The sequence below is a fragment of the Wolbachia endosymbiont (group A) of Andrena helvola genome (assembly GCF_964028415.1).
In the GTDB taxonomy this organism is placed as follows: Bacteria; Pseudomonadota; Alphaproteobacteria; order Rickettsiales; family Anaplasmataceae; genus Wolbachia; species Wolbachia pipientis.
On record NZ_OZ034779.1, the window covers coordinates 1153432 to 1268774 of the forward strand.

A 115343-nucleotide genomic window follows, 5' to 3' on the forward strand; every position below is an offset into this window, starting at 1 on the left:
AAACTTGATATTAGAACCGCATTTGCAGAGCTTGCAGTGCAAAATAATTACGTAAAACCCATTATTGATGACAGCAAAGAGTTCAATATCTGTAGCGGAAGACATCCAGTGGTTGAAGTTAACGATAAATTCATTGCAAATAGCATCAATTTAGCTGGTATACATCTAATTACTGGTCCTAATATGGCTGGAAAAAGCACTTTCTTGAGGCAAAACGCTCTCATTGCAATTTTAGCTCACATGGGGTCATTTGTGCCAGCAGAGAGTGCACATATTGGAGTGATTGACAAGATATTCAGCAGGGTTGGCGCAACGGATAATATAACAGCTGGTTATTCTACCTTCATGGTAGAGATGATCGAAACAGCAACGATAGTAAATCAGGCAACGGACCGTTCCTTGGTGATACTTGATGAAATTGGTAGGGGCACAGGGGTGTATGATGGATTATCTATTGCACAGGCGGTGATTGAACATATTCACAATGTAAATAAGTGCCGCGCCATTTTTGCAACTCATTATCATGAATTAACTAAAGTAAGCAAATACTTGAAGAACGTGAAATGTTTTTGTGTAAAAATAAGAGAGTGGAACGGAGAGGTTATTTTTCTACATGAAGTAATTGAAGGCATTGCAGATGAGTCATATGGAATACATGTAGCAAAACTTGCTGGTTTTCCTGATTCTGTTTTAAATAGAGCAAGTGAAGTGTTTGAGGAGCTGAAGGCTTGAATCATTATTATAAGTGAAGAATTACCTATACAATCGTGGTAGTAGCTATAGAAACGAAAAACTTACTTGACACCCTTCGCCAGCTCCCTTATCATGATAGTGAAGCTATTGTATTTGCTTTCGCCAATCTGCAGATTAAAAGGTAAGGATTACTTAATGTATCGGCGTCTTATGTTCAATTTTTTGCAGTATATAGATACTGTATGTCTTTACAAAACTTCATCTACATCTAGATTTTTATCTAAATAAGCTGAACGCGCTTATAAAGCGTTACAAGACATCAAAAAATGCCAATACTCGACAGAGATAGTAAAAGACTAGCTAACTCGGGGATTCTTTGTCTTTTTTTCTGCTTAGTAAATTTCTTAAACATTTGCAGCGTAAGTTAGTTGCAATTAAAAGCAGCTGAATTTCGCTTGTCAAGCGTTTAAAACATAAAAAACGCCAATATTTTAAAGCGGATAATAACCCCAGGGCTTCTTTTGCCTTTTTTTTCATTTGGTAAATTTCTTAATGTTTGTGGCTAACATGAACAAACATTTGAGAGTAACTTCCGCTAGTAGGGTGTCATCCCAGTGCCCAGACACTGGGATCCAGGAAAGTTTGCTTGCTCACAAGCAAACTAGCATAGAAAAACGTTTTCGATGAGATTGCAGAAAGGCTGGATCCCAGTGTCTGGGCACTGGGATGACAAAAAAAGGAGGCTACTCGGATGACAGCTAGCCTGACAACCGTCATCCCGCTGCTTGTTAGCGGGATCTCTTGTTAGCGCCGCGGCGGTATGACGTAGAATTTTACACTCACCAATTCAGTGTCCAATCTGGATTCCAGACTGGAATGACACCCTTTTGGATGGAAATCAGTGTCAGGACACTGGGATGACAAGAAAGAGGCTACTTGGATGATACCTATAGCCCTGTCATTCCAGCGCGTGACGCTGGAATCTAGTTCTTATTATATATCCAGAGATTTACTATATTAGTAATATCAAACTAGATCAATTCTTGCTACTTCAATTTTTCTTTCAGTTAATTCCTGCCTGGCACGTTAAGTCTAGCCTTTTATAAATGAACCAGAATTATAATTTATCTTTTAAAAATCTCAAATGTAATAAATTTATGTTTTAAAGGATTTGATATATCAAATTTTATTGTATTTACTTTCTCATCAAAAACTATAGTATTCTCATCTATGTGATATCTGTCTATTTGATATGCTAGTGAAAATGCGTCAAGCTTATCAGAAGTTGGAGGAGATTTATATACCACTACATTTAAAGTTTCTAAGTCTAAGTTCACTCTAACAGTCACAACACCTTGTTCAAACGAACTTTCAAACAAACCTTGAATAGATTCACCATGCATACATGGCGGGTCCATTCTTACAGCAGATATACATCGATTATATATTGCATCCCCTGAACCGTTGTGCATGCACATCGTAAAATCTTTACTTCCTTGAAAAAGGTCTATAAAATCTACCATAACACTTCACCACTACATAACAAACACTTTATAATATTATAAGTAACTAGCAAGCTCCATTACTAATTTCGTAGTGACTCTAATTGCAAAATTTAATATAAGTAGTAAAATAGAACCACTGAATAAAAAACATATGTTAATTAATACAACGTCGGAGCTGGAGGACATATGTGAGGGGTTGATAGCAAAAAAGCCGAAATTTATAGCAGTTGACACGGAGTTCATTAGAAATAATTTAATCTACTACCCAAAATTATCGTTAATTCAAATTTCTTACGGAGAGAAGAGTTTTATTGTAGACGCATTAGTGCCAGAAATTGATTTATCATTCATTAAGAAAATAATGCTAAATCAGGGGATAACCAAAGTGTTTCATAGCTGCCGGCAGGATATAGAATCCTTACTCACTGTGTTTAAATGTATTCCCACTCCCATTTTTGATACCCAAGTTGCTGCTATGTTTTGTCATTATTATCATGACTTTATTGGTTACTCAAAAGTAGTGGAGCAATATCAAGGAATAGCACTGGATAAAATTAAAGCTAAAAATTCAGATTGGTTAAGGCGTCCGTTGTCCGAGGATCAGTTAGACTATGCAATAAACGACGTGATACACCTATATGACCTACACCAAATATTGTGCAATAAACTTGAAGAAAATAATAGGATGGGTTGGTTTCAAGAAGAGATGGAATCAATAGTTAATATAAATAAGTATTTACATAATCCAAAAGATGCATGGAAGAGGATGAAATTTAATTATGAAGTAAATCCAAGGTTGATACTAACTGTTAAAGCAGTTAGTGAGTGGCAAGAAACCTTAGCACAGCGCTATAATATGAACCGTAATAAAATAATCAATAACGCTGTAATAGCTGGTTTTATTGAAAAAAATATAGAGCATGTTGATGAGATTTTAGATGATCTCAAGAGGAATGCAAAAAATATAAAAGATGCAGATTTACTAGAGTTTGTGAATATTTTTAATGAAAATGAGGGAAATTGGATGCAGCAAAACAATACCTTATCGAGTAATTATGACAAATCTGTACTTGATATACTCTCAATTATTTTAGATAGTAAATGTAAAGAAAGTAACATATCAAGGAAATTAGTTTCTTCAAAAGATGAGTTAACCTGGTCAATATCTAGACAGACAGATAAATTATTCAAGGGGTGGAGATATGATTTTTTTGGCAGGTCAGTTGAATCATTTTTGAACACAAGCTCAAAATTTGAGATTTCAGCAGTGAAATCCGCAAATAATATAACCAAAATTCAGAGTAATTTGGTAGAGAATAACTGTTGCTAAAGTAACTTAGATTTATCGACAATCGTCATCCCGCTACGTGTTAGTGGCTAAGAGATACCGCGGCGGTATGACGGTTAAGTAGGGTGTCATTCCAGTGCTTGACACTGGAATCCAGGAAAATTGATTGTAAACGAGCAAACATTTTCGATAAAATTACCAAAAAGCTAGATCCCAGACTGGAATGACACCACCTACAAATTGCAATGTTCGTATAGTTATGTGCTTGACACTGGGATCTAGAAAATCTAGTTAATATATATAGAGAAACCTTAGCTATAGTTTCGAAAGAAGTCTAATGTGTTTTTGTTATATGATTATAGGTCTAACAGGCGGAATTGGGGTAGGAAAGAGCTTTGTAACTAATTGCTTTCAAGAGTTTGGTGCTGCTGTATTTGATGCTGATTCTGTTGTACACCAACTTTATAAAGTGGATAAAAGCATAATAAGTTATGCAGAGAAAAATTTTCCTGGAGTGGTAGTAAATGGTGAAATAGATAGAACAGTACTGTCTAAATATTTCTTAGCCTACGATGAAAATTGGAAACAATTTCAATCTTTGGTTCACTCTGCTGTGCTGCGTGAATTAGAATTTTTTATTGCCAAGGAAAAAAAGATCGATAGAAAACTTTTAGTTTTAGATGTGCCACTTCTATTAGAAACAAAATTTTATTTATATTGCGACCTTATTGTTTTTGTTCATGCAGATAGCGTTGTGCAAGCTCAAAGACTTAACGAACGCAACATAGATAAAGAAAAGCTTAATCTAATCTCCGATGTTCAGTTATCTATTGAGGAGAAAAGGAAGATGAGTGACTTTATTATCGATACCAGTGTAAGCAAAGAGTATGTTTTTTCTCAAGTAAAAGATATAGTGGATTCATTAAACCTAAACACGTAGCTCTACGTCATACCGCCGCGGTATCTCTAGATCCCGCTAACAAGCAGCGGGATGACGGTTGTCAGGATCCCAGCAGCCTCCCTCCCCTGTCATCCAAGTAGCCCCCTATGGTGTCATCCCAGTGCCCAGACACTGGGATCCAGGAAAATTGATTGTGCACTATAGCAACATTTTTGATCAAAAACTGGATTCCAGTGTCAAGCACTGGAATGACACCCTTCCGATGGGAACTGCTCTCAAACTACAACAGCATGAGTAGCTACAGAAGCTTTAATGATACAAGAAAAAATAAACAGCTATCATTTTTTTAGTAATTAAGTAAAATAGAGTGAAAGATTGCGAGGAAGTTTTGAAAAATAAGATAAAAAAGATAGTAATTTCAGGAAAGGAAGTGTGGCCAATCATCGAAGGTGGTAAAGGCATTGCAGTTAGTGATGGGAGATCAAGCGGAGCATTTGCTGCAGCAGATGCTGTGGGTACGTTTTCTGGTGCAAATGCTAAGCTTATTGATGATAACGGCGAGTTGGTGCCGCTGATTTACAAAGGCAGAACAAGAAATGAAAAACACAGCGAATTGATTGAATATAGTATTAAAGCTGGAATTAGTCAGGCAAGAATAGCAAATGAAATATCAAAAGGTCATGGAAGAGTACATATGAATGTACTTTGGGAGATGGGAGCAGCAGAACGCGTGCTTCATGGCATATTAGAAGGAGCGAAAGGTTTGATTCATGGTATTACCTGCGGTGCTGGTATGCCTTATAGGCTTGGAGAAATTGCAGCTAAATATCAGGTTTATTATTACCCTATTATCTCATCGGTGCGTGCTTTTAAAGCATTATGGAAGCGTGCTTACCAAAGAATATCTTCCTATTTGCTTGGTGGAGTAGTGTATGAAGATCCATGGCTTGCTGGAGGGCACAATGGACTGAGTAACAGTGAAGACCCAGAGCTACCACAGGCTCCATTTGAAAGAGTTGCAGAGCTTAGATCTTTCATGAACGAGGTCGGTCTCTCAGAAACACCAATTGTTATGGCAGGAGGAGTGTGGCATTTGAAAGATTGGGAACATTGGTTTGACAATCTGCAAATTGGACCAATAGCTTTTCAGTTTGGCACTCGTCCACTTTTGACGAAAGAAAGCCCAATTTCTGCAGAGTGGAAAAAGAAGCTACTCACTTTAGAAGAAGGTGATGTATTTTTAAATAAATTCAGTCCAACAGGGTTTTATTCATCTGCGGTGAGGAATAATTTTATACGTGAGTTACAGGAACGAAAATTACATCAAGTAAATTTTTCAGAAAATGCCAGCGAAGAATCCAATAGTGAATTTGCAATGGGTAGCAGAGGTAGGAAGATCTACCTTACTGCAAAAGACAAAGAACTGGCAAATACATGGACTAAAGCAGGGTACACAGAAGCAATGAAAACCCCAGATTCAACTGTTATTTTTGTGACGCCAGATAAATTTAAACAAATAAGAGAAGATCAAATCAATTGTATGGGATGTTTGAGCCATTGTTTGTTTAGCAATTGGAAAGATCATGGTGACCATTCAACAGGGCGAAAACCAGATCCACGGAGTTTTTGCATACAAAAAACACTGCAAAACGTTATACACGATGGTGATATTGAGAACGAACTCATGTTTTCCGGGCACAATGTGTACAAATTTAAGCAAGATCCATTTTATGAGAATGGCTACGTACCGGCAGTAAAAGAACTGGTGGAAAGGATATTGACTGGGTATTGAGTCAGTGACCTTACCCAGAAAAAGTGGAGAGAAAGTGTGGAATGTTTTTTACAAAAAGAATGATGCATCAAATTGTTCTGGAATGCAATAGTTAATAGTGACGTTGTTTGTTATAAAAAATTTCTATGTATTCAAATATTGCAGTTCTAGTTTGTTGAGCAGAGTGTTGTGAAGTATCAATAAGTATTTCTCTTTTCAATGAGCTAAAGAAGCTTTCTGCAACAGAATTGTCGTAACAACAGCCTTTATTACTCATCTATATTCTTTACAGCTAAGAGATATTGATACCCTTGCGCAGTATATTGTGAACCTTGGTCACTGTGCAGCAGTAGATTTTTAACAGGTTTACGCCTATTAATGGCCATTAATAAAGAGTTCATAACCAATTGTTTATTTATTGCACTACTCATTAACTACCATACGTGAGAATTATTGCTGCCAAATATAGCCATCCCTCCTTGGTTTTGATGTAAGTAATCCCATACTTTATTTGGTTGATCAACAATAAAGTTTTGATCTAGTATATTGGGAGCTACAGCTCTATTATCTGTTTGTTGTTTTTTAATTTTAAACTTTCTTCTCAGTATAGCCCTGATGTCATTTTTCTGCATAATACTTTGCACCGTTTTCAAATTGCAACTTTTACCCAAAGCCTTCAATTCAGCATGAATTTTAGGAGCTCCATATCTACATTTAGAAACTTGATATATTTTTTGAATAGCTTCGAGTAGCTCTTTATTTGCTGATTCTCTACTGCTTATTTTTCTTGTGGTCCACTTATAGTAGCCACTAGCAGAAAATCCTACATAATTCCTGTACTTTATAGCAGTTACTATATAAAAAAATATTTTACTCTTTTTGACTGGCCAGGGCTTTTTTTTAAATGTCTCTTTCCCTTGTTACTCTTGCTTTGTAAATCAAACCTCTCTTTGTCGTAAGGAGCCATGTTACCTCTACCTGGAAATGCATTTGCCGCTGACTTTTTTTCGTTATATTTCTTCATCCATTTTCCTAATAAACCACCCTTTATTCCTAAATCTCTTGCTATTTTTGTAATTGTTTGACCTGCCTTTCTTTGTTCATTTGCCAGTTTAACAGCTTCCAATTTGAATTCTGCCGTATATTCTCTTACCATTTCTAATCCTCCAAAATTTTATTTTACCCAAAAAAACTCTTTTCTTTCTCTCCACTTTTTCTGGGTAAGGTCAGTCTTTAGGCACCCAAACAAAGGGAAATGCTGGATAAAAAGAAAATACTTTAAAAAGTATAATAACGATAACTGGCGTTTTATGACAAGTAACAAGATACATTTTATTATACACAGCGATCATGTTATTAAACGACATATCAAAGTGCAAAAAACCAGATCTCCATATGATGGTGATTGGGTTTATTGGGGTAAACGTCTGAGAAAAATACCAGATAAGCCATTAAGAGTAATAAAACTATTGAAGTTACAACAAAGTAAATGTGATAATTGTAGACTATGGTTTAAAAGTGATGATACAATAGAAATACATCACAAAGACCGGAATAGACGAAACAACATGATCAAAAACTTATCTTTGTTACATGGACATTGTCACGATGAATTACACAGGAGGTGTGCATGAAAAGCTCCAAATTGGAGAGAAGCCGTATGAGGCGCAAAGTCTCACGTACGGTTTTGAAGTCGAGTGAGGAGGGGCGACCTTCTTCACTTAGACAACAATATGCAGATGAAACTACGGAAGAAGACTTAAGGAAAATAGCAGAAAAAGCACCAATAATAAAGTTAGCCTACGATGAATTAGACAGGTTTAGCTGGAATGAAAAAGATTTAGTAGCATATGAAGAAAGAATAATGGATCTGCGGAAAGAAGAAGGCATCCTCGCTAAAAAACTTGATGAGGGAAAGATTGAAGGAAAGATTGAAGGAAAGATTGAAGGAAAGATTGAAGTAGCAAAAAACCTACTTAAGGCTGACATCTCTATTGATATTATCTCTCAGACAACCGGCCTTCCTCAAGCTGAGATTAAACGACTTCAGGAAGAAATCACCTAAAAGGCTAATGATCAACGAAAAAATTGTAAGAGAGAACTTAAAAAAAGTCATAGAGCAAAAAAGCGGTAAAGATGTGATCGCTCTTGGCATAATATCCTCAATTATTATTAAAGGTCAAGATGTTGGTTTTGTGCTTGAAGTTGCCGGTAACACGCAAGCAAATGAAGAATTAAGAAGAAATTGTGAGCAAGCTGTTAAAGCTATACCGGGGGTGACAAAAGTGACCGTGGTTGCTACTTGTCAAAAACAAACTGGGCAACAAAAAGCTAAATTACATATCGAAGGAGTGAAAAATATAATCGTTGTGGCCTCTGGTAAAGGCGGTGTGGGCAAGTCCACAGTTGCGCTAAATCTTGCTCTCTCATTAGCAAAGTTAAAACACAAAGTTGCGCTGGTTGATGCAGATATATATGGTCCTTCAATTCCTAAAATGCTTGGCGCTGAAAAATTAAAGCCAGAAATACAGGATAGTAAAGCAATGCCTATAGAAAAGTATGGACTGCATACTATTTCAATTGGCTATTTTATCGATAAAGATCGTGCAGCAATATGGCGCGGACCTATGATTACAAAAGCACTTTATAGTCTGCTAATGGGAACAAAATGGTCCGATATAGAGTATTTGATAATTGATACACCACCTGGAACTGGCGATGTGCATTTAAGTCTTATGGAAAATTTTAACTTAACTGGGGCGATAATAGTTTCAACTCCACAGGAGCTCTCTTTAATCGATGCTCGCAAAATTTATGATATGTTTACAAAGCTCAGCGTACCGGTTATTGGCATTGTAGAAAATATGAGTTATTTCATTCAAAGCGGCTCAAAAATATACATATTTGGAAAAGACGGTGCAAAAAAAATGTCTGAGGAGCTGGGCATCAAACTTCTAGGCAGAGTTCCTCTAGATCCACAAATATGCCATGCTTCTGATTGCGGAAATCCTTTAATGTTAAGTGAGGATTTGGCAGAGATTTATGAAGACATTGCTCAAAGTATAGTTAAACAATAGAATAAGCGTGAGAAACATGCGAATCAAAGTCCTCTTTTGTTAGTTACAAAATAGACTGCTTGCATAACCATTATTTACATGAAAAATTAGCAGCTTTTGTCATTCCAGCGCGTGACGCTGGAATTCAGAAAAAAAGAAGAATGGATCCCAGTGGGCTTTGTTGCATCGCTCTTCGGATAGTAGGTAACGCACAATAAATTTATGAAGCTATCTCAAATTTAGCCATACCAATATCAGTGAACTTATTGAGCAAATAGTATTTAACAAGTAGTTCCTTCTCTCTATTTGTCTCAGATTTATTCCTAAAACTAAACCCGAATGTTTGTTTCAGTCGCGAGAAAAAACTTTCTATATAAGATCTTTTTCCATAACTCATCTCTTTTTTCCACTTCTTTATACTATCTTCATCATATGACTTTATGAGCTTGACTGCAGAATTTCTCTCAGCCATATAGTCTAACTTTGGATGCTCTGCTGCGTTGTTTTTCGGAGGAATTTTCGTTTTTATACCATATTGATTACACAGCTTATAGAGCTTTTCTCTGTCATATGCCCTATCTGCATATAGTACTTTTATGACATACTGAAAATCGACTTCTTTTAGCAAATCACAAGCTCCATAGTGATCAGAGTAGACACCGTTACTGTATTTTACAGCTATGGCTTTTTTGCTGTTTGTATTCAACATTACATGCAATTTTCTTGTCTGTTCATAGCTGCGATACTTTCTATCTTCGCTATTTTCTTTGCTATGACCAGGAGTGTTGTTGTATATACTAATTCCTGTACTGTCTATAGCAATTTCGATATCTTCCATATTATTTTCTGCAATCATTGATCTTAATATTGAGTTTCTTAAACCTTCTTGATGATTGTGAATAGCTGATAACTTGCAAATTTTTCCCAATTTGCTCAAGGTATCCTGCTATAAACCCAACTGTTTGCCTCAGGCCTATTCTAAATAAACAAGTTATTATGTGCACCAAAATTACAATTTTATCGCTATAAATATTGTTGCCACCTGGTATTTTTGGACCATTCTCGTACCACTTTTCTATGGCTTCGTTGATATAATGAAAAATATTTCCTCTTTTTTCTAGAAATTTGTTATATTCGCTATGGTTACTGACCCTCATTTTTTGTGGCATATTTTTTCTTTCAAGGTTAAATGGCTATTTTATAATGAATTTTGTCAGTAGCCACCAGATTTTTTCAGTTGCTATGCAACAAAGCCATCCCAGTGTCAAGCACTGGGATGACACCTTTATGTTTGAGGCAAAACCGGCCATAGCATTTAACACACTGCCTTCGCAAAATGTTCGTACAGTTGTTCGTTACGTGCTGGAATGACAAGGTGGAGTGTCTTTAGATGTCATCCAAGTAGCTGACACTGGGATCTAAAAAATTTAATTTATATATAAAGTTTGTTTAAACTATTTTCAAAACAGATAAAATATAATTTTACAATTAGCGTAAATAAAATGAATTATGATGTAATCATTTCAGGTGGTGGGTTACTTGGTCTTATTACTGCCATTGGCCTCAGTTGTGACTCTGTGTCTGTAGCTGTGATTGAAAAAAATAGTCTACCACGTGTAGTAGATGACAACCGAGCATTTGCTATTTCTCAAGGTTCGAAAAAAATATTGGAAAAATTAGGGATTTGGCAGTTTATAGAAAGCGAAGCTGAGCCAATACTTGATATATGCATATTAGATGCGGTTACTGTGCATTACAATCATAAAATGGTTGGTGAAGAACCAATGGGTTATGTTATTAACAATGCCACTATATGGAATGCAATCAACAATAATTTTTTGAATAAACTAAATATATACTCTCCACATTCCTATAAAACAATTGCTTGTGATTCAGGATATGTGGAAGTTATTCTTGATAATAACCAGGAATTAATATCATCGCTACTTATCTGCGCTGAAGGCAAGAACTCTAAACTACCAGAGTTATTTTCTATACCGACAGCGAAATTTGATTATAAACAAAGTAGCATAGTATTTAATGTAAAGCATGAACTGCATCACCAAAACTTAGCTGTAGAGCGTTTTTTTCCTGGCGGTCCATTTGCAATTCTACCGATAAAGGATGGCTATACTTCTTCGATAGTTTGGACAGAAAAATCTGGAATTTCAAAAATGCTAATGGATCTGTCTGAAGAAGAATTTATTATAGAGCTTAAAAAAAGATTTGGTTCTTATTTAGGAAAGATAAAACTAGAGGGTGAAAGAAAACTTTATCCTTTAAGTTTTGTTTTCGCAAAAAAGTTATATAAGGGTAGAGTTTTGCTTATCGGCGATGCAGCACATTCAATTCATCCAGTTGCAGGTCAAGGGCTTAATCTTGGAATTAGAGATGTAGAAAGTATTATAAAGCACGTAGTTGCCGCAAAAGCATCTGGTATTGATGTTGGCAGTAGTTATTTATTAAAGAAAATTTCACGTAACAGATACTTTGATAATTTTACAATGGCACTTGCAACTGATGGATTAAATAGGATGTTTTCCAACAGAATATTCTGCGCTAAAGCACTAAGAAATCTTGGCTTGATTGCAGTTGAAAATTCAAATTTCCTCAAAAAACGCTTCATTCGGCATGCTATGGGATTTATATAAATCACTATTTTATAGCTAATGCAAGTCAGGTTTCCCACGGCATACCGCCGCGGTATCTTGGCCGCTAACACGTAGCGGGATGACGAATGTATCTGTTCAGCAGTTGTGTTAAAAGTCAATAGAAAAATTGATGTAGCTGTGGATAAGTACTTTTATCTGTATAAACGTGCTTATCCACAGCTATACTGGCTCTTAGATAGAAACAGACAGAGAGTTATATTCCTCAGTAAAAACCCTGTCATCTCTGACTAAAGAGTTAGCAAGAATAAGCAATTTCCTCATGGCAGCAGTGGAAGCAATTTTATATGGCTTTTTATATTGACTATATAATCTAGTAAAGAAAGGTTTGATATAGGAATTAGGGGGGGGGAGGGGGGGGGATGTATGGTCCCAGAGTGTGATGGTATGATAAAATATGAGAAAACAATACCATCAAAGGAGGAATTATGGGACAAATATTACATGGGTGCGCCAAAACAACAGAGACAATTCGTAGAGCAATACAAAATAGTAAAGAGAGCATAGCAAAACTCTCCAGGTACTATAACCTTAATCCAAAAACTATCATTAAATGGAGAAAACGGTCTTTTGCCAAAGACGCTGATATGGGTCCGAAGCATGCAAGATCAACTGTTTTAACTTTAGAAGAGGAGGCTGTAATTGTTGCATTTCGTAAGCATACTCTATTGCCATTAGATGATTGTCTCTACGCTTTGCAAACCTCAATCCCACACTTGACTCGCTCTAGTCTACATCGTTGCTTACAGAGGCACAGCATTAGCAGACTACCAGATGTTGATGGCGAAGTTAAACCAAAAAAGAAATTCAAACAATATCCTATAGGCTATTTCCATATTGATATTGCAGAAGTTAGAACAGAAGAAGGAAAGTTATATTTGTTTGTTGCAATAGATAGAACATCCAAATTTACGTATGTTGAGTTGCATAAAAGTGCTACAAAACCTATAGCTGCTGAGTTTCTACGTAATTTGATTAAAATTTTACCATATAAAATCCACACTATTTTGACAGATAACAGTGTACAATTTACCAACCAAAAACGCCATAAATACGCTTTTCAACATATATTTGATAGAGCTTGTGAAGAAAATGACATTGAACACCGTCTAACAAAAGTTAGCCATCCTTGGACAAATGGGCAAGTTGAGCGTATGAACAAAACTTTAAAGAATGCCACTGTTAAGAAGTATTACTATCAGTCTCACCAGCAACTCAAAGAGCATCTTTATGACTTTGTTATGGCCTACAATTATGCTAAAAGACTCAAAACTCTTAAGGGTCTTACACCTTTTGAGTTTATATCTTTACAGTGGACAAAATCTCCTGAATTGTTCATACTAAATCCACACCATCACACTCTGGGACCATACACTTCCTGTGTTTCGTAATATTATACAATCAAATTGATAAAAGCTGTATTATCTCCTTGCAGCATTAAGTGTATATTTTTTGCTATTTTTTCCACTAAGGGAGTAACATTATCAAAATTTGAAAATTTTGATAACACATAATCTGCTAAGCTTCTTTGATCTTCAGGTCTACCCACTCCAAATCTCAAGCGCCAATAATCATTGCCAATAAAACTATCTATGGATTTAAGTCCATTATGTCCAGCAGAACTACCACCTTTCTTTACTTTTATTCTTCCAAGTTCCAAATCAGCGTCATCGTGTATGACAACGATATTATCTAGCGATAATTTGTAAAAGTTTCGTATTTTTGCAACAGGGATGCCTGAATTATTCATAAATGAATAAGGCTTTATTAACATAATTTTATTATCATTAATTATGCCAGAGGTTATCAGATAATCGGCTTTTTTAGAGAACGAATGGAAATTCCAATATTTGCAAATTGTATCAACTACGATGAAGCCGATATTATGATGAGTTAACTCATATTGACTACCAGGGTTACCAAGCCCAACTATCAGGTGCACTATTCCTCTGTTTCTGCTTGAGGTTCTTCAACGTCACTATCGGCAGCAGAAATTGTAACAATGGTAAAATTTTCTTCTTCATGAGCTACAAACTTAACACCTTCTGGTAATTTTACATCATTGATATGTATAGATTGGCCAATCATTTTACCGGATAAATCAACTTCAATAACCTGAGGTATTTTATCAGGAGAGCATTTAACAGCAATAGAACGACACAAAACATTAAGCACTCCACCTAACTTGATTCCTGGAGCTTTACTTTCATTCACAAATGATAGAGGTATGTCTATTTTAATTTCGCTGCCTTTATCAACAAATTGAAAATCAACATGTTGCACAGTATCCTTTACTACATGCAATTGGATATCGCGAACAAGAGCATATTCCTTTTTGCCCGAAATATTCAGCTCTATCAAATGTGCAGAAAGAGAGCCTGACTTATATTGCTTTGTGAATTCCTTTGCAGACAATGTCAAATTTACATTATCATGGCCCTTTCCATACATGATTCCAGGGATGTTTCCTTTCTTCCTTAGAGAATGCATCGCTTTTGTTTTTGTTATATCACGTAACTCTGCATTAATTGTTACTATTTCCTGTTGCGTCATCGGTTACTCCTATTCAGCTAATCCTTTTAATATAATTTAATAATAATATAACATAAAAATATTTATTTCAAACTTCATTCTTTCATACTAATTGTTTGTGAAAGGATTTATTTGGATATATATTTAAGCTTATTTAACAAGAACTATGGGCATTGACGATAAAGTAGTTTTTAGGATTTATAGACCAACAAGAACTGCAACACAATCTGGTTTAGGTAATACAAATTTCTGGCACCTAAAAATTGAATCTGGTTCTTACTACATTGAACCTTTAATGGGGTGGGTTGGCTCAAAAGATCCAAAAAAACAGATTGTATTAAAGTTTGATTCTCTTGAAAAAGCAGTATTCTACGCAAAAAAATGCAACGTTAAATACATAATTGAAATGCCAAAAAATGTTAAGAGGCTGCCAAAATCTTACGCAAGCAATTTCATACTAAAGTAAGGTTTATTGTGGTGTGCTTGTCTGTAAAAGGTAAGGCTTAATATAACCAATTTAATTCTGGGTTTTAAGTTGTGCTAGCACACTGCGGCCATTTAGAGAGTCAAGATTTTTAACCTGGCTAGCCAGTATTAAAGAGTTATTTTTCAGGTATTTCTTTACAAGGCTTGCAAGTCTTTTTGGATTATTCAAATAGCTCCATTCTGCTTGTAAAACTTTTATATCACTTTGTACTAAATTAATTTCACTTTTTATTTTTATTAGCTCTCTATTTAACGACTGAACATGTAATTTTACCTTAAATAGTCCTACAATGCTAAGAAAAAACATAACTATTGAGATGATGCAGAAAGTTCTCACGACAACCTCTGTATAGCTCTTAGTTTTGCTGAGCGTGAACGCGGATTTGCACTTACTTCTTCTATACTTGCTTCGATCACTTTTTTATTTAGCAGAGAGAATGTCTTGCAATCAGTAGCACATAAATCTTTAAAAAAAGTTTTGACTATACGATCTTCTAAGGAATGAAAGGTGACGACAATTAATTTGCCATTCTCACTTAAAATCTCAGATGCAGCTTTAATACCCTTTTCAAGTTCTCCCAGCTCATCGTTTACCCATATTCTGATTGCCTGAAATGTTCTGGTTGCAGGATCAATTTTGCTTTTTCCACGAAATACCACGGAACGTACAATATCCGCAAGCTCAAATGTAGTTTTGATAGTTTTCTTCTTCCGTGCATTTATTATTGCTCTTGCAATTTTGCGAGAATGACGTTCGCCTCCGTAGTTATATATAGTATTTGCGATTTCTTCTTCGCGTAAAGCGTTAACAAACGTTGAAGCGTTTATATAAGAAGAGTTATCCATGCTCATATCGAGTGGACCATCATGTAAAAATGAGAACCCTCTATCTCCGTTATCAAGCTGCATAGATGAAACTCCGATGTCAAAGACCACTCCATCCACCCCGTTTGATGTCATTCCAGCGCGTGACCAGTTATTTTTTCCAGTATCAAGTACTGGGATGACAGGAGATGGCTCAACGCTGCTTAGTATACTTTTAATATTACTAAACTTCTCAATGAATAGTTTTATTCTATCTGGATATCTAACGCTTAAATCATCATAAAACTTAGTTACCGTTTCATCTCTATCAATTGCATATACTTTGCAATCAGCTGACTCCAATATTGCTTTGCTATACCCTCCAGCTCCAAATGTGGCGTCCACGTATATGCCACCATCCTGCGGTGATAGTAGTGATAGCATCTCTTTTAACAAAACTGGAGTGTGTGTCATATCAAAAAATTTAAGTACAGTTGGTGTAGATATCCTACTCTACTCTACTCTACTCTTCACATCAATTTTATTTATGTACATAGATTTTCTTGCCAAAATATGGTATCTTATCGGAATATATGAGCAATAATATTAAAATCAAGGTTTAATATTGTTAATATAATATTCACATAACGTTCACATTTTTTTTTATATATAAGATCAAACAGGCTATAGGGAAATTATGCAGCAAATAACAAAAGTAATATTTTCAAGTTTGATTTGTAACACTTTATTGTGGTATGACCACATGCTTTTTGGCCACTTAATAAACATAATAGGTGGTGTGTTTTTTCCATCGGATGATCAACTAACCAGCGTATTGAAGGCTTTTGGAGTGTTTGCAGTGGGTTTCTTAATGAGACCAGTCGGTGCTGCTATATTTGGTCACATTGGTGATAAACATGGCAGAAGAGTTGCCTTATTGCTCTCGATTATATTAATGACTTTATCAACCGTATTAATTGCTTTTGTTCCAGGTTATCAAAGCATTGGAATACTAGCGTCAATGCTGGTAGTGTGTTTAAGATTATTGCAGGGTATATCTCTTGGAGGAGAAGCAGGAAATGCACCATTTTTAATAGAACATGCTCCTAAAAACAAAAAAGGATTTTTTGGCAGCATTGAGGTATTAAGTGCAATTCTTGGTTCAATATTAAGCCTGATAGCGGTACTCATATGCAAAAAAGTATCTGATTTTGAATCTTGGGGGTGGAGATTACCTTTCATTTTCAGTTTAGCAATGGGATTAATTAGCATATATATGAGATATATACTTGATGAAAGCCCAGAGTATAAAAGACAAAAAAATCCGTCTAAATTGCCACTAAAAGAGTTATTAAACAATTACAAAAAGCCTGTTCTAATATCAATAGGTATTGACTTGGTTGAAAATGCGTCTCTCTATATATATTTGGTATTTTTCAATGTGCTTACGAATAAAATATTAACAGTAAATACTCATTTTAATCATATAGTGGAAATACTGAGTCAAATTGCGCTCGGAGGATTGACAATATTATTTGCTATACTTTCTGATAAGGTAGGAAGAGAAAAAGTTATGAAATTTGCATTTATAGCTTTTGTAATAGTAAGTTATCCAGTTTTTTCAATGTTATGTAGTGGCAATTACTTGCTGGCACACATTCTTTTTATAATTCCAATAGCTGCATCGCTTGGTCCTGTCAGTGCACTTATGTGCGAATTATTTCCAACAAAGGTTCGGTACAGTGGATTTGGTTTATCAAGAAATATAGCTGCTGGATTTTTTGGCGGCCTTGCACCATTTATATGCACAACAATTATCAAGGTTACAGGACAAGAGACTTCAGCTAGTTTTTACATGATTTTCTGTGCATTAATTGGGCTAGTTGCTATATCGCAAATTAAGGGTGAGCTTTCTTCAAAATCACCCAAAGTAAACCAAGTATAGTTGCAGTATAGCAGAATTTAAAAAAATCTAATTATAAGGTGGGAAATGCCAATTCTTAGGTGATAATGTGAATATTTCAGCACCATCTTTTGTCACTCCAAGTGTATGCTCAAATTGAGCAGAAAGTGAAAGATCGCGTGTTGTTACTGTCCAGTCATCGAGTTTACTGAGCAGAGTCTCATGTTTTCCAGCATTAATCATTGGCTCTATTGTAAAAAACATACCTTCCTTTAAGACAAGATCTTCATCTTGATCATAGAAATGCACTACATTTGGTGGAGCATGAAAGACTTTTCCTATACCATGTCCGCAGTAGCTGCGTACGATAGAATATCCAAAATCTCTAATATATTTCTCTATAGCAAGCCCTATTTCATTTAACTTATTGCCGGGCTTAACTTGTTTGATTGCTTCCATCAACGCATTATAAGTAGCATCACATAAACGTTTTGCTTTGATTGATGGTTTGCCAACCCAAAACATGCGACTTGTATCACCATGCCAACCATTTAAAATCACCGTGACATCAATATTTAAAATATCTCCATCTTTAAGCGGTTTATCATCGGGAACACCATGGCACACAACTGCATTTTTTGAAGTGCAAATTGATTTTGGATACCCCCTATAGTTTAGTGGTGCTGGAATTGCACCTGCATTAATTATAAAGTCATGGCATAGATCATTTAATTCATTAGTTGTCACCCCTACCTTTACGTACGGTGCAATGAAATCAAGAGTTTCAGCAGCAAGCCTGCCGGCCTTGCGCATAAATTCAAAATCTTCTTGTGAATGTATAGTTATGTTCATATTTTCCATGTCTTATTGTAATTGGTACGCTTACTCGCAAGTACATAAACATAATAATTTTACATATTATAAAAATAAGTCCTATGGATCCTAGTGTCAAGTCATTTGTATGAAAGGTGGTAAAACAGAAATCTAGACTGTAACTTTTGATTTAACCCAATTATACAATTTACTCATTTTACCATCCTGACCTAAAATACCAGAATTATTTTTATAAAAAGTGTCAACTATTAGCTTTATAGAGCCTATAGCAGCAGAAAATACAGGATTTTTATCATATTCGCCATCAAGACCGCTACAAGACTCAGGGCACCCAATTCGAACTTGCTTATTGAATATATAGCCTGCAATTTCCTTCATGCTTGTGAGTTGACTAGTTCCACCTGTGATCACTACTTTATTAATTGGATCTTTCTGCTCTTGAAATTGCTCTCTTACCATTTCAAGTATTTCTTCAACTCTTGGTCTTATGATGTTAATAAGCTCAGATTTGAATACTTGAGTAGGTTCATCATTTTCGTTGTTTTGCATTGTAATGTACTCATTCTCATCTATTGAAGTTACGATAGTGCTGCCATACAGTATTTTTATATACTCTGCACGTTCTATGCTTGTGCATAGCCCGTAAGCAATATCTCGAGTGATATGAACACCACCAATTGGAACGCTGCTTGCATACACAAGTTTCCCTCTTTTGAAAATTCCAATTGCAGTGCACCCACCGCCTATATCAACAATAGCAGTCCCGAGCTCTTTTTCATCTCCACTCAGACAGGCAAGACCTGCAGAATATGCAGAAGCAATACAACCTGCCATATTTAATCCACCATTATTGGTAATACAGTTTTCAATATTGGTAAGCGCTGGACGCGAAGCAGTGACAACATTAACATCAGCAGATAGTCTTTTTCCGTACAATCCACCAACTTCTTTTATGTCAGTCATGTCATCTAAGTGATATTTTAGTGGTATATTGTGAATGATAACATTGTCTTCAATATATTTCTCAAATGTTTGAAAAACTACACGTCTTATATCACGCTCAGAAATCTCATGGTTAGCTGCAATAATTTCATTATGTACATTGAAAGATGAGATGCCACATCCAGCAATGTTCACATATATCTGATCTATGGTTTCTTCTGATACTTGTTCAGCTAAACCTATAGTTGATGAGATGGAGTAATTTGCGTGTTTTACATTAGTTATTGATCCACCGTTTACACCTTCTGCAATCTTATAACCCGTTCCTGTTACTTTATAGCTGAAGTTGCTATTTATTTTAACGATTAGACAAATAATCTTTGTTGTACCTATGTCTAAAACAGCAAAAACGTTTCTCTTTGGTTTTGCTATTACTGCAGAGTACATTAGTTAACCTTATTACGCAATTTCATTTAAATTGTAGCTTTCTTTAATAATTTATATTTCTATTATAGATATAGCAACATTTTAATATACACTAAATTCTGGACAAAAGGAAAAGCAAAACATAGAATTATAATTTTTATGTCCATATTACCAATTGTAATTGCCCCTGATGAAAGACTAATCACACGTGCCAGTGAAGTAACAGATATAAACGATAAAATTAAAGAATTAGTAAACGACATGTTCGAAACTATGTATGATGCAGAAGGTCTTGGCCTTGCTGCAGTGCAAGTTGGAGTGTTAAAGAGAATTTTTGTTATGAATATTCAGCTAGAAACGATTGAAAATGAGCCAGCAGGATATGGCTCAACTGGCAAATTTTACATGATTAATCCTGAGATTACAGAATTATCCGATGAACAAGTAATTCTCAAGGAAGGATGCCTTTCAATTCCAGAGCAAAGTCATGAAATTAAGCGTCCAAAGTATTTAACTGTGAAATACAGAGACTTAAATAACGAAGAACAGACGCTAAAAGCTAGTGGTTGGCTTGCAAGGTGTATTCAGCATGAATTAGATCACTTAAACGGCATATTATATATTAGACATTTATCTAAATTAAAGTATGATATGGCCATGAAAAAAGCACAAAAGGTTAAAAAGCATTATGAGCAATAAAGACCTAGAATTATTAAAATTTTACCATGAAGTGGGCGTTGATTGCACACTAACAGAGGGTGAAGAGGAAAAAAAGCTGGAGAGCAAAGAGGGTGTACAACCCTCTGTTATCCAAACTGGGACCCAGAAGAAAGATGCAGATACGCGCTGGGGTGACACTAAAGATGGAAAAGACATGTTTCCAAGTGATTGGATAATTGAAGCAAGGAAACTTGCAGGTAAATGTGGTAGTGTGGATGAATTAAGAAGTGCAGTGAAGTCATTTGAAGGTTGTGAGATAAAAAAAACTGCAACTAATACTGTCTTTTCCGATGGTAATCCAAACGCAAAAGTTATGCTCGTTGGTGAAGCTCCAGGAGCAAATGAAGACCTTCAAGGCATACCATTTTGTGGTGCAAGTGGAATGTTGCTCGATAAAATGTTAAATGCAATCAATCTTGATCGCACTAAGGTATACATAAGCAATACTGTATTTTGGCGTCCACCTGGCAATAGAAAGCCAACCGACCTAGAGCTTGATATGTGCAGACCATTTGTCGAAAAACACGTTGCACTAGTTTCACCACAAATTTTAATTTTGGTCGGGGGAATCGCATGTTATAGCCTTCTTGACAGCACAAAAACTATATCGAATTTGCGTGGCAGATTTCATACGTACACTAACCAATATTTGTCCAATTCAATCACCACAGCCGCTATATTTCATCCAGCTTACCTACTTCGCCAACCAGCACAAAAACGTTTAGCCTGGGAGGATTTGAAAAAGATTAGGGAGTATCTTGATAACACCAATAACTGCACAAATACCTAATAAAGTGGTAGACCTCTTGCATAGTTTTTTGCAGCATGTTAACAATCGTTAGAAACGAAAAAACTTCCTTGACAAACTCCGCCAGCCCCCTTATCATAAAATTGAAGCTATTGTATTTGCTTTCGCCAATCTGCAGATTAAAAGGTAAGGATTACTTAATGTATCGGCGTCTTATGTTCAATTTTTTGCAGTATATAGATACTGTATGTCTTTACAAAACTTCATCTACATCTAGATTTTTATCTAAATAAGCTGAACGCGCTTATAAAGCGTTACAAGACATCAAAAAATGCCAATACTCGACAGAGATAGTAAAAGACTAGCTAACTCGGGGGTTCTTTGTCTTTTTTTCTGCTTAGTAAATTTCTTAAACATTTGCAGCGTAGGTTAGTTGCAATTAAAAGCAGCTGAATTTCGCTTGTCAAGCGTTTAAAACATAAAAAACGCCAATATTTTAAAGCAGATAATAACCCCAGGGCTTCTTTTGCCTTTTTTTTTATTTGGTAAATTTCTTAAATATTTATAGCTAAACGACAATCGTCATCCCGCTGCTTGTTAGCGGGATCTATGCTTTGAGATACCGCGAATAAATCGCGGTATGACGTAGAGCTCGCGTTAGCTATACTTTTATGCTTACCAACTCAGTATCCAATCAAAATCCTGGATTTCAGTGTCAAGCACTGAAATGACACCAAAAGGGCTACTGCTGTTTTGGATGGAAACCAGTGTCAGCTACTTGAATCTGCCACGCAAATTGCCTGCAAATTGCAATGTTCGTACAGCTGTGCGTCATGCGCTGGAATGGCATCAAGGGGTAACTTTTTATTTAAACAATGATTGTAAAATGATTATAATAAGAGATCTATTGAAATTTTAAAGTTATTAAATATTGACGCTATATACTTAAGTGTTAAAATAGAATGAAAAGTTTTTAGGAGTTTATATGGCAGCAGGTGGGAAAGCAAAGACAGCTAGTAAAAATAACCCTACTCAGCGTAAGAAAGCTGAGCAAAAAATGTATAAAGATAAACCGGTAAAACCTGTTAGATATATAGATCGTGATTCGCGCATGAATTATATGTCTGCTCAATATGACAACGGCAATCTGGTTGAAGATGAGGTAAGCGGCAATCCTATAAAGTGGGAAGCTGTATAATAGTTGTGGTTAAAGTTACTATTAATTCTAAGGAATGTGAAGTAGAGCATGGGCTCACTATAATTCAAGCTTGTGAAGTTGTGGGCGTTGAAATTCCACGTTTTTGTTATCGTGAGCGTTTAGCAATTGCTGGTAATTGCAGAATGTGTTTGGTTGAAGTGGAGGGTGGACCTCCAAAACCAGTAGCCTCTTGTGCAATACCAGTTGCAGAAGGGATGGTTATTCACACTGATACCCCTAAGGTTAAAAAAGCACGTGAAGGTGTGCTTGAGTTTTTGCTAATTAACCACCCGCTTGATTGCCCAATTTGCGATCAGGGTGGTGAATGCGATTTGCAAGATATCACGATGGCTTATGGGAAAGGAACCAGCAGACTTGATGAGCATAAGAGGGCTGTGCCAAAAAAACACTTCGGACCACTGATTGAGACCGCGATGAATCGATGCATTCATTGCACTCGGTGTGTTAGATTTTTGTCCGATGTTGCAGGTACAAATGAACTTGGAGGAATCGGAAGGGGAGAAAATGTAGAGATTAGCACTTACATAAAAAGGCATATTAGTTCTGAATTATCTGGAAATATCATAGATCTCTGCCCGGTAGGGGCTTTAACTTCAAAGCCTTACTCCTTTACAGCGCGTCCATGGGAGCTATCACATTGTGAGACTATAGATGTGCTAGATGCTGTGGGAAGTAGCATTAGAGTTGATTATCGTGGCCTGGAAGTTATGCGAATATTACCAAGGCTGAGCGAAGAGGTAAATGAAGAATGGATATCAGATAAAACCCGCTTTGCCTATGATGGACTAAAAGTTCAGCGTCTTGATCGACCTTATGTAAAAAAAGATGGTAAATTAGCCCCAGTTGATTGGAATGAAGCATTAACTGTTGCTGCAAAGAAATTAAAGAATACAAAATCAAATAAAATAGCTGCAATTGCAGGTGATTTAGCAGATTGTGAGTCTATGCTTCTACTCAAAGAAGTGATGCAGAAGCTTGGCTCGGGGAATATAGACTGCAGGCAAGATGGTGCAAAGCTTATACCAAGTAATCGTGGATCGTATGTGTTCAATACCACTATTGAAGGTATAGAAAATGCAGATTTATGCCTGCTTATAAATACAAATCCAAGGATAGAAGCACCGATCATTAACGTAAGATTGAGAAAGAGATATTTACAGGGCAACTTTCCTATTGCAAGTGTTGGTCCTAACATTGAATATTTATATTATGTCGAGAAATTGGGCGATAATCCTGATATTTTGAGTGAAATAGCAAATGGAAGTCATAAATTCTGTGAGCTGCTGGTGGCTGCTCAAAACCCTATGCTGATCATTGGTCAAGATGCATTAATAAGAGATGATTCTGAATCAATTCTAATTCTAGTTGGCAAAATTGCAGAAAAATTTAACATGGTCAGAGATGACTGGAATGGCTTTAATGTGCTGCATAAAGCTGCAGCAAGAGTTGGTGGGCTAGATACTGGGTTTGTTCCTAAAAAAGGCGAAAGGGATATTAATCAAATATTGGAACATGCAGAAAGTGGTGAAATAGAAGTGGTTTATCTTCTTGGTGCAGATGAAATTGACACATCAAAGTTAGAAAACACATTTGTAATTTATCAAGGTCATCACGGTGATAAGGGTGCACATGTGGCAGATGTTATCTTGCCTGGTGCTGCATATACAGAAAAATATGCAACTTATGTAAACACTGAAGGTCGAGTGCAAAGAACAAATTTAGCTGTATTTCCTCCAGGTGAAGCAAAGGAGGATTGGTTAATTATTAAAAATCTCTCGCAATATTTGGATCTCTCCTTACCATATGATAGTTTATTTGACGTGAGAAAAAAATTAGATACTATCGGTCCACAGTTTAGAAATGCTGATCAAGTGATAAAAAATACATGGGTACCAATCAGCAGTGGTGAAATAAGCTTAAGTAATACACCTTTTACTTTAAAGGAGTGTAATTTTTATATGACGGATTCAATAAGTCGCGCTTCAAAAATAATGGCGGATTGTACTAAGGCTTTTTATGATAACGCTAGTTAATGTTTTATTTATTTTAACGCCTTTTTTACTGCCAGTCTTGGTTTACTTTGAGCATAAAGCCAATTTAGTAATAATGAACAAGGATCCAATTTTAGAATGTAAGCCTTATACGTTGCTACAATTGCGCGCTGATATTGTAACATTATTTGTTCATGTACTGATATTGGCAGGTGGTATATTTCCTGGAGTTATTAAAGATGGATGGAGTTATTTTCCATTAATAATAATCATGATTTTTTTACTTTCATTCATATTAGGTGATGATGTTAAAATTAAAGATACTAGTTCATGGAATATGTTTAACCTTTTTAGGCAAATTATTGTGGCAGCTGTATGTGGTGCTACAGCTGGTATAGTTTCACGCGGGGTGTATGATAGTTCTAGATTATCAATAATTATAATTGTTATTATTATGTCATTTATATTGTTCAGTTGGTACGTATCGCGCTACTACGCTAAATCGGAAAATGGTAGGTTGCGGAATATGGTTGCTGCTCTTACTCTAATAACATCATCTGCTTTATCTACTGCGCTTGCTATATTCTTCATTTTGGCGATTATGAATTACTTTTTTGGTTTAGAGTTGTATGCCTTTAATATTTAAAATTATTTTTCTTCTCATTCCACTTTTGCTTTCAGTAGCATATTTGGTGTACTTTGAACGTAAAGTTATTGGTGCAATTCAACTAAGGCACGGCCCGAGTGTAGTTGGACCTTTTGGGCTATTGCAGCCATTTGCAGATGCTATTAAGCTACTGATTAAAGAGCCGATAATACCATTTAGAGCGAGCACCATACTGTTCATTATGGCTCCAATGCTTACCTTTATCTTGGCATTAATTGCCTGGGCAGTTATACCGTTTGGTGCTGAAGTAATTGTAGAAAATGGCCAGCAAGTAGTTATTCCTAAGGTTATAGCAAATATTAATGTTGGAGTGCTTTACGTGCTAGCTATATCGTCGCTGGGAGTATACGGCGTGATTATTGCAGGCTGGTCAAGCAACTCCAATTATGCATTCCTTGGCGCTATACGGTCGGCTGCTCAGATGATTTCATATGAAGTTTCAATAGGCTTAATAGTTGCTGCAGTCGTTATTACCACTGGAACATTAAATCTTGGAGAGATGGTGGTAGCGAAACACAATATGCCATTTTGGGTTGATTTGCTACTAATGCCTATAGGAATAATATTTTTTATTTCTTTGCTTGCAGAAACTAATCGTCACCCATTTGATTTACCAGAAGCTGAAGCAGAGCTTGTCTCTGGATATAACGTTGAATATTCATCCATGCCTTTTGCCCTCTTTTTTCTTGGAGAATATGCAAATATGATTCTAGCAAGTGCTATGATGACGATATTCTTTCTAGGAGGATGGTATCCGCCGCTGGAGTTCAGTTTACTTTACAAAATTCCAGGTTTAATTTGGTTCATTTTGAAAATAGTTATACTTTTGTTTATATTTATTTGGATTAGAGCAACAATACCTCGTTATCGATATGATCAGCTAATGCGCCTTGGTTGGAAAGTATTTCTACCAATATCGGTGCTTTGGGTGATACTCATTTCAGGGGTGTTGCTCTTTACTGGGAATTTGCCTGGATCCAATGTTTAATTTCCCAAATACAAGATTAAGACGCAGGCGCTCGAGCAAATGGGTTCGCAATTTAACAAGTGAAAATAGTTTATCAGTAAATGATCTGGTTCTTCCTCTGTTTGTTCATGACAGAGAAGAAACAACTGAACCAATTTCTGGCTTACCAGGCGTAAAGTGTTATTCAATAGATGGATTAGTGTCTATAGTTAAGGAAGCTAAAGATTTAGGAATTAATGCTGTTGCAATTTTTCCTGTAGTTGATAGTAAACTAAAATCTGAAAACGCTGAGGGAGCATATAATTCTGACAACTTAATCTGCAAAGCAATCCGTGCTGTAAAATTAAAGGTACCTGAAATTGGTATTATTGCAGACGTTGCACTGGATCCATACACTATTCATGGCCATGACGGCATTTTAAAAGATAATCAGATGGATGTAGAAAACGATGAAACTATATCAGTACTGTGTAAGCAAGCACTTGCTTTAGCGAAGGCAGGATGTGATATAGTTGCTCCTTCTGATATGATGGATGGTAGAATAGGAAGAATCAGAAAATCATTAGATGATAACAACTTTCAAGACGTATTAATATTATCTTATGCAGTGAAATACTGCTCTAGCTTCTATGCTCCATTCAGGCAAGTCGTTGGTTCATGTGGGCTATCACATTCTATAGACAAAAGTGGTTATCAAATGGATTATAAAAATGCGCACGAAGCAATGTGCGAAATTGAAATGGATATAAATGAAGGTGCAGATTTTATTATGATTAAACCAGGTATGCCATATTTAGATATTATTAAAACAGCAAGTGATAAGTTTAATTTTCCGATTTTTGCTTACCAAGTAAGCGGTGAGTACGCAATGATAAAAGCTGCTGCAAATAATAGCTGGCTGGATTATGACAAGGTGATTTATGAATCTTTGATTGGTTTCAAACGTGCGGGTGCAAGTGCAATATTCACTTACGCTGCACTTGATATTGCAAAAAATTTAAGTGCATAAGCCCTATAAAATTATTAAATTTTTGGCGCACGTTCTTCTACTGTTGCTGCATATTACCTAAAATCTTCCAATACATGTTTTAAGTTATTGATAAGTCCGTTACAATACAGTATTATAAATAATATAAACCAAGTGTTACTTAGAACATGGGGATTTTTTTTAAATTTTTGGGGAAGATGCTAGGCAAGGTTTTTCCTGCCAAAACAGTAAGCTCTCTTTTAGGAATAGGATATTTACCAAGTTGGCAGAACTATTGGTCTTCTTTTTTAATATTATTTATTGTCGATGTTATATTAATTCTTACATATGGAGGCGAATACTTACTATATAAAATGCCAGACTCAGGAATAGTTGTAGCTGCTGTTTTTACAGAATTGGCAATAGTTATGTTAGTAATGCAATTAATTGGAATATTTATTTTTCATGCTCAAGACCCTTCAGCAAACAGTGGTGAAGAAATAGTAATACAAATAGCGTCAGGGCAAGTACTGACTGTAGCACTTTCAATGCCAGCAATAATGTCAATTTATTATGCTGTAAGTAAACTCTATGGGAATATATGTAAGCAGATGTTTCAATGCCCATTTTGGTTTAATGATTTTATGCACTTTTTCTTTTTTCTTATGATACCTTACGTATTTTTTAATGTCGTAGAAGTGATAAAACCATGGCCAATAAGTTCAATACAGCTCAGCTATAATAATGCAATGTCAATTACATTTGAGGGGATTTTTCACACATTTTATGCGGTGATTTTACTGTATTTAACAGCATTTATATTCTGCGATTTAACTATGCATGATGCAATTGTCCTAAATAAAAGCATAATTCAGTATGTGAGGGAAAGTTCAGCAGTTTTAGGTGATTATTTACATGATACTGTTAAAAAAATAGGTATTGAATAGTACTTATTTATTTATATATTTAGTATAAAAAGTGTGCAATTTGTGTGAACTTACAAAGTATAATAAAAGAGTTACAAGATTTTTGGGCTAGTGAAGGATGTGTTATACTTCACCCATACACATCTGAAGTTGGTGCTGGCACATTACATCCTGCAACAATTATGTCTGCAATTGATACAAAACCGGCAAAAATTGCATATCTACAACCAGTAATTAGGCCAGCAGATGGGCGCTATAGTGATAATCCTAATCGTTTGTATCAACATCACCAATATCAAGTTATAATAAAGCCATCTGGTAATAATTTACAAGACGTCTATTTAGATAGCTTAAAAGTTCTTGGCATATCTACAGAAAAATATGATATTAAGTTTGTTGAAGATGATTGGGAAAATCCAAGTGTTGGTGCATCAGGACTTGGTTGGGAAGTTACATGCAATGGAATGGAAGTAACACAGCTTACTTATATACAGCAAGTTGGAGGGATTGACTGCAAGATGATTCCTGGTGAGGTGGCATATGGGTTGGAACGTTTAGCAATGTGCATACAAGGTGTAGATAATGTTTACGATATAATTTGGAACGATAACGGTGTAACTTACGGAGATATTTTTAAACAAAGAGAATATGAATTTTCTTATCTAGCGTTAGATTATTATGATACTAAAGTGGTACAGCAGCAATTCGAAGATACGGAAAAATTGTGTAAGTTCCTTATTGAAAAGGAGCTACCAATGGCAGCTTATGACCAATGTATTAAAACTAGTCACCTACTTAATCTGCTTGATGCAAGAGGTGTGCTTGGTGTGAATGAACGTACAGCTTATATTGGTAGAGTTAGAGAGCTGACAAAAAAATGTTGCGAATTGTACATGAGTAAATAGCATATGTCGTTGCAGTTATTATTTGAGTGCCTTTCAGAAGAAATACCACCGAGAATGCAGAATGTAGCTGCAACTCAAGTTAAGAGCTGTATTGCCAATGTTTTTAACAAAAATAATGTAAAATTTACATCAATGGAGGTTTTTATAACGGCACGTCGCATTACTCTATTTGTTGACAACATAAATGCTTTGGAGCTAAAGGATTCCAATAACGAAGTTAAGGGACCAAACATTAACGCACCAAAAAGTGCTATCGAGGGTTTTTTAAGAAAATATCAGAAAAATGAAGAAGATTTGCTCGTTCGAAAAGTAAATAATGAGGATTTTTACTTCATTAAAAGAGAAAGCTGCTCATTTAACATCAGAGAATTCCTCAAAAATCAACTGGAGGAAATGCTCAAAAACTTTTCTTGGTTGAAGAGCATGAGATGGGGCGAAGGAAAAGAAAGGTGGGTTAGGCCAATCAAAAACATTTTATGCATTTTAAATGATGAAATAATACCTGTATCTTTTGCATGGATCACAGCATCTAACACAACATATGGCCATCGATTTCTCTCAAGTGGTACGGCGCTTACTGTTAAAACACCTAAAGACTATTTTGAATTGCTAGAAAAAAACAGTGTAATTCTCCAAATGGACAAAAGAAAGCAATTTATACTAGATCAGATTAATAAATTCACAAAAGAGCAGAATTTACAACTTGAGAAAAATGATTATTTACTAAATGAATTGACAGGGCTTATAGAGTGGCCAATCGTACTGTTTGGTGAAGTGAATCAAGAAAAGTCATTTGGATTACCGAAGGAAGTAATACTTAGTATAGTTAATACACAACAAAAATACCTTGCTTTAAGTAATGGAAAGAGAATTTCACACTTTGTCACTGTTGTCAACGTCAACAATGGTGAAGTTGTTAAAGGACACGAAAGAATATTAGAAGCACGTCTTGCTGATGCCCAATTTTTAATATCTCAAGATAAAAAGGAAAATCTAGATTATTATGTCAAAAGATTAGGTTCAATATTATTTCATGCTTCACTTGGCAGCGTGGGGGAAAAGGTGAAGCGTATTACGGCTTTGTCAAAGTATATAGCTATATTTATTCCACATGCTTCGCTGATAAAAGTTGAACGTGCTGCATATTTGGCAAAAGCTGATTTGGCAACATCGATAGTAAGAGAGTTTCCAGAATTACAAGGAGTAATGGGTGGATATTATGCTTCTTATTTTCAAGAAGATAGAGAAATAGTGGAAGCTATAACTGAGCATTATAAGCCAATCGGGCCAGAGCAGGAGTGTCCTAAATCTCCTTCTGCAATTGCTGTGTCAATTGCAGACAAAGTGGATAGCTTAGTTGGTTTAATTGCAGCAGGTGAGAAAATCTCTGGTTCGTATGATCAGTTTGGTTTGCGGAGAATGACAATTGGTATAATTAGGACAATACTTGAAAATAATTTGCATGTTCCAATTAGGCTAATGATAGACAAGTCAGTATCTTTATATTCAAGGCTTCTATTTAATAAAAATACAGCGTCAGTTGATAAGCCGAATAGAAAACAAATTTCAGAACTAGTATTTAGATTTTGCTTAGAAAGATTCAAGGTTATTTTAAAAAATAGAGATATAAGGCAAGATGTTGTAGATTCAATACTATATAAAATCGATATTAATGATCTGCTGACAGCAGAAAAGCAAACTGTTATATTGGATCGTTATCTTAGTACTCCAGAAGGTGAACAAATTCTAAGCACTTACAAAAGAGTCAGTAACATGATGAGCAAAGCAAGGAAAAGTGATGGCATTACTTATAGTGCATCTTACGGTAAGAGGTTTTTGATTGAAAGTGAAGAAATTGCGCTATCAAATTGTGCTATAACTGCTTGTAAAAACATAAAACAAGCGATAAAAAATAACCACTTTAATGTAGCACTTGATGAACTTGCTGGTTTTGCTCCGTTTATCAATCAGTTTATGGACAGTGTAAAGATTAACTGTGATTCTGATAAACTGAAGAGAAACAGATTATCTTTGCTTGAAAATGTAGTTTCCATCTTTCATTTAGTAGCAGATTTTAACCTCATACAGGTTAAGCAATGGATAAATGCTCAGGCAATATAAAGAACAAATCAAATCATCTCCACAGTCCTGTGGCGTGTATAAGATGGTCGGAGATAAGAATAAAGTTTTATATGTTGGAAAAGCAAAAAACTTAAAGTCGAGATTATCCGACTACCTTCAATTCGAAAACCTTTCTGAACGAATTAGAGTTATGCTCTTACAGGTTATTAAGGTTGAAATATTCATCACTGAGAATGAAATCGAAGCACTGCTTCTTGAAGCACAGCTAATAAAATCATTGAAACCACTTTATAATATTGTGCTCAAGGATGGAAAATTTTATCCTTATATAACAATTTCCAAGCACGATTATCCAAGAATAGCAAAATATAGAGGCAAATTTAAGAAGAATGAGTTTCATTATTATGGTCCCTTTACATCTGCCGCTGCTGTTAAGCAAACTATATTGTCATTGCAAAAAGCTTTTCTCCTAAGAGTATGTTCAGATCAATACTTTTCCTCAACAAAAAGACCATGTATTGAATATCAAATTAAGCGCTGCTCAGCACCATGCGTAGATAAAATCACAAAAGACGACTACTGCCAATCAGTAAAACAGGCACGAAATACATTGCTTGGAAGAAATAAGGAAGTGAAAGAACAGTTACTTTTCACAATGAGAAAGTGCAGCAGTGAAGAAAACTATGAGCTTGCTGCTATATATAGAGATCGGGTAAAGTTTCTTGAGCAAATTCAAATACAGCACACGGATTTTTCTTTTGAAAAAGATGCAGATTTCTTCAGTATTGTACGTGAAGAGGATCTAGCATGTATTAGTGTGTTATCGTTCAGAAATAAAGACAACTACGGCAGCACTCCTTACTTTGCCGAGAACTGTGGTGATCACTCAAATGATGAAATTTTATCCACCTTTTTGGTCAATTTTTATAATTCAGCTAACATACCTCCAATACAAATTTACGTTCCAGATTCTATTGTGGATAAGGAAATTATAGAACAAGCACTATATAAGGTTGCTCAAAAGCCAGTAAAAGTTCTGCATGCAAAGAATAAAAAAGAGCGTGATTTATTGAAATTTGTTTATGATAACTCTCAGCATAGCTTAGAGCAGAAGCTTATCGATTATAGAAATAACCTAGAAAAGCTTGAGGAGCTTAGCAAAATCTTCTTGTTACCAAATATTCCAAAGCGTATTGAGGTTTATGACAATAGCCATATATTTGGAAACCAACAAATTGGTGTAATGGTTGTTGCAGGGCAGGAGGGTTTTTTAAAAAGTGAGTACAGAAAATTTACTATAAAGGAAAAATTTTCAGGAGATGACTATAAAATGATGAGGGAAGTGCTAACCAGACGTTTCTCCGGCAATATAAAAGGCATAATACCTGATTTTTTACTGATTGATGGTGGACCAGGACATGTTTCCATAGTACAGAATGTACTGGAAGTATTGAATATAAACGTTCCTTTTGCTTGTATGGCAAAAGGTCCTGATCGTAACGCAGGAAATGAAAGATTTTATATGCTGGGCAGGGAAGAATTCAGTCTGGCAAATGACAGCAAAGTCATGCTTTACTTACAATCGCTGCGTAATGAAGCCCACCGTTTTGCGATAACTTCACATAGAAAAAAACGCGATAAACAGTTTATAGTTTCACAATTAAGCAAAATACCCGGCATTGGCAACAAAAGAAAAAAAGCGTTGATGTCTTATTTTGGTTCAGTGAAAAATATAAGCAAAGCTTCTCTGGCTGAAATTCAAAACATACCTGGAATTAGTAAAGGTTTAGCAGAAGTTATTCTTAAACACGTAAATTATAAGAGAGGAGTACTGGAATGACACAAAACCCGTTTTATTATTAGGGAATTTATATCTTAAAACCGCAAAAAAAGGTGTGCGTATTTGTGAAAAAAAATCTCCATAAAATTTGTGAAGCAATGTGGTGGGACTAGTGCGATTCGAACGCACGACCTTCAGATTAGGAGTCCAACGCTCTATCCTGCTGAGCTATAGTCCCGTATTTCCTACCATTCATGTAAAGTTATAGCAAAAAATCCTTTCTTTTCTAGATTTCTTGCATAACCAATTTATGACGACAAAAAACATTTCTGTACTTCTTGAGTATAATGCTATTATATTTAATAACATGGTTTAAGTAAGATTAATGCTAGTTAACAATATTGGTTATTTCTATAACAATCAAAACGACTTTGCTTTAAGCAATATAAACATTAAAGTAAAGAAAGGAAATGTTGCATGTTTATTGGGGCATTCTGGCTGTGGCAAGTCAACAATTTTGAAATTAATTGCGGGGATAGAAAATCCAAAATCTGGAACTATTTTTATAAATGATAGGTTAGTTGCAAGTAATAAGGCATCAGTCGCTATAGAGCATAGAAATATCGGATTGATTTTTCAGCATTCTGCATTATTTCCTCATAAAACAGTAGTAGAAAATATAACCTTTGCTATCCGCAGCTCTTCCAAGAGAGAAAAGCACCTAATTGCATTGGAAATCTTGAAGTTACTCAATATAGAAAAATATGAAAATATGTACCCTAACGCCTTATCTGGAGGACAGCAACAATTAGTTGCAATAGCAAGAGTGATGGCACAAAACCCTGATGTTGTGTTGTTAGATGAACCATTTTCTAATTTAGATATACTGCTCAAGTGCCGAATAAGACAACATATATTGTCCCTTTTTAGAAGTAAAAATATCCCTGTGCTAATGGTAACTCATGACCCGCAAGAAGCATTGAAAGTTGCAGATTTTATCTACGTAATGAAAAATGGTAAAATTATTCAATCAGGAGTTTCTAGCGATATATACCATAAGCCTAAAGATGATACGCTAGCAAAGTTTTTTAGTGAGCTCTCTTCTACTCTACAGTTAAGCGAAAAGTTTCCACTTATTCGCTGCAAGAAAATAATCTAGTTTGGGATTGTTATAAAATAATTAAAAAACCTTGATTTATAATTAAATAAAGGTGATATAATCTATGTGTTACTTGACTTCAGTCAAGTTTTAATATTTAAAGGTCAATATTTTAAATGGAGGTGAAAATGAGTTTAGGACCATGGCAATTGTTTCTAGTCTTAATAATAATTTTAGTTCTGTTTGGTGCAGGCAGATTACCGCAAGTTATGGGTGATTTAGGAAAAGGCATCAAAAACCTTAAACAGGAGCTTAAGGACTCAGAAAAATTATCGTCTAATGAACCAGATCGTTAGCGTCCTCATACTTCGTGACATGCACCTTAGTGCATGTCATCTGTTTAAAAACTTAGTCAGGTTAAAGAATGAAAGAGATGAAGTGTTGGTATGAAATAAATAACAAATATTGAAATACAGCAACAACTATGTTAGCTTAAGAGGAATATTTTATTAAAGGATAATTGTGCAAAAAAGTGAGAAACTAACTAAAGATAAAAAACTAGCTTCTGATATTCTAAAAGAGGTTGCAGATACCAATAACAATGATAGCAATAAAGTAACTTTGTTTGACATTAAAACAGCTTTGCATGAGCGCGGTTTTGGTATTTTAATAATCATCTTCTCCTTGCCGCTATCGGTGCCTATACCGGTTCCACCTGGTTATACAACTATTCTTTCTATACCTTTAATCTTATTCTCACTGCAGCTTCTATTTGGATTTGATTCTCCTTGGATGCCCAGTTGGCTAGAAAGAAGATCTTTTCAGCGTTCAACACTAGCTCTTGTGGTAGAGAAAACTTCCCCTGTATTAGAAAAAATAGAAAAATTCATGAAGCCAAGACTGTCTTTCATTTTCTATGGGCCTGGTGAGAAGATTCTGGCTTTTATGATGTTGCTTTGTGCAATAATAATAGCTCTTCCATTACCTTTTACTCACTTCCTTCCTGCAATTGGCACAACTCTTATTTCACTTAGCATTATGAGTAAAGACGGGTTTCTATCCATATTGGGAGTTTTAGTATCATTGTGCGCGTTGTTGCTTACTCTTGTTGTAATAGTCAAAGGACCACAACTTATAACCGGAGCACTTTCTCTTCTTAAAAGCTTTACAACACTTTAACAAAAGAACGAATTACTAGCGCAAAATGAATAATGCATATTGAAATAAAACAATAATTGTGTTAAGAATTATTTTTATCAAAGGTTTTTCGTGTCAAAAAATGATAAGTTGACTAAAAGTGATAAATTAGCTTCTGATATTCTAAAAGAAGTTGCAGATACCAATAACAATGATAGCGATAAAGTAACTTTGTTTGACATTAAAACAGCTTTGCATGAGCGTGGTTTTGGTATTTTAATAATCATCTTCTCCTTGCCGCTATCGGTGCCTATACCGGTTCCACCTGGTTATACAACTATTCTTTCTATACCTTTAATCTTATTCTCACTGCAGCTTCTATTTGGATTTGATTCTCCTTGGATGCCGCATTGGTTGGAAAGAAGGTCTTTTCAGCGTTCAACACTAGCTTTTGTGGTAGAGAAAACTTCTCCAGCATTAAAAAAAATAGAAAAGTTCATGAAACCAAGAATGTCTTTTATTTTCTATGGGCCCGGTGAAAAGATTTTAGCTTTTGTAATGTTGCTTTCTGCATTATCGATAGCTCTTCCATTGCCTCTTACTAACTTCATTCCTGCAATTGGTACGACTCTTATTTCGCTTGGCATTATGAGTAAAGATGGGTTTCTATCCATATTGGGAGTTTTAATATCATTGTGTGGGCTATTGCTTACTCTTGTTGTAGTAGTCAAAGGGCCACAACTTATCATTGGGGCATTTTCTTTTCTCAAAAGCTTCGTATATGGTTAGGCTTTACAACACCTTAACAAAAAAAAAGGAGCTTTTTACACCTATCGATAAAGATCATGTGAAAATGTATGTTTGCGGACCAACAGTATATGACACAGCACATATAGGCAATGCACGGTCTGTTGTTGTGTATGATGTGTTATTTCAGCTACTTAAGTTTTGTTATGGCAAAGTTACCTATGTGCGTAACATAACCGACATTGATGATAAGATAATTAATGCAGCAAGTGAAAAAAATAGCAACATAGAAAGTATCAGCACATATTACACCAAGGCTTTTCATGAAGATATGAGAAGCATAAATTGTGCAGAGCCAACACACGAGCCAAAAGCAACGAAAAACGTAGATTATATTATAAAATTAATTGAACATTTGCTGCAATCAGGCCACGCTTATGAATCTGACAAACATGTGTATTTTAATATAGAATCTTACCATGAATATGGTGCTTTATCAGGAAAAAAAACTGATGAATTGGTTCCAGGTAGCAGAGTTGAAGTTAATGAAAATAAAAAGCACCCGGGAGATTTTGTGCTGTGGAAGCCTGCAAATGATATTGACTACAAACTTTCAAGTTATTGGAATAGCCCATGGGGAGAGGGCAGACCTGGATGGCATATAGAATGCTCAGCAATGTCATATGCTTACCTTGGCAAAGATTTTGATATTCATGGTGGCGGCATAGATTTACAATTTCCTCACCATGAAAATGAAATTGCACAGAGTAAGTCTGCATTTGCTGGATCAATGTTTGCAAAATACTGGATACATAACGGTTTTCTTACAGTAAATGAAGAGAAAATGAGCAAGTCCTTATTTAATATAGTCAAAGTAAGGGATTTGCTAGATAGTGGAATAAAGGGTGAAGTAATACGCTATGCACTGCTCAAAACTCACTACAGAAAACCACTTGATTGGACAGAAAACGTTATTTCTGATGCACAGGAAACCTTAAATAAATTTAATCGATTATCACGTGGTTTAGATACAACAAATATTGATGAAAGTAACGCAGAGATTTCTAAAGATTTTATAGACGCTTTAAAAAACGACTTAAACATCCCTGAAGCTCTAGCTATATTACATGAAATGGCTGCAAAAATTAACAAAATGAGTAATGAAAGTGAAAAGCTTAAATTAACTGAGAGTTTTGTTAAGAGTGCCAGATTTATTGGTCTTCTTGAGTCAAGTTATCAAGAGTGGTTTACTGCTGGTGTGAGTCATCAAGAAATAGAAAGATTGATAGATTTAAGAAGAGCAGCAAAACAAAATAAAGATTATAATACTGCAGACAAAATAAGGGACCAGTTGAAACAAATAGGGGTTACAATTTCTGACAATGAAGATGGTACAACAACCTGGTAAATTCATATGGAAAACTACTTCCTGTTATTCACAGATAGTCTAGTATCATCATTAGTCTTACCCATACATCAAGGTTTTGTGTTCAATACCATGCTTTATTTCAGGTCGTATCACACTCCACTACTGATGTTATTTTTTGGAGTACTAGGATCAAGTCTTGGTGGAATAGTTAATTGGTACTTAGGTAAAATAACAATCTCTATACGAAAATCATACCACAAATTAGAAAACGGATATACAATGCCAAAAGTTACAAAAAATTTGCTAATTTTTGCAACTTTATTACTTTCGTGGGTGCCAGCACTTGGAAGTGTGATTCAAATTTTATCAGGTTATTTCAAGTTAAACCTTTATATTCTTGCCCCTTTAATCATTCTATCTAATTTCTTCTATTTGTTATATCTAATACTTACTTTTGGAGTATAACAGCTATAGTACTACAGTTATTAAAGCCCACTTCTGTCATCTTATGCTCTGACAGAAGCGGAGCTATAAATTAAATGCAAAATTTCTAGTAGTCATAGGATGCACCATGAGCTAAAAGTAATTCCACAAGCTCTTGGTGATTATATTTAGCAGCATAATGTAATGCTGTTCTTCCTTCATTATTTTTGGTGTTAATGTCTGCGTTGTGTTTTAGTAGCACCTTAGCTATGTCAACATTTCCCGTCATAGCAGCTAAGCACAATGTAGTGCCTCCATACCTGCTTTTAGCATTAGAGGTTGTCCGGAAACTAGTAAATTCAAGCATATTCCCTCTTTAACATAACCCTACTCATAGCTAGGTATATGAAATTCTCAGTGGATGTTGTGAGTAAATCATACTCCTTCGATAGCCTTCTATTCCTATTAACCCAAGCAAAAGTCCTTTCTACAACCCATCTTCTTGGCTGTACTTTAAACCCTTGTTCTCTTGTTGGTAGTAGCTCAGGTGGCGTATCTTTGTGCACCCAAAATCTACATGGAGGCCTTTTAACAATTTCAATATCTATGTCATATTCTTCCTTTATGTGATTCTTTAAATTTCTTCCTTGGTATCCCATGTCAGCCCACATTTTTTTAACTTTAGTATATTTTGTTCTCATATTGTTTAATGCTATTTTAATACCATCTCTATCATTTTCGTTAGCAGCGCCTACGTAACAACCTAGTATAAAACCCTGAGTGTCTGTAATTATATGCCTTTTTCTACCCTTTACTTTTTTACTTCCATCATAGCCTTTGATCCCCCCTTTTCTGTAGTCTTTACAGATTGACTATCTACTATACAGGCACTCGGCTGCTCATTCCTTCCTATTTTTCTTCTACTATATTTTGTAATTTCATAATTCATTTTCTCAAAAATTCCCTGCTTCTTCCATTGCCTGAACTGCTCATACACAGTCTTCCATAGCGGAAAATCATTTGGTAAATACCGCCATTGACACCCTGTACGCAATACATAGAAAATTGCTTCTAATATTTCTCTTTTGCTATACTTTGGCGGCCTTCCTCCTTTCTTGTATGATACTCTGAAGTGTTTTTCTATTCTTGCCCATTCCCTTTCGCTTAGATCTGTTGGATACTTTTTTCTCATCTTTACCCCGTACTAAAATTTCAGATATTATAGCCTTTTACTTGTTTCCGGACAACCTCTTAACCTCAGCACCTTTACCAACAAGACACTTTACCGCATCCAACACTCCGCTACATACGGCTAGGTGCAACGGAGTGTCATTAGACCAACTTTTAGCATTAATCTCAGCACCTTTATTGATTAAATATCTCACTATATCCAACTGGCCGTTATAAGCAGCCCAATGTAACAAAGTCCAGTCATATCTGTTTTTAGCATTAACATCAGCACCCTTGCCAACGAAGTATTCTATCACATTTAATTTCCCATTCTGGACGGCTTTATGTAACGGAATATTGCCATCTCCATCCTCAGTATTAAGGTCAGCACCTTTACTAATAAGGTACTCTACTACATCCAATTTTCCACTGTAAGCAGCTCTATGGACAGAAGTGCAGTTATTCCCATCCCTCGCATTAACATCAGCACCCTCACTAACTAGGCACTTTGTGATATTCAATTTTCCGTGGTATGCAGCTAAGTGTAATGGAGTTCCATAATAAAGTGGCTTTGTAGCATTAGCATTAACATGTAATAGTTCAGACTTGATCTGACAGGCGTGAATTAACTGACAGAAGAATTGACAAAGTCAAAACCAAAATCAGCATCCTGTTTAATGCTATCAATATTTTTCTGATAAGCAATATGCATACTATCAAAAAAGGTTTGCATAGGTGTCTTACCATAGCAATATTTACCTGAATGCGGTCGAGATCTATTGTAAGAATGCACCCAATGGTCTACATCTAGCTGAAGCTCTGCCAAAGAGGTGTAAATTTTCTTTCTGAAGATAATATTGTAGCATTCATCTTGCATAGTTCTGTGGAACCTTTCACAGATGCCATTAGTTTGTGGAGAACGAGCTTTGGTTCGAGAATGATCAATATTTTCTACCCCCAAATACAGCTGGTAAGCGTGATTTTCAGGTCTGCCACAGTACTCTGTACCACGATCCGTCAAAATGCGTAGCAATGATACTTTCTGTTCATCAAAAAACGGTATCACCCTATCATTGAGAAGGTCTGCAGCTGTAATAGCAGTCCTTTCTGTATAAAGCTTAGCAAAAGCAACTCTAGAGTAGGTATCAACAAAGGTTTGTTGGTAAATTCGTCCAATACCTTTGATATTACCCACATAATAGCTATCTTGGCTACCCAAGTATCCTGGATGTTCTGTTTCAATTTCTCCATGGGCCTCTTTTTCTTCCTTAGCCTTCTCTAGAGCTGTTATCTGCTCTTCTGTTAAGATAATGCCATCTTGAGCTACTTTTGCTTCTAATGCCTTTAACCTCTTTTTGAAATTCTCAAGATCGTTTCTTTGCCACACTGATCTTATTCCACTTGCAGAGATGAGAATTCCTCTCTTTTTCAGTTCGTTTGCTGCTCTTTCTTGTCCATACGCTGGAAATTCTATTGCTATTTCAATTACTGCTTTTTCTATATCCTCCGATACCCTATTTGCATATAATGGCTTGCTTTTGCTTATCTCGTGTAAAGCCTCTTCTCCTCCTTTTTCATACAGTTCTTTGAAGCGGTAAAATGTATCCCTTGAATATCCCATTACCTTACACGCCTGTGATACATTTCCTAATTGCTTTGCAAGTTCTAGCAATCCCAACTTTGGTTTTAGTATTTTTTCTTGTGTTGTACTCATATCTGACACTCCTTTAAAATTTATTCATATTTTTATCTTACTTTGTTCGCCTGTCAGATCAAGTCTGAACTATTACAACTTAATACATCAAATCCAGGAATTTTAGTGAAATCCATACCAGTTATTCGGTGCAGTTCCTCATACAAAGCAAAGCTTGGCTTACTTTTGCTATTTTTATTCTTTTGCTTACTTAGCTGTTTGCTTTCACAAGACTTTGTTTCAAACGTTTTATAATAGGCTTCAATATTTCTATCACATTCTGCTATTTTTTCTTGATAAATATTATATAGTTCAAATTCTTGCTTTAGCGTGAATAAGTGTTCCTCTCTATAGTCACCAGCTAACGCTTTTGCAATAGTAGACTGATCATTTTTCATTCGCACGTCCCTGAATTCTGCCAATTTTTCAGAATCTCTTTCGCCTTCAATTATAGCTTCAATGATTTTCATACCAGTTATCCCAGTAATATGACTAATAACCTTGTGTAATTGTATATTCATTTGAATTAATGCCTTCTGCATACGCAGAATATGTGTAGATGCACTTTCAGTGAGATTTTTGCGTTGCCGCACGTAACTGCGCAATACACACATCTGATTATCTGGCCTAAACGATCCATGAAGCAGTCCGTAGCTATGCAGTTGTTGGAGCCATTGGCAATCTTGAACGTCAGACTTCCTACCAGGTACATTCTTTACATGCCGTGCATTTACCAATCTTACCTCGAATTTGTATGACTCAAGTATTTGAAATAAAGGAATCCAATATACTCCTGTTGATTCCATAGCTACTGTTGTAACTTTACACTTTTTCAACCACTGTGCTAAGTTATGAAGGTCTTCAGTAAAGCAGCCAAATTTCTGAACGCGTTGTTCATCTCTTCCTTCAGGTACACACACATAGTGTACAGCTGAACCAATGTCTATTCCTGCTGCATTAGGATTCACTATTTCTAATTTACTTTTTGCTTTTTTCATGGTAACTCCTGCATATAATTTGTAATAGGGAAACGCTTCAGCTTGGAACGGTTGATAGTACAATCTCCTAACCGAGGTAGTCTAAATGACTCCATCAATGATTTGACCGTTCCTTCCAAAACCATGCTTGCATACGGGCACTTAGGCACCATTGAAAATGTCGGTCATAACTGCAAAGGCGCTCCCTGTACAACTATACTTGAAAACTACTAAAAACTTAAATTTGTGTGTTTCTTTCTGATTTGACAGATTTCGTCTGTTCGATGCTTGCATATTTCTTTTTGATATACTAACCTTTACATGCTAAGAAAGCGCATACCGGTAGAGTCTTTCTGTGCCTCACCAACTTGTAATTACTCTACCAGTATGTTAAGCTATAGCGACTTTTACTAATACGCCAGGTCTATGGCACATTGGCAATGGATTTGACTGCGTATGTAAATCTGTTCCTCTATCAAACCTCCTTGGTTCTTGTTTTGCATATAGTGGCTGTCCAAGAGTATTTACTGTCTCATTAAAATCTGCTGGTGCAAAATATGTTGTAAATGTACTTGCTGTTCCTAGTGGAAAACAGTGCCCTGTATCTTTCTCAATAAATCTTCTCACCGTTCCTTCAGGATCAGTTGCTTGTCCTCTGTATTCCTCAAATGTTATTCCACAAAACGTAAATCCTGATCTCATATCGTTCCTTAGCGCTGCTCCTTCTTGCCATCTTTCATATGCTTCTTTTACTTTAGCATGAGAAGTTAGTGCATCAAAAAACTCAGGGCTTACCAAGGCATGAACTCCTGTCATATATTCACCACTTAGATTATCTTCTATATGCCGGAGTACTTCCAGACACTTACGTTTTACATCTGTTGTTGCTGTTCCTAGTGCAAAATTTACTACTTTTGGTGTGATTTCAAATTCGTTGTACAGATTTAATAATTCACTGCCATCAGCATCTAAAATTATTCCTTTCAGCGCTCCCATCCGCAAATGTTCTAATGTTATCGCATGTTTGTTTCTCATTAGCTGCAAATGATCAGTTATTACATCTGCCAGCGCTTTAAGTTCACTCTCTGATCCAAATGCCCTTATTCCCTGTACTTCCTCTGGTAACACTACATCATCATGTGGAATATGTGGAATCGTAAATGTTCTTACCTTTCTTTTGCCACGTTTTCCTACTGTTGCTGGTGCTCCTGGAATTTGCGTTGGCAATAGGCTTAAAACTCCATTATGTTCTTCTATGGTAATATGTCTAAATCTTACTGACCTACTTGGAAATAAATTTAAATTTTCAACTCGTCCATAATTTATCGGCAATATATTCATCGCATTTGTTAGTGCCGTCATACTAAATGCTGGATTTGTAAATGGATTTTGCATTTTTTCTTTTCCCCCTTTGTGTTTTTTATTGTTTAATATAGCTTTAGGCCGCTTTACGGATAATGATTCCTCGTCCTTCAAGTTGCTTTATTGCTTCAGCTTTCTGTTCTTCAGTGATATTTGCTGGCCATACAACTGCATGATCCGCAAGAAGGGCAATACGAGTAATTATTATTGCTTTAGTATCTCCATCTTTGTTATTTACATCGCTTGTTATCACACCTATCGCTATTTGTGTGCCATCTGTTCCAGCTGGATTAAGTACCCTAATAAAACCATCGTCCGTCTTTTTGGCAACTACTGCACCAAGTTTGATATTTTGACCTTTAGCTACCGTTATTTGGTCTCTTGAATATAGACTTGATGCCTCATACTTTAATAAGTCACCTAGATTATTTTGTTCGATTATACAACTCATAAATTTCTCTCCTTAACTACTTACCGCCGCTTTTATCAATGCTATATACGGCGGTTATAAAAATACTTTAACTCCTACGACTTCTTGCTACCTGTATCATTAAATCTTCTCCTGAATTCTGTGGTATTGCACTCAGTATTTCTGTCTTCTTCGTTCGCTCTGCTAGCAGTTCCATTAAAACTTCCCTGGCTTGCTCAACACTTACGCTTTGCTCAATAAATTCTCCTATCTTTTCTGGCATCTTCGATAAATTACATAAACGTATTAATTCAAGAACTTCAGTACGATACTTGGTTAAATTATCAGTTTCTAGGTCATTTGTAGTTTGTTCATTCATAGTAATACTCCTGTTTTTATTAATAGATGAAAGAATTGTCATTCCGTCTGCAAGGCCTATTTCTACTGCTTTCTCCCCAAAATATAGCCCTGCCTCTGTTGATCGAATCTTTTCAATTGAAAGACCTCTGTTCCTTGCTATCAGCTGCACAAACATTTCATATAGTCGGTCTACTTCTTTTTGTAAGCTTCCCAGACTTTCAGACGTCATTGGCTCATGTGGGTTTAAATCATTCTTTCGACTACCAGCAAAGATTGTGGTGTACTTAATACCTTGCTTTTCATCAAATCTACTTTGATCTATATGACTTGCTATTACTCCAATACTGCCAACACCAGAAGTTCTGCTCACAAATACCTTCTCAGCGCTTGAAGCTATAGCATATGCAGCAGAGTATGCATCATCATTTGCTATCGCTATTATCCTCTTTTTTCCTCTTGATTCATAAATAAAGTCAGCTAGGTCAAATATACCGTTTACCTCTCCTCCGGGGCTATCTATTTCCAGCATAATTGTCTCTATGCTACTATCTGCTAATGCTTGTTTAATTTGTTCTTCTATTTGCTCATATGATGTCATCCCGAGCATTTCATCAAACGCACCTGGTTTTTTAGTCAAGATTCCATGTATTGCTATAATTGCAGTTCTTTCTACGCTACTTTTGATGGAGTGCTTTATGTTTTTAAACGTGGGATGTTTTTGATTGTTTAATGACAATAGCTCAAAACTCCTTGGTTCAAGCATTAATGGTTTTCCTAAGAGCATCATAATCCTTTACAATCAGAGTCAAACATTAAGTTGAGACTATTTGCACGCTTTTGATCTTCTGCTATTTCTTGATCAATTTCTTCTACATCATAACCCATTTCTGATACTACCTCTGATCGACTTTTGAAGCCATTTCTTACTGCCATTTGCTGTGCTTGCTGATCTTTCAGTGGATCCACCCAATCAAATCCCTGTGGTATCCATTTTACTTCTTCTTTCGCTGCTTTTACTACTTTTTCATCTATACGGAGTTCTCCACACAGTACTGCTAATTTGTAATAGTTCAGACTTGATCTGACAGGCGAACAAAGTAAGATAAAAATATGAATAAATTTTAAAGGAGTGTCAGATATGAGTACAACACAAGAAAAAATACTAAAACCAAAGTTGGGATTGCTAGAACTTGCAAAGCAATTAGGAAATGTATCACAGGCGTGTAAGGTAATGGGATATTCAAGGGATACATTTTACCGCTTCAAAGAACTGTATGAAAAAGGAGGAGAAGAGGCTTTACACGAGATAAGCAAAAGCAAGCCATTATATGCAAATAGGGTATCGGAGGATATAGAAAAAGCAGTAATTGAAATAGCAATAGAATTTCCAGCGTATGGACAAGAAAGAGCAGCAAACGAACTGAAAAAGAGAGGAATTCTCATCTCTGCAAGTGGAATAAGATCAGTGTGGCAAAGAAACGATCTTGAGAATTTCAAAAAGAGGTTAAAGGCATTAGAAGCAAAAGTAGCTCAAGATGGCATTATCTTAACAGAAGAGCAGATAACAGCTCTAGAGAAGGCTAAGGAAGAAAAAGAGGCCCATGGAGAAATTGAAACAGAACATCCAGGATACTTGGGTAGCCAAGATAGCTATTATGTGGGTAATATCAAAGGTATTGGACGAATTTACCAACAAACCTTTGTTGATACCTACTCTAGAGTTGCTTTTGCTAAGCTTTATACAGAAAGGACTGCTATTACAGCTGCAGACCTTCTCAATGATAGGGTGATACCGTTTTTTGATGAACAGAAAGTATCATTGCTACGCATTTTGACGGATCGTGGTACAGAGTACTGTGGCAGACCTGAAAATCACGCTTACCAGCTGTATTTGGGGGTAGAAAATATTGATCATTCTCGAACCAAAGCTCGTTCTCCACAAACTAATGGCATCTGTGAAAGGTTCCACAGAACTATGCAAGATGAATGCTACAATATTATCTTCAGAAAGAAAATTTACACCTCTTTGGCAGAGCTTCAGCTAGATGTAGACCATTGGGTGCATTCTTACAATAGATCTCGACCGCATTCAGGTAAATATTGCTATGGTAAGACACCTATGCAAACCTTTTTTGATAGTATGCATATTGCTTATCAGAAAAATATTGATAGCATTAAACAGGATGCTGATTTTGGTTTTGACTTTGTCAATTCTTCTGTCAGTTAATTCACGCCTGTCAGATCAAGTCTGAACTATTACAGCTAATTCCAGCCATCTATTCCAAATAGGTCTACAAAACTGGAACACTATCACGTTATGCTGTAACATTGCACACCTTCTGCGAAACTCTATCAGCCCTGCTCGAATGGATGAATAATTAACACCTGTTAAATCTCCTGTTAGCTGCTCATATGTTATTCCTGTACCTATTGCTATTGCCCTCAGTTGCTGTCTCATGAATGCTTCATAACTTCCTCCAACATCTGATGGCTCTGAAAATTTTATGTCCTCTCCTGGGTCTAAAAGCTGCATTGTTCCAGGCTCTAAACCTGATAGTGCTACTCCTTGCTCATTACTTTCACCTTCTCCTAAAATATTTGCTTCAGGATCGAGCCTTGTAATAAACCCTGCAAACATCGCTGCTGTCTTTTTTCTCACCAGCTCCGCATCATCGTATTGATCAAGCTCATAGAGCTTTAGTAGTATATTAGAAAGCCATGGCTCTCCTCTAATTTGCCCAGGTCTTAGTGGTTTATAGATATGTAAAACATCGTTTGCTGGTACTCTCACTGATTCTCCAAATGAGCCTTCGCCTGGATGTTCTCTAAATAAGTAATATGCCTCTCTTTGCCCAAGCTTGTTAAACTCAATCCCGTTTCTTATTACATTACCATTTGCTAAAGTTTGATTTGTTTTATTGTCTAAATGTTCAGACTCAAGTACTTGCAATTGCAGAGGTACAGAAAATCTATCCTCTAGCTTTCTTGTTCTTAAACGTACAAAACATTCTCCTCCCTCTATCATACTTCTGCATACTAGAGCTTGTAATCCATAAAAATCACTTATTCCGTTACTGTCTGCTTCATCTGTCCATCTTAGCCATAATTCTTGCACCTTCTTTCGAAATTCTCCATCTCTTGCTTTTGATTGTGGTTTTATTCCTGTTCCAATAGAGTTACTTACTATCGTATCAATGATATTTGCTGCATATGGATTTTTTCTCACCATATCACGTGATCTACTACGCAAGTGCTCAAGGCTTTGAGAAAGTAGGCTATTTATACTTCCTAACTCTGGTTGAAAGTGAAAAAATCTTCTTCCTGAACCTGCTCCATCCCAGGCTGAACTTTTGATTTTTGGCTTACTAAATAGTTGTTTGAACGATTTTAATAGCATTACTTTTCCTTATCTGAAATTTTCAATAATTCAGCCTCTAGCTCTTCTATTGTTGGTAGCGCTGTTTTTATCTCTTCTGGTAGGTTTTCAGTTATTCGATATTCAGCAAGGCCTATCGGTTTATTTATATCACGTAATGCGTACTCGGCTATAACACCAACTTTAGAGCGGTAGAGAATAAGACCAATTGATGGATTATCACCTGATTGTCTTAATAAATCGTCAACTGCTGAGAGATAAAAATTCATCTTTCCAGTATACTCTGGCCTAAATTTACCTGCCTTTAACTCAATTACAATATAGCAGCGAAGCTTAATATGATAAAAGAGCAAGTCCAAATAGAAATCTCTGTCTCCAACCCTTAAATGGTACTGCCTTCCTAAAAATGCAAACCCTTCACCAAGCTCTAAAAGAAAACGTTCTATGTGAGCTACAAGAGCTTTTTCTACCTCCCGTTCATGAGCTTTCTTACCAAGACTCAAAAAATCAAATACATAAGGATTCTTCAGTGTTTGCTGCGCTAAATCTGATTGAGGTGACGGAAGCTTATCACCAAAATTTGTGATTGCTTTTCCTTCGCGTTTATACAAGTTTGTTTCAATTTGCATGGATAAGATATTCCGAGACCATCCGCATTCACATGATTTTTTAATATACCAAAATCTTTCCTCTTTATTTTTTATTTCGTACATTATTACGATATTGTGTCCCCAAGGTAATTGGTCAACAGCTTGTTGACGAATTTCGTTTTCTCTATATTCTTCTGCAAATCTCCTCATATATTTTAGATTTTGAATGCTAAATCCCTTCATGTCAGGAAAAGCATCTCTTAAATCACGACTGAGTTGATCAATGATCTTTGCACCCCAGCCATGTTCTTTTTGCCGCTTTAAGATCTCTGTACCAATATGGTGGTAAAGCACAATAAGCTTGCTATTTACTGCTAGTGCTGCTTTATAACGACTAGTAGCAATCTGTTCTTTGAGCTGCTCTAAAAATTCTGTATATTCTTTTGCTATAATTTTTGTCATACGGTTCCTTTCAACGATTTTTATCATTATATGATCCCTTTACTCGTTGAAAAAACAATCTTTCTCTTCGGTTTCATGCCTGCAATTTTCAATTCAGCCTTAATACGTTGTCTTAAACTTAGTTGTAATAGTTCAGACTTGATCTGACAGGCGTGAATTAACTGACAGAAGAATTGACAAAGTCAAAACCAAAATCAGCATCCTGTTTAATGCTATCAATATTTTTCTGATAAGCAATATGCATACTATCAAAAAAGGTTTGCATAGGTGTCTTACCATAGCAATATTTACCTGAATGCGGTCGAGATCTATTGTAAGAATGCACCCAATGGTCTACATCTAGCTGAAGCTCTGCCAAAGAGGTGTAAATTTTCTTTCTGAAGATAATATTGTAGCATTCATCTTGCATAGTTCTGTGGAACCTTTCACAGATGCCATTAGTTTGTGGAGAACGAGCTTTGGTTCGAGAATGATCAATATTTTCTACCCCCAAATACAGCTGGTAAGCGTGATTTTCAGGTCTGCCACAGTACTCTGTACCACGATCCGTCAAAATGCGTAGCAATGATACTTTCTGTTCATCAAAAAACGGTATCACCCTATCATTGAGAAGGTCTGCAGCTGTAATAGCAGTCCTTTCTGTATAAAGCTTAGCAAAAGCAACTCTAGAGTAGGTATCAACAAAGGTTTGTTGGTAAATTCGTCCAATACCTTTGATATTACCCACATAATAGCTATCTTGGCTACCCAAGTATCCTGGATGTTCTGTTTCAATTTCTCCATGGGCCTCTTTTTCTTCCTTAGCCTTCTCTAGAGCTGTTATCTGCTCTTCTGTTAAGATAATGCCATCTTGAGCTACTTTTGCTTCTAATGCCTTTAACCTCTTTTTGAAATTCTCAAGATCGTTTCTTTGCCACACTGATCTTATTCCACTTGCAGAGATGAGAATTCCTCTCTTTTTCAGTTCGTTTGCTGCTCTTTCTTGTCCATACGCTGGAAATTCTATTGCTATTTCAATTACTGCTTTTTCTATATCCTCCGATACCCTATTTGCATATAATGGCTTGCTTTTGCTTATCTCGTGTAAAGCCTCTTCTCCTCCTTTTTCATACAGTTCTTTGAAGCGGTAAAATGTATCCCTTGAATATCCCATTACCTTACACGCCTGTGATACATTTCCTAATTGCTTTGCAAGTTCTAGCAATCCCAACTTTGGTTTTAGTATTTTTTCTTGTGTTGTACTCATATCTGACACTCCTTTAAAATTTATTCATATTTTTATCTTACTTTGTTCGCCTGTCAGATCAAGTCTGAACTATTACACTTAGCCTTCTCTAGAGCTGTTATCTGCTCTTCTGTTAAGATAATGCCATCTTGAGCTACTTTTGCTTCTAATGCCTTTAACCTCTTTTTGAAATTCTCAAGATCGTTTCTTTGCCACACTGATCTTATTCCACTTGCAGAGATGAGAATTCCTCTCTTTTTCAGTTCGTTTGCTGCTCTTTCTTGTCCATACGCTGGAAATTCTATTGCTATTTCAATTACTGCTTTTTCTATATCCTCCGATACCCTATTTGCATATAATGGCTTGCTTTTGCTTATCTCGTGTAAAGCCTCTTCTCCTCCTTTTTCATACAGTTCTTTGAAGCGGTAAAATGTATCCCTTGAATATCCCATTACCTTACACGCCTGTGATACATTTCCTAATTGCTTTGCAAGTTCTAGCAATCCCAACTTTGGTTTTAGTATTTTTTCTTGTGTTGTACTCATATCTGACACTCCTTTAAAATTTATTCATATTTTTATCTTACTTTGTTCGCCTGTCAGATCAAGTCTGAACTATTACAATTAACATCAGCACCTTTGTTAATTAGGCACTTCACCACATCTAGCTCTCCAATACAAGCAGCCAGGTGTAACGGAACCCAGTCATCTTTGCTTCTAGCATTAACATCGGCACCTTTACTAATAAGATGCTCCACTACAGCTAGTACTCCACTCCTAGAAGCATAGTGCAATGGAACCCAGTCATTTTCGCTTCTAACATTAATATCAGCACCTTTACTAATAAGATACTCTACTACTCTCAAATTTCCATTATAAGAAGCGTGGTGTAACGGAGTTTGACCGAGATTGTCCTTAACATTAACAGTTTTTACCAATTCACCTGGGTAATGTCTTTCTATATGTGTTATTATTGCACTAATTGCTTCATAATCACCACTTACAGCAAGGAAGTGTAAAGGTGCACTTTTCTTTATAAAAAGCGGTTCTCCATGTACATAAGATGAGCTGAAATAAAAGTCATCAATCAATTTACCATATTTACTTGCATATCCCCAAATAGATGCAACATGAATTGTACTATCTTTTACTATATTACCACTATTTATTAATTCTAGGGCTTTTCTGAGAACTTCTTCTTCTCGGCCTTCCTTTTGTAAATTTAATTCAGTTACTTCCTGTACTAACCTATGGACATTTAATACACTTTGGTTTTGTTCACCGCCCACCATGGAATATCTCACAAGTAAACGGATGGCTAGCTTTAACTGCTTTTTCTTATAATCACTTACCGAATTTAAGAATATTTCTCTAGCGATTTTATCAGGTGCAAAATAAGCCAAAACATCTAAAATCTCTGAAGCTAACGGTCCATATTGTTCATCACTTCTTACTTTATCCATCGTAACTTCCCAAGCTGTAAAAGTTGTTTTAGTATAGTCGTTATCAATTCCTTGAAATATTTTAGACTTAAGCAACTTCTTAGCTTTCTTTTCATACTCTTTTAGGTAATCACTAATTTTAAACTCCTCTATTATTCTCTGATCTTCAATATATGACATTGCTTGTTGTATAGCTAAAGGAAAGCATTGCAACCTTCTTACCAAATTTTCTATCTCCCGATCTTGCGATTTATCTTTTTTTAGTATATTAAATCCTTTTTTAACAAACTCTATAGCGTCTCTTTGTTCCAATTCTCCTAGCTTTATAACGTCTATTCCCTTTTCCAGTTCCTGATCATGCGAGGTAATCAAAATATGAGGCTTGTTAAGATCAGGAGATAAAGAAAATGGCAAAAATTTACTTATCTTTTTGTACTCTTGAACGTTATCGAAAATGAACAGGCTCCTCCTTCTTGCGAAGAAAGCATATACTTCTCTAACAATAGTTTCTATCGTTTTGTCGTTTCCATACTTATCTTTAGAAGAAATACCTAATCTATCTCTAGCTAACCTTAAGAAAGAATCTTTCATAGCTTCAAAGTTTTCAGCGTCTATCCATATAACATTGCCGTCATAATATCTTCTATATTTACAAGCATATTTTCTAGCTAACTGGCTTTTTCCCATCCCCCCAGGACCACTAATAGACGTTATGTATGAAATTACAGCACCTTTGGGATCGCGTTGTAGCGAATCATGTAGCATTCCCAATTCCTCATCTCTTCCTGTAAATAGTCTGACTGGACCTCTTACATCAAACCAAATCGCTCCTAAAATTTCCTCTCTTATTTTTTCAAAAAACTCCTTTATTTCTTCATGTGATAGAAACTTTCCCTCTCTTGCTTTCATCCAATCCAGAACTTCTACCAGAAAGCGACTATAAACGTTCTTTTTATCGAGATTATTAAATTCTTTTCCCAACTCATTCTCAATGATTTCCGCTAGTTTTATCTCGTTAGGTTGATCTACTGCAAATACTAATTTATCAAAAAATTCCCTTATATTCTCTTCTAACTTGCCTTCATTTGTCATTCGCTCAAACTCACGTTGCCATACCTGATTTCTTTCCAATTTTCTTTTTGAGTTTTGATCTGATTTACCTTGAAGTTCTTTTATCTCCTTTTCCAATTCTTCTATTGCTTCTTTTACAGCACTCTTAAATGCCGGTTGCACTATTGAAATCATGTTATCGTGAGTACAAGAGAACTTGTATCTCGTACCGCCGTATTTAAAAAAAATATCACTAGTGCTTATTACTTCAACTGCAATTTCTATTCCCTTGTTTGGTCCCGAAGTTTTTGCTTTCAACTTTTTTATTGTATTTTGTGTTGCACTTTGAGCTAGATCGAAACCGATATTAGTACAGATAGTAAAGTCCTTTAGGTCACCATCTGCAAAATCTGGATTAATTTTAATCTTTAGATATGAAACAAAATATTTTGGAACGCTAAATTCACCACTTTTATTTTTTGAAAGCAATTTACCTACACCGATTTTTTCGCATTCATTTTGCTTGTGTTTGTTTTGTATAAACCTATGTACTATTTTTTCATTTTTCCTATCCTGAAAAACAATATCATCAAAACCCGTAGCTGATTCCATTTCTGTAGCTAAACGGAAAGAATATCCAACATCTACTGCACGTTTGAGAAGCAGCATTACCCACTTTAGTTGGTAGATATCACCATGAAGAGACCGCTTTCTTCCCCAAGCAGGATAAGTTTCAGGCATCCTCAACCTCACATAATTTTAAAAATAGTACCAACAAATGGTAAAAAAGTTATATGTCATGATATACAGATATCGTAACAAAGACCTTGGAATATCTACGAGATGTGCTGTTATGTAAATAAAAAAATGTGACTAATTACTTAATCTCTCACTCAAAATTGAATTCACCACATCAGGGCTGGCTTTTCCTTTGGTAAGTTTCATAACTTCGCCGACAAAGAATCCGTATAACTTTGTTTTACCGCTTTTGTATTCTTGAACTTTATCTTGGTTGTTATTGACGATTGTGTCGATAACTCCTGATATTTGACCTCTATCGGTTATTTGTTTTAGGTCTTGCTCTTCTATAATTAAAGATGCAGGTTTGCCAGTTTCAAACATACTATCGAATACCTGCTTGCCAAGTTTAGCAGAGATTGTTCCATCAACGATAAAATCTAAGAGTTCGGACAAAGCATTTGCTTTGATTGGGGAGCTCACAATATCAATACCTGCTTTATTCAAACGACCAAAAAGCTCTACGGTTAACCAGGTAACGGCGAGCTTTGAATCATGTTTTTTTATCAATTCCTCAAAATAATCAGCAATTGCTTTATCGGAGGTAATGACGTTTGCATCGTATTCATTGATACCCAATTCCTCAATGTATCGCAGCTTTTTTTGATCTGGCAACTCGGGCAAAGATGATTGAATTAAATCAATTTTATCCTGGCTTACCTCAACAGGTAATAAATCAGGCTCAGGGAAGTATCTATAATCGCTTGCATCCTCTTTGCTTCTCATCACTTTTGTTTTTCCCGAAGCAACGTCAAACAATAAGGTATCTTGACTTATTTCTTCTCCACTTTCTAAAATTTCAATTTGTCTTTGTATTTCATAGTCTATAGCTTGCACAATATAACGTATCGAGTTCAGATTTTTTATTTCACAACGAGTGCCAAATGTACTACTGCCTTTTAGGCGGACAGAAACATTTGCATCACAACGAAGTGATCCCTTTTCCATATCACCATCACACGAACCAATGTAACGCAAAATCTGCCTCAATTTTTTCATGCATTCTGCAGCTTCCGCAGATGAACGGAGATCTGGTTCTGAAACAATTTCCATTAAAGCAACCCCTGCACGATTTAAATCTACATAAGTTTTGCTTTCCTCATGAACGCTCTTTCCTGCATCTTGCTCTAAATGAATTCTCGCAATTCTTATTTCCTTTTCATTGTCGTTGATAAATACTCTACCATTTTTAACTATTGGCTCAAAAAACTGGGTTATCTGGTAACCTTGCGGTAAATCAGGATAAAAATAATTTTTCCGATCAAAGTAAGAATACTTATTAATTTCTGCAGAAAGTGCAAGACCAGTGCGTATTGCTTGCTCTATGCAGTAATAATTTAGTATTGGCAGCGTACCTGGCATTGCCGCATCAACTAGAGAAACTTGAGTGTTATGCTCAGCACCAAATTCCGTTGATGAGCTAGAAAATAGCTTCGTATTAGAAGAAACTTGAGCATGCACCTCAAGCCCAATTACCGCTTCCCAATCCTCTTTCGTCATGTATTTTATTTAAATGATAATCTTAATATTCTGCAAAATTAGCACAAAAAGTCAAAACAAAACTCATGTTAGCTAAGTGGTATGCAGATTGTTTTACCCATAGAAACGGGTTAAATGCAAAAGATTACTTGACAAGCTTCGCCAGCCCTCTTATCATAAAATTGAAGCTATTTATTTATCTTCTCTGTACAGATTAAATGACAAAAAAACTCACGTATCTGGCGTCTCATGTTTAATTTTTTGCACTATGTGCACCTTATGTCTTTATCAAACTTCTACCTACATAAGCTGAAACGCGCTTATAAAGCGTTTAAAACATAAAAAAACACCAACTTAAAAAATGGATAGTGAATAACTAGCTACCCTAGGGTTTCTTTTGCCTTTTTTTCTGTTTAGTAAATTTCTTAACGTTTATAATTTAGATTAGTTGCGGTTTAAAAGCAACTGAATCGCGGTTATTAAGTGTTTAGAATAAAAAAACGCCATACTTGAAAGTATAATGTAAGTAATTAGCCAACCACGGGGCTTCTTTTGCCTTTTTTTTCGTTTGGTAAATTTCTTAATGTTTGTAGCTAAACGATAACCGTCATCCCGCTACTTGTTAGCGGCCGAGATACCGCGAATGAATTGCGGTATGACGTAGGATTGCTGTCATTCCAGTGCCAAGCACTGGGATCCAGCCTTTATTATTTGGTTGAAATTAAGTCTTCTGGATCCCAGTGTCAGCTACTTGGATGACACCATTCTTTTTCCTGGATTCCAGTGTCTGGGCACTGGAATGACATCCTCCCTTGTGGAGATTGCTCTCAAATTACAATGTTCGTACAGCTATGCAAACACAAAGGTGTCATTCCAGCGCGTGACGCTGGAATCCAGTTGAGCTATTTCAACAAAAATACTGCATTTTGAGATGAACGTCTATTCTCACCAGACTTATTTACAAGTATAACAATTAAAGTCTGGATTCCAGTGTCAAGCACTGGAATGACATCATAGGGGCACTGCCCTTTTGGATGGAAACCAGTGTCAGCTACTTAGATGATACCTTTTTTCTACTTAGTTTGGGTTATGCAAGAAGTCTATTGCATTCCTGAGAAATTTGATTCATTATTCTTTTTGTAAAAAATTTTCTTAACTTTCTCTCCACTTTTTTGGTAAGGTCACTTTAAAGGAAGTCTAATAGATGCTACATAGAAATCCAGATGAGTTTCTAAAGTCTATTCCAAAAGATAAGCGCATAATGTGCCTTGACATGGGAGAAAAGCAAATAGGCATAGCATTTAGCGATAAAACACAGCTCATAGCCACAGCTCATAGCATATATCACAGAAAAAATATGAGCAAAGATTTAGGTTATCTGCATAGAATATTCAAAGAAAATGAATCTGGATCAATGGTAATAGGACTACCATTAAAAATGGACGAGCAAGAAACTAAATGGTGTAAAACTATAATCCAATTCGCAAATAAAATAATAAAAAAATATAAAGTAAATATATACTTACAAGACGAAAGCTTCTCAACATCTATCGCAACTCATACACTAAAAATTACTGGAATATCAATCACAAAATCGAAAAAAATAGATGATAAAATCTCCGCATGTATTATTTTGCAACGAACGTTAGACAAGATAAATACAATCAAATAGTTTTTCCAGATCTGGAAATCTTCAAACTGAATCCCATATAAAAGTTACTCAACAAAACAAGAACCTTTCGTATAAGCATGACAAATTGCTACAGCAAGAGCGTCAGCAGCATGGTGGCATTTTATACTCAAATTTTTAACTATTTGCTTCACCATAAATATAATCTGATCCTTATCAGCATGGCCATTTCCGGTAATGCTTTTTTTTACATAGTTTGCATCATATTCATTCATAGTTAGCTTTGTTATTTTTAACGCTAAAATTACAACCCCTCTTGCATATCCTAAAGTTAGTGAAGATTTAGGATTTTTATTAACAAAAATTTTCTCCACCGCAGCTTCATTCGGAGAGTATAGGGAAATTACTTTCTTTAATTGTTCAAAAATTATATGTAGGCGTTCACCTGTACCCAATTTACCATCAGTTGATATGGTACCGCCGCCCAAAAATTCAATATTATTTTTTTCGTTCAGGCTGATAATGGCCCACCCAGTCTTGCTTATTCCTGGATCTAGACCTATTATTTTAACCACTTAATAAACGCTTAACCAATAGACAAACAAAAATAAAAATATCCAGACTACATCTACAAAGTGCCAATACCAGGAGGCAAACTCAAAGCACAAATGGTCCTGAAGTGTAAATTGGCCTTTCCGTGCTCTAAATAAACACACTGATAAAAATATTATTCCTATTATAACGTGTGCGCAGTGAAAACCGGTAATCATATAAAAATTGGATGTATAAATAAGCTTTTCTCCTGTTTCTTGTAGAGAAAAACTCGCTTCATGATACTCTATTGCTTGCACTATTATAAAAAAAACTCCAAGCAATATAGTTATGGACAGCATTTTAATCATGCTCTTTTTATCATTTTTAAGTAAAGAGTGATTTGCCCAAGTAATTGTTGTACCAGAAAGCAATAATATTAATGTATTCATGAATGGTAGTGACCACGGATCAGGTGGCAAAATTCCCTCAGGGGGCCATTCAACTTTTTTTGCAGGAGAAAACGCCTCAAATAAAAAAACTGGATCAAGCCAGGCTTTAAAGAATGAACAAAAGAACACTATAAAAAATACGACCTCCGAGAGAATAAACAAGTACATTGCAAATTTGAGTCCATGTTTTACAATGGCAGTGTGACATTTGTCATAAATGGCCTCCCTTATTACATCTCTCCACCAATAAAACAGCACCCCTGATACTGCGGAGATTCCCAAAACTAAACAAAACATTCCGACAATTTGTTTATGAAGCGCGCCAACTAATCCAAGTGCAAGAATAAGAATTGCTGCTGATACAGCAATTGGCCAAGGGCTTGGATCCACTAAATGAAAATCATGTTCTTTACTTTTCATAGCATTTTAAAAAATACTTATTAAGGATACAAATTAGCTTAAAATTGTCAATGTTCCTTAGGAAATTGATTGAATCTTGAAAAATTATATGCACCGTTCAAAAAATCTAACACAAATTGTGCAGTTATTCTAAACAACTCAAGCATTCTGCTCTTTTCGTTTTCTCTTGCTCTGCTGCAATATCCATCAACAATATTTTCCAAAATAATGCATCCAGACTTTACTGAATCACTGTAACAAAAATTAAACCAATCCCTATATCTATTATTTTTCTTGAATCTATTTTTCATGCTATCAACGACAGTCTCGTATATAAACATGCAAGAATACAAAACCGTCATAGCCTCATAGGTATTACTATGCGAGATGGATAAAAGAAAATTAGTGAAATTAAAACACTCAAGAGATTTCTTTTCGCGACTTATACCGTACATAGTAAAGTAGTAGTCATATAGCATTCTATTAACAGTCACTACTCTTTGGGCTACTTCAGCAAGCGAGATAATACTACTATAATCTTCCATTTTGGATGCAGTAATTAAGGTGGTACGAATATAATCACCTAAGAACAACGTCTTTTGTTGAGCATAGAATTTGAAGTTCTCTATATTTAGGGTGTTATTCGCTAACTCAACATTAAAAGGATGCTCAATTATATCCTTTAAAAGATTTGACCCGTAACAGCTCCTAATTATGCCACTGAACACTGTAGTTACCGATAAAAGATCAAGTTAACGTAAATAATCCGCTGCTAATATTCTTTGCTAGATATATTAGAGTAATATGCCTCATCCCAAAACATTATTTCTAATTCCAGCCCTTTCTTAAAAAACTCATACATCCTCTTTTTTTCACAGTCACTAGCTTTTTTATATAGCTTATTTGTAATATCAGTAACCTCATCAATTACAGCATTTACTGTTTCGCTACTATAAATGTTGATCCACTCTTTGTATTTGTTATTTTTAACCCCTTTAGTTGTTATCTCATTTACCATATGGCGTATAACGATTTGGTATATGTTAAAGCAAGAATAAGATGCTACTAAAGCTTCATTAACAGAATTGTGATATGCGGCACTCATGAAAAAGTCAGTAAAGGCAGAACAAGCTCTTGACTTTTTGTGATCATCAGATAGATCACAATCTTCAAAATATTTTTTATACTGTTCTCGAACATAAAATGCTCCTTGTGCCAAATTGATTAAACTACTCATCATTTCAATATCATCAACTCTAGCTGCAACAATTAAAAAAGCACGAGCGCAATCTATACAATACAGAAAATCCTGCTGAAGGTAGAATTTGAATTTTTCATAATCTAATGTATTATTTATCAATTCAACATTAAAAGGGTGTTCTTTTATTTTATCAATAAGATCAGAAAACTCTTTTAGAGGTTGTCCGGAAACTAGTAAATTCAAGCATATTCCCTCTTTAACATAACCCTACTCATAGCTAGGTATATGAAATTCTCAGTGGATGTTGTGAGTAAATCATACTCCTTCGATAGCCTTCTATTCCTATTAACCCAAGCAAAAGTCCTTTCTACAACCCATCTTCTTGGCTGTACTTTAAACCCTTGTTCTCTTGTTGGTAGTAGCTCAGGTGGCGTATCTTTGTGCACCCAAAATCTACATGGAGGCCTTTTAACAATTTCAATATCTATGTCATATTCTTCCTTTATGTGATTCTTTAAATTTCTTCCTTGGTATCCCATGTCAGCCCACATTTTTTTAACTTTAGTATATTTTGTTCTCATATTGTTTAATGCTATTTTAATACCATCTCTATCATTTTCGTTAGCAGCGCCTACGTAACAACCTAGTATAAAACCCTGAGTGTCTGTAATTATATGCCTTTTTCTACCCTTTACTTTTTTACTTCCATCATAGCCTTTGATCCCCCCTTTTCTGTAGTCTTTACAGATTGACTATCTACTATACAGGCACTCGGCTGCTCATTCCTTCCTATTTTTCTTCTACTATATTTTGTAATTTCATAATTCATTTTCTCAAAAATTCCCTGCTTCTTCCATTGCCTGAACTGCTCATACACAGTCTTCCATAGCGGAAAATCATTTGGTAAATACCGCCATTGACACCCTGTACGCAATACATAGAAAATTGCTTCTAATATTTCTCTTTTGCTATACTTTGGCGGCCTTCCTCCTTTCTTGTATGATACTCTGAAGTGTTTTTCTATTCTTGCCCATTCCCTTTCGCTTAGATCTGTTGGATACTTTTTTCTCATCTTTACCCCGTACTAAAATTTCAGATATTATAGCCTTTTACTTGTTTCCGGACAACCTCTTACAATTACGTTGTACAGTTCTCCTTCTATTTCGTTATACACTTTATAAGCCTCACAATAAAAATTGAATATAAAAATTATTACTAATGTGGTATAATTATTATGAAAAAGCGTGCTATGCTTTAACAATAAGCTAGTATATAAATATGGGGCTGTAAATCAAAAATTTTAGCAATCTAAAGAAATTTTACTATTACCTTCTATATTGAATTCTCTACGAAGATCAGCAGACAAGTTTATGCTTTCCCAAGAAAATCCACCGTCACTTTCTGACTCTTTACCAAAATGTCCATAACAGGCTGTACGTTTATATATAGGATGATTAAGCGATAAATGCTTGATTATGCCTTTTGTTAATAAATCTATATTATTCTCGATAAACTTTTTAATTACTCTTTCCTCTACCTTATTCGCACCAAATGTATCAATATAGAATGAAGTAGGTTTTGATACACCAATTGCATAAGAAAGCTGCACAAGACAACGTTCAGCCAAACCTGCAAAGACAATATTTTTAGCAAGATATCTTGCCATATAAGCCGCAGATCTATCAACTTTGGTTGCATCTTTTCCGGAAAACGCTCCTCCACCGTGTGGAATATAACCTCCATAAGTATCAACCATAATTTTTCGTCCGGTTAATCCACAATCACTAACCGGTCCACCAATAACAAATCTACCAGTTGGATTGACTAAGAGATTTTCCTCAGGACACATCCATCCTTCAGGTAAAGATGAAACTATGTAAGGGTAAATTATTTCTTTTACTTTTGATTGATCCAAATCCTCAGGGTGCTGTATTGAGACAATAATACTTTCAGCACGTACCGGGAGGTTATTCTCATATGCCAAAGTGATTTGTGACTTTGCATCTGGACCAAGTTTTGCTTCTTTAACTGCGCTCATGATATTTTTCAGAATCGAGTGTGCATAAAAAATGGGTGCCGGCATAAGGTTTTCTGTCTCTGTTGTTGCATAGCCATACATTATGCCCTGATCTCCAGCACCTTGATCCAACCCTATTGCAATGTCATTTGATTGCTCATGCAGCAATATATTTACTTTCACTTTTCTCCAGTGGAACCCATCGTGCTTGTAACCAATATCTTTTATTGTATTCCGTACAATACTTTCAATCCTGCTATTTTTGATGTTAGGCCCAAACACTTCCCCAGCTATAATAACGTTATCTTTGGTGACTAAAGTCTCTATTGCAGCTCGCGCAAAAGGATCAGTAAAAAGGTACTCATCAAGTATTGCATCTGAAATTTGATCTGCTACTTTATCTGGATGACCAGCCGCCACTGATTCACTGGTTACTAAATTTTTATATAAACTCATGTTTTTGCTTATACAATATCAAAACCGCTATAGAAAACACAGTTAGTAACTACTAAATGGTGGGTCTGGGAAGAGTTGAACCTCCGACCTCACGCTTATCAGGCGTGCGCTCTAACCACCTGAGCTACAGACCCATGATTTATTCAAGCTGAAGCTTTCATATTATCTGTAGGCACGATATCAATAAAAGTCTTTTTATTTGCTGACCTTCTAAAGCTGACCCAGCCTTCTATTTTAGCAAAAATCGTATGATCTTTACCTATACCAACATTCTTCCCAGGATGGAATTTTGTGCCTCTTTGGCGCACAATTATGTTACCAGGAATAACCTCCCCATTCTTCTTTATTCCTAACCTACGACCCGCTGAATCTCTACCATTACAGGAACTACCACCTGATTTTTTAGTTGCCATATCTTACCTCTTACTTTTGAAGACTAATTTCATTTATACGAAGAACAGTTATATACTGCCTATGACCAGTTTTCCTACGGTAATTTTTTCTTCTTTTCTTCTTAAAGATTATAATTTTTTCCCCCCTGCACTGCTCCAACACTTCAGCTTTAACAGTAGCATTAGATGAATAAGATAAGCCATTATTTGAAATACAAATCACCTTATTGATTTCCACCTCTTTTTTTTCTTCAGCTTCTAACTTCTCTACCTTTATTATACTACCTTCTTTTACTAAATATTGCTTTCCACCAGTCTCAATTACTGCAAACATGATAAATATAAATTATTGTTATTAACTTTAATCGTAAACGATGTCATATACGCTGTCAATATAAATAAAAAGCATGACTTAACGTTCTTTTTGAGCTACTAAAATACTTCTATCTGTTTTCATCTTTTATCTACCTTTTCTCAGACAGTAGACTTCTTGCATAACCTAAGCAGAAAAAAGGCAAATAGTTATTATAGCTCTAAGTTTACCGACACCGTCATGCAAGTAGCCCCTTCTCCTGTCATCCGAGTAGCTTGACACTGGTTCCTTTATGACGATGTCATCCAAGTGTCAGCTACTCGGATGACAAAAAAAGGAGCACTAGGATGACATCATCCTTTTTTGGGATTCCAGTGTCACGCACTGGGATGACAGCAGTCCTACGTCATACCGCCGCGAACCGTCATACCGCGATTCATTCGCGGTATCTCAGCAATAGATCCCGCTAACAAGCAGCGGGATGACGATTGTCGTTTAGCCATAAACATTAAGGAATTTACCAAATGAAAAAAAAGGCAAAAGAAGCCCCGTGGTTATTGTCCGCTTTAAAATATTGGCGTTTTTTATGTTTTAAACGCTTGACAAGCAAGATTAAGCTGCTTTTAATTGCAACTAACTTACGCTGCAAATGTTTAAGAAGTTTACTAAGCAGAAAAAAAGACAAAGAATCCCCGAGTTAGCTAGTCTTTTACTATCTCTGTCGAGTATTGGCATTTTTTGATGTCTTGTAACGCTTTATAAGCGCGTTCAGCTTATTTAGATAAAAATCTAGATGTAGATGAAGTTTTGTAAAGACATACAGTATCTATGTACTGCAAAAAATTAAACATAAGACGCCGATACATTAAGTAATCCTTACCTTTTAATCTGCAGATTGGCGAAAGCAAATACAATAGCTTCACTGTTATGATAAGGGGGCTGGCGGAGTTTGTCAAGGAAGTTTTTTTGTTTCTATTCCCAATAAAAGTTTGTTATATGGTTATGCAAGAAGTCTAATATTAAAAATGACACAACAACATAATTAAATTAGACTACTTTATTCTCTTAGTTACTTGCTTTTCTCTTGCTATTGCAAGGCTTTTTTCTGGTACATCCTCAACTATAACACTACCTGCTGCAATTACAGATTCATCATGAATATTAAGCGGCGCAATTAGTGAGCTATTGGCGCCAACAAAGCAATTGCTCCCTATATTCGTTTCATGTTTATTTTTCCCATCATAATTACAAACAATAGTGCCTGCTCCTATATTACTCTCCTGCCCTACTTTAGCATTTCCTATATAACTTAAGTGTTTTATTCTAGTGTTTTGACCAACTTCACTTGTTTTCACTTCCACAAAATTTCCTATTTTTGCCTTATTACCAATTGTTGTGTTTCCGCGTATTCTGGTAAATGGACCGACCTCAGCATTACTTTTAATTAAGCAGTTTTCTAAATGCGAAAATGGCAGTATTTTCGCACCAGACTCTATTTTCACTCCAGTACCGAAAAAAACATATGGGTAAATAACTGAATCTCTGGCAATTTGCGTATCAAGAGAAAAGAAAACAGTCTCTGGTGCAACAAGCGTTACTCCGGAGTCGGTAAAAATTTTTCTTTTATTTTCTTGAAAGTAAAACTCAGCTTTTATAAGGTCATTTCTGTTATTTATTCCCGTTGCTTCTTCTCCACCGGTAATAACGTAACCGACATTTAAATTACTCTTCACTGCAATGGAAACTATATCGGTCAAGTAATATTCATGAGTTGAGCTATTGCACTCTATTTTCTCCACCAATTCACGTAAATTCTTTGCACATGCAACCATTATTCCAGCATTTGCAAGAAATTCTTCATGATTATTTTTATCACTCTTTGCTTCTACGATTTCTCTTAAGGAACCATTCTCAATAATTAACCTACCGTATTCTTTATTGCTTGTCCTAAAACCTAGGCAAACTAGAGCCTTGCCTTCTAAATAACTAATCATTTTAGTTATTGTGCTGCTTTTTATGAGCGGAGTATCCCCATACTGCACAACAACTATGCTTGAATCTGGCAATTCTCTTAGGTTTCTCATCGCAGTTTTGACCGCATCTCCCGTGCCAAGTGTTAATTCTTGTGTAATTAACTGTATATCCTTAAAACACTTTAGTCTTTCAATTAAAGGCTGATCAACTACAACAGCAATATTTTCAGGATTTAACTGTTTTGCATTGTAAATGACATGCTGGAGCATGGAAAAACTGCCTATTTTGTGTAGGACCTTAGGCAAATCTGAATTCATCCGCCTGCCATGCCCTGCAGCAAGTATAACGAACGTATGAGTTTTACTTATCACTTATCTTAAAGATGAAAAATGAAAACCGTAATGATCAAGCCAGCTGATTTTGTTGTCATAAAAGCTCCTCAAGTCGCTAATTTGATATTTTAGCATTGCAAGCCTTTCTATACCAATGCCAAACGCAAAACCGTTGTATTTAGTATGGTCTATTCCAACATTTTGAAATACATTTGGATGCGTCATACCGCATCCCAGTACTTCTATCCATTTACTACCTTTATAACTTATGTCCACTTCCGCAGAAGGCTCGGTAAAAGGGAAAAAACTATTACGAAAACGTATCTTCAGCCCTTTATCGCCAAAGAACTTATTAAGGAAGTGATGAATAGTAAATTTTAACTGGCCCATATTGACATTCTCATCGACATATAACCCCTCTATTTGATGGAACATAGGGGTGTGAGTTGCATCAAAGTCGTTTCTGTATACTCTACCTGCGGCTACTATTTTAATTGGGAATTTTTTTGTTTTTTCCATGGTTCTAATCTGTACAGATGAGGTGTGAGTGCGCAGTACCATTCTTTTATCATCTATTTTATTCTTTAAGTAGAAGGTATCTTGCTCCTCTCGTGCAGGATGATGACTTGGAGTATTCAGTGCATCAAATACATGAAATTCATCTTCAATGTCAGGGCCATCAACTGCCTTAAAACCCATATGTGCAAAAATAAGCTTTACTTCATTTAGAACCTTACTGAGTGGATGGACCTTGCCAATTTTTTCTGGCCTCGCAGGCAACGTGATATCAACTGCCTCGTTCTGCAATTTAAAGTTAACTTCTTCGGCTTTTAGTATATTCTCCTTATTCATTATAAGCTGATCTAGCTTATTACGTAAAACGTTGATAACTTCGCCTAAATTGCGCTTTTTTCCTGCGTCTTCTATCTCTTTTAAGTTGTCAAAATAAGCTTTAATTACACCCTTTTTTCCCAAATATGATAGCCTAACTTTTTCTAAATCTTGTAAAGAAGAAGCATTCTCAATTTCGGAAACTGCTTTATCTTCAAGTGAAAGTATGTCATCTAATAACTCTTTATTCATCTTAAAAACGCTGGCTTAAACTTTCATTATAGTGAAATTTTAAATATCATCAACAATCCGAAAAATTGCCCTATTCTGATTATTAATTTATTGACTGATTAATCTTTTTTATTTACCTTTGCGTTGATGAATTTGCTGTATCAACTATGCACAACAGTAATACTGAAACTAAGAACCTGTCTTGAAAGGAGTTAAGCAGCTAATTTAGTAAGCATAGAAGTAATCATATTAAATAAGATATTGTTTTTTGAAGTAAGAGGAGAATGCTCGTAATCCTTGCTCATGCGTCTAAAATTGGAAAGCCAAGCAAAGGTTCGTTCTACAATCCAACGTTTAGGAATAACCTGAAATCCTGTATCAACCAATTTCTTGGTAATCGTTAGCAAACATCCAGTTTCCAACAAACATCGATTTTGTAATTTACCTTTGTATCCTTGATCAGCAAAAAACTTACGTAATGTTGGAGCTTTGCATTTAGCTTGAATAAAAAGATTGGTAGCACCATCACGATCCTGAATGCTTGCGCTGTGTACCTCTGCAGTAATTACAAGACCTAGTGTATCTACAATAATATGGCGTTTTCTACCCTTTATTTTTTTACCGGCATCATATCCTCTTGATCCCCTTTTTGAGTCGTTTTCACTGATTGACTGTCAATTATACCTACTGAAGGTGTTTCATTTTTACCAACCATTTTTCTTACCTCTTTTACTAGCATGTCATGTATTTTTTTCAATTTTCCATTATTACGCCACCTGATAAAATAGTCATACACCGTTTTCCATGGGGGAAAATCCTTTGGTAGCATTCTCCACTGGCAACCACCCCTCATTATATACCTTATTGCATTAATAATTGTTCTGATGTTATGTTTTCTTGGTCGTCCTATCGCTCCTTGTGCAACATAGGGCTCTAAAATTTCCCATTCCTTGTCACTTATATCACTTGGATACAATTTACCCTCCTATTTTTTGCTTACCTCATCATACTCTTTTCTTTATTCCCTTTCAAGACAGGTTCTAAGAATAAGTATAAAATAGAGGATTTACCTAAGCTCTTTAAGGAAAAATCCAGAAACATAAGTAAAGCATTTTCTAGCGAAACAATTAAGATCAGTACTATTCGCTCGAGAAGTATTGAAAGTAATATACAAGAATTTTCATTTGAGCTAACAGCAACAGATAAAGACACCTTTAATATAAGATTATTTCGAATAAACTCTTTAATTAATTTTTTCAAAATCTGCCTTTCCCGGGAAAAAAATTTTACAGCCAACATAAAAGTGCCCAAAGAAAGCAGTGAACTATATAATAACTACTGTAAAACTAACAGTTATAAAACTGTAGAAGAATTCGTAAATAGTGCTCCGCCTCAAATCCTTCTGCAGGGCACAACGATAACGCTACAAACAGACGTTGAAAACATTAACCTGGACAACTTGTACCAAATCGAGTTATTTCTAAATGAAAAGCTACAACATGCAGAAAAAACTGAAAATGAAGACAAAAAAGAACAGAGTGAAACTAACCAAAAAAATGCACAAAATAAACAAATCGTACCAGTTACAGGCTCATTTGGCTTCGATGTAACAAATAATGGAAAACAAGTTACACGTGTTTCGATAGTAGTTGCTGCAATGCATGAAAACGTTTTCTGGTTTAGATCTTTTTTCTGTCTACCCAATTTTTTTAATACGTCACAATTCTTTTCCCAACAATTGCCAAAATTTTCTATACAGAGCAACAATATACCATTTGGTGTTATTCCAGCGTTTGACCAGGAAAAAAGAAACATGGATCCAAGTAGTCAAGCTACTCGGATGACAGGGGGTAGTATAGAAAATCCAATACCTCAAGAAGCAGAACAGAATGTAGGTCAAACTACTTCGCACACAGAGTATTTTAAGGCTAACAGAAAAAAGAAGTCAAAAAAGCAGACCAAAGAACTATCAGAGAAAGAAAAACCATTAGCCATAAAACAAGCACAAAATGATGCTAGAGTAGCTATGATAGATAACCAAATTGAGCACAGGGGGAAAAACTCGATAAAATATTTATTGAAGTGATGAGTGGATACAAAAATCAAGATCCAGAAACATTTTGCAATATTTTCAGCTCAGTATTCAATATTGTTTACTTTCAAGATAAACAATTACATGCAATATTAGAGCCAGGCGAGATATCAGAAGTATTACAGATACTCGAAAGGCCACAACCTCTTAGTAACTCACTTTTAGGTAAAGAATATTTACAAAAACAAGTATATAGAAAAAAAGAGCAATTGCTTAAATTAGTTTCAGGTGTTTATATACAACAACCTTCTCCACAACATGAAAATACTCCTCATAAATCTACAAACCCTTTACCAATTAAAGATCTTTCACCAGCAACAAATGAAGCTAAAACTCTACCACCTACTAACATTACACTCAAATCATCATTAAAAACTGTATTTTCCTCAAAAAAGGCTTATTTTTGTCTATTTATAATAGTAGCATCTGCATCAACACTTTGCTTATGGCATTTTCCGTTAGGAAAAGTGTCAATGTTAAAAGGATTAGTGCCACCAGAAAAAAGAGAAAGTATTGGGCTAGCATTGAACATAGGGTTACCAATATTAACTGCATTATGTGTTCTGAGTTTGGCTTATTTCATATATTCTGAATATTCTATAGAATCTATTGAACAAGTAAGTGAAAACGATCCCCTTTCTCGCGCCTATAGCTAGTGCAGGCTCAGTTTTCCTACGTCATACCGTCACGGTATCTCTAGATCCCGCTAACACGTAGCGGGATGACGAATTTGTCGTTTTTTAAATTGTCGGTAAACCAGAATTACTTTAACTATAACAAAATAGAAATAAGTTGTTGTAAAAAATTTTTCATGGTAAAATTATTTATTTTCACCATATGTTTAAAGGAATTATCACGGATATCGGGACTATAACTGATACTACCACTCACTCCAACTCTGATCAAATTTTCCATATCAAGACACAAAATTTATCCTCTATAAATAAAGGAGATTCAATAGCTTGCTCTGGTGTGTGTTTAACTGTTGTTGATATAATGAGCGATACATTTACAGTCCAAGCATCTCAAGAAACTATGAAGGTTGCTAACTTAAATACGTGGAGAATAGGAAAAAAAATAAATCTCGAACAAGCAATGAGATTAAGCGATAAGATCGATGGCCACCTGGTTCAGGGTCATGTTGATGGGATAGTAAAATTTTTAACAATTAATCAAAATTTAGATTCTCATGAAATCAAACTATCGTGCCCACAAGAATTAATTAAATTTGTTGCAAAAAAAAGCTCCGTTACACTAGATGGGGTTTCCCTCACAGTGAATTCAGTTATTAATCAGGAATTTACAGTAAATATCACTCCCTATACATGGGAAAATACAACTTTTCAGTACAACAAAGTAAATGATTATTTGAATTTAGAAATTGACATGATCGCTAGGTATTTAGATCAATTGATGCAGCATAAATACAATTAATTTTACAACCTTGTTATTTACAACTATTATATCTTGAAAACCATATAGATATAAAACATGCTTTTCGATAGCCTAATTATCTTCATTGTTGTTCTATGCGTAATAATCTCGGTAACTAGAGGCTTTATAAAAGAGCTATGCGCACTAATGTTTCTATTTTTATCGGTCTTTCTGACAGCTAATCACTATGATTTTTTCGCTCCAAATTATAGTAAATATTTTGATTCTAAAGTTACACTAAACATACTTTCTACAATCTCTGTATTTATTATACTTAATCTTATATTCATGATAATAAATAACTGGCTAATGTACATATTATCACCCATAAGGTTGGGGTTTATCGATAGAGTTACTGGAATCTTTCTCGGAGTGCTTAAAGGAATATTGCTCTCTTATGTATTATTTTTTGCTGTGCACTTATATTGCTACACAGTATATGACAAAAAAGAGGGAGAGTATAAAATAGAAGCAGAAGACATATTGCCTAATTGGATAATAAATTCACACTCTTATCAGGCTTTATTTGTGACAGCAGAAGAAGTAATTGACATGTATGTACCAGAGTCGTTGATACTAAAAATAAAAGAGATCGGTGGAGAAATGGTTGATCAAGAAAAACCTAAAAACAATAAAAAAGAAGAGTAAATATTTATTTATAAATATTTTCATTGGGAGTATTCAAAAAGCCATATGTGTCAGGTTAAGAGCACAGAATTTTTTACTGGAAATATTAATTTTGTTTTAGCAATAAATCAACTTAAGGTCATAATGTCTTGACATTTATTTAATGTTGCTATATAATAGCTATGTACATTTTGTGTACTATAGCAATAAAATTACCTTGTAATAGGTGTATTGGACCCGAGGGCAGTACTCGGCGCCTCCACCATGTTTTTTAATTATACGGGGGCGATTAAGGATCGACATGCATAGTAAAGATGGTAGCTTTGCTCGGTTAGACACCACCGCTAAGAGTTCATAATTTAAATGCAAACGATAATTTTGCTGCTGAAAAATATCGTGTTGCTGCTTAATTTAGCACAACCGGTTTATTACTAAAGCACGGTTTAGGGAACGCCGGGTAACAGAAGTTCCCCCAAAATTTACGTATGTGAAAGTTATATGGAGCAAACAGATTACAAAAAACTGCTTAATTCTGCTAAGTTTCAAGTTATCAAAAAGACTTTAGATGTTATATCAGGTAATGGTTTTATCCCTCACTTAGAAATATTATTTTTCACATATTTTAATGGTGTGACCATGCCAGATCGTTTGAAAAAGTCATACCCTACTCAAATGCTTATTATATTACAGCATCAATTCTATGATTTAAAAGTTTCTGAGGATAAATTTAGCGTCAGTTTGAGTTTTCAAGGAAAACAAGAGCGAATTACTATACCGTTTTTTGCTATTAGTGAGTTTCGTGATAAAATTTCAGGAGATGTTTTAATATTTGACAAAATCAGTATCGACTCTGATAAAGAATACAAAAGTGAAAAATGTACTGAAAAACTATCAAACGGTAGTATTATATCCATAGATCAACTGCGTGATGAGTAACTGCTCATCTTTATAAACAAAAAATATTAATAGAAAAAAGTGGTCTAACTTAAGTAATAGAATAGAGGGTAGATAAATATGCTAAATCTTTAATTATTTATTAACGCAGGTGGCAAAATTTTTCTTACATATCATCAACTTCCTTTATTGAAAAATTCAGAAAAATGTTGTATAATTATTAGTAGACTTTGGTAAAACATATGACAGATTCAGGAATTAGTATAACTTTTGACCCAAAAACTTCACATAACCTTACTAAGTTAGCTGAAATCACCAAGGAATCCGTTCAAGAACTAGCAAAAAGGTTAGTCATCGAAGGAATCGAGTGCGAAGTAGAAGATATTGCGTTATATAAAACTATTAAGGAATGTGAGGATGTAGACTGGAATACAGTACTATCTGAAAGGGAGAGGACATAAACTGAAATACGATATTGTCTACTCAAAAAACTTTACTGAAAGAGATTTTCTAAATCTTCCAAAAACAATAAGATCAAGGATTACAAAAGCGATAAACGAGCGGCTTACAACTGATCCAATTAAATTTGGTAAACCATTACGTGGCAGGCTAAAAGGGTATAGAAGAATAAGGGTTAGTGATTATCGAATTATTTATACTGTAAATATTGCAAAACATAAGGTATTTGTTGCTACAGCAGGACATAGAGACACCATTTATGAGAAGGCTACTTGATAAACATTAAATATATTTTTATACAGCCCTCCTTCCTTCCTTTATTGAAAAATTAAAAAAAATGTTGTAAAATAGCTATAGTAGTAGACTTTGGTAAAACTTATGGTAAATTCAAAAGTTAGTGTAACTTTCAACCCAGAAACTTCGCAGCATCTTGTTGAACTAGCTAGAGCCACCAAGCAGTCTGTTCAAAAATTAACAGAAAAGCTAGTCAAGGAAGCAATCGAACTTGAAGCGGAAGATATTGCATTTTCCAAAATTATTAGGGAGTTAAATTCTGATGATGCAGAAGAAGTAGAGGATAGTGAAGACATCTGGAAATAAGCAATACACCATTAAATATCTAAAGCATGTTCTTAAAAGAAATTTGCCTTCCTTGCCGGAAGATGTAAAGCCAAGTATTAAAGATGCAATAAAAGAGTATCTTGAGACTGATCCTATTGGTAACGGTGTGTTGCTACGCAAGAGATTAAAGGAACATAGAAGAATAAAAGTTGCTGATGATTATCGTATTGTCTACCGTGTAAATACTGTAAAACGTATAGTAATTATTGTTTCAATAGGACACAGGGACAATATTTACAAGCAGGCAATATTGGACCTACTGAAACATTAAATATATTTTTATACACCACTCCTTTCTTTATTGAAAAATTAAAAAAAATGTTGTATAATTATTAGTGGACTTTGGTAAAACATATGGCAAATTCAGGCATTAACATAGCTCTTAGCGAAGAAACTTTAAAGCATCTTGCTGAATTATCTGAATTTACTAAACAGCCCGTTCAAGAATTAGCAGGAAAACTATTTAGAGAAGCAGTTGAGCTTGAAATGGAGGATTTTTTAGTATCTAAAATTTCTGATGAGCGTGATGTTGAAGGTGCAGAAACAGTTGATTTTGAAGATATTAAGTGGGATTAGAGCGTTACAAGGTTAAGTCTCTAAAGAGTGTTGTTGAAAAAGATTTACCAAACCTTCCAAAGATAATAAGGCTAAGAGTTCAAAAGGCTATAAAAGAACGTCTTACAGTTGACCCAATAAATTTTGGTGAACCACTACATCATAACTTAAAAGGATGTAGAAGGCTAAGAGTTGGTGACTATCGTGTAATTTACAGAGTAAATCAATTAGATCATATAGTAACTATCACAGAGATAGGACATAGAGATGATATTTATAAGAAATAAATATCAACATTAATATATATTATACACCCCTCCTTCCTTGTCCATTCTCTACTTTAGGTGGCTTTGCGCAGCTCAAAAAATGAAGTTTTTTTTGGTTCAGCAAAAACAACATTTTGAGTTTGAAAAGGCTAAATACTTGTCTTTTATATAACTTTCGTGTAATAGATATGTATGCATCCAATCATATATCTACTCAATACGTTACTTGATCTTTATAGCTTCATTCTAATATGTTGGGTTGTCCTAAACTGGCTGGTTAAACTTAATATGGTGAACATATATAATGAAACTGTCAGTAGCATAATGCACATCTTGAACCAATTGACATATCCACCACTAAAGATTATTAGAAGATATATACCACCGTTCAACGGATTAGATTTATCTATAATGATATTGCTAATAACAATTCACTTTGTAAAATATACAGTAGCTTACTACTTTAGGTAGATGTTAAAAAAATATCTAAAATCAGCAATATATCTATCCCTTTTAATATATATATATATATCAGTTTTTAGCTATAACTATAAAGATCCTTCCTTAAACACAGCTACAAATGAGGAAGTGACAAATTTAGGTGGAATAGTAGGTTCATATTTAGCTGATATATTGGTTCAATTTCTTGGATTAACTAGTGTTACAATAGCTACAACCATAGTTTACTTGTTGATCTTCAGGTCAGCAAAAATACTGCTGAAAATTCTCTATTTAATATTAATCAATTTAGGGGTATGTGCTATATTACCACAACTTTCGCTAGGCATCACAGCAAGGTACAGACACAGTGGAATAATAGGGAATGCACTCGTTAATAACTGCCCGTTTTATGTATTTGTGATAGTAACATTAATAGGTCTTGTAGGATCTGTTGGTTGGAAGAGAGCAATTTACTCTCTATTCTTCTTATGTAAAAAAATAGCTTGCTTATTTGTAAATGTTCCATTCTTCAGATCACATAAAACTACTGAGTATTCAATTGCACCATTAGTAGTAGAAGAAAAACATAAAACTAAAATCACTACTAAACAACAACCAAAAGAAAGACAGAAAAAAGCCACCAAAGAAATTTTCAGTGAGTTCGAATTTCCAAGCATTCATTTACTTTCCAAAGCAGAGGAGTCTTTGCAGAGAAAACAGCTGAATGAAATGGAGAGCAATAAAAATTTATCTCTGCTGGAACAAGTCCTGAGTGATTTTGGCGTGCAAGGAAAAATTATCAGTGTATGCTATGGGCCGGTTGTGACTTTATACAAACTTGAACCACAAGCTGGTACGAAATCTGCAAGAGTAATTGGCCTTGCAGATGACATTGCACGTTCGATGAGTGCACTCTCTGCACGTATTTCAATAATTCGTGGGCAAAATGCTATGGGAATAGAGTTGCCGAACAAGGAACGGGAAATTGTAATGCTGCGTGATTTGCTTGAATCACCAGAATACCAAAATGCAAACTTAAATCTTCCAATTGCGCTTGGCAAAGAAATAAGTGGAAAACCAGTTATTGCAGATCTAACTAAAATGCCTCACTTGCTCGTTGCTGGAACCACAGGGTCTGGTAAATCAGTTGCGATTAACACTATGATTCTTTCACTCGTTTATCGATTAAGTCCTGACGAATGCAAGATGATAATGATCGACCCCAAAATGCTTGAGCTTTCAATATATGATGCAATACCACATCTAATAACGCCAGTAGTAACAGAGCCAAAAAAGGCTGTAGTCGCTCTTAAGTGGATCGTGAAAGAAATGGAAAACCGCTATCGCATGATGTCGTATTTGAATGTACGCAATGTTATAAACTATAATCAAAAAATCACAGAAGCGATGAATAGTGGAATAGAATTGGAGCGCGTTGTGCAGATTGGCTTTAACTCAACAACAGGCAAACCTCTGTTTGAAAAAATACCAATCAAGATGGAAACATTTCCATATATTGTAGTGATCGTGGATGAAATGGCAGATTTGATGCTTGTTGCCGGCAAAGAAATAGAGTGCTCTATTCAACGCTTAGCTCAGATGGCTCGTGCTGCAGGAATACACATCATAATGGCAACACAACGCCCATCTGTGGATGTGATCACAGGTGTGATAAAGGCGAACTTTCCAACGAGAATCAGTTTTGCTGTTACTTCTAAGATAGATAGCCGTACAATACTTGGCGAACAAGGGGCTGAACAATTGCTCGGCATGGGTGACATGCTCTATATGGCCTCTGGTGGTAAGATCATTCGAGTTCACGGCCCATTTGTAAGTGATAATGAGGTGCAAGATATAGTTGATCATCTGAAAATGCAAGGTGAGCCAAACTACATGGAGGAAATCACTAAAGAAGATGAAAATTCTTCTACAGAGTCACACGATGAAACGGAGGATGAAGAAAATGACCTCTATAACCAAGCAGTGGCCATCATTCAAAGAGATCAAAAAGTTTCAACCAGTTACATTCAAAGGCAGCTTAGAATAGGCTATAACAGAGCAGCAAACATCGTTGAAAGAATGGAAAAGGAAGGTATTGTCAGCGCTCCAAATTACTCAGGGAAAAGAGAGATATTGGTTGAATAACAATCTTGTAATACCTTAATTTAAGTTTCCGCACTTTCAAAAAGCAAGTCAAACAAAATTATTAAAAGGTCAATACATAATGACAGTTAATTTAATAATAATTTAAACATTTGGAATGTAAAATTATAATATATTAATTAGCTAGGAGGTTAAAAATGTCTTTGTGGGAACGTATTATGTATAATTTTAAGGGTCTTGATAAGTTAGCAATAGAAGAATTGCAAAAAAGAGTGGGAGAACTAGAGAAGGTATCAGGGAACTTCGCAGGTTTGGAACAAGAAGTAATCAAACTGTCGGGTGAATTCACGGGAAATTTTAAAGAGCTATTAGGTAAATTCGACGGTTTGAACGATAAATTCGATGGTTTGCAAGAAAAGCTTACAGGCTTGCAAGAAAACTTCACAGGTTTAGAAGAAAAAGTGAAAACACTTACAGAAGCAGTAGCAGATCAAGAAAAAATAATGGCAACTTGTATCATAGTCAGTGCTGTTGCCGCAATAGCGGTCGCTTCTTTTGTTGCATTCTGCATCTATCAGGGAGTTAAGTGTGAAAGGGAGAAAGAAAAGAACTTGTCTAAAGATACACCAGACACAAAACTTAATGATAAAGTTGATACTCAAGCGCAACAAAATAGCTTAGGCATTCCAGACTAAGCTGCATAACACTCTTCTTGAGGAGGTGTTACACAACTTGTAACACCTTCCTCTTTTCTTAGCCTATGTAGGTTTTTGATAGTAAATATATCACTTTTTAGAAAAATATTTGTATTGTAAAGTTAGTAAAGATTCTGGTTTACTTAAAGTTTGTTAATTGCTATCTTTTAAAACACGATATTTACTATAGCACCATATGCTTAGGATTTTTTCTAAAATTTTGTTTATATTAATGTTTTTGGTTTCTAGCTTTTTTACTGTGCATAGTGCTGAAGCTAAATCTAAGCTCAGTAAGAGATACATACCTCCTGGTAACCCTGGTGGTGCAAACTTTCATACAGATGAGGATTTTGCTGAGTCATATAAACTGTATGAGAAGCGTAGGGAATTGCTCAAGAAAAAAAAATTACAAGATCGAGCTATAAATAAAGAAGATCTAATCAAAAAATTAAAAGAGAAAAAAATTGCTAGTCTTGATAATGAGCCAAATGACATGGAAGCTTGCATAGTCGACGATGAAGAGAGCACTATGATAAATCAGCATGGTATTAATATCGCACGTTTAAGGGGTGCTGTATTTATAGATCAAGAGTCAGTTTTCCAGTATGAAAATAAGCAGCATGAAAGTGAACAACAAGAAGAGAAGAAAGTTACTTCAACACGAGAAAAGAAAGTTTCTCCTATAAATGTCACTATAAAAGAAACTCCATCAAGAAGAACGTGCTCACATGATTCTATTGCTAATTTGGATAACGTAGATGCTTATAGTTTGAATGGTTCAAGTTCATTTGGCAGTGTAGCTGACACAGTAAAATAGTATCACAATATTGGCCATTAATAATATGCTAGATAAAGACCTGATATTGAATGATAATACATATGAATTATCGCAGATTTCCAGGCACAAAACTCATGTTGTAGAAGTTGGAAAAGTAAAGATAGGCGGAAATAATCCTGTAGTTGTACAATCTATGGCGCTTGGCGTGCATATAGATGCTGATAATATAAAAAGTAGCGCAAAACATTATGCAAAAGAGATAACAGAACTAGCGCGTACAGGTTCAGAATTGGTGCGAATTGCCTTGAACTCAGAGGAGGTAGCAAGAGCAATACCTTATATAGTAGAAGAGATAAATAAAGAAGGTTTTGACGGTAAAATATTGGTAGGCTGCGGTCAATATGAGCTAGATAAATTAGTTCAAGATTATCCAGACAACATCAAAATGCTGGGTAAAATTAGAATCAATCCAGGCAATATAGGCTTTGGCGACAAACGTGATGAGAAGTTTGAAAGGGTGATAGAGTATGCAATAATGCACGATCTTCCGGTTAGAATTGGGGTAAATTGGGGTAGTCTTGATAAATACCTTTTGCAAAAATTGATGGATGAAAACTCTTCGCTTAGTAATTCAAGGCCTTCTGATGTTATACTGCGCAAAGCACTTGTAATGTCTGCTCTTGATAGTGCAAAAAAAGCTGAAGAAATTGGTCTAAATTCAAACAAAATAATCATTTCATGTAAAGTTAGCAAAGTACAAGATTTAATTTTAGTTTATATGGCACTTGCAAAATCTTCCAATTATGCGCTGCATTTGGGTTTAACTGAGGCTGGTATGGGCAATAAAGGTGTGGTAAATACCGCAGCAGGGCTTACTTATTTATTGCAAAATGGCATTGGAGATACAATACGGGCTTCTTTGACTCAACGTCCTGGTGAATCGCGTACTAATGAAGTGGTGGTGTGTCAGGAAATATTGCAGTCTATAGGCTTGCGACACTTTAACCCTCAGGTTAATTCATGTCCTGGTTGTGGGCGCACGAGTAGCGATCGTTTTCGTATATTAACTGAAGAGGTGAATGGCTATATAAAAACTCATATGCCGATGTGGAAGAAAAAAAATCCAGGTGTAGAGCATATGAACATTGCTGTTATGGGATGCATAGTAAATGGTCCTGGAGAAAGCAAACACGCAAATTTGGGAATCAGCTTACCTGGATATGGAGAAAAACCTGTTTCAGCAGTCTACAAAAACGGCAAATATTTCAAAACTTTACAAGGTGATAATGTCTCTGAAGAATTTAAGGCAATTATTGATAATTATGTGAAGAAGCATTACACATAACCTTTCACGGTTAATTAATAGATAAATCGCAAATAAAAAAGAAAATTAAACCTTGTTTTTCTTTTTTCGTTGGGAATGTTCAAAAAAGCATACGCGTCAAGTTAAGGAAATAAAGGTATGAAAGAGATAGAATAATAAGGTATAAGTTCTCCCAGATATACTTTTAGTGAGAGAACCAATGAATAAAATAACTTGCTTATCAAAAAAGCTCAAAGAATTTTTTAATGAAAAAGCAGAGAAAATCTCAATTACAACAAGGTTTATAAAAAGAAAGAGAAAGCTAAAAGGTTCATCATTCGTAAAAGCCATGGTCTTGGGTAATATAGGAGTTGATAATTGTAGCGTAGAAACAATGTGTCAATTACTAAACGAGGACTCGATAGATATAACAAAACAAGGTTTGGATTTTAGATTTACTGAAGAAGCAGTGGAATTTATGAAAAGGATGTATAATGAATCTGTGATTCTCTTTAAAAATATCTTGCAAGTTGATTGCAAAATCTTACAGCAATTTAATAGTGTTAAATTATTGGACAGTAGCTATATTACTCTACCTAACAGTATGGAAGAGATGTATAAAGGTTATGGTACTAGCTACAGTGGCTATGAAAGCAATACTAAGTCTGGAATAAAGTTACAATTAGTTTTCGACTACATGAATCAGATAATAGACCAACTTAATTTAACGGAGGGGGTAAGATCAGACCAGGGATATAGGAAACATTTAAGTAATATATTAAGCAATGATTTGCTAATATCTGATCTCGGTTATTTTGTGCCAAGTTCTTTTAAACAAATCAATGAAATAGGAGCTTATTTCATAAGTCGTTATAAATCCGATACCAACATATATGATGTAGAAACAAATCAAAAAATGGAGTTATTAGAATGTTTAGAGGATAAGTTATTTTTAGAAAACGAGGTATTGTTAGGAAAAGAAGCAAAAATTAGAGTAAGAATTATATGTCAGAAACTAACTGAAGAACAGTCTATGGCCAGAAGAAGGAAAGCTAATAGATTAGCAAGATCGCAGGGATATACATCCTCTAAAAGAAATCAAAAATTGTTGAACTGGTCAATATTTATAACTAATGTTCCAGAAAATAAAATTAGTGCTGAGCAAGTATTAACGATTTACAGAGTAAGGTGGCAAATTGAGTTATTATTTAAATTGTATAAAAGCCATATCAGGCTTGATAAGCTAAAAGGAAAGCCATGCAGAGTATTATGTGAACTATATGCTAAATTGTGCGCAATTCTTATATTTCACGGCATAGTTGGTTGCACAGAAGTGAAAAAGAATACAGAACTTAGCTTAACAAAGGCATTTATTGAGCTAAAAAGGCGGGTTAGAGAGTTATTTTTAGTATTAACCAAAATTAATAGTTTAAAAGCATTTCTTAAAAAACTCACTATAACTTGGTCGCGATTTTCATTAAAAGACAAACGTAGAAGGGCTAGAGTATCCACTTTAACCTCTCTAAATTTGCTCACAATCTCTTAACTTGACGCGTATGGTTCAAAAAAGTGTGTCAAACCGAAAAAAAAGTAATAAATTGATATAAAAAAAATGGAGGTTTGACTGACCTTACCCAGAAAAAGTGGAGAGAAAGTTTGGAATGTTTTTCACAAAGAGAATGATGAATCAAAATGCTCAGGAATGCAATAGTTAATAGTGACGTTGTTTGTTATAAAAAATTTCTATATATTCAAATATAGCAGTTTTGATATGCTGTTTAGAGTGCCGAGAGGTGTCTATTGGTAACTCCCTTTTTAGAGAACTGAAGAAGCTTTCCACAACAGAATTGTCGTAACAACAACCTTTATAACTCATCTATGTTTTTTATGGATAAGAGATATTGATAACCTTGCGAAGTATATTGTGAACCTTGATCACTATGTAATAGTAGATTTTTGGCAGGTTTACGCTTGTCAACGGCCATTAATAAAGAGTCCATAACCAATTGTTTATTTATTGAACTGCTCATTGACCAGCCAACTACCATGCGTGAATATAGATCGATTATTGTTGCCAAATATAGCCATCCTTCTTTGGTTTTTATATAAGTAATCCCATACTTTATTTGGTTGATCGACAATAAAGTTTTGGTCTAATATATTGGGAGCTACGACTCTACTGTCCGTTTGTTGTTTCTTAATTTTAAATTTTCTTCTCAATATAGCCTGAATACCATTTTTCTGCATAATACTTTGCACTGTTTTTAAGTTGCAACTTTTACCCAAAGCCTTCAATTCAGCATGAATTTTAGGAGCTCCATATCTACATTTAGAAACTTGATATATTTTTTGAATAGCTGCGAGTAGCTCTTTATTTGCTGATTCTCTACTGCTTATTTTTCTTGTGGTCCACTTATAGTAGCCACTAGCAGAAAATCCTACATAATTCCTGTACTTTATAGCAGTTACTATGCTCTTTTATAAAAAAATATTTTACTCTTTTTGACTGGCCAGGGCTTTTTTTTAAATGTCTCTTTCCCTTGTTACTCTTGCTAACTCTCTTTGTAAATCAAACCTCTCTTTGTCGTAAGGAGCCATGTTACCTCTACCTGGAAATGCATCTGCTGCCGACTTTTTTTCGTTGTGTTTCTTTATCCATTTTCCTAATAAACCACCCTTTATTCCTAAATCCTTTGCTATTTTTGTAATTGTTTGACCTGCCTTTCTTTGTTCATTTGCCAGTTTAACAGCTTCCAATTTGAATTCTGCCGTATATTCTCTTGCCATTTCTAATCCTCCAAAATTTTATTTTACCCGAAAAAACTCCTTTCTTTCTCTCCACTTTTTCTGGGTAAGGTCACTTGGCAACAGTTGCTCTACTTTCTCCTTCATCCAATGCTTCCATTGCTTCCATTGCTTTTTTCCTTAAGTCGTAACTATACGCTGCTGGCATACAAACCCCTCTACCATAAATCCATTCTTACCTTATTGGGATTATTATGAGAAGAGCTATAACTCTATGGGAGGGAAGCAAAATCTGGGATTCGGCCTTAATGGCATTAGCGTTGCATCAGCTTCACCCTCCCTGTGAGGTATTTTAGCTCTAATGCCTCACATCATAAAGATACAAGTGTCAAGCTACTTGGATGACAGGGGAGGGAGGCACTGGGATGACAGGAGAAGGTAGTGGGATGACACCCTGACAACCGTCATCCCGCTGCTTGTTAGCGGGATCTAGAGATACCGCGAATGAATCGCGGCATGACGTAGGACTGCTTTCATTCCAGTGCTTGACACTGGAATCCAGCCTTTCTGCAATCTCATCGAAAACGTTGTAACCACTTTCTATGCTAGTTTGCTTGTGAGCAACCTGGATTCCAGTGTCAAGCACTGGAATGACACCGTTATAAAGGAACCAGTGTCAGCTACTTGAATGACACAGTCTTTGCTTAAACCCGTAACGTTCGTACATTTTGCTAAAAGTTCAAATATCAACATCATGCACATTAAGTGCATTGCTATTAATAAAATCACGGCGTGGTTCAACTATATCACCCATTAATATTGAAAATATGGAATCAGCTTCTTCACAATCTTTTATTTCAACCTTTAATAAAGTTCTAGCCTCAGGATTTAACGTAGTATCCCATAGCTGATCAGCATTCATTTCACCAAGACCTTTAAATCTCTGCAGAGTTAAACCTTTTTTACCATAGTCCATTATTATTTTTGCAAGCGTACTTGGAGAAGTGATTCTTATTTCAGTTTCTTGTGACTTTAAAAATGAATCACCATTAAATAAATTACTTATACCATCAAGCAAACTTAATATGTTTTGCATATCTTTGCCTTCAAGCATACTAAGTGCAAATATATATTTGTCTGCCAATCCTTGAAACAATTTAGAGATATGAATTTCTTTTTCTTCATCTTTTATTTCCACTTCCCAAGTGTATTCGCTGTACATTAACTTCAAATACTTTAATATCTCATCAGCCGATGATAGAGCATTCTTTTTACTTAAAATTAGCAATGACTCTAAGAGATTTTGTGGTATTTCTCTATCATAATTTTTGCTAATATTAGAAGTGCTAACGCATTTATTCAAAATAAGGCGCAAGTTGTTAAATTCTGTAGCTGTACCACTTAGTGTTAATCTTTTAACTGCTGAGTTTATTATATACTCTTCAAAAGTTTCGTCATCTTTAATATAAGTGTCTTTGGCATTCTTTGTAACTTTATAGAGGGGTGGCTGTGCTATGTATAAGTAACCTTTTTCAATAACTTCACGCATATGTCTAAAAAAGAAAGTTAGAATCAAAGTTCTTATATGTGAACCATCAACATCTGCATCTGTCATGATGATAATTTTATGATATCTAGCTTTTTCAATATCGAAGTGTTCACTCCCTATTCCAGCACCAATTGCAGTAATTAAAGAGCCTATTTCTGCAGATGAAAAAATACGATCTAAACTTACACGTTCTACGTTTAGAATTTTTCCTCTTAAGGCAAGCACTGCTTGTGTTTTACGATTACGCCCCTGCTTTGCAGTACCACCTGCTGAATTACCCTCTACTATAAATAATTCCGATAACTCAGGAGCTTTTTCCTGACAATCAGCAAGCTTTCCTGGCAGAGTTGCAATATCAATATTGTTTTTGCTTTTAACTAGCTCGCGCGCTTTTCTTGCAGCTTCTCTTCCTTTTGCTGACCTGATTACTCTTTCTACTATGCTTGCTGCCAATTTGGGATCAGTTTCAAGGATTGTGCTCAATTTATCAGAAACTATACTTTCTACAACTGCACGTGCTTCAGAACTAACTAGTTTATCTTTTGTTTGTGAAGAAAACTTAGGATCAGGCATCTTAAGAGATAAAACACAAGTTAAACCTTCTCTAACGTCCTCTCCAGTTAAATTTACTTTTGCTTTCTTTAAAAACCCTTCATTAGTTGCATAGGTATTGATACATCTAGTTAGTGCAGATCTAAATCCTGCCAAATGCGTACCACCATCTCGTTGCCGTATATTATTAGTGAAACACAACATATTCTCATAGTAGGAATCATTCCATTCCATCGATATTTCCAAGCTGATGCCAAGATCTTCTGCATCTCCTTTCATACTGGCAATTTTAGTTACATGTGTCTTATTCTTATCTAAATACTGCACAAAATTTGCTGTACCAAAATTGTCTTTAGATTGATTGCTCTGATTGAAATGAGATTCTGTATATGGTTCATTGCGCAGATCACGTAAAGTAATGTCGATATTTGAATTTAAAAATGCTAATTCTCTTATACGACTTTCAAGCGTTGAGTAACTGAAATTAATGCCATTAAAAGTCTCTGTTGATGGCATGAACGTGACTTTAGTTCCTCTTTTGTTTGTATTTTCGTTGACTACCTTTAAAGGTTCAATAGACTCACCATCTTCAAAACGCATAAAGTGTTCTTTCTTATTGCGCCAAATAATTAATTCCAACCAGCTTGATAATGCATTCACAACTGAGATTCCAACACCATGTAATCCCCCAGAAACTTTATAGGTATTGCTGTCAAATTTACCACCAGCATGGAGTTGAGTCATTATTACCTCTGCTGCTGATATTCCTTCTTCTTCATGAATGTCAGTTGGAATGCCACGACCATTATCAGTTACAGATACTGAACCATCTTTATTTATGCTAACTTCAATTTGATCACAATATCCAGCTAAAGATTCATCTATTGCGTTATCAACAACCTCATATACCATGTGGTGCAAGCCAGATCCATCGTCAGTGTCACCAATGTACATACCTGGACGTTTCCTTACAGCATCAAGACCCCTTAAGATTTTTATTGCATCGGCATTATAACTATTTTCCATGGTATTGCTTCGTTTATGAATGTTAATTAATATTACATTCATATATGCTGATTAGCAACATTTTTAAACTGATAACCCATATTAAAAGCACAACTTTACGAATGTTTATTTTTGAAGACAGCAAATAGTGTCATTCCAATGTGTCTTCCATAACTGTACGAACATTCATTTTTGAAGGTAAATTGCACAACAGATGATGTCATTCCAGTGCTTGACACTGGAATGGCTTTGTTGCATCGCTAGCTATGATGGATTAAAGATAAAAAAGATGGAGAATATCAGTAGCTTATTATTCTGGTATTTATAACAAGAACGGTCAGTGAATACCTAAATTTGAGTAAAAGAAATTTCACTACCACTCACTAATCCGGCTAAAATTCAAGAATTTCAATGCTTTAGCTATTTTCAATAGAATTAAATTTATTAATGTAAATAATAAATTACTATTCTTAAATTTGATCAGATTGATTGCAAAAAAACAAGATTTTCAATAGGTTACTTATAATCCTAACTATAGTTAGCCTTTCATAAGTAGCGATGCAACAAAGCCCACTGGAATCCAGAAATTTTGCTTATAACTGAGCTGATGAGCTAAAGGTAGTTGTCTTACGCTAAAACAAACGTTTTTAATTAAGTTGCATAGAAGCTGGATCCCAGTGTCTGGGCACTGGGATGACACCCCACTGGTGGGAATTGCTCCCAAACTACAACGTTCGTACAGTTGTGTGTGTCTTCCCATGGAGATTGCTCTCAAATCATAATGCTCATGCAGTTGCATGCTCGACTAATTAACAGAAAAATCTATAATTCAGTTTACGTATTTTCTTATCTCAGCCAAAATCTTATCAGATTGACTTTCGTCTGAATTTAAATCAGCTGCAAAGTGTGTAACATATTTTCCTCCAGGGCCAATAAGGTACATTATTGAAGAATGGTTGATTTCTTCTTCTCCACCAACTTTGCTAGCATATACTTTATACTTTGCAATTACTTCGTCTATTTTTTCTCTTTCACCAGTTAACATTTGTATTCTGTGGTCAAATTGCTGCTGAAATTCTTTAAGTCTTTCCGTGCTATCGCGCTCAGGATCGACTGTGATGAAGAATGTTTGTAGCTTGTTGTTAGTTTTCTCATCTAACTTTGCAAGTGTTTCTGAAATTATTCCAAGGTTCATAGGGCAAATTCTTTTGCATGAGGAAAACCCAAAGAAAATCATCATGTATTTATCTTTAAAATCACTACTGCGCAAGATCTGTCCGTCCTGATTAATTAAAGAAAAATCTCCGCCTATCTTAACTTCTGCGTTGTGAATCGCTGCTGGGGCAAATATGCCTTTTTTAGTGAAATAACAATAACCTAAAAAAACAACTGCTAATGCTGCTAGCACATTAGATAATAATCTTATAAACCTTACCATTAGAATGCTCTCAGTAAAATTGAATTGTATCTTTATTGGTTAACCTATTCAATATATTTATTCCAAAGTGTATTGTTAATTTTGTCTAACAGTTTCTTATGTTCATCAATTTCTTCACTATTTGGTAAATGTTCTCTGGGAGTTAGATTACGTACTTTATGCTGAACGAATGTGGAGTTACTGTCCTGATTGCATTCATTATCAAACAGAAAGGTTTGTAACCCTCCTGTAAGTTCAACATATACCTTTGCAAGCAATTGAGCATCAACTAGTGCTCCGTGCAATTCTCTATTCTCTAGCGATATATCAAAACGCTTACATAATGCATTCAAAGAAGCAGGTGATCCTGCGAATTTTTTCCTCGCAAGAGGTAATGTATCTAGCACTCTGTCTGAGGAAATTAACCTAGCATTCAGCTTGCTTAACTCCATGTTAAGGAACTTAACATCGAATTCAGCGTTGTGAATTACCAAAATATCATTAGATATAAAGTCAAGAAATTCAAGTGCAACATCTGAAAATAATGGTTTATCTTCTAAAAATTCTTCACTAATACCGTGAATCTTAAACGAGTGATAAGGTATATCTCTTTCTGGGTTAAGGTACCGATGGAATACTTTACCTGTTGGAATGCGGTTAATTAATTCCACACACCCTATTTCAATAATTCGATGACCAGATTCAGTGTCAAGACCTGTCGTTTCAGTGTCAAGTACTATTTCGCGTAGCTTGCTTTCCATTTCAAATAAAACTCATCTTACTTATCATTTGTCTTATCGTTACTTGTCTTTTTATAGTGAATAGAAACAAGCAACCAGCTTGGGTCTGATGAATTAACATTTTTTTTGAATTGCCATACATCCTCAACTTTATTAATAGTGGATGTACTACCTGATATTATATCTCCTTCATTGTTCTTAACGAAGTTAATTTGCTCTGAAAGGAAATATACTGCAATAAACACTGCGTTTTTTACTAGCTTTATTTCTAAAATCTTTTGTGAAACGATAGAAACAATTATAGACTCGTGCACCTCTTTACGATGTTTAATCTTCTCTGCAAAATTATCATATAAGTCTTTATCGAGAAGTGGTTTTAACTGAGACAAATTTCCTTGATTGAAACATTTTATTATTAATTCAAAAGCTATGCTTGAACCTTCTATAAAGTGGGAAATAGAAAAATCTTTGTTTTTTTTTAATATTTGTTTATAAGTAACTTTTATTGAATTTTCATCATTGCTATCAATGTAACCCTCAATGTTTTCTACTACATCTTCTCTACTTCGGCTTACATCCAATACATTAGTTAGCTTTTTTAGGTTGAGGTTGGCTGACCTTCCTAAAGAATTATACAAACGTGAAAAAATGAACGCCGCTAATAAAGCATATATTACAAGCTCTATCATAGTAACTCAACTCCTTGGCATATAAAGTATCCGAACATTATTAATTATTAATGAAAATATGTTTTTCATATCAACTTATAATCAGGTTTGCTATTCGTTTGTAAATGAATATATTATATAAGAAAGTATTAAATATCTCAACTTAATTAAAGGAGACGTAAGAAATGCCACAACAAAAAATGAGAATTCACGGTCAATATGTTAAAGATCTATCATTTGAGAATCCGAATTCGCCATTCCTTTCTTCTAGTAAAGCTCCAGATATTAATGTAATGGTTAATATCAATTCAGCAAAATTAGAAGGGACGAAAAACAAAGAAGAAGTGAATGAAGAAAAATCTTTTCATGAAATTACTTTGCATATAGAAGTCAAAGCAACGGTAAAAGATGAAGGCATAAAAGATGGTGTAGCTTTCATTTGTGAGACGAAATATTGTGGCATTTTTTCAATAGAAAATTTAAAAGAGTTGAGTGAGGAAGAGGTAAGACAAGCTTTGTTTATTGGCGGACCTACTTTTCTTTTCCCTTTTGCAAGAGAAATAATTGCAAGAGTTACAAGTAGTGGTGGATTTCCCCCACTGATGCTAGATCCTATAGATTTTGAAACTATGTATGAGCAGCAAGGTCAACAACAAAAAAGTAACGGTAGTAATTCCAATTTTAACTAATATAGTGTGATAGGATGAACAATTCTTTAAATGCAAAAACGACTTTAAACATTGACGGGAAGTCATACAACTATTTTAGCCTAAGTAGTGCTAGTGAATTTTTAGGAATAGATGTGACTAAATTGCCTTGCTCACTTAAGGTTCTGCTTGAAAGTTTATTGCGCAATGAAGATGGAGTAAACGTAAAGCTAGATGACATAAGAGTACTAGCAGACTGCGTTAATAAACACACTAATCACGAAATTAGCTATAAACCAGCAAGGGTGTTGATGCAAGATTTTACAGGGGTTCCTGCTGTTGTTGATCTAGCTTCAATGCGGGACTATGTTAAGAAAAATGGAGGAAACCCAAGCAATATAAATCCGTCTGTACCGGTTGATCTTGTGATTGACCATTCTGTTCAAGTAGATAGTTATGGAAGTGTTTCCGCATTCAGTAAGAATGTTGAGTTAGAAGTAAAAAGAAATTTGGAGAGATATCAATTTTTAAAGTGGGGAGAATCGTCCTTCACAAATTTTAGAGTAGTGCCGCCTGGCACAGGGATTTGCCACCAAGTGAATCTTGAATATTTAGCGCAAGTTGTGTGTAATAATGATGGAGTCATATATCCTGATACTTTAGTTGGTACTGACAGCCATACTACAATGGTTAACGGATTATCAGTTCTTGGTTGGGGTGTTGGAGGCATAGAAGCTGAGTCTGTGATGCTTGGTCAACCAATTAGTATGGTGATTCCAGAAGTAGTTGGATTTAAATTAATTGGCAGATTGTCGGAAGGAGTAACTGCGACCGATTTAGTGCTGATGGTTACCAATATCCTAAGAACAAAAGGCGTTGTTGGTAAGTTTGTAGAATTTTATGGTGATGGTTTAGATTATTTATCTTTGGCAGATAGAGCCACTATAGCAAACATGGCCCCGGAGTATGGCGCAACTTGTGGATTTTTTCCAATTGATCAAAAAACGCTAGATTATTTAAGCTTAACCGGAAGGCCAGAAAAGCTGATTAAGCTAGTTGAGGCTTATGCGAAAGAGCAAGGACTGTGGCGTAGTAGTGACGAGTTAGCATTTTTTGACACACTAGAGCTTAATTTATCAAGCGTGGAGCCAGTAATGGCTGGTCCCAAAAGACCACAAGATAAGGTTTTTCTTTCACAAGTGGCAGAGTCTTTTTCTAAATCATTTTTAGTTAATGAGTCAAAGGAAAGCGATAAACTCCAAGATGGAAGTGTAGTTATTGCAGCAATAACAAGCTGCACTAATACTTCTAATCCAAGTGTGATGATTGCTGCAGGTCTTGTAGCTCGTAATGCAATTAAACTTGGATTAAAATCAAAGCCTTGGGTTAAAACTTCTCTTGCTCCAGGGTCACAAGTTGTAACAGAATATTTAGAAAAGTCTGGATTGCAGGTAGATCTAAATGCTTTGGGTTTTAATCTAGTTGGATATGGTTGCACAACTTGCATTGGGAATTCTGGTCCACTTAATAAAGATATAGAAGATGGCATTAAAAACAAAAACTTAACCGTTGCTGCAGTTTTATCTGGCAATCGTAACTTTGAAGGAAGAATTCATCCGTTAGTCAAAGCTAATTACTTGGCATCTCCGCCACTTGTTGTTGCATATGCACTTGCTGGTACTGTGCAAATTGATCTGACAAAAGATTCAATATGCAAAGATAAGAATGGAAATGACGTCCATCTCAAGGATATATGGCCAACAAACAATGAAATCGAAGATTGTGTTAAAAATGTGGTAACACGTGAGATGTTTATACAAAAGTATAAGGATGTTTTTTCTGGTGATGAACATTGGCGAAAGATAAAGTGTGAAAAAAGTGAAATCTATAATTGGGATGCAAATAGCACTTACATACAAAATCCGCCCTATTTTGATAATTTATCACCTAAAAATAATAAAATCGATATAAAAGGTGCACAAATATTGGCAATGTTTGGCGATAGCGTAACCACTGACCACATTTCCCCTGCTGGAAATATTGCCTCAAGTAGTCCTGCAGGTATATATTTAAAAAATCTTGGAATTGAGCCACAGGATTTTAATTCGTATGGGTCTCGTCGTGGTAACCACAATGTAATGATGCGTGGGACTTTTGCTAACATTAGAATAAAAAATGAAATGGTAAGCATCGAAGGCGGCTATACAAAATATATTCCTTCTCAAGAAACTATGTCGATTTTTGATGCAGCAATGCGCTACAAGGAAGCTCTCATCATTGTGGCAGGAAAGGAGTATGGCACAGGTTCAAGTAGGGATTGGGCAGCAAAGGGTACTTTATTGTTGGGGGTTAAAGTTGTCATTGCAGAAAGCTTTGAGCGTATACATAGGTCCAACTTGGTCGGCATGGGTGTTCTTCCACTTATATTCCAAAATGGAATAACCAGAAAGATATTTGATGGTAGCGAGGTAATAAGCATAAAAGGTGAAATAGTGCCAGGTGGAAATCTAGAATGCATCATCAAAAGAAAGGATAATTCAAAGCAATCAATTCAACTCAAATGCTGTGTACAAACCGCAACTGAGACTAAATACTTGATGTGTGGTGGAGTGTTGAGCTACATACTTGCACAATCTTTTTGATTTAGTGAAGTTATTGCATGGACTTCTTTTAGCCAGCCCTGATCCCTTTGTAAATAGCAATTTGCTCTGCGCAAAGTTATGATATAATTTCACCATACATATGGTGTCGGAGTATTTTTTGGAGATAATTATATATGATAAGCTCTATACAAGAACCTAATGAACTCAGAAAACGTTTACAAGGATTTTATCGTACTGATGAAAAGAGTTATATACGTTATCTTGTAGAAAAAGCAGAGCTTTCGGCTGATTCAAAAAATAGAATTTATAATATTGCAAAACAAGTTATTGAAAAAATCAAACACAATAAATTAAGTATTGTAGATTCCTTTATGCAGCAATACTCGCTTTCCAATGATGAAGGAATAGCATTGATGTGCCTTGCTGAATCGCTACTTAGAATACCAGATGATTATACAATAGACGAGCTAATCAAAGATAAAATTGCCAATCAAGAATGGAGTAAATATTTAGGATATTCTTCTTCATTGTTCGTCAATGCTTCCACGTGGAGTTTAATGATAGGTAGCAGTATATTGAGAGATAATGAAGGCGATTCGAAGTTCTATTACGCAATTTCTAAGTTACTTAAGAATTTAGGAGAACCGATCATTCGCAAAGCAGTAAAACAAGCAATGTCTATGCTTGGTAATCATTTTGTTGTTGGAGAAACCATAGAAGAAGCTTTAAGGTACGCAAAACTAGATGACAATAGTAAGTTTTTATACTCTTTTGATATGCTTGGCGAAGCTGCTCACACAACTGAGGATGCAGAAGAGTATTTTAATTCATACATGCACTCAATAAAAGCTATAGGTGAATCCACTGAAATAAATGATTGTTTTAAATCCCATGGAATTTCAATCAAACTTTCTGCTTTACACCCACGTTATGAATTTAGTCAATTTGGCCGAATTGCTGGTGAGATATTCACTAAGGTTTTAGAGCTCTGCCGCGAGGCAAAAAAATACAACATTTCACTATGCATAGACGCAGAAGAAACAGAAAGGCTTGAAATTTCCTTAATCTTGTTTGAACAATTACGGCTTGATGAATCACTTTCTGAGTGGGAAGGGCTCGGCTTGGCTGTACAAGCATATCAAAAACGTGCTTTATCTGTTCTTGACTTTGTTGAAGATGTTGCTATCCGATCAAAGCACAAAATTATGGTGAGGCTTGTAAAAGGTGCATATTGGGATTCAGAAATCAAGCGTACGCAAGAATTGGGATTAAATGATTACTCAGTATTTACAAGAAAAAGCTATACTGACGTATCTTACCTCGTGTGCGCACAGAAACTTTTGAGTAAACCAAACAGCTTTTACCCATGCTTTGGAACTCATAACGTCTATACTTTTGCTTCTATCATGGAACTTGCTGATAAAAACCACCCTGGATTTGAATTTCAACGCTTACATGGAATGGCAAAAGACTTATATGATTATGCAATGTCAGAGCTTGCAACAAATGTTAGCTGTCGTGTCTACGCACCCGTTGGGGAACATAGTGACTTGTTGCCTTATCTTATAAGACGCCTTCTTGAAAATGGAGCTAATAGTTCGTTTGTTAATCAAATAAGTGATCCTAACGTTAAAATCGATGAGTTAATTTCAGATCCACTGGAAAAAGCTATAAATTTTAATTATGAACCTCATCCAGGCATTCCATTACCACAAGATATTTTGGGACCAGAAAGAAAAAATTCCTTGGGGATGGATATTAGTGATTCTGTGATAGTCTCACAATTTGCAGATGATATAAAGGGTTTTAGTGAAAAAAAGTGGCAAATTGGACCAATAATTGATGGAAAAGCACTATTTGATAATGCTGAATTTATCGAAGTAGTGAATCCTGCACATTTGGAAAATGTAATTGGAGAAGTGTCAAGTGCAACAAGCGATCAAGCTTTAAACGCTCTTGAAATAGCACATAGTGCTTTTGCTAAGTGGCAGAATGTTTCAGCAGAAGAGCGCGCTAAATGCCTTGAAAAAGCTGCAGATTTGCTTGAGGAAAGGATGAAAGAGTTAATTTACATTCTGATTGTGGAAGCAGGAAAAATTTTATCCGATGCAATAGCAGAAGTAAGAGAGGCAATCGACTTTCTGCGTTATTATGCAATGATAGCAAAAAATGAACTGAGCGACTGGAAAAAATTGCCGGGCCCAACAGGTGAAGATAACTTCATCTTTTTTGAAGGCAGAGGAGTTTTCTTATGCATATCACCATGGAATTTTCCGCTCGCTATCTTCATTGGGCAGGTCTCAGCTGCACTTGCAGCAGGTAATGCAGTGCTGGCAAAACCGGCAGAGCAAACGCCGATTATTGCCTACGAAGCTGTTAAGATACTACATGAAGCTGGGATACCAAAGAATGTGTTACACCTCATTCCTGGGGATGGTGGATATTTAGGCAAAATATTAGTTCCAGACAATAGAATTTCCGGTGTAGCTTTTACTGGTTCAACACAAACCGCTCAAATAATTAATAGAATGCTTGCAAATAGGGATGGTCCTATTGTGCCATTTATTGCTGAAACAGGAGGGCTCAATGCTATGATAGTTGATAGCTCTGCTCTCTTAGAGCAAGTGACTACGGATGTTTTGCTTTCTGCGTTTCGCAGCGCTGGTCAACGCTGTTCTGCACTTAGAGTGCTGTTTATTCAAGAGGACATAGCAGAGAAGCAGATAAAAATGATATGCGGTGCAGCGCAAGAACTCAAGATTGGTGACCCAATACAACTTAGTACTGATATTGGTCCAATAATTGACAAAGCATCTATCGATATGCTAACTCAACATACGCAAAAAATGTCAGAGGACGAAGATTCAAATCTGTTATTTAAAGTACCCATGGATACAAATTCTCATAATGGTTATTTCTTTCCTCCATATATTTATGAAATACAAAAAATTTCGCAATTAAAGCAAGAAGTATTTGGTCCTATTTTACATATCATACGTTTTAACAAGTCACAATTAAATGAAGTTATAAGTGATATAAATAGTACTGGATATGGACTCACGTTTTCTTTGCAGAGTCGTATACAAAGTCAAATTGATACTATAAGTAAAAAAATATCAGTTGGAAATGTCTACATCAACCGTAACCAGATAGGTGCAGCAGTTGGGATACAACCATTTGGTGGTAGAGGACTATCTGGCACTGGGCCAAAAGCTGGTGGTCCTCATTATTTACAGCGTTTTTCTACAGAAAAAGTTGTAAGTGTTAACACTACAGCATTTGGTGGTAACACTACACTTATGTGTTTGGATTAATTTGCAGGCCCTAATTTTTCTTACCCCTAAACTAGACGTTCGTGCAGTTATGTACACAGCGCTAAAATCCGAAAAGGACCAGCTCATGCACTGAAATAAATCGTATCCATTCAGCCAATGACGTCAACTTAAGAATTTTCATTAGCAAACTCTCCTAAAGACATGATGGCGTTTAGGCTTATCTACTTTATTGCGGCTGTCCCGGTCGGATTTTAACTTTAGCGCGTATACTTAAAAAGGGCTTGAAAGTTTTTTGGCGCAATAAGTACCTGATAGAGTTTCTGCCTCATTACACCAAATAAAACTGAAAAATTTAAACGATACTCAGTAATTTGATCTGGGTTCCAGGGCCCTTGTGCATCACACATATGAAGCGATAATATATTGCACATGACCAAGTTTGCCCAAAATTCTTGTAATACAGCCTCTCCAGAAAAATTCTCTAACTCTGCTCCTACTTTGAGTCGTTTATAGCACTCCTCTATGTGCCACCTTAACACATAAGCTTTGCTCCAAAGTCTCGGTCAAAAACTCTGTTTCTCAGTTGGCTAATGTCAGCACTATAACTCTTACTTTCTGTCCTTTCATTTTATTTTTTAGCTTTTCATTTTCTAATATAAAATCAAAATCTAATTCGCCAGCGTTCCCATAGCTTACTATAATTTCTTTTTTGCAAGCAAAAAATAAAATCTACTTCCAAATCATAATGCTGCTGAATGAATTTTACTGAAGACGATCATAGATAAATAATAATTTCTCTTGATTTAATAAACGCATTTGAGTGATAACTTCGGGTAATTGCTCTGCCGCCAACGTTTGTTCACCTATATTCCAAGCTGCAAGACGAGCACTACAAATCAGCGAAGTACACAAATCAACAAACAAATTGCCAATGGTGCCTGTTGTTCCATTTGGTTCAAACTCGGATACAATTTCCCCAGAGCTGGGTAATCTCATACCAGAACCATCTGCTGCAATAAGTCTATAGCCTCTCCAACTCAGGTTCATCCTGATAGGCTGTTTGGATGCTTAAATTCTTGAAAGCCTGTATGGCAAATCTTATACCTTGCTTTAGAAAAAGCTTGCTTTGAGGGTACATGTCAATGGCTCCATAAGTTCACATTCTATTCCCAAACTTTTTTTAACTAACTTTAAAATCATAGAAAATACTGTCGAAAAAGGAAGTTTTCTTGTTCGTGTAAAACTCAACACAATGGATTTTCTGAAAAGTTTTCGAGTATATTGCATTTTTAATTTGTAGAATAAGGTTTTTTCCTTTTTGCATGTTTCACCTAAAAAAGACACATTTTAAACTTTTTTGTTGCAATAAAATAGAAACAAAAGTGCTGTCCCTTGCACTCTTTGGATAATTTAATGATAAAAAATTTGGAGAGAAATTTTATACACAATCTCTGACATTTTTCCTTAAGTTGACGCCATTGTGTGAACGGTTACGGTTTCCCGTCTTCACCATGCTATATAGAAAAAAGTCTGGATTCCAATTTGCATGACAATATGGAGTATCTGCTTCTTTCATCCCAGTGGGATCTTTTATTCCATTTTATCAACAGTTTGTTTTGCAGTATCAAACAATTTTAATCCTATAATCCCGAATGTAACTAAAATAAAGCATATTACTTCGAATAAATTAACTGGTTCATCAAATAGGTAAACTCCAAGTATCGAAGCTCCTATAGCGCCCACTCCAGTCCAAATTGCATAGCATACTCCGATAGGTATAGAACGTGTAGCGAGCGAAAGTAAATATGTACTAAGAGCCATGGAGAGTATGCTAATTATTGATGGTACGAGATGAGTAAATCCATAACTATGCTTAAGTGTTATGACCCAGAACACTTCAATTAGTGACGATAAGAGTAAATATATCCAATTCATGCATAAATTTTTAGGTTTAAATAGAGAGCTTCAGCCCTATGCTTCCTATTACAATTAAAACGATACATAAAACTTGAGATAAATTAATATTCTCTGTGAAAGTGGTTGCACCAATTATAGTTATTCCAATTGTGCATATTCCAGAGGAAACTGCATAGCATACCCTAATAGGTAGAAAGCATGCTGCAAGAGATAAAAAGTAAATGCTAATGATCATAATTACCAATGTTGCAATCGAAGGCACAACTTTAGTAAAACTGTTACTAAACTTTAGCGTTACAGCCCACAGTATCTCTAGGATACTAGACAGCAACAAATACAACCAGCACATTTTCGTAACATTTCAATCTTGTATTGTAACAGAAATTGTTAGTTAAAACTACACTAAAGTGCAATAGATCTCTCTTTCGGAATTGCTTTAATATCAAACTTAAAACAACATCCTAAAAAACTTTTCTACGAAATTCAATTCCTGCACGTCATTTGCTGCATAAAGTGGTGTAGTTTGTTGCTCAATACCTGGTATTTCTACAAAAACTTTGCCCACTTCTTGACCTTTTTTAATGGGTGCAGGTATCATATCTTTATATTCAATACGCACCTTAATTTGGTCATGCAATTTGCGGTTGTAAGTTATGGTAACATCGTTTGCAACTGTAATAGGCACTTTTTTATCTTTTCCATAGAGAACATTTACTTCCTCAACTACGCTATCCTTAGCGAATATTTTCTTGGTGTTAAAATGATTTAAGGAGTATTGTATCAGTCTTTTTGCTTCTTCTATTCGCTCTTTCTCAGTGTTTAAGCCATTTACGACAGCAAAAATTCTCCTATCATTTCGTTTTGCAGATGCTACAATGCCGTAACCACCAGCATTTGTATAACCGGTTTTTAAACCGTCAACCCCAATGTCGTGAAAAAGTAGAAGATTTTTATTCTTTTGTACAATTTCATTATATGTCAAATATTGTTCAGAAAATAAATCATAATATTCAGGAAAATCGGTGAAAATCCTTTTTGCCAGCATTACCAAGTCTTTTGCGTTCATAAAATGATCTTCATCTGGCCACCCGCTTGAGTTGACAAAATGACTGTCATTCAGATTCAAATTTTGTGCAACTTCATTCATTTCAGCCACAAAATTCTCTTCTGATCCTGCAATGCCCTCGGCTAGTGTTATGCAGGCATCATTGCCTGAGACTATTGTAATTCCTTCAAGTAATTCCCTCACCGTAACGGATTGACCTTCTTTCAAAAACATAGAAGAGCCTCTCCTTTCCCACGCTTTTCTACTTACTCGAAATTTATCCTCCATGTGTATTATTCCAGCTTTTAGATAATCGAAGGCTATATATAAAGTCATTAGCTTGCTCATTGAAGATGGGGCCATTTTTTCATCAGAATTATGGTCAAAAATGAATGAGTCTGAAGCTAAATCTAAGACTACTGCTTGCTTTGCTTTGGTTCTAAACTGGTATGAGTATGAAGAAAAAGGAAGTATAAAAACTAATAGCAAAATTACCAATCTGCTTAACATATCTATAATTTTAAATTTATAGTGTACTAATTAATAGTATAATTTTACAGGGGCATTTCAATAGATCTCTTGCATAAAAATTCCTTGACAAACTCCGCCAGCCCCCTTATCATGAAACTGAAGCTATTTATTTATCTTCTCTGTACAGATTAAATGACAAAAAAACTCACGTATCTGGCGTCTCATGTTTAATTTTTTGCACTATGTGCACCTTATGTCTTTATAAAATTTCTAGGTTTTTACCTAATATAAGCTAAAATGCGCTTATAAAGCATTTAAAACATAAAAAAACGCCAACTTAAAAAATGGATAGTGAATAACTAGCTACCCTAGGGTTTCTTTTGCCTTTTTTTTCGTTTGGTAAATTTCTTAAATATTTATAGCTAAACGACAACCGTCATCCCGCTACGTGTTAGCGGGATCTCTTGTTAGCGGCTGAGATACCGCGAATGAATCGCGGTATGATGGTTCGTGACGGTATGACGGTTCGCGGTGACATGACGATAACCTCGTCATCCCGCTACGTGTTAGCGGGATCTATGTTAAGGTATGGCGGTTAAATAAGGGATCTATGTTAAGAGATACCGCGAATGAATCGCGGTATGACGGTTCGTGACGGTATGACGGTTCGCGGTGACATGACGATAACCTCGTCATCCCGCTACGTGTTAGCGGGATCTATGTTAAGGTATGGCGGTTAAATAAGGGATCTATGTTAAGAGATACCGCGAATGAATCGCGGTATGACGGTTCGTGGCGATATGACGGTTCGCGGTGACATGACGATAACCTCGTCATCCCGCTACGTGTTAGCGGGATCTATGTTAAGGTATGGCGGTTAAATAAGGGATCTATGTTAAGAGATACCGCGAATGAATCGCGGTATGACGGTTCGTGGCGGTATGACGGTTCGCGGTGACATGACGATAACCTCGTCATCCCGCTACGTGTTAGCGGGATCTATGTTAAGGTATGGCGGTTAAATAAGGGATCTATGTTAAGAGATACCGCGAATGAATCGCGGTATGACGGTTCGCGGCGGGATTCCAGTGTCTGGGCACTGGGATGACAGGAAAAGGGGCTACTTGGATGACAGCAGATCACCTCTTCACAAAGATTTTATCAGTAATACGCATATCAATAATACTCCAATCGCTGAAAGTAAAATCAGTTGTATTGTGTAAGTGGTTTAAATAGTCCCATGCACTATAAGGGTTATCTTCAGGCAGTTTTACTGTGGAATCGTTATCAAGTATGATATTCCATCTTCTATTCCCTATATAAGCAAAAGAAGAAATGTGGTCTCTTAATTGAGTTTTACTCTCCAACACATCTCTAACAAATTCTAGGTTTGATAACGAGTTTTGTCCTGTAATTACAACAAGATCATCTACTAGATAGTCATCTACGATCACTTTACCTTCAAAATCAATTACCGAGGTTTTGTTATTATCTTTCCAGAGAGCAAACGGTTTATGCTCATCTATATTAATGTGTAGAGTATTGGGCAAAATTCTGTGAACTCTTACGTGTTTTATCCATCTGCTTACGGATTGTATGTTACCGGCAAGTTTTGAAAGTGACATATACAGGATAGGTTGCGTTCTATCTGTCAAACTTAGAATATCCTTTTTGTTTGTAAATTTATTGCCGCTCACGACTACTTCGTCGATTGAAAATCCACTACTGAGTAATAAACTAGATAGGCAGTCATTATACCAAGTAAAGTAGTAATTAAATCGATTTATTATTTTATCAAGTGAGCTGTAAAGTATTAGCGTAAGAAAAAGTGCTGTGATAACAACCAAGGCACACTTACGCAAAAAACTCCTTTGGCTTCTAGTAATACTGCTCAACATGACTTAAATCCCTAATATTTTTGTGCTGCAAACTATCTTCAATAATAATTTTAACTAATTCATTAAAATTGATTCCTTTTGCCAATTTTGCAATTTCTGGCACTAACGATAACTCAGTAAAGCCAGGATGTGTATTAATCTCAAGCATTTTTAAAGTGTTATTTTTGGGATTATAACGGAAATCTGAGCGGGAAATAGTTTTGCATCCTAAAAATTGATGAACTTTCAGTGCGTGTTCCAAGGTCATTTTATATATATTGTTAGGAATTTCAGCAGGAAATATATGTTCTGCAAATCCATCTGTATACTTTGCTTCATAATCATAGAATTTATTTTTTGGTCGTACTTCTATAGTGCCAATTGCTTCATCCAGCAATACAGCAGTATGTAATTCTATGCCCGGTATGTATTCTTCTACGATCATCTTTTCCATTATAGTAGAACTATTATCTTTCAGTTCTAAGTAATCCTCGTGCGAGAAAATTATGTACACTCCAATACTTGAACCTTCATTAATTGGTTTTAAGACGTACGGATAATCGATTTTAATATTATTTTTTAGTACATCTTCTCGGCTAATTACATAACCTTTTGGAGTATCAATACTAAGGGACCGGAATATATGCTTTGACATTGCCTTGTTCATAGCAACAGCCGAAGCCATAACTCCTGAGTGTGTATATTTTATACCTAAGATTTCCAATAAACCTTGAATGCAGCCATCTTCACCATAAGGTCCATGCAGAGCTATAAAAGCAAGACCCGGATTAATTTTTTTAAGCTTTTCAGCAATATTGCTGTCAACATCTATTTCTATTGCATTATATGAAAGGCTATCAAGCGCCTTCTTGACTGCTTTTCCGCTCATAAGCGATATTTCTCTCTCACAAGAAAATCCACCACTTAAAATTGCTATAGTTGGAATCATAAGCATTCTATGTTTTGCTATATAGCATACATAATGGTTACATTAAGCTTATTAAATACCTACTTTGGCTAACTATAAACTTTCTTCAAGCACTTTTTTTATCCACTTCAAATAGCGTGCTCGGCAACGGTAGTGGCGTGTTTGCTGCACCTTTATACTGTTCACAGATAAGCTTTTCTAAATCCTCAGCAGATTGTTCTTTTGCTTCTTCTTTTTTCACTACTCCACTAGTTACTAAATCAATTAAGGCTGTAGTGTGTATTATCATTCGATTATTTAGCTCAAATATCTTTTTTGTATCAAGTGAAGAGTTTCTAATTAAGGCAGATAGTGCATGCATATATTTGTCTATATCAGAAAGACTTTTGCTTATATCATAGTTGCTAACTAACATATATTCCTTCAAACGCTCAATTTCTTCTGGAGTAAACTTGTAAACTTCATCAAGTTTCCTTATTAAAGATATAGTAAGTATTCTACTTAGAACTCTCAATTCTCTAATAAATTGTACTCCTTCTCCTTCAGGATAAGACATTTCTTCTTTTTTATATTTCTTAAATAATTCTTGATCATAAGACTTTCTGAGATCTGACGTCATTGCCAATGCTAACTCTTTTGAACCTAGCTTAAAAACTTCGTTGAAGCTGCTTGCGTTGGCATCTTGTGCACTGCCTGCAGTAACTCCACAACTCCAAGAAATCTTTTCAAACAAGCTATGATACTCTTTTATCATCTCTTCCAGCAATATTTTAATATCATCTTCGGTTAACTCTACTGTTGATAATAGATCACATGCTTTTTCAAGATTACCGTTCGCTTGAAAAAGTAACCCTTCAATCTTTTTAATGGTTTCTCTTTTATTTATACTCATAACTTACCCCCAAGATTTAATGCTAACAGCTAGTTTTATAATCAAATATTTCAAAAGTCAATAAGCCTTTTTCCTTAATCCTTAAATTAATCGATACTAATTTATCAGCATAACAACTTAGATAACGCAACTATTTTCAGCAACCAAAAACAACAACCCTGAAATACAAAAAGTTTCTTTTCCTTCAGTAGCATTATTCTAAATTTTCATCAAAATAAGCTGTTTTATCCTTTTTTTCCTTATACTCTTCTGCGGTATAGAGGGGTTGCTTCTTAGCTGTGATATTTGGCCATTTTTGTGAATATTCTACGTTTATGTTGTAAAATGACTTGAAGATTTTTTGTTCACTGTTCAGTAACTCTTCATCTAGTTCTAAAATATCTTTTATGGAATCATCAGTTACAATTGCATCCAATGGACACTCAGGTATGCACACTCCGCAATCAATACATTCATCTGGGTTAATCACGAGCATGTTTTTACCTTCATAGAAGCAGTCAACGGGACATACTTCCACACAGTCCGTATATTTACATTTTATGCATTTATCTGTAACAAAATGCGTCATAAAACACTGTATATTTGTATTATCTTGGGTACACTAAATTGATAAGAAATTCAAGCCTTTTATGAAGATAAATAAATTGAACAACGAAGAATTAGAAGTATGGTTAAGCTTGGCTAGAACTATAGGACCAATAAAGTTTTTTAGTATACTAAGAACACATGGATCGCTAGATGAGGTGTTGAAATATCTCAATAAGGTGGCTAATAATAAGGTGTATGGCATTCAAGATGCACGAGAAGAAATCAATAATGCAGAAAGAATTGGAGCTAAAATTATACCCGCATGTGACCCAGATTACCCTGATCTTTTAAGAAATATCTCTAGTTGTCCTCCTGTAATAACTGCGTTTGGTGATATATCATTATTAAGCCGTGAGATAATTGCAATAATCGGTGGGCGTAACTCTTCGATGAATGGAAGAAATTTTGCCAATAAGTTGGCACTTGATTTAAGCGAAGCTGGTTTTGTTATTGTTTCTGGACTTGCAAAAGGAATCGATACTGCAGCAAACAGTGTAATATACAAAGATCATCCCACTATTGCTGTTACAGCAAGTGGGATTGATGTGGTGTACCCAAAAGAGAATTTTGATCTATACAAAAAAATCACCGAGAATGGCGGATTAATAGTTACTGAGCTTCCATTTGCTACTAAACCAAAGCCTCAGTATTTTCCTCAAAGGAATCGAATTATATCTGGTCTATCGCTGGGTGTTGCAGTGATTGAAGCATCGAAACGTTCTGGCTCTCTAATAACAGCAGATTTTGCTTTAAATCAAGGGAGAGAGGTGTTTGCAGTTTCTGGTTTCCCTTTAGATTCACGCTGTAGTGGTAGTAATTATTTAATTAAAAACGGTGCTAAGCTTATCGAATCCGCTGATGACATAATAGAGAGTATTAGGTTTAGTTTACCTCCGCAGCAAAAAAACCTATTTGATGTTGAGCACCATTTTGTTAACCAAAAACAAGAAAAATTACAACAGGCAAAATCTGTTATAGTTGATCATATTAACTCTGTACCTGTTGATATAGATGAACTTATATTAGCAAGCGGACTTTCTACCAACATAGCTCTAATGGCTCTTTTAGAACTAGAGTTGGAAAACAAAATAGAGCGTTCACCGGGGAATAAAATATCGTTAATTTTCTAGATTACTTTAGCTATACTAGATGTTCGTACAGATATAGCTAAAGTGGCTTAGGTTTACCTACAATTTGAAAAACAACAAATTCGTCATTCCGCTACTCGTTAGCGGAATCTATGCTGAGATACCGCGAATGAATCGCGGTATGACGTAGGGAAATCTTTCTTGGGTTAGCTATATATGCTTGACACTGGAATGATGACATTTATCATAGGATTCTTAGTTGCTGATTTTAGAATTGATAAGAGAAAACTTTTTTTCAACTTGTTGTATAATTTTATAAAAGTGATCGAAATCTAAGCTTGCACTGCCAATTAAAACTCCTGATAAATTTGAAATATTTAACAAATTTTCTATATTTTCTGAACTAACTGAACCACCATATATAATGTGTTTTTTACCAGTACACAATTTTATTACCTCTATCACCTCAGTAATTGCATCATTATTTGGCACATGACCTGTGCCTATTGCCCATATTGGCTCATATGCTACGGTATATTCACCGTGTGTTGGCAAGCGGTTTTTACATTGATATTCTATTACTTCTTTTGTTTTTTCATTCTTATAATCTTCTGAATTTTCACCTACACAGATAATTGGGTGTAAGCCTGATTCTATTGCTATTTCCGACTTAAGTTTTATTTCACTATCTTTTTCATTAGCCCTTTCAGAGTGCCCAAGTATTACGTAAGTACACCCTAGTTCTTTTAACATTTCTGCGCTAATTTCACCTGTGTAAGAACCGGACTTTTTCTGATGGCAATTCTGTGCTCCTATATTAATATTATTGTTCAACTCTATACTGCTTGGAAATGACGTAAAAGGAGGGCAAATTACTAATTTAGAGGTAATTTCGTTGCTCTTGTTGTTAAGTTTGCCTATAAAGTCAACAAATGAAGAACGCATTCCATTCATTTTCCAATTTGCTACTATTAAAAAGGACATCAACTTTACTTATATGGGCGAGAGTGCCGGCTGTCGGACTTGAACTGACAACCTACTGATTACAAGTCAGTTGCTCTACCAATTGAGCTAAGCCGGCGTTAAACACATTAATAATATACAATTATCAATGAATTTTAGTCAACTAATTTTTAAAATACTGTATAATGAAAATAATATGAAAAAATTTTTACTGAAGCCAAAAAAGAGTCTAGGGCAAAATTTTATTTTATCGAGTGAGATAACAAAAAAAATCGTCGCTTTAGCTGGTAGTCTGGAAAATTTTAATGTCATTGAAATTGGTCCTGGATATGGTGCATTAACAAGAGAAATATTGGTGCATAATCCAAAGTCTCTACTTTCTATAGAAAAAGATAGAGATTTAGTAAAACACCATGACCAACTGCTAAATGAGCATCAAGGAAAGTATAGAATTATAGAAGCGGATGCACTGCATGTTACAGAAGAAGAGCTGATAGAGCGCCCAGTTAAAGTTATTGCTAACTTGCCTTACAATATCTCGGTAGTGTTATTTTTAAAGTGGTTAAATAATATAAAATTTTTTACGAACTTGACATTAATGTTTCAAAAAGAGGTAGCAGATCGCATTACGGCAAGACCCAATTCTAAAGATTATGGTTCCTTATCAGTGCTAAGCCAGTTGCTATGTGATATAAAAAAGGAATTTGATATTGAACCTAAAGAGTTTTTTCCAAGACCAAAAATACATTCTTCAGTAATTACAGTAAATCCTTTGCCTACCCCAAAGTTTGCAGTAAATTTGGAAACCTTAACAAGATTAACACGTGTCGTTTTTTCTCAAAGAAGAAAGATGCTGAGAAATAGCTTGCAAAATATAACGAACCACGCTGAAACTGTCCTTGAAAACGCTAAATTGAGTGGAAATGAACGTCCAGAAAACTTAACTATTGAGCAGTTCTGTTTGCTGGCAAATAATGTAGAATGCTTATTGTGCAATAAAATGTATTAGCAACTATATAGCTTTTCTATCTCCTAAAAACAGTTAGAGCTATACAATTAAAGGCTCCTAGCTAATTTTGCCTATTGCAATTTAATTAATTGGCGTATAAGCTTTAAATAAAGCCTATGAAAAAAATGGAAGCTTGTTATTCGTTTGACGATATACTTCTTTTGCCAGCCTATTCTAATATATTGCCTTGCGATGCAGATACAAAAACTTATTTAACAAATAGTATAGAACTAAATATCCCTCTCATATCCTCTGCAATGGATACTGTTACTGAATCGGGCTTTGCAATAGCTATTGCCCAACATGGAGGGATAGGTTGCATACATAAGAATTTATCAATAGATGAACAAGTTTTAGAAGTGAGAAGGGTGAAAAAATATGAAAGTTGGATCGTGTATAACCCAATTACGATTTCACCGGATAAAACAGTTGCGGAAGCAATTTCATTAATGAGAGAGCACAATTATTCTGGCATTCCTGTAGTCGATCAACGCAAGTTAGTTGGAATTTTAACTAACCGAGATGTGAGATTTATTGAAGACCAGAACATGAATGTAAAAGTTTCCGAAGTGATGACAAAAGATAAGTTAGTGACAGTGCGGGAGCAGGGAGTGAATAGTGCCTCAGCAATGAAATTGTTGCATGAAAATAGAATAGAAAAGCTTTTGGTCGTAGATGAAAATTCTTGTTGTATAGGTTTAATTACGGTTAAAGACATTGAAAAATACAATAGATACCCAAATTCATGTAAAGACAGTAAAGGGCGTCTCAGAGTTGCCGCTGCAATTGGCACTGGTAAAAAAGATGGTATAGACAGATGTGAAGCTTTGATCGGAGAAGAAGTTGATGTAGTTGTTGTGGATACTGCTCACGGTCATTCCGAAAACGTTATCAATACCATTAGGGAAATAAAAAAGATGTATCCTAATACGCAATTAATTGGCGGAAACATTGCAACAAAGGAGGCTGCTGAAGCGTTGATTGATGCGGGTGTTGATGCAGTGAAGGTTGGAATAGGACCAGGATCAATCTGTACAACCAGAATAGTTACAGGTGTTGGTGTGCCACAATTCTCTGCAATCAAGAGTGTTGCAGAGGCGTGTAGAGCAAGAAACGTCAGACTAATTGCTGATGGTGGGGTAAAATACTCAGGAGATGTTGCAAAAGCTATTGCAGCTGGTGCTGACTCTGTGATGATTGGTTCGATTTTTGCTGGCACTGACGAAAGCCCAGGTGAGATTATTATGTATAAGGGCAGAGCATATAAAGGCTATCGAGGAATGGGATCTATTAGTGCAATGAAACGAGGTTCAGCTAGCCGTTATTTTCAAGATAAAGATTCAAAACTCAAATTAGTTCCACAAGGAGTGGAAGGAAGAGTTCCATTCAAAGGTCCAGCTTCAGGAGTAATCCATCAATTGATTGGCGGATTGCAAGCTGCAATGGGGTATACTGGTAATAGGAATATAGAAGAGATGAAAAAAAATTGTAAATTTGTTACTATTACTGCATCAGGATTAAGAGAGAGTCACGCTCATGATATAGTCATTACACAAGAAGCTCCAAATTATGCTTATCAAACGTCCAATTTGTCAACCGATTCGGAGTAGTCCAGAAAAAGTAGAGAGAAAGTTAAGACGTTTTTGGAGTAAAATAAAACGTTTTTTCAAAATATGACAAATAGAAGAGAATATACAGCAGAATTCAAATTAGAAGCTGTTAAGCTGGTTAAAGAAACAGGTCAAGCAAGTACAAAAATAGCAAAAGATCTAGGTATAGATGGCAGTATGTTAAGTAAGAAAATATGATGGAAAAATGTCTGGAGCATACGCATTTCCAGGCAAAGGCTCCTTATGACAAAGAAAGATTTGATCTAAAAAAAGAGCTAATAAGAGAAAGAGACATCTTAAAAAAAGCCCTGGGCAAAGAAAAAGAGTAAAGTATTCTTTTATATAGAAATTGCTATAAAACACAGGAACTATGTAGGGTTTTGTACTGGTGGTATGGGTTGCTAAGGAAAAAAGCAGTAAAGAATTAGCAAAAGAAGGGCTTCTAGCAGATATTCAAAAAATACATCAAGCTTCTAAATGCAGATATGGAGCCCCTAAAATTCACGCTGAATTAAAAGCTTTAGGCAAAAATTAAAACAGTACAAAGTGTTATGCAAGCATCGAACAGACGAAATCTGTCAAATCAGAAAGAAACACACAAATTTAAGTTTTTAGTAGTTTTCAAGTATAGTTGTACAGGGAGCGCCTTTGCAGTTATGACCGACATTTTCAATGGTGCCTAAGTGCCCGTATGCAAGCATGGTTTTGGAAGGAACGGTCAAATCATTGATGGAGTCATTTAGACTACCTCGGTTAGGAGATTGTACTATCAACCGTTCCAAGCTGAAGCGTTTCCCTATTACAAATTATATGCAGGAGTTACCATGAAAAAAGCAAAAAGTAAATTAGAAATAGTGAATCCTAATGCAGCAGGAATAGACATTGGTTCAGCTGTACACTATGTGTGTGTACCTGAAGGAAGAGATGAACAACGCGTTCAGAAATTTGGCTGCTTTACTGAAGACCTTCATAACTTAGCACAGTGGTTGAAAAAGTGTAAAGTTACAACAGTAGCTATGGAATCAACAGGAGTATATTGGATTCCTTTATTTCAAATACTTGAGTCATACAAATTCGAGGTAAGATTGGTAAATGCACGGCATGTAAAGAATGTACCTGGTAGGAAGTCTGACGTTCAAGATTGCCAATGGCTCCAACAACTGCATAGCTACGGACTGCTTCATGGATCGTTTAGGCCAGATAATCAGATGTGTGTATTGCGCAGTTACGTGCGGCAACGCAAAAATCTCACTGAAAGTGCATCTACACATATTCTGCGTATGCAGAAGGCATTAATTCAAATGAATATACAATTACACAAGGTTATTAGTCATATTACTGGGATAACTGGTATGAAAATCATTGAAGCTATAATTGAAGGCGAAAGAGATTCTGAAAAATTGGCAGAATTCAGGGACGTGCGAATGAAAAATGATCAGTCTACTATTGCAAAAGCGTTAGCTGGTGACTATAGAGAGGAACACTTATTCACGCTAAAGCAAGAATTTGAACTATATAATATTTATCAAGAAAAAATAGCAGAATGTGATAGAAATATTGAAGCCTATTATAAAACGTTTGAAACAAAGTCTTGTGAAAGCAAACAGCTAAGTAAGCAAAAGAATAAAAATAGCAAAAGTAAGCCAAGCTTTGCTTTGTATGAGGAACTGCACCGAATAACTGGTATGGATTTCACTAAAATTCCTGGATTTGATGTATTAAGTATACAAACCATAATTTCAGAAGTTGGTATAAACCATAGTAAATGGCCAACAGAAAAGCACTTTTCATCGTGGTTGGGACTCAGTCCTGCTAATAAAGTTACAGGGGAAAAAGTGTTTAACACAAGAACACGTAAAGTCATTAACCGTGCTGCAAATGCTTTGCGAATAGCTGCTCATTCTGTAGGAAATAGTAAAAGTGCGTTGGGTGCATACTACAGAAGATTGAAAAAACGACTAGGAGCACCAAAAGCAATAACAGCTACTGCAAGAAAAATGGCATGCATATTTTATAGTATGCTCAAATACGGACAGGAATATGTAGAAAAAGGAATGGAATACTATGAAACACGCTATAAAGATAGAACTGTAAAAAATTTGATCAAAAAAGCGAGCGAATTTGGCTACATATTAGTTCAACAAGAAGAGTTAGTTGAGTGAGTTTCTTAGGAGAAAATGGCATTAAAGCCAAGTTTAGACGAAGGTTCAAAAATAAAAAACAGCAAATAAGCAACCGAGTTGTGGCTCCGAACACATTGGATCAAAATTTTACTACTGATCAGCCAAATAAAGTTTGGGATTACCTACATAAAAACTAAAGAAGGTTGTTGGCGGCAATAATTGACCTATATTCACGCATGGTGGTTAATGAGTAACATGATAATTAGTTATAGATTCTTTATTGATGGCCGTTGATAAACGCAAACCCGATAAAAATCTGCTGTTACATAGCGATCAAGGGTCACAGTATACCTCTCAAAATTACCAATTTCTATTGAATACAAAAAACATCATTTCCAGCATGAGCCATAAGGGCTGTTGTTACGATAACTCTGTTGCAGAAAAGTTCACTTAAAAGGGAGCTGCTTATTGATACTTCTCGCTCAACAAACCAGAACTGCCATATTTGAATACATAGAAATCTTTTATAACAAATAACGTAGACATTCTACTATTAACTATTGCATTCCTGCACAATTTATTCTCATGATAAAAACGTCTTAACTTTCTCTCTACTTTTTCTGGGTAAGGTCAAATAGAGAATTTTACAAAAATCTATTTTTAACTTACAATCAATTATTACAATTTTAAACCTACAACTTATGTATAACAGACTTATAGTCAAATCTTTTTCAGTATTATGCATCTGTTTATTTGCTTTATACATAACACTGCCAAATTTCTTTGATAATAAGCTTTTTATTTCGAAAAAAAGAATAAACTTAGGCCTTGACCTGAAAGGAGGGGCATCTTTGCTTTTAAACATAGACTTAGACTTCTATTTTAAGGAAAAGCTAAGCATGCTAGCTAACGAAATAAAAGAGACATTGCTAACAAAAAATATTGAATCTAACGTACAAAATAGCGTTATAACTTTAAATAATATTGATGATTATAAAAAAGCATCTGTGTTGATTAATGCGATAAATCCAAATTTAGAGCTAAATAGAAAAGATTCTTCAATTCTCATTTCGTATAAACCCCATTATAAAAATTCTTTGATCAGTGAAGTAGCTGCAGAATCAATAAACAATGTCCAGCGCCGTTTGGACAAACTTGGCACAAAGGAAGTCAGCGTTCAAAAACAAGGGCAGAATAAAATATTAGTGCAGGTGCCTGGAGTAGAAGATACCAAGCAGATAAAATCTCTGCTTGGCAAAACTGCTAAGCTAGCTTTTCATTTGGCAAACACTAACATAGCCAAGGTGCAGGATATAGACCATGAAACCACTGTCATGCTCAAGGATTCTTTAGGTAATTCTTATCCAATATTCCGCAAAACTGAAATAGGTGGTGATTCGCTGGTTAACGCATCAGTTAGATTTGGTCACTTAGGTAAACCAACAGTGCATTTTAAATTTGACAGCATAGCGAGTAAAAGATTCGCAAAAATCACTAAAGAAAATGTGGGAAAACCTTTTGCAATTGTTCTGGATAACACAGTCTTAACAGTACCTACAATACGTGAGCCAATTTTAAATGGAGAGGGAGAAATTAGCGGTAATTTCACTGAAAAACAAGCAAGCGAACTTGCAATACTTTTAAAATCTGGAGCACTGCCAGCACCACTTAAAATAATTGAAGAAAAAAACATTGGCCCAAGTCTTGGAGAAGAATCAATAAAGGCAGGGGAAATGGCAGCAACAATCTCTATTATAGCCGTGGCTTTATTTATAATCATCACTTACGGCAAATTAGGTGTATTGGCCTCTGTTGCACTTTTTTCTAATGTAGTTCTTATATTATCAATTCTCACTCTGCTTGAAGCAACTCTAACTTTACCTGGAATTGCCGGTATTGCACTCACTGTCGGTATGGCGGTGGATGCAAATGTTTTAATATTTGAGCGAATTCGTGAGGAAATCAAATCTGGCAAGAGAGTGGAACGTGCTATTGAAGAAGGGTTTAAAAACGCTATAAAGACAATACTGGATTCAAATATCACTACATTAATTGCTGCAGGAATAATGTTCATTATTGGCAGTGGAGCAATAAGAGGCTTTTCTGTCACTCTATCAATAGGAATTTTATGTTCGATGTTTTCTGCAATCACAGTCACAAAACTCCTGATAGAGTTGTGTATGAACCCGAAGGAACTAGCGCTTTGAATTAAGGATTTAGATCTCAGTCAACCACCTTCATTCCCACAACGTTATATCCTGAATCAACGTGCAAAATTTCTCCAGTAGTGCCACTACTTAAGTCGCTTAATAAGTATAACGCTGCCTTGCCAACATCCTCTATTGTAACATTGCGTCTGAGCGGAGAGTTATTTCTATTCCATTCTGATATGGAGTGAAAATCGCTTATTCCAGAAGATGCTAAAGTTCTGATTGGACCAGCGGAAATTGCATTTACTCTGATATTTTGTGGCCCGAGATCACATGCTATATATTTTACACTTGCTTCAAGTGCCGCTTTACATAAACCCATAACGTTATAATTTGGCATAACTTTTTCAGCGCCATAATAAGATAAAGTAAGTAAACTACCACCATTTGACATCATTTTTTCAGCCCTTTGCGCTAAAGCAGTAAAAGAATAGCACGATATATGCATTGCATTGAGGAAGTTATCCAGTGAAGTATTGACATATTTACCATCTAACTCATTTTTATCGGAGAATGCTATTGCATGCACCAAAAAGTCAAGAGTACCCCATTTTTTCTCTATTATTTCGAAAGCGTTATCTATGATTTTTTCATTTGAAACGTCGCAGTGTAATATTAGCTCCACATTTAGTTCATCTGCTATTGGTGATAGTTTTTCTTTTATTATTTCATTCTGGTAGGTGATTGCAAGTTCTGCTCCGTGCTCTGAGAGAGTTTTTGCTATACCGTATGCTATTGATCTCTTATTTATTATTCCGGTTATTAATCCCTTTTTGCCTTGTAATAGACTTGTCGTCATAGAACTATCTGTTTTTTTATAATTTGGAATATTAACTAGGTAAAGTCAAGATATCACTATGTTTTAAAATATTTTTTGCAGTAACTTGAAGTCTATAAACAGTAATCTTGATTCTTCTACAACAAAGCCATCCCATATGACATTTTACCTATACCCAATCAAGCATATTAATAAGTAAGTAAATCTTAATATAATCTTATTATACTTATAAATACGCTGTATAGAATGAAAGTATGGATGATTTCATAACTGCAAGAAGAAAAGATGATGCTGTGGTATCTGTTTGTCAGGATAATAAGAAAAAAAACGTGTTAATTTTAGGGCTCAATCAAGCCGCAAGGAATTTGTTAAAATACGAGGAAGGGAATTTACTTAATAAGCCGTTAATCAATATTTTAAGTGCAAGAGCAGCTGACGACATGAAGAATTATTTAGAGTATACCGAAAATGGGCACGATTTACTTGATATATTACCTAAAGTGATAGATTTTTCCTTAACTGATGCTAAAGGAGAAGATATCAGGACAAAAGTAAAAGTTTTCCGCACTGCACAATTTGCCAGTAATAAAATAAATTATGAGCTATTAATACGTGATATCAGTTTGTCCCATAAACTAGGAATCTTTAGAGATAAATATCTAATGGGTAAAAAATATAAAAACCATGACTTATTCGATATACCGGGCAATGAGTCCACTATTCTAGAGTTATACGTTATATTAAATTTTGCCTTTCAACATCAAATTAATGCAGCTATAGGAGTGATTGGCTTAAATAGTAGCTGTAGTGAGACAAATAATGCACTGAAAGTTATCATAGAACATTTTTATAAAAATTGCCGTAGTGATGATTTTCTAGGGTATATTGATGAGAATAAAGTGCTTTTTGTTTTGATTAACTGCGATGTAAAAAGTATATCTAAAATAATTAATCGTATACATTCTGCCATTAATAAGCAGTTATTAAAGCGAAAATTACCAAGTGTATCAATAATTTATGGGAATATAGCTCAAAAACAGGCAGCAAAATCTACCAGCGGTGCCTTCTGAAAAGTTGTTTTTTATTTATATTGAGTTTAAACTTAAATTTTTATAAAGATTTAAGTTTATTTATGAAGTTAAAGTACTACCTGGTAGCACTGCTTTCATCATTGTTTTTGCAGAATAGTGCTAGCTCTAAAACAATTTTGGATAAGGAAATATTTTATGCAGAACTAGACGGAAAAATAGATTTGAGATTCGGCTACGCCTTCAACAGAGATTCTTTCAATGCTAAGCCTAAGGATAAAACTTCAAGTTATTCATACTTGCGCTTTCTTTATTTACAGCAAGTTTATCCAAATACTCAAATGGGGGTTAATGTTAAGGCAGGGGTTTCTGGTATTGCAAACCTAAAAGCGTTAGACATAGAAAAGTTAGACATGGAGGAATGGTATTTTATCATAAAAAACCAGGAACTTGGATCAGTTGAATATGGTAAAAGAAGTTTAGTTAGTCAGAGCATGTTAATTAACACTTCAAAAATTTATGCAGCTGCTGGAGGAGTAAATGGTCATTGGACAAACTATGCAAATTTGCGCGGTGATCATAAAAAAGATGGTGACCCTGGATATGATCAAGACAAGGTGTTCTGGGTCAAGCCCAATATTTATAGCGATTATAATGAACTCGAACTAGGGTTAAAACAATCATCAATTAACTACATCTCCCCTGAAATCTATAACTTTCAACTCGGATTCAGTTATGTTCCAGGAAAAAATAACTTACAGTACAGCAATTTAATTGCTGCTGGCCTTTCCTATAAAAACAGCTTGTCAGATGATATAGGTTTTACTACAGCTTTGACTGGTGAATTTGCAAGAGAAAATTTAACTGATTGCTCAGATGGGACTTCTAAAAATTATGAATGCCGCAATCAATTACTACACTGGAATTTTGGTTTGAAGCTAAAATTGTTCGATCTTGATTGCATTTTTTCGTATGGTAATGGTGGTAAATCTGGTGAGAAGCGTAATCCTGAAATAAATAATACGTATTATATGAATGCAGGTATCGCTTACCATTCTGATTCTTACAAATCAAGCTTAACATATTTTAGTAGTGGTAGGGATATTGCAGGCGAAGGTACAAACGAGTTAACATCATATGCTTTAAGTCTTGAAAATTCTCTTTTTTTAGGTACTTCATACTATTTCGATATTGTAAAGTTTAGTACAAAAGAGCCTAAAATAGAAAATAACAACTCTGGTTATGTGTTCTTGGCTGGACTGAAATTAAGTTTTTAATATTGCCTCCTTCCAACACTCTTTTCTGTCATCCAAGGTAACCGTTCACAGATTTCCACTTAATTTTTCAATCTCACTCATGGAGAGGCCAGTAAACTGACCTTACCCAGAAAAAGTGGAGAGAAAGAAAAGAGTTTTTTCGGGTAAAATAAAATTTTGGAGGATTAGAAATGGTAAGAGAATATACGGCAGAATTCAAATTGGAAGCTGTTAAACTGGCAAATGAACAAAGAAAGGCAGGTCAAACAATTACAAAAATAGCAAGAGATTTAGGAATAAAGGGTGGTTTATTAGGAAAATGGATAAAGAAACACAACGAAAAAAAGTCGGCGGCAAATGCATTTCCAGATGTAGCACCTTATGACAAAGAGAGGTTTGATTTACAAAGCAAGAGTAACAAGGGAAAGAGACATTTAAAAAAAAGCCCTGGCCAGTCAAAAAGAGTAAAATATTTTTTTATATAGTAAGAGGTTGTCCGGAAACTAGTAAATTCAAGCATATTCCCTCTTTAACATAACCCTACTTATAGCTAGGTATATGAAATTCTCAGTGGATGTTGTGAGTAAATCATACTCCTTCGATAGCCTTCTATTCCTATTAACCCAAGCAAAAGTCCTTTCTACAACCCATCTTCTTGGCTGTACTTTAAACCCTTGTTCTCTTGTTGGTAGTAGCTCAGGTGGCGTATCTTTGTGCACCCAAAATCTACATGGAGGCCTTTTAACAATTTCAATATCTATGTCATATTCTTCCTTTATGTGATTCTTTAAATTTCTTCCTTGGTATCCCATGTCAGCCCACATTTTTTTAACTTTAGTATATTTTGTTCTCATATTGTTTAATGCTATTTTAATACCATCTCTATCATTTTCGTTAGCAGCGCCTACGTAACAACCTAGTATAAAACCCTGAGTGTCTGTAATTATATGCCTTTTTCTACCCTTTACTTTTTTACTTCCATCATAGCCTTTGATCCCCCCTTTTCTGTAGTCTTTACAGATTGACTATCTACTATACAGGCACTCGGCTGCTCATTCCTTCCTATTTTTCTTCTACTATATTTTGTAATTTCATAATTCATTTTCTCAAAAATTCCCTGCTTCTTCCATTGCCTGAACTGCTCATACACAGTCTTCCATAGCGGAAAATCATTTGGTAAATACCGCCATTGACACCCTGTACGCAATACATAGAAAATTGCTTCTAATATTTCTCTTTTGCTATACTTTGGCGGCCTTCCTCCTTTCTTGTATGATACTCTGAAGTGTTTTTCTATTCTTGCCCATTCCCTTTCGCTTAGATCTGTTGGATACTTTTTTCTCATCTTTACCCCGTACTAAAATTTCAGATATTATAGCCTTTTACTTGTTTCCGGACAACCTCTAACTGCTATAAAGTACAGGAATTATGTAGGATTTTCTGCTAGTGGCTACTATAAGTGGACCACAAGAAAAATAAGCAGTAGAGAATCAGCAAATAAAGAGCTACTCGAAGCTATTCAAAAAATATATCAAGTTTCTAAATGTAGATATGGAGCTCCTAAAATTCATGCTGAATTGAAGGCTTTGGGTAAAAGTTGCAATTTGAAAACGGTGCAAAGTATTATGCAGAAAAATGACATCAGGGCTATACTGAGAAGAAAGTTTAAAATTAAAAAACAACAAACAGATAATAGAGCTGTAGCTCCCAATATACTAGATCAAAACTTTATTGTTGATCAACCAAATAAAGTATGGGATTACTTACATCAAAACCAAGGAGGGATGGCTATATTTGGCAGCAATAATTCTCACGTATGGTAGTTAATGAGTAGTGCAATAAATAAACAATTGGTTATGAACTCTTTATTAATGGCCATTAATAGGCGTAAACCTGTTAAAAATCTACTGCTGCACAGTGACCAAGGTTCACAATATACTGCGCAAGGGTATCAATATCTCTTAGCTGTAAAGAATATAGATGAGTAATAAAGGCTGTTGTTACGACAATTCTGTTGCAGAAAGCTTCTTTAGCTCATTGAAAAGAGAAATACTTATTGATACTTCACAACACTCTGCTCAACAAACTAGAACTGCAATATTTGAATACATAGAAATTTTTTATAACAAACAACGTCACTATTAACTATTGCATTCCAGAACAATTTGATGCATCATTCTTTTTGTAAAAAACATTCCACACTTTCTCTCCACTTTTTCTGGGTAAGGTCAATTTTCATTGCACCCTATATTGTCCATTCCATTAGCTTTACTACGCTCGTTACCTCACGCAGCATAATGGTCTGTTCTAGGCTGTTGGCTAGACTTTGCCTAAGTTGGATTTTCACCAACTGTATTCTAAACGCTTACTTGGCGCACCCATAACAAAAATGCCTGAAAAACGTTAATAATTATATACTATTATTAATAATTATTCAACCATATTTTAAGCTTACAATTTTGAGCTTAACTGACGCTTATGGATAGGGGCAACTCTATCACCCTGTGTTATGTTTATTTTCTAACGGACGCTGATTTTTGTATCGTAATTTCTTGCTATAAATTGGTTATATAAGAGCTGGCTTCTAAAATTTTATAACCCTAATTTGAATTAACAGACAGTAGAATCGAAAGATTATTACAAGGAGAAATCTACACAGATCGACCCTTTTGTGAATCTGCGTTTCTGCTTTCTTCAACTTGTTTTGCAAAAGATGTTTCCGGTTTCTGAAGTGGCTTAGCAATTTCACGCACAACGGCAATAACTGCTGTTAAAAACGTTTTTAACAATGCACCTAAAGCTCCACCAACTGCTTCCCTGCCATATATATGAGCTTGCTTTTCGTTACCGTCAGCAGTTTCCCCTGCCCTCCTTCTTGGATCCATCCTATGAGCAATCACCGAAAACAACACTCCCCTGATTGAAGACTTCACTTTTTCCTTTGCTTCGTGGACATCCCCATCTTTTGCTGTTTCATGTCCATGACTTAAGTGTTTAGCGTTCATTAGCTCCTTTTGTTGCTGGGCAAACATGCTACTTAATACTTCTTCTATCACTTGCTTTCTTCTCTTCTCTCTAACTCTTTTCATAGATTCTGATTTATCGCGAGTGTGTTTGGTAGTTTCAAATTCTGCATCAATATCTTCGGACGCAGCCTGACTATATAAAGTCTCTATGAGCCTGTCTATGCTTCGCTTTATTTGCATAGTCCTTTCGTAACTATCCGAATTATCAATTCCTTCGTCGATCTGATTTAGAATATCCTCAAAAACTTTCAAATAGTCTTGAATATACTGTATTATGTATTGCTTATCTTCCTCTTTGTGTTGTTCTTCTTGATTTTGCTGATTTTCATTTTCTAAACTTTTCTCTCTTTTATCATC

Annotated in this window: 123 protein-coding genes, 3 tRNA genes, 1 other RNA gene and 7 pseudogenes (2 of these 134 only partly in view); 67 read left to right on the forward strand and 67 right to left on the reverse strand. The window is 35.3% G+C overall.

Annotated features, from left to right (window positions below; genetic code table 11):
- Nucleotides 1-732, forward strand: the end of a protein-coding gene (mutS, locus tag ABWU73_RS05945; protein ID WP_264329866.1) for a DNA mismatch repair protein MutS. The gene continues 1788 nt to the left of window position 1, outside the view; 732 of the gene's 2520 nt are visible here — the last part of the coding sequence; its start codon lies beyond the left edge, outside the window; the stop codon is at nt 730-732.
- Between the two features lie 1085 nt (nt 733-1817).
- Here the strand turns inward: mutS and ABWU73_RS05950 are convergent.
- The gene (locus ABWU73_RS05950) at nt 1818-2216 is read right to left on the reverse strand and encodes a hypothetical protein (RefSeq protein ID WP_007548550.1); all 399 of its coding nucleotides are present in this window, start codon (nt 2214-2216) and stop codon (nt 1818-1820) included.
- A 133-nt stretch (nt 2217-2349) separates the two neighbouring features.
- Here ABWU73_RS05950 and ABWU73_RS05955 point away from each other — a divergent pair, with 133 nt between their 5' ends.
- Together ABWU73_RS05955 and coaE are read left to right on the forward strand one after the other, a co-directional pair.
- The gene (locus tag ABWU73_RS05955) at nt 2350-3528 is read left to right on the forward strand and encodes a ribonuclease D (RefSeq protein WP_264329865.1); all 1179 of its coding nucleotides are present in this window, start codon (nt 2350-2352) and stop codon (nt 3526-3528) included.
- A gap of 310 nt (nt 3529-3838) precedes the next feature.
- On the forward strand, nt 3839-4426 hold the full coding sequence (gene coaE / locus ABWU73_RS05960) for a dephospho-CoA kinase (protein ID WP_264329792.1): 588 nt from the start codon (nt 3839-3841) through the stop codon (nt 4424-4426).
- A gap of 61 nt (nt 4427-4487) precedes the next feature.
- Here the strand turns inward: coaE and ABWU73_RS05965 are convergent, their stop codons facing one another.
- Nucleotides 4488-4631 carry a hypothetical protein gene (locus ABWU73_RS05965; RefSeq protein ID WP_179947529.1) on the reverse strand — a complete coding sequence of 48 codons (144 nt, stop codon included), beginning with the start codon at nt 4629-4631 and terminating at the stop codon, nt 4488-4490.
- Nucleotides 4632-4775: 144 nt separating this feature from the next.
- On the opposite strand from ABWU73_RS05965, the gene ABWU73_RS05970 reads away from it, so the two are divergent.
- Nucleotides 4776-6179, forward strand: coding sequence for an NAD(P)H-dependent flavin oxidoreductase (locus tag ABWU73_RS05970; RefSeq protein WP_264329791.1), 1404 nt, complete (start codon nt 4776-4778; stop codon nt 6177-6179).
- 91 nt (nt 6180-6270) lie between these two features.
- Here ABWU73_RS05970 and ABWU73_RS05975 read toward each other — a convergent pair whose 3' ends face one another.
- Genes ABWU73_RS05975 through ABWU73_RS05990 form a run of 4 tightly spaced genes read right to left on the reverse strand, consistent with a single transcriptional unit; the run spans nt 6271 to nt 7314 of the window.
- The gene (locus tag ABWU73_RS05975) at nt 6271-6435 is read right to left on the reverse strand and encodes an IS3 family transposase (RefSeq protein WP_010082072.1); all 165 of its coding nucleotides are present in this window, start codon (nt 6433-6435) and stop codon (nt 6271-6273) included.
- The gene (locus tag ABWU73_RS05980; protein WP_010082071.1) at nt 6428-6589 is read right to left on the reverse strand and encodes a DDE-type integrase/transposase/recombinase; all 162 of its coding nucleotides are present in this window, start codon (nt 6587-6589) and stop codon (nt 6428-6430) included. The genes ABWU73_RS05975 and ABWU73_RS05980 overlap by 8 nt, the downstream gene beginning before the upstream one ends.
- 3 nt (nt 6590-6592) lie before the next feature.
- Nucleotides 6593-7027, reverse strand: a complete 435-nt coding sequence (locus tag ABWU73_RS05985) for an IS3 family transposase (RefSeq protein ID WP_144078574.1) — start codon at nt 7025-7027, stop codon at nt 6593-6595.
- The gene (locus tag ABWU73_RS05990; protein ID WP_209472831.1) at nt 7012-7314 is read right to left on the reverse strand and encodes a transposase; all 303 of its coding nucleotides are present in this window, start codon (nt 7312-7314) and stop codon (nt 7012-7014) included. The genes ABWU73_RS05985 and ABWU73_RS05990 overlap by 16 nt, the downstream gene beginning before the upstream one ends.
- A gap of 154 nt (nt 7315-7468) precedes the next feature.
- Between ABWU73_RS05990 and ABWU73_RS05995 the strand changes: the two genes are divergently transcribed.
- From ABWU73_RS05995 to ABWU73_RS06005, 3 genes are read left to right on the forward strand one after another with little or no spacing between them, the layout of a single operon-like run.
- A complete protein-coding gene (locus ABWU73_RS05995; protein WP_022626216.1) occupies nt 7469-7792 on the forward strand; it encodes an HNH endonuclease in 324 nt (107 codons plus the stop codon).
- A complete protein-coding gene (locus ABWU73_RS06000) occupies nt 7789-8223 on the forward strand; it encodes an Rpn family recombination-promoting nuclease/putative transposase (protein WP_353285477.1) in 435 nt (144 codons plus the stop codon). The genes ABWU73_RS05995 and ABWU73_RS06000 overlap by 4 nt, the downstream gene beginning before the upstream one ends.
- Before the next feature lie 7 nt (nt 8224-8230).
- Nucleotides 8231-9235, forward strand: a complete 1005-nt coding sequence (locus tag ABWU73_RS06005) for an Mrp/NBP35 family ATP-binding protein (RefSeq protein ID WP_007548295.1) — start codon at nt 8231-8233, stop codon at nt 9233-9235.
- Nucleotides 9236-9434: 199 nt separating this feature from the next.
- Here the strand turns inward: ABWU73_RS06005 and ABWU73_RS06010 are convergent, their stop codons facing one another.
- The 3 genes from ABWU73_RS06010 to ABWU73_RS06020 are packed head-to-tail and all read right to left on the reverse strand — an operon-like array spanning nt 9435 to nt 10536.
- Entirely contained in the window at nt 9435-10052 is a 618-nt protein-coding gene (locus ABWU73_RS06010; RefSeq protein ID WP_265017804.1) for a transposase, read from the reverse strand.
- Nucleotide 10053: 1 nt separating this feature from the next.
- Nucleotides 10054-10383, reverse strand: a complete 330-nt coding sequence (locus tag ABWU73_RS06015; RefSeq protein WP_264329437.1) for a transposase — start codon at nt 10381-10383, stop codon at nt 10054-10056.
- 24 nt (nt 10384-10407) lie between these two features.
- On the reverse strand, nt 10408-10536 hold the full coding sequence (locus tag ABWU73_RS06020; RefSeq protein WP_256437790.1) for a hypothetical protein: 129 nt from the start codon (nt 10534-10536) through the stop codon (nt 10408-10410).
- 180 nt (nt 10537-10716) lie between these two features.
- Here ABWU73_RS06020 and ubiH point away from each other — a divergent pair, with 180 nt between their 5' ends.
- Nucleotides 10717-11865, forward strand: coding sequence for a 2-octaprenyl-6-methoxyphenyl hydroxylase (gene ubiH, locus ABWU73_RS06025; RefSeq protein WP_209473195.1), 1149 nt, complete (start codon nt 10717-10719; stop codon nt 11863-11865).
- A 446-nt stretch (nt 11866-12311) separates the two neighbouring features.
- Nucleotides 12312-13274 carry an IS481-like element ISWpi4 family transposase gene (locus tag ABWU73_RS06030; RefSeq protein WP_006279689.1) on the forward strand — a complete coding sequence of 321 codons (963 nt, stop codon included), beginning with the start codon at nt 12312-12314 and terminating at the stop codon, nt 13272-13274.
- A gap of 2 nt (nt 13275-13276) precedes the next feature.
- Here the strand turns inward: ABWU73_RS06030 and pth are convergent, their stop codons facing one another.
- Nucleotides 13277-13825 carry an aminoacyl-tRNA hydrolase gene (pth, locus tag ABWU73_RS06035; RefSeq protein WP_070356754.1) on the reverse strand — a complete coding sequence of 183 codons (549 nt, stop codon included), beginning with the start codon at nt 13823-13825 and terminating at the stop codon, nt 13277-13279.
- Nucleotides 13825-14436, reverse strand: coding sequence for a 50S ribosomal protein L25/general stress protein Ctc (locus tag ABWU73_RS06040; protein ID WP_265017865.1), 612 nt, complete (start codon nt 14434-14436; stop codon nt 13825-13827). The genes pth and ABWU73_RS06040 overlap by 1 nt, the downstream gene beginning before the upstream one ends.
- A gap of 145 nt (nt 14437-14581) precedes the next feature.
- Between ABWU73_RS06040 and ABWU73_RS06045 the strand changes: the two genes are divergently transcribed.
- Complete coding sequence (locus ABWU73_RS06045) at nt 14582-14881, forward strand: ETC complex I subunit (protein WP_264329789.1); 300 nt, start codon at nt 14582-14584, stop codon at nt 14879-14881.
- Between the two features lie 51 nt (nt 14882-14932).
- On the opposite strand, the gene ABWU73_RS06050 is transcribed toward ABWU73_RS06045, so the two are convergent.
- Nucleotides 14933-15238, reverse strand: a complete 306-nt coding sequence (locus ABWU73_RS06050) for a hypothetical protein (RefSeq protein ID WP_250295957.1) — start codon at nt 15236-15238, stop codon at nt 14933-14935.
- Nucleotides 15235-16179 (reverse strand): 16S rRNA (cytosine(1402)-N(4))-methyltransferase RsmH, encoded by a 945-nt coding sequence (gene rsmH, locus ABWU73_RS06055; RefSeq protein ID WP_006279684.1) that lies wholly within the window; start codon nt 16177-16179, stop codon nt 15235-15237. Before rsmH ends, ABWU73_RS06050 begins: the two co-directional genes overlap by 4 nt.
- Before the next feature lie 223 nt (nt 16180-16402).
- On the opposite strand from rsmH, the gene ABWU73_RS06060 reads away from it, so the two are divergent.
- Nucleotides 16403-17650, forward strand: coding sequence for an MFS transporter (locus tag ABWU73_RS06060; RefSeq protein ID WP_264329788.1), 1248 nt, complete (start codon nt 16403-16405; stop codon nt 17648-17650).
- A gap of 27 nt (nt 17651-17677) precedes the next feature.
- On the opposite strand, the gene map is transcribed toward ABWU73_RS06060, so the two are convergent.
- Together map and ftsA are read right to left on the reverse strand one after the other, a co-directional pair.
- On the reverse strand, nt 17678-18460 hold the full coding sequence (map, locus tag ABWU73_RS06065) for a type I methionyl aminopeptidase (RefSeq protein WP_141456790.1): 783 nt from the start codon (nt 18458-18460) through the stop codon (nt 17678-17680).
- Nucleotides 18461-18592: 132 nt separating this feature from the next.
- Complete coding sequence (gene ftsA / locus ABWU73_RS06070; RefSeq protein ID WP_006279680.1) at nt 18593-19831, reverse strand: cell division protein FtsA; 1239 nt, start codon at nt 19829-19831, stop codon at nt 18593-18595.
- A 138-nt stretch (nt 19832-19969) separates the two neighbouring features.
- Here ftsA and def point away from each other — a divergent pair, with 138 nt between their 5' ends.
- From def to uvrC, 12 genes are all read left to right on the forward strand, one after another.
- Nucleotides 19970-20509 (forward strand): peptide deformylase, encoded by a 540-nt coding sequence (gene def, locus ABWU73_RS06075; protein ID WP_341810202.1) that lies wholly within the window; start codon nt 19970-19972, stop codon nt 20507-20509.
- Nucleotides 20499-21320 carry a uracil-DNA glycosylase family protein gene (locus ABWU73_RS06080; RefSeq protein WP_264329786.1) on the forward strand — a complete coding sequence of 274 codons (822 nt, stop codon included), beginning with the start codon at nt 20499-20501 and terminating at the stop codon, nt 21318-21320. Before def ends, ABWU73_RS06080 begins: the two co-directional genes overlap by 11 nt.
- 670 nt (nt 21321-21990) lie before the next feature.
- Nucleotides 21991-22197: a hypothetical protein gene (locus ABWU73_RS06085; protein WP_038250894.1), complete on the forward strand. Its 207-nt coding sequence runs from the start codon at nt 21991-21993 to the stop codon at nt 22195-22197.
- Between the two features lie 66 nt (nt 22198-22263).
- Nucleotides 22264-22476 (forward strand): hypothetical protein, encoded by a 213-nt coding sequence (locus ABWU73_RS06090; RefSeq protein WP_006279675.1) that lies wholly within the window; start codon nt 22264-22266, stop codon nt 22474-22476.
- A complete protein-coding gene (gene nuoG, locus ABWU73_RS06095) occupies nt 22461-24530 on the forward strand; it encodes an NADH-quinone oxidoreductase subunit NuoG (RefSeq protein ID WP_353285478.1) in 2070 nt (689 codons plus the stop codon). Before ABWU73_RS06090 ends, nuoG begins: the two co-directional genes overlap by 16 nt.
- Nucleotides 24531-24603: 73 nt before the next feature.
- Nucleotides 24604-25134, forward strand: coding sequence for a hypothetical protein (locus ABWU73_RS06100; RefSeq protein ID WP_264329784.1), 531 nt, complete (start codon nt 24604-24606; stop codon nt 25132-25134).
- The gene (gene nuoH, locus ABWU73_RS06105) at nt 25118-26143 is read left to right on the forward strand and encodes an NADH-quinone oxidoreductase subunit NuoH (RefSeq protein WP_264329783.1); all 1026 of its coding nucleotides are present in this window, start codon (nt 25118-25120) and stop codon (nt 26141-26143) included. The genes ABWU73_RS06100 and nuoH overlap by 17 nt, the downstream gene beginning before the upstream one ends.
- Nucleotides 26136-27131, forward strand: a complete 996-nt coding sequence (gene hemB / locus ABWU73_RS06110; protein ID WP_264329782.1) for a porphobilinogen synthase — start codon at nt 26136-26138, stop codon at nt 27129-27131. Before nuoH ends, hemB begins: the two co-directional genes overlap by 8 nt.
- A 146-nt stretch (nt 27132-27277) precedes the next feature.
- Entirely contained in the window at nt 27278-28036 is a 759-nt protein-coding gene (locus ABWU73_RS06115; protein ID WP_265017863.1) for a phosphatidylglycerophosphatase, read from the forward strand.
- A 44-nt stretch (nt 28037-28080) separates the two neighbouring features.
- Nucleotides 28081-28920, forward strand: a complete 840-nt coding sequence (locus ABWU73_RS06120) for a glycine--tRNA ligase subunit alpha (RefSeq protein ID WP_197907139.1) — start codon at nt 28081-28083, stop codon at nt 28918-28920.
- A gap of 3 nt (nt 28921-28923) precedes the next feature.
- Nucleotides 28924-31041 carry a glycine--tRNA ligase subunit beta gene (gene glyS, locus ABWU73_RS06125; RefSeq protein WP_264329780.1) on the forward strand — a complete coding sequence of 706 codons (2118 nt, stop codon included), beginning with the start codon at nt 28924-28926 and terminating at the stop codon, nt 31039-31041.
- Complete coding sequence (gene uvrC, locus ABWU73_RS06130) at nt 31025-32842, forward strand: excinuclease ABC subunit UvrC (protein WP_264329779.1); 1818 nt, start codon at nt 31025-31027, stop codon at nt 32840-32842. The genes glyS and uvrC overlap by 17 nt, the downstream gene beginning before the upstream one ends.
- A 101-nt stretch (nt 32843-32943) precedes the next feature.
- Here uvrC and ABWU73_RS06135 read toward each other — a convergent pair.
- Nucleotides 32944-33020, reverse strand: a tRNA-Arg gene (locus ABWU73_RS06135).
- A gap of 147 nt (nt 33021-33167) precedes the next feature.
- Here ABWU73_RS06135 and ABWU73_RS06140 point away from each other — a divergent pair.
- The 6 genes from ABWU73_RS06140 (at nt 33168) to ABWU73_RS06165 (ending at nt 37599) form a co-directional block, all read left to right on the forward strand.
- A complete protein-coding gene (locus tag ABWU73_RS06140; RefSeq protein ID WP_006280146.1) occupies nt 33168-33941 on the forward strand; it encodes an ABC transporter ATP-binding protein in 774 nt (257 codons plus the stop codon).
- Nucleotides 33942-34069: 128 nt separating this feature from the next.
- Nucleotides 34070-34237 carry a twin-arginine translocase TatA/TatE family subunit gene (locus ABWU73_RS06145; protein ID WP_006013840.1) on the forward strand — a complete coding sequence of 56 codons (168 nt, stop codon included), beginning with the start codon at nt 34070-34072 and terminating at the stop codon, nt 34235-34237.
- Between the two features lie 166 nt (nt 34238-34403).
- A complete protein-coding gene (locus ABWU73_RS06150) occupies nt 34404-35060 on the forward strand; it encodes an exopolysaccharide biosynthesis protein (RefSeq protein ID WP_010962397.1) in 657 nt (218 codons plus the stop codon).
- 90 nt (nt 35061-35150) lie between these two features.
- Nucleotides 35151-35807: an exopolysaccharide biosynthesis protein gene (locus ABWU73_RS06155; RefSeq protein ID WP_010962396.1), complete on the forward strand. Its 657-nt coding sequence runs from the start codon at nt 35151-35153 to the stop codon at nt 35805-35807.
- Nucleotides 35800-37173, forward strand: coding sequence for a cysteine--tRNA ligase (gene cysS, locus ABWU73_RS06160; protein WP_264329778.1), 1374 nt, complete (start codon nt 35800-35802; stop codon nt 37171-37173). The genes ABWU73_RS06155 and cysS overlap by 8 nt, the downstream gene beginning before the upstream one ends.
- A 6-nt stretch (nt 37174-37179) precedes the next feature.
- The gene (locus ABWU73_RS06165; RefSeq protein WP_209473226.1) at nt 37180-37599 is read left to right on the forward strand and encodes a DedA family protein; all 420 of its coding nucleotides are present in this window, start codon (nt 37180-37182) and stop codon (nt 37597-37599) included.
- An 85-nt stretch (nt 37600-37684) separates the two neighbouring features.
- On the opposite strand, the gene ABWU73_RS06170 is transcribed toward ABWU73_RS06165, so the two are convergent.
- The 9 genes and pseudogenes from ABWU73_RS06170 to ABWU73_RS06210 form a co-directional block, all read right to left on the reverse strand.
- A complete protein-coding gene (locus ABWU73_RS06170) occupies nt 37685-37924 on the reverse strand; it encodes an ankyrin repeat domain-containing protein (protein WP_264329777.1) in 240 nt (79 codons plus the stop codon).
- A protein-coding gene (locus tag ABWU73_RS06175) for an IS5-like element ISWpi1 family transposase (RefSeq protein ID WP_094189578.1) occupies nt 37917-38749 on the reverse strand; the annotation gives its coding sequence in 2 pieces (ribosomal slippage) (nt 37917-38380 and nt 38380-38749; 834 coding nt in all). The genes ABWU73_RS06170 and ABWU73_RS06175 overlap by 8 nt, the downstream gene beginning before the upstream one ends.
- Before the next feature lie 37 nt (nt 38750-38786).
- The gene (locus ABWU73_RS06180) at nt 38787-39353 is read right to left on the reverse strand and encodes an ankyrin repeat domain-containing protein (RefSeq protein WP_353285526.1); all 567 of its coding nucleotides are present in this window, start codon (nt 39351-39353) and stop codon (nt 38787-38789) included.
- Nucleotides 39353-40441 carry an IS481 family transposase gene (locus ABWU73_RS06185; RefSeq protein ID WP_264329420.1) on the reverse strand — a complete coding sequence of 363 codons (1089 nt, stop codon included), beginning with the start codon at nt 40439-40441 and terminating at the stop codon, nt 39353-39355. Before ABWU73_RS06185 ends, ABWU73_RS06180 begins: the two co-directional genes overlap by 1 nt.
- Nucleotides 40442-40518: 77 nt before the next feature.
- Nucleotides 40519-41418 (reverse strand): annotated as a pseudogene (locus tag ABWU73_RS06190) (IS110 family transposase); the annotation flags it as partial.
- A 369-nt stretch (nt 41419-41787) separates the two neighbouring features.
- Nucleotides 41788-42792 (reverse strand): major capsid protein, encoded by a 1005-nt coding sequence (locus ABWU73_RS06195; RefSeq protein WP_264328534.1) that lies wholly within the window; start codon nt 42790-42792, stop codon nt 41788-41790.
- 43 nt (nt 42793-42835) lie between these two features.
- Nucleotides 42836-43210, reverse strand: a complete 375-nt coding sequence (locus ABWU73_RS06200) for a head decoration protein (protein WP_264328533.1) — start codon at nt 43208-43210, stop codon at nt 42836-42838.
- 67 nt (nt 43211-43277) lie between these two features.
- Nucleotides 43278-44312, reverse strand: a complete 1035-nt coding sequence (locus tag ABWU73_RS06205) for a S49 family peptidase (RefSeq protein ID WP_264328577.1) — start codon at nt 44310-44312, stop codon at nt 43278-43280.
- A pseudogene (locus ABWU73_RS06210) lies at nt 44312-44590 on the reverse strand (phage portal protein); the annotation flags it as partial. The gene ABWU73_RS06205 and the pseudogene ABWU73_RS06210, both read right to left, overlap by 1 nt.
- A 76-nt stretch (nt 44591-44666) precedes the next feature.
- Here ABWU73_RS06210 and ABWU73_RS06215 point away from each other — a divergent pair.
- Nucleotides 44667-45755 carry an IS481 family transposase gene (locus ABWU73_RS06215; RefSeq protein ID WP_264329420.1) on the forward strand — a complete coding sequence of 363 codons (1089 nt, stop codon included), beginning with the start codon at nt 44667-44669 and terminating at the stop codon, nt 45753-45755.
- Nucleotides 45756-45782: 27 nt separating this feature from the next.
- Here the strand turns inward: ABWU73_RS06215 and ABWU73_RS06220 are convergent.
- From ABWU73_RS06220 to gatB, 6 genes and pseudogenes are all read right to left on the reverse strand, one after another.
- Nucleotides 45783-46925: pseudogene (locus tag ABWU73_RS06220) on the reverse strand (phage portal protein); the annotation flags it as partial.
- Nucleotides 46925-47956 carry a YhcG family protein gene (locus tag ABWU73_RS06225; protein ID WP_265017730.1) on the reverse strand — a complete coding sequence of 344 codons (1032 nt, stop codon included), beginning with the start codon at nt 47954-47956 and terminating at the stop codon, nt 46925-46927. The pseudogene ABWU73_RS06220 and the gene ABWU73_RS06225, both read right to left, overlap by 1 nt.
- A gap of 157 nt (nt 47957-48113) precedes the next feature.
- Nucleotides 48114-49202, reverse strand: coding sequence for an IS481 family transposase (locus tag ABWU73_RS06230; RefSeq protein ID WP_264329420.1), 1089 nt, complete (start codon nt 49200-49202; stop codon nt 48114-48116).
- A 77-nt stretch (nt 49203-49279) separates the two neighbouring features.
- Nucleotides 49280-49726, reverse strand: a pseudogene (locus tag ABWU73_RS06235) (helix-turn-helix domain-containing protein); the annotation flags it as partial.
- A 53-nt stretch (nt 49727-49779) separates the two neighbouring features.
- Nucleotides 49780-52413: an ankyrin repeat domain-containing protein gene (locus ABWU73_RS06240; protein ID WP_341810204.1), complete on the reverse strand. Its 2634-nt coding sequence runs from the start codon at nt 52411-52413 to the stop codon at nt 49780-49782.
- A gap of 132 nt (nt 52414-52545) precedes the next feature.
- Complete coding sequence (gene gatB / locus ABWU73_RS06245; protein ID WP_264329774.1) at nt 52546-53970, reverse strand: Asp-tRNA(Asn)/Glu-tRNA(Gln) amidotransferase subunit GatB; 1425 nt, start codon at nt 53968-53970, stop codon at nt 52546-52548.
- Nucleotides 53971-54664: 694 nt separating this feature from the next.
- On the opposite strand from gatB, the gene ABWU73_RS06250 reads away from it, so the two are divergent.
- Together ABWU73_RS06250 and ruvX are read left to right on the forward strand one after the other, a co-directional pair.
- The gene (locus ABWU73_RS06250; RefSeq protein WP_265038513.1) at nt 54665-54850 is read left to right on the forward strand and encodes a hypothetical protein; all 186 of its coding nucleotides are present in this window, start codon (nt 54665-54667) and stop codon (nt 54848-54850) included.
- A 303-nt stretch (nt 54851-55153) separates the two neighbouring features.
- Nucleotides 55154-55621 carry a Holliday junction resolvase RuvX gene (gene ruvX / locus ABWU73_RS06255; protein ID WP_010082183.1) on the forward strand — a complete coding sequence of 156 codons (468 nt, stop codon included), beginning with the start codon at nt 55154-55156 and terminating at the stop codon, nt 55619-55621.
- 44 nt (nt 55622-55665) lie between these two features.
- On the opposite strand, the gene ruvC is transcribed toward ruvX, so the two are convergent.
- From ruvC to ABWU73_RS06315, 12 genes are all read right to left on the reverse strand, one after another.
- Nucleotides 55666-56154 carry a crossover junction endodeoxyribonuclease RuvC gene (gene ruvC, locus ABWU73_RS06260; protein WP_038199503.1) on the reverse strand — a complete coding sequence of 163 codons (489 nt, stop codon included), beginning with the start codon at nt 56152-56154 and terminating at the stop codon, nt 55666-55668.
- Nucleotides 56155-56982, reverse strand: a complete 828-nt coding sequence (locus tag ABWU73_RS06265; RefSeq protein WP_006279354.1) for a cytochrome c oxidase subunit 3 — start codon at nt 56980-56982, stop codon at nt 56155-56157.
- A 47-nt stretch (nt 56983-57029) separates the two neighbouring features.
- Nucleotides 57030-57689 carry a TenA family protein gene (locus ABWU73_RS06270; protein WP_010962391.1) on the reverse strand — a complete coding sequence of 220 codons (660 nt, stop codon included), beginning with the start codon at nt 57687-57689 and terminating at the stop codon, nt 57030-57032.
- A gap of 44 nt (nt 57690-57733) precedes the next feature.
- On the reverse strand, nt 57734-58405 hold the full coding sequence (locus ABWU73_RS06275) for a TenA family protein (protein ID WP_070356740.1): 672 nt from the start codon (nt 58403-58405) through the stop codon (nt 57734-57736).
- A protein-coding gene (locus ABWU73_RS06280) for an IS5-like element ISWpi1 family transposase (protein WP_094189578.1) occupies nt 58402-59234 on the reverse strand; the annotation gives its coding sequence in 2 pieces (ribosomal slippage) (nt 58402-58865 and nt 58865-59234; 834 coding nt in all). The genes ABWU73_RS06275 and ABWU73_RS06280 overlap by 4 nt, the downstream gene beginning before the upstream one ends.
- Before the next feature lie 228 nt (nt 59235-59462).
- Entirely contained in the window at nt 59463-60635 is a 1173-nt protein-coding gene (metK, locus tag ABWU73_RS06285; protein ID WP_353285479.1) for a methionine adenosyltransferase, read from the reverse strand.
- 57 nt (nt 60636-60692) lie between these two features.
- Nucleotides 60693-60769: transfer RNA gene (locus ABWU73_RS06290), tRNA-Ile, on the reverse strand.
- A 9-nt stretch (nt 60770-60778) separates the two neighbouring features.
- Nucleotides 60779-61048, reverse strand: a complete 270-nt coding sequence (gene rpmA / locus ABWU73_RS06295; RefSeq protein WP_265017860.1) for a 50S ribosomal protein L27 — start codon at nt 61046-61048, stop codon at nt 60779-60781.
- 10 nt (nt 61049-61058) lie between these two features.
- Complete coding sequence (gene rplU, locus ABWU73_RS06300) at nt 61059-61361, reverse strand: 50S ribosomal protein L21 (RefSeq protein WP_006279565.1); 303 nt, start codon at nt 61359-61361, stop codon at nt 61059-61061.
- A gap of 1031 nt (nt 61362-62392) precedes the next feature.
- On the reverse strand, nt 62393-63685 hold the full coding sequence (gene glmU, locus ABWU73_RS06305) for a bifunctional UDP-N-acetylglucosamine diphosphorylase/glucosamine-1-phosphate N-acetyltransferase GlmU (RefSeq protein WP_151808042.1): 1293 nt from the start codon (nt 63683-63685) through the stop codon (nt 62393-62395).
- Nucleotides 63686-64729 carry a phenylalanine--tRNA ligase subunit alpha gene (gene pheS / locus ABWU73_RS06310; protein ID WP_209472684.1) on the reverse strand — a complete coding sequence of 348 codons (1044 nt, stop codon included), beginning with the start codon at nt 64727-64729 and terminating at the stop codon, nt 63686-63688.
- A 191-nt stretch (nt 64730-64920) separates the two neighbouring features.
- Nucleotides 64921-65684, reverse strand: a protein-coding gene (locus ABWU73_RS06315; RefSeq protein WP_156518237.1) for an IS5 family transposase whose coding sequence is annotated in 2 segments (ribosomal slippage) — nt 64921-65330 and nt 65330-65684 — 765 coding nt in all. Because the reading frame shifts where the segments join, the coding sequence is not laid out codon by codon here.
- A gap of 30 nt (nt 65685-65714) precedes the next feature.
- On the opposite strand from ABWU73_RS06315, the pseudogene ABWU73_RS06320 reads away from it, so the two are divergent.
- From ABWU73_RS06320 to ABWU73_RS06400, 17 genes and pseudogenes are all read left to right on the forward strand, one after another.
- Nucleotides 65715-67456 (forward strand): annotated as a pseudogene (locus ABWU73_RS06320) (hypothetical protein).
- A 181-nt stretch (nt 67457-67637) separates the two neighbouring features.
- Complete coding sequence (locus ABWU73_RS06325; RefSeq protein WP_010082169.1) at nt 67638-68234, forward strand: riboflavin synthase; 597 nt, start codon at nt 67638-67640, stop codon at nt 68232-68234.
- 57 nt (nt 68235-68291) lie between these two features.
- Complete coding sequence (locus ABWU73_RS06330; RefSeq protein ID WP_010962383.1) at nt 68292-68882, forward strand: CvpA family protein; 591 nt, start codon at nt 68292-68294, stop codon at nt 68880-68882.
- A gap of 124 nt (nt 68883-69006) precedes the next feature.
- Nucleotides 69007-69337, forward strand: a transfer-messenger RNA (tmRNA) gene (gene ssrA / locus ABWU73_RS06335).
- A 22-nt stretch (nt 69338-69359) separates the two neighbouring features.
- Nucleotides 69360-69797, forward strand: a complete 438-nt coding sequence (locus ABWU73_RS06340) for a ClpXP protease specificity-enhancing factor SspB (protein ID WP_006279412.1) — start codon at nt 69360-69362, stop codon at nt 69795-69797.
- 200 nt (nt 69798-69997) lie between these two features.
- Nucleotides 69998-70216, forward strand: coding sequence for a hypothetical protein (locus ABWU73_RS06345; RefSeq protein ID WP_006279413.1), 219 nt, complete (start codon nt 69998-70000; stop codon nt 70214-70216).
- 67 nt (nt 70217-70283) lie between these two features.
- On the forward strand, nt 70284-70490 hold the full coding sequence (locus ABWU73_RS06350; RefSeq protein ID WP_231115925.1) for a type II toxin-antitoxin system RelE family toxin: 207 nt from the start codon (nt 70284-70286) through the stop codon (nt 70488-70490).
- Nucleotides 70491-70592: 102 nt separating this feature from the next.
- The gene (locus ABWU73_RS06355; protein WP_095742622.1) at nt 70593-70814 is read left to right on the forward strand and encodes a hypothetical protein; all 222 of its coding nucleotides are present in this window, start codon (nt 70593-70595) and stop codon (nt 70812-70814) included.
- Nucleotides 70795-71106, forward strand: coding sequence for a type II toxin-antitoxin system RelE family toxin (locus ABWU73_RS06360; protein ID WP_010962380.1), 312 nt, complete (start codon nt 70795-70797; stop codon nt 71104-71106). Before ABWU73_RS06355 ends, ABWU73_RS06360 begins: the two co-directional genes overlap by 20 nt.
- Nucleotides 71107-71189: 83 nt before the next feature.
- Nucleotides 71190-71411: a hypothetical protein gene (locus ABWU73_RS06365; protein ID WP_006279415.1), complete on the forward strand. Its 222-nt coding sequence runs from the start codon at nt 71190-71192 to the stop codon at nt 71409-71411.
- Nucleotides 71402-71677 carry a type II toxin-antitoxin system RelE family toxin gene (locus tag ABWU73_RS06370; RefSeq protein WP_007550684.1) on the forward strand — a complete coding sequence of 92 codons (276 nt, stop codon included), beginning with the start codon at nt 71402-71404 and terminating at the stop codon, nt 71675-71677. Before ABWU73_RS06365 ends, ABWU73_RS06370 begins: the two co-directional genes overlap by 10 nt.
- Nucleotides 71678-71848: 171 nt before the next feature.
- Complete coding sequence (locus tag ABWU73_RS06375) at nt 71849-72127, forward strand: YggT family protein (protein WP_006279515.1); 279 nt, start codon at nt 71849-71851, stop codon at nt 72125-72127.
- Nucleotides 72128-74242: an FtsK/SpoIIIE family DNA translocase gene (locus ABWU73_RS06380; RefSeq protein ID WP_264329772.1), complete on the forward strand. Its 2115-nt coding sequence runs from the start codon at nt 72128-72130 to the stop codon at nt 74240-74242.
- 155 nt (nt 74243-74397) lie between these two features.
- Nucleotides 74398-74895 (forward strand): hypothetical protein, encoded by a 498-nt coding sequence (locus tag ABWU73_RS06385; RefSeq protein WP_264329771.1) that lies wholly within the window; start codon nt 74398-74400, stop codon nt 74893-74895.
- Between the two features lie 196 nt (nt 74896-75091).
- Nucleotides 75092-75712, forward strand: coding sequence for a TRP75-related protein (locus tag ABWU73_RS06390; protein WP_264329770.1), 621 nt, complete (start codon nt 75092-75094; stop codon nt 75710-75712).
- A 25-nt stretch (nt 75713-75737) separates the two neighbouring features.
- The gene (ispG, locus tag ABWU73_RS06395; RefSeq protein ID WP_070356735.1) at nt 75738-77018 is read left to right on the forward strand and encodes a flavodoxin-dependent (E)-4-hydroxy-3-methylbut-2-enyl-diphosphate synthase; all 1281 of its coding nucleotides are present in this window, start codon (nt 75738-75740) and stop codon (nt 77016-77018) included.
- 178 nt (nt 77019-77196) lie between these two features.
- Complete coding sequence (locus ABWU73_RS06400; RefSeq protein WP_264339118.1) at nt 77197-78522, forward strand: IS4 family transposase; 1326 nt, start codon at nt 77197-77199, stop codon at nt 78520-78522.
- A 165-nt stretch (nt 78523-78687) separates the two neighbouring features.
- Here ABWU73_RS06400 and ABWU73_RS06405 read toward each other — a convergent pair whose 3' ends face one another.
- The 10 genes and pseudogenes from ABWU73_RS06405 to ABWU73_RS06450 form a co-directional block, all read right to left on the reverse strand.
- Nucleotides 78688-78852, reverse strand: a complete 165-nt coding sequence (locus tag ABWU73_RS06405) for an IS3 family transposase (protein WP_080717620.1) — start codon at nt 78850-78852, stop codon at nt 78688-78690.
- On the reverse strand, nt 78842-79117 hold the full coding sequence (locus ABWU73_RS06410; RefSeq protein WP_353285480.1) for a DDE-type integrase/transposase/recombinase: 276 nt from the start codon (nt 79115-79117) through the stop codon (nt 78842-78844). The genes ABWU73_RS06405 and ABWU73_RS06410 overlap by 11 nt, the downstream gene beginning before the upstream one ends.
- A 124-nt stretch (nt 79118-79241) precedes the next feature.
- A pseudogene (locus ABWU73_RS06415) lies at nt 79242-79448 on the reverse strand (IS3 family transposase); the annotation flags it as partial.
- 51 nt (nt 79449-79499) lie between these two features.
- On the reverse strand, nt 79500-79763 hold the full coding sequence (locus tag ABWU73_RS06420; RefSeq protein ID WP_010082386.1) for a transposase: 264 nt from the start codon (nt 79761-79763) through the stop codon (nt 79500-79502).
- 346 nt (nt 79764-80109) lie between these two features.
- On the reverse strand, nt 80110-80367 hold the full coding sequence (locus ABWU73_RS06425) for a hypothetical protein (protein WP_010962372.1): 258 nt from the start codon (nt 80365-80367) through the stop codon (nt 80110-80112).
- Between the two features lie 93 nt (nt 80368-80460).
- The gene (gene gyrB, locus ABWU73_RS06430) at nt 80461-82848 is read right to left on the reverse strand and encodes a DNA topoisomerase (ATP-hydrolyzing) subunit B (RefSeq protein WP_341810206.1); all 2388 of its coding nucleotides are present in this window, start codon (nt 82846-82848) and stop codon (nt 80461-80463) included.
- Between the two features lie 517 nt (nt 82849-83365).
- Complete coding sequence (locus tag ABWU73_RS06435; RefSeq protein ID WP_010962369.1) at nt 83366-83626, reverse strand: hypothetical protein; 261 nt, start codon at nt 83624-83626, stop codon at nt 83366-83368.
- A 30-nt stretch (nt 83627-83656) separates the two neighbouring features.
- On the reverse strand, nt 83657-84265 hold the full coding sequence (locus ABWU73_RS06440; protein ID WP_010962368.1) for an SCO family protein: 609 nt from the start codon (nt 84263-84265) through the stop codon (nt 83657-83659).
- A gap of 44 nt (nt 84266-84309) precedes the next feature.
- Complete coding sequence (gene dnaQ / locus ABWU73_RS06445) at nt 84310-85005, reverse strand: DNA polymerase III subunit epsilon (protein ID WP_010082574.1); 696 nt, start codon at nt 85003-85005, stop codon at nt 84310-84312.
- A gap of 17 nt (nt 85006-85022) precedes the next feature.
- On the reverse strand, nt 85023-85673 hold the full coding sequence (locus ABWU73_RS06450) for a Tim44/TimA family putative adaptor protein (RefSeq protein WP_010962367.1): 651 nt from the start codon (nt 85671-85673) through the stop codon (nt 85023-85025).
- Nucleotides 85674-85837: 164 nt separating this feature from the next.
- Between ABWU73_RS06450 and secB the strand changes: the two genes are divergently transcribed.
- From secB to putA, 3 genes are all read left to right on the forward strand, one after another.
- Nucleotides 85838-86341 (forward strand): protein-export chaperone SecB, encoded by a 504-nt coding sequence (secB, locus tag ABWU73_RS06455; protein ID WP_006279761.1) that lies wholly within the window; start codon nt 85838-85840, stop codon nt 86339-86341.
- Nucleotides 86342-86355: 14 nt separating this feature from the next.
- On the forward strand, nt 86356-88941 hold the full coding sequence (gene acnA, locus ABWU73_RS06460) for an aconitate hydratase AcnA (RefSeq protein ID WP_209472702.1): 2586 nt from the start codon (nt 86356-86358) through the stop codon (nt 88939-88941).
- A 134-nt stretch (nt 88942-89075) separates the two neighbouring features.
- Nucleotides 89076-92216, forward strand: coding sequence for a bifunctional proline dehydrogenase/L-glutamate gamma-semialdehyde dehydrogenase PutA (gene putA / locus ABWU73_RS06465; protein WP_264329767.1), 3141 nt, complete (start codon nt 89076-89078; stop codon nt 92214-92216).
- A gap of 141 nt (nt 92217-92357) precedes the next feature.
- Here the strand turns inward: putA and ABWU73_RS06470 are convergent.
- The 8 genes and pseudogenes from ABWU73_RS06470 to ABWU73_RS06505 form a co-directional block, all read right to left on the reverse strand.
- Nucleotides 92358-93501, reverse strand: a pseudogene (locus tag ABWU73_RS06470) (transposase).
- A gap of 266 nt (nt 93502-93767) precedes the next feature.
- Nucleotides 93768-94112, reverse strand: a complete 345-nt coding sequence (locus tag ABWU73_RS06475) for a DMT family transporter (RefSeq protein ID WP_006279756.1) — start codon at nt 94110-94112, stop codon at nt 93768-93770.
- Between the two features lie 16 nt (nt 94113-94128).
- A complete protein-coding gene (locus tag ABWU73_RS06480) occupies nt 94129-94425 on the reverse strand; it encodes a DMT family transporter (protein ID WP_264711491.1) in 297 nt (98 codons plus the stop codon).
- Between the two features lie 117 nt (nt 94426-94542).
- Nucleotides 94543-95649: a D-alanyl-D-alanine carboxypeptidase family protein gene (locus tag ABWU73_RS06485; RefSeq protein WP_264329766.1), complete on the reverse strand. Its 1107-nt coding sequence runs from the start codon at nt 95647-95649 to the stop codon at nt 94543-94545.
- Between the two features lie 1100 nt (nt 95650-96749).
- Complete coding sequence (locus ABWU73_RS06490) at nt 96750-97508, reverse strand: cell division protein FtsQ/DivIB (protein WP_264329765.1); 759 nt, start codon at nt 97506-97508, stop codon at nt 96750-96752.
- Nucleotides 97489-98442, reverse strand: a complete 954-nt coding sequence (locus ABWU73_RS06495) for a D-alanine--D-alanine ligase (protein WP_265038634.1) — start codon at nt 98440-98442, stop codon at nt 97489-97491. Before ABWU73_RS06495 ends, ABWU73_RS06490 begins: the two co-directional genes overlap by 20 nt.
- Nucleotides 98443-98521: 79 nt before the next feature.
- Nucleotides 98522-99307: a hypothetical protein gene (locus tag ABWU73_RS06500; protein WP_264329763.1), complete on the reverse strand. Its 786-nt coding sequence runs from the start codon at nt 99305-99307 to the stop codon at nt 98522-98524.
- Between the two features lie 193 nt (nt 99308-99500).
- The gene (locus ABWU73_RS06505) at nt 99501-99875 is read right to left on the reverse strand and encodes a ferredoxin family protein (protein ID WP_264329762.1); all 375 of its coding nucleotides are present in this window, start codon (nt 99873-99875) and stop codon (nt 99501-99503) included.
- Between the two features lie 61 nt (nt 99876-99936).
- Here ABWU73_RS06505 and dprA point away from each other — a divergent pair, with 61 nt between their 5' ends.
- Complete coding sequence (dprA, locus tag ABWU73_RS06510) at nt 99937-101025, forward strand: DNA-processing protein DprA (RefSeq protein WP_264329761.1); 1089 nt, start codon at nt 99937-99939, stop codon at nt 101023-101025.
- A gap of 213 nt (nt 101026-101238) precedes the next feature.
- Here the strand turns inward: dprA and ABWU73_RS06515 are convergent, their stop codons facing one another.
- Both ABWU73_RS06515 and ABWU73_RS06520 read right to left on the reverse strand, forming a co-directional pair.
- Complete coding sequence (locus tag ABWU73_RS06515) at nt 101239-101967, reverse strand: triosephosphate isomerase (RefSeq protein ID WP_151807744.1); 729 nt, start codon at nt 101965-101967, stop codon at nt 101239-101241.
- A gap of 24 nt (nt 101968-101991) precedes the next feature.
- Nucleotides 101992-102064 (reverse strand) — tRNA-Thr (locus ABWU73_RS06520).
- A 78-nt stretch (nt 102065-102142) separates the two neighbouring features.
- Between ABWU73_RS06520 and rsmA the strand changes: the two genes are divergently transcribed.
- The 7 genes from rsmA to ABWU73_RS06555 all read left to right on the forward strand — a co-directional run bounded on the left by rsmA (nt 102143) and on the right by ABWU73_RS06555 (nt 107142).
- Nucleotides 102143-102955, forward strand: coding sequence for a 16S rRNA (adenine(1518)-N(6)/adenine(1519)-N(6))-dimethyltransferase RsmA (gene rsmA, locus ABWU73_RS06525; protein ID WP_264329760.1), 813 nt, complete (start codon nt 102143-102145; stop codon nt 102953-102955).
- Between the two features lie 116 nt (nt 102956-103071).
- Nucleotides 103072-104565, forward strand: coding sequence for an IMP dehydrogenase (gene guaB / locus ABWU73_RS06530; protein WP_264329759.1), 1494 nt, complete (start codon nt 103072-103074; stop codon nt 104563-104565).
- A gap of 63 nt (nt 104566-104628) precedes the next feature.
- Nucleotides 104629-104763, forward strand: a complete 135-nt coding sequence (locus ABWU73_RS06535; RefSeq protein ID WP_007548354.1) for an IS3 family transposase — start codon at nt 104629-104631, stop codon at nt 104761-104763.
- Nucleotides 104760-104894, forward strand: coding sequence for a hypothetical protein (locus ABWU73_RS06540; protein ID WP_007548509.1), 135 nt, complete (start codon nt 104760-104762; stop codon nt 104892-104894). Before ABWU73_RS06535 ends, ABWU73_RS06540 begins: the two co-directional genes overlap by 4 nt.
- Before the next feature lie 59 nt (nt 104895-104953).
- Complete coding sequence (locus ABWU73_RS06545; protein WP_080717648.1) at nt 104954-105100, forward strand: IS3 family transposase; 147 nt, start codon at nt 104954-104956, stop codon at nt 105098-105100.
- Nucleotides 105101-105389: 289 nt separating this feature from the next.
- The gene (locus ABWU73_RS06550; RefSeq protein ID WP_264704179.1) at nt 105390-106727 is read left to right on the forward strand and encodes an IS110 family transposase; all 1338 of its coding nucleotides are present in this window, start codon (nt 105390-105392) and stop codon (nt 106725-106727) included.
- A 244-nt stretch (nt 106728-106971) separates the two neighbouring features.
- Nucleotides 106972-107142 carry a DDE-type integrase/transposase/recombinase gene (locus ABWU73_RS06555; RefSeq protein ID WP_080717647.1) on the forward strand — a complete coding sequence of 57 codons (171 nt, stop codon included), beginning with the start codon at nt 106972-106974 and terminating at the stop codon, nt 107140-107142.
- 129 nt (nt 107143-107271) lie between these two features.
- On the opposite strand, the gene ABWU73_RS06560 is transcribed toward ABWU73_RS06555, so the two are convergent.
- Entirely contained in the window at nt 107272-107553 is a 282-nt protein-coding gene (locus tag ABWU73_RS06560) for a hypothetical protein (RefSeq protein WP_039964338.1), read from the reverse strand.
- Between ABWU73_RS06560 and secD the strand changes: the two genes are divergently transcribed.
- A complete protein-coding gene (gene secD, locus ABWU73_RS06565; RefSeq protein ID WP_264329758.1) occupies nt 107540-108895 on the forward strand; it encodes a protein translocase subunit SecD in 1356 nt (451 codons plus the stop codon). The two genes, ABWU73_RS06560 and secD, sit on opposite strands and share 14 nt — an antisense overlap.
- A 16-nt stretch (nt 108896-108911) precedes the next feature.
- Here the strand turns inward: secD and ABWU73_RS06570 are convergent, their stop codons facing one another.
- Complete coding sequence (locus tag ABWU73_RS06570; protein WP_006280349.1) at nt 108912-109697, reverse strand: enoyl-ACP reductase; 786 nt, start codon at nt 109695-109697, stop codon at nt 108912-108914.
- A 233-nt stretch (nt 109698-109930) separates the two neighbouring features.
- On the opposite strand from ABWU73_RS06570, the gene ABWU73_RS06575 reads away from it, so the two are divergent.
- The 3 genes from ABWU73_RS06575 (at nt 109931) to ABWU73_RS06585 (ending at nt 112445) form a co-directional block, all read left to right on the forward strand.
- Entirely contained in the window at nt 109931-110746 is an 816-nt protein-coding gene (locus tag ABWU73_RS06575; protein ID WP_151808062.1) for a hypothetical protein, read from the forward strand.
- Between the two features lie 62 nt (nt 110747-110808).
- Entirely contained in the window at nt 110809-111981 is a 1173-nt protein-coding gene (locus ABWU73_RS06580; RefSeq protein ID WP_264329757.1) for a porin, read from the forward strand.
- A gap of 170 nt (nt 111982-112151) precedes the next feature.
- The gene (locus tag ABWU73_RS06585; protein WP_010082069.1) at nt 112152-112445 is read left to right on the forward strand and encodes a transposase; all 294 of its coding nucleotides are present in this window, start codon (nt 112152-112154) and stop codon (nt 112443-112445) included.
- Between the two features lie 27 nt (nt 112446-112472).
- On the opposite strand, the gene ABWU73_RS06590 is transcribed toward ABWU73_RS06585, so the two are convergent.
- Nucleotides 112473-113305, reverse strand: a protein-coding gene (locus tag ABWU73_RS06590; protein ID WP_264329810.1) for an IS5-like element ISWpi1 family transposase whose coding sequence is annotated in 2 segments (ribosomal slippage) — nt 112473-112936 and nt 112936-113305 — 834 coding nt in all. Because the reading frame shifts where the segments join, the coding sequence is not laid out codon by codon here.
- A 181-nt stretch (nt 113306-113486) separates the two neighbouring features.
- Between ABWU73_RS06590 and ABWU73_RS06595 the strand changes: the two genes are divergently transcribed.
- Genes ABWU73_RS06595 through ABWU73_RS06605 form a run of 3 tightly spaced genes read left to right on the forward strand, consistent with a single transcriptional unit; the run spans nt 113487 to nt 114105 of the window.
- On the forward strand, nt 113487-113783 hold the full coding sequence (locus ABWU73_RS06595) for an IS3 family transposase (protein ID WP_094189604.1): 297 nt from the start codon (nt 113487-113489) through the stop codon (nt 113781-113783).
- A 3-nt stretch (nt 113784-113786) separates the two neighbouring features.
- On the forward strand, nt 113787-113948 hold the full coding sequence (locus ABWU73_RS06600; RefSeq protein ID WP_010082071.1) for a DDE-type integrase/transposase/recombinase: 162 nt from the start codon (nt 113787-113789) through the stop codon (nt 113946-113948).
- Nucleotides 113941-114105: an IS3 family transposase gene (locus ABWU73_RS06605; RefSeq protein ID WP_010082072.1), complete on the forward strand. Its 165-nt coding sequence runs from the start codon at nt 113941-113943 to the stop codon at nt 114103-114105. Before ABWU73_RS06600 ends, ABWU73_RS06605 begins: the two co-directional genes overlap by 8 nt.
- A 506-nt stretch (nt 114106-114611) precedes the next feature.
- Here the strand turns inward: ABWU73_RS06605 and ABWU73_RS06610 are convergent.
- Nucleotides 114612-115343, reverse strand: the 3' portion of a protein-coding gene (locus ABWU73_RS06610) for a hypothetical protein (protein WP_182364772.1). The gene runs 54 nt beyond the window's last position; 732 of the gene's 786 nt are visible here — the last part of the coding sequence; its start codon lies beyond the right edge, outside the window — the gene reads right to left on this strand; the stop codon is at nt 114612-114614.

What these genes read in the sequence shown, in the direction of transcription:
- ABWU73_RS05950 (WP_007548550.1), bottom strand. Translation starts at nt 2,216, where the DNA reads ATGGTAGATTTTATAGACCTTTTTCAAGGAAGTAAAGATTTTACGATG.
- ABWU73_RS05955 (WP_264329865.1), top strand. Translation starts at nt 2,350, where the DNA reads ATGTTAATTAATACAACGTCGGAGCTGGAGGACATATGTGAGGGGTTG.
- coaE (WP_264329792.1), top strand. Translation starts at nt 3,839, where the DNA reads ATGATTATAGGTCTAACAGGCGGAATTGGGGTAGGAAAGAGCTTTGTA.
- ABWU73_RS05975 (WP_010082072.1), bottom strand. Translation starts at nt 6,435, where the DNA reads ATGAGTAATAAAGGCTGTTGTTACGACAATTCTGTTGCAGAAAGCTTC.
- ABWU73_RS05980 (WP_010082071.1), bottom strand. Translation starts at nt 6,589, where the DNA reads ATGAGTAGTGCAATAAATAAACAATTGGTTATGAACTCTTTATTAATG.
- ABWU73_RS05990 (WP_209472831.1), bottom strand. Translation starts at nt 7,314, where the DNA reads ATGGTAAGAGAATATACGGCAGAATTCAAATTGGAAGCTGTTAAACTG.
- ABWU73_RS05995 (WP_022626216.1), top strand. Translation starts at nt 7,469, where the DNA reads ATGACAAGTAACAAGATACATTTTATTATACACAGCGATCATGTTATT.
- ABWU73_RS06000 (WP_353285477.1), top strand. Translation starts at nt 7,789, where the DNA reads ATGAAAAGCTCCAAATTGGAGAGAAGCCGTATGAGGCGCAAAGTCTCA.
- ABWU73_RS06005 (WP_007548295.1), top strand. Translation starts at nt 8,231, where the DNA reads ATGATCAACGAAAAAATTGTAAGAGAGAACTTAAAAAAAGTCATAGAG.
- ABWU73_RS06010 (WP_265017804.1), bottom strand. Translation starts at nt 10,052, where the DNA reads ATGGAAGATATCGAAATTGCTATAGACAGTACAGGAATTAGTATATAC.
- ABWU73_RS06015 (WP_264329437.1), bottom strand. Translation starts at nt 10,383, where the DNA reads ATGCCACAAAAAATGAGGGTCAGTAACCATAGCGAATATAACAAATTT.
- ubiH (WP_209473195.1), top strand. Translation starts at nt 10,717, where the DNA reads ATGAATTATGATGTAATCATTTCAGGTGGTGGGTTACTTGGTCTTATT.
- ABWU73_RS06030 (WP_006279689.1), top strand. Translation starts at nt 12,312, where the DNA reads ATGGGACAAATATTACATGGGTGCGCCAAAACAACAGAGACAATTCGT.
- ABWU73_RS06040 (WP_265017865.1), bottom strand. Translation starts at nt 14,436, where the DNA reads ATGACGCAACAGGAAATAGTAACAATTAATGCAGAGTTACGTGATATA.
- ABWU73_RS06045 (WP_264329789.1), top strand. Translation starts at nt 14,582, where the DNA reads ATGGGCATTGACGATAAAGTAGTTTTTAGGATTTATAGACCAACAAGA.
- rsmH (WP_006279684.1), bottom strand. Translation starts at nt 16,179, where the DNA reads ATGACACACACTCCAGTTTTGTTAAAAGAGATGCTATCACTACTATCA.
- ABWU73_RS06060 (WP_264329788.1), top strand. Translation starts at nt 16,403, where the DNA reads ATGCAGCAAATAACAAAAGTAATATTTTCAAGTTTGATTTGTAACACT.
- map (WP_141456790.1), bottom strand. Translation starts at nt 18,460, where the DNA reads ATGAACATAACTATACATTCACAAGAAGATTTTGAATTTATGCGCAAG.
- ftsA (WP_006279680.1), bottom strand. Translation starts at nt 19,831, where the DNA reads ATGTACTCTGCAGTAATAGCAAAACCAAAGAGAAACGTTTTTGCTGTT.
- def (WP_341810202.1), top strand. Translation starts at nt 19,970, where the DNA reads ATGTCCATATTACCAATTGTAATTGCCCCTGATGAAAGACTAATCACA.
- ABWU73_RS06080 (WP_264329786.1), top strand. Translation starts at nt 20,499, where the DNA reads ATGAGCAATAAAGACCTAGAATTATTAAAATTTTACCATGAAGTGGGC.
- ABWU73_RS06090 (WP_006279675.1), top strand. Translation starts at nt 22,264, where the DNA reads ATGGCAGCAGGTGGGAAAGCAAAGACAGCTAGTAAAAATAACCCTACT.
- ABWU73_RS06100 (WP_264329784.1), top strand. Translation starts at nt 24,604, where the DNA reads ATGAACAAGGATCCAATTTTAGAATGTAAGCCTTATACGTTGCTACAA.
- nuoH (WP_264329783.1), top strand. Translation starts at nt 25,118, where the DNA reads ATGCCTTTAATATTTAAAATTATTTTTCTTCTCATTCCACTTTTGCTT.
- hemB (WP_264329782.1), top strand. Translation starts at nt 26,136, where the DNA reads ATGTTTAATTTCCCAAATACAAGATTAAGACGCAGGCGCTCGAGCAAA.
- ABWU73_RS06115 (WP_265017863.1), top strand. Translation starts at nt 27,278, where the DNA reads ATGGGGATTTTTTTTAAATTTTTGGGGAAGATGCTAGGCAAGGTTTTT.
- glyS (WP_264329780.1), top strand. Translation starts at nt 28,924, where the DNA reads ATGTCGTTGCAGTTATTATTTGAGTGCCTTTCAGAAGAAATACCACCG.
- uvrC (WP_264329779.1), top strand. Translation starts at nt 31,025, where the DNA reads ATGCTCAGGCAATATAAAGAACAAATCAAATCATCTCCACAGTCCTGT.
- ABWU73_RS06140 (WP_006280146.1), top strand. Translation starts at nt 33,168, where the DNA reads ATGCTAGTTAACAATATTGGTTATTTCTATAACAATCAAAACGACTTT.
- ABWU73_RS06145 (WP_006013840.1), top strand. Translation starts at nt 34,070, where the DNA reads ATGAGTTTAGGACCATGGCAATTGTTTCTAGTCTTAATAATAATTTTA.
- cysS (WP_264329778.1), top strand. Translation starts at nt 35,800, where the DNA reads ATGGTTAGGCTTTACAACACCTTAACAAAAAAAAAGGAGCTTTTTACA.
- ABWU73_RS06165 (WP_209473226.1), top strand. Translation starts at nt 37,180, where the DNA reads ATGGAAAACTACTTCCTGTTATTCACAGATAGTCTAGTATCATCATTA.
- ABWU73_RS06170 (WP_264329777.1), bottom strand. Translation starts at nt 37,924, where the DNA reads ATGCTTGAATTTACTAGTTTCCGGACAACCTCTAATGCTAAAAGCAGG.
- ABWU73_RS06185 (WP_264329420.1), bottom strand. Translation starts at nt 40,441, where the DNA reads ATGAGTACAACACAAGAAAAAATACTAAAACCAAAGTTGGGATTGCTA.
- ABWU73_RS06195 (WP_264328534.1), bottom strand. Translation starts at nt 42,792, where the DNA reads ATGCAAAATCCATTTACAAATCCAGCATTTAGTATGACGGCACTAACA.
- ABWU73_RS06200 (WP_264328533.1), bottom strand. Translation starts at nt 43,210, where the DNA reads ATGAGTTGTATAATCGAACAAAATAATCTAGGTGACTTATTAAAGTAT.
- ABWU73_RS06205 (WP_264328577.1), bottom strand. Translation starts at nt 44,312, where the DNA reads ATGCTCTTAGGAAAACCATTAATGCTTGAACCAAGGAGTTTTGAGCTA.
- ABWU73_RS06215 (WP_264329420.1), top strand. Translation starts at nt 44,667, where the DNA reads ATGAGTACAACACAAGAAAAAATACTAAAACCAAAGTTGGGATTGCTA.
- ABWU73_RS06225 (WP_265017730.1), bottom strand. Translation starts at nt 47,956, where the DNA reads ATGACAAAAATTATAGCAAAAGAATATACAGAATTTTTAGAGCAGCTC.
- ABWU73_RS06230 (WP_264329420.1), bottom strand. Translation starts at nt 49,202, where the DNA reads ATGAGTACAACACAAGAAAAAATACTAAAACCAAAGTTGGGATTGCTA.
- ABWU73_RS06240 (WP_341810204.1), bottom strand. Translation starts at nt 52,413, where the DNA reads ATGCCTGAAACTTATCCTGCTTGGGGAAGAAAGCGGTCTCTTCATGGT.
- gatB (WP_264329774.1), bottom strand. Translation starts at nt 53,970, where the DNA reads ATGACGAAAGAGGATTGGGAAGCGGTAATTGGGCTTGAGGTGCATGCT.
- ruvX (WP_010082183.1), top strand. Translation starts at nt 55,154, where the DNA reads ATGCTACATAGAAATCCAGATGAGTTTCTAAAGTCTATTCCAAAAGAT.
- ABWU73_RS06265 (WP_006279354.1), bottom strand. Translation starts at nt 56,982, where the DNA reads ATGAAAAGTAAAGAACATGATTTTCATTTAGTGGATCCAAGCCCTTGG.
- metK (WP_353285479.1), bottom strand. Translation starts at nt 60,635, where the DNA reads ATGAGTTTATATAAAAATTTAGTAACCAGTGAATCAGTGGCGGCTGGT.
- rpmA (WP_265017860.1), bottom strand. Translation starts at nt 61,048, where the DNA reads ATGGCAACTAAAAAATCAGGTGGTAGTTCCTGTAATGGTAGAGATTCA.
- rplU (WP_006279565.1), bottom strand. Translation starts at nt 61,361, where the DNA reads ATGTTTGCAGTAATTGAGACTGGTGGAAAGCAATATTTAGTAAAAGAA.
- pheS (WP_209472684.1), bottom strand. Translation starts at nt 64,729, where the DNA reads ATGAATAAAGAGTTATTAGATGACATACTTTCACTTGAAGATAAAGCA.
- ABWU73_RS06325 (WP_010082169.1), top strand. Translation starts at nt 67,638, where the DNA reads ATGTTTAAAGGAATTATCACGGATATCGGGACTATAACTGATACTACC.
- ABWU73_RS06330 (WP_010962383.1), top strand. Translation starts at nt 68,292, where the DNA reads ATGCTTTTCGATAGCCTAATTATCTTCATTGTTGTTCTATGCGTAATA.
- ABWU73_RS06340 (WP_006279412.1), top strand. Translation starts at nt 69,360, where the DNA reads ATGGAGCAAACAGATTACAAAAAACTGCTTAATTCTGCTAAGTTTCAA.
- ABWU73_RS06345 (WP_006279413.1), top strand. Translation starts at nt 69,998, where the DNA reads ATGACAGATTCAGGAATTAGTATAACTTTTGACCCAAAAACTTCACAT.
- ABWU73_RS06355 (WP_095742622.1), top strand. Translation starts at nt 70,593, where the DNA reads ATGGTAAATTCAAAAGTTAGTGTAACTTTCAACCCAGAAACTTCGCAG.
- ABWU73_RS06365 (WP_006279415.1), top strand. Translation starts at nt 71,190, where the DNA reads ATGGCAAATTCAGGCATTAACATAGCTCTTAGCGAAGAAACTTTAAAG.
- ABWU73_RS06375 (WP_006279515.1), top strand. Translation starts at nt 71,849, where the DNA reads ATGCATCCAATCATATATCTACTCAATACGTTACTTGATCTTTATAGC.
- ABWU73_RS06380 (WP_264329772.1), top strand. Translation starts at nt 72,128, where the DNA reads ATGTTAAAAAAATATCTAAAATCAGCAATATATCTATCCCTTTTAATA.
- ABWU73_RS06385 (WP_264329771.1), top strand. Translation starts at nt 74,398, where the DNA reads ATGTCTTTGTGGGAACGTATTATGTATAATTTTAAGGGTCTTGATAAG.
- ABWU73_RS06390 (WP_264329770.1), top strand. Translation starts at nt 75,092, where the DNA reads ATGCTTAGGATTTTTTCTAAAATTTTGTTTATATTAATGTTTTTGGTT.
- ispG (WP_070356735.1), top strand. Translation starts at nt 75,738, where the DNA reads ATGCTAGATAAAGACCTGATATTGAATGATAATACATATGAATTATCG.
- ABWU73_RS06400 (WP_264339118.1), top strand. Translation starts at nt 77,197, where the DNA reads ATGAATAAAATAACTTGCTTATCAAAAAAGCTCAAAGAATTTTTTAAT.
- ABWU73_RS06405 (WP_080717620.1), bottom strand. Translation starts at nt 78,852, where the DNA reads ATGAGTTATAAAGGTTGTTGTTACGACAATTCTGTTGTGGAAAGCTTC.
- ABWU73_RS06420 (WP_010082386.1), bottom strand. Translation starts at nt 79,763, where the DNA reads ATGGCAAGAGAATATACGGCAGAATTCAAATTGGAAGCTGTTAAACTG.
- gyrB (WP_341810206.1), bottom strand. Translation starts at nt 82,848, where the DNA reads ATGGAAAATAGTTATAATGCCGATGCAATAAAAATCTTAAGGGGTCTT.
- ABWU73_RS06435 (WP_010962369.1), bottom strand. Translation starts at nt 83,626, where the DNA reads ATGCAACTGCATGAGCATTATGATTTGAGAGCAATCTCCATGGGAAGA.
- ABWU73_RS06440 (WP_010962368.1), bottom strand. Translation starts at nt 84,265, where the DNA reads ATGGTAAGGTTTATAAGATTATTATCTAATGTGCTAGCAGCATTAGCA.
- dnaQ (WP_010082574.1), bottom strand. Translation starts at nt 85,005, where the DNA reads ATGGAAAGCAAGCTACGCGAAATAGTACTTGACACTGAAACGACAGGT.
- ABWU73_RS06450 (WP_010962367.1), bottom strand. Translation starts at nt 85,673, where the DNA reads ATGATAGAGCTTGTAATATATGCTTTATTAGCGGCGTTCATTTTTTCA.
- secB (WP_006279761.1), top strand. Translation starts at nt 85,838, where the DNA reads ATGCCACAACAAAAAATGAGAATTCACGGTCAATATGTTAAAGATCTA.
- acnA (WP_209472702.1), top strand. Translation starts at nt 86,356, where the DNA reads ATGAACAATTCTTTAAATGCAAAAACGACTTTAAACATTGACGGGAAG.
- putA (WP_264329767.1), top strand. Translation starts at nt 89,076, where the DNA reads ATGATAAGCTCTATACAAGAACCTAATGAACTCAGAAAACGTTTACAA.
- ABWU73_RS06475 (WP_006279756.1), bottom strand. Translation starts at nt 94,112, where the DNA reads ATGAATTGGATATATTTACTCTTATCGTCACTAATTGAAGTGTTCTGG.
- ABWU73_RS06485 (WP_264329766.1), bottom strand. Translation starts at nt 95,649, where the DNA reads ATGTTAAGCAGATTGGTAATTTTGCTATTAGTTTTTATACTTCCTTTT.
- ABWU73_RS06490 (WP_264329765.1), bottom strand. Translation starts at nt 97,508, where the DNA reads ATGTTGAGCAGTATTACTAGAAGCCAAAGGAGTTTTTTGCGTAAGTGT.
- ABWU73_RS06495 (WP_265038634.1), bottom strand. Translation starts at nt 98,442, where the DNA reads ATGCTTATGATTCCAACTATAGCAATTTTAAGTGGTGGATTTTCTTGT.
- ABWU73_RS06500 (WP_264329763.1), bottom strand. Translation starts at nt 99,307, where the DNA reads ATGAGTATAAATAAAAGAGAAACCATTAAAAAGATTGAAGGGTTACTT.
- ABWU73_RS06505 (WP_264329762.1), bottom strand. Translation starts at nt 99,875, where the DNA reads ATGACGCATTTTGTTACAGATAAATGCATAAAATGTAAATATACGGAC.
- dprA (WP_264329761.1), top strand. Translation starts at nt 99,937, where the DNA reads ATGAAGATAAATAAATTGAACAACGAAGAATTAGAAGTATGGTTAAGC.
- ABWU73_RS06515 (WP_151807744.1), bottom strand. Translation starts at nt 101,967, where the DNA reads ATGTCCTTTTTAATAGTAGCAAATTGGAAAATGAATGGAATGCGTTCT.
- rsmA (WP_264329760.1), top strand. Translation starts at nt 102,143, where the DNA reads ATGAAAAAATTTTTACTGAAGCCAAAAAAGAGTCTAGGGCAAAATTTT.
- guaB (WP_264329759.1), top strand. Translation starts at nt 103,072, where the DNA reads ATGAAAAAAATGGAAGCTTGTTATTCGTTTGACGATATACTTCTTTTG.
- ABWU73_RS06535 (WP_007548354.1), top strand. Translation starts at nt 104,629, where the DNA reads ATGACAAATAGAAGAGAATATACAGCAGAATTCAAATTAGAAGCTGTT.
- ABWU73_RS06540 (WP_007548509.1), top strand. Translation starts at nt 104,760, where the DNA reads ATGATGGAAAAATGTCTGGAGCATACGCATTTCCAGGCAAAGGCTCCT.
- ABWU73_RS06550 (WP_264704179.1), top strand. Translation starts at nt 105,390, where the DNA reads ATGAAAAAAGCAAAAAGTAAATTAGAAATAGTGAATCCTAATGCAGCA.
- ABWU73_RS06555 (WP_080717647.1), top strand. Translation starts at nt 106,972, where the DNA reads ATGGCCGTTGATAAACGCAAACCCGATAAAAATCTGCTGTTACATAGC.
- ABWU73_RS06560 (WP_039964338.1), bottom strand. Translation starts at nt 107,553, where the DNA reads ATGTTTAAAAGCAAAGATGCCCCTCCTTTCAGGTCAAGGCCTAAGTTT.
- ABWU73_RS06570 (WP_006280349.1), bottom strand. Translation starts at nt 109,697, where the DNA reads ATGACGACAAGTCTATTACAAGGCAAAAAGGGATTAATAACCGGAATA.
- ABWU73_RS06575 (WP_151808062.1), top strand. Translation starts at nt 109,931, where the DNA reads ATGGATGATTTCATAACTGCAAGAAGAAAAGATGATGCTGTGGTATCT.
- ABWU73_RS06580 (WP_264329757.1), top strand. Translation starts at nt 110,809, where the DNA reads ATGAAGTTAAAGTACTACCTGGTAGCACTGCTTTCATCATTGTTTTTG.
- ABWU73_RS06585 (WP_010082069.1), top strand. Translation starts at nt 112,152, where the DNA reads ATGGTAAGAGAATATACGGCAGAATTCAAATTGGAAGCTGTTAAACTG.
- ABWU73_RS06600 (WP_010082071.1), top strand. Translation starts at nt 113,787, where the DNA reads ATGAGTAGTGCAATAAATAAACAATTGGTTATGAACTCTTTATTAATG.
- ABWU73_RS06605 (WP_010082072.1), top strand. Translation starts at nt 113,941, where the DNA reads ATGAGTAATAAAGGCTGTTGTTACGACAATTCTGTTGCAGAAAGCTTC.